Origin of the sequence: Martinezella lusitana (assembly GCF_016901135.1) — a bacterium.
Classification (GTDB): Bacteria; Pseudomonadota; Alphaproteobacteria; order Rhizobiales; family Rhizobiaceae; genus Rhizobium; species Rhizobium lusitanum_D.
This window is the reverse complement of the sequence record NZ_JAFEVL010000042.1, coordinates 57,672-173,014: the sequence shown is the minus strand read 5'-3', so window position 1 is coordinate 173,014 and position 115,343 is coordinate 57,672. Positions and strand designations below refer to the sequence as shown.

Here is a 115,343-nt window from a genome sequence, read left to right as displayed (position 1 = left end):
GCATCATCGATCACGTGATCGATGATCATCTGGCCGGCAAGGGGGACAACAGCTCGATGGTCGAGCTCTTGATCCGCCGACAGCAGCGCAATCCGGAGCTGAAGCTCGATGTCGTGGCGCTCAGGAACGAGGCGGCAACGATCTTCATGGCTGGACATGAGACCACCGCCGCGACCTTGACCTGGGCATGGTATCTGCTTGCCGGCGCGCCCTGGGTGGAGGAGGCGGTTCATGCGGAAATCGAAACTGTTTGCAGCGACCGCGTGCCGTCGATCGATGATGTTGCAAAGCTCGACTGGTGTCGCGCTGTCATTGAGGAGACGCTGAGGCTTTATCCGCCGGTACCGATCCTGGCACGGCAGGCGGCTGAAGCAGACGAGATCGGCGGCGTGAAGGTGCGCAAGGCGGCTCTCGTCCTGATCGTGCCATGGATCCTGCATCGCACGGAGACGCTTTTTCCCGAACCGCATCGTTTCTATCCCGAACGCTTTCTCGGGGAGGGGCGTCCGACGCCTTACAGCTATATTCCCTTCGCCGCTGGCCCCCGCGTCTGCCCCGGCCTGCAGTTCGGCCTTACCGAGGCGATCCTTTGCCTCGCAATCCTTGCCCAGCGCTTTCGGGTACGCGTGAAGGACGGCCATAAGGTCCAGCCGCAATGCCGCCTGACCCTGCGTCCGCGTGGCGGCATGCCCGTGACGCTGCATAGGCGCTAGGGTGGCAACCGGCGACGAGACCGGCAGAGGAACTGCCGGCAGCAAACGCAAAGCTTGGACCTACGAGCCTCCCAAGGCGCCTCCGTTCGCCGATTTCCTGGCTGGCGGCGATCGACGCAAGGCGTTCCTGCGCTATTGGCTTTATGAGAATATCGACAACGCCATAGATCTGTTTTTCTACTTTGCCTTTATGCTTTTGCCTGCCCGAGCCTGTTCCGCACTCGGCGGGTGGCTGGGTCGGCTCCTGGCGCCGCGTTTCCATAAGAGTGCCTATGCTCGCGCCGCGGCCAACCTGAAGATGATAAGGCCGGATCTCAGCGACGCCGAGCTCGAGACGCTTCTGGAGCGTTACACCGATTCACAAGGCCGGCAGATGGCCGAATATTCCGTCGTGCCCCGGCTGGCGCGCCGCCATGTCCGCGAGATCGGCACAGAGGGAATGGTCGAGCACTGCGCCGAAGGTCCGGTGATTTTCATCGCGCCGCATGTCAGCAACTGGGAGGTGCTGTGGCATTGCCTGCTCGACATGGGATTGGCGGTGACCATGAACTACGACCCGCCCAAGCGCCGCTCGCGCCACTACATCGTCAACCGACTGCGCAAGGGTGCAGGCCTCGGGATCCTGAAACCCGGCCGCAGCTTCGTGCGCCCGGCGCTGCGGAACCTGGAGAACGGCGGCAATCTGCTGATGTTCTGCGACGAGGGCTTCAACGGCCGCATCCGCGCGCCCTTCTTTGGCCAGCCAGCGCACCTAGAAGGCAACTACGCCATCATTGCACGGATGGCGCGTAGGACGAATGCGTTGATCTATCCGCTCTTCATTGTCCGGGAAAACGGAGCGAGCTTTGTGCTAAAGGCGCTCGAGCCGTTCAGGCTGCCGACAACTGATGCATCAGAAGATCAGCTTGCCGCGGATGTTGGCTTCCTGAATGCGGTAATCGAGCCAATGGTGCGTGAAAATCCGGAGCAGTGGTATTTTATCGACAACCGAATGCCAGCTGCCAACATCTGAACTTCATGCTGGCGCAGGTTGCGGATGGAACTCCCCGTTTCCGCCGCTTAGTGCATAGGCAACGCCAGCCTTCATATTTGGTTCAGATAGTCTTCGACGCGGTGCGCCAGATCAAGTGGAGCATGGCCTAAGGTATGCAGATGGATATCCGGGTTTTCGGGCGCCTCATAGGGCGAAGAAATACCGGTGAAATTGGGGATCTGTCCCGCCATAGCCTTTTTATAGAGACCCTTGGGATCGCGCCGCACGCATTCTTCAATTGGCGTGTCCACAAAGACATCGATAAATTCACCGTCAGGCATGAGCTCGCGCGCCATTTGCCGCTCGGATCGGAACGGCGAAATGAACGATACCAGCACGATAAGACCGGCATCGGTCATCAGCTTTGCGACCTCGGCAATCCGGCGAATGTTTTCCACGCGGTCCTCGGCCGTGAAGCCGAGATCGCGGTTGAGACCATGGCGGACATTGTCGCCGTCGAGCAGGAAAGTGTGCTTTCCCTTCGCATGCAACAGCTTTTCGACGAGATTGGCGATCGTTGATTTGCCGGATCCCGATAGGCCTGTGAACCACAATACGACGGGATGCTGGTTCTTCTGCTCGGCACGGGCCGCTTTGTCGATCGTCAATGCTTGCCAGTGGACATTCTCCGCGCGATGCAACGAGTGGATGATCATCCCTGCACCGACGGTCGCGTTCGTGAAGCGATCGATCAATATGAAATTGCCGGTTATGCGATTTTCGGCGTAGCTGTCGAAGCAGATGGGCTGCTGGGTTGACAAGTTGCATACGCCGATCTCGTTCATCGCCAGCGTCTTTGCCGACTGATGGGCGAATGTATTGACGTCAATGCTATATTTGAGCGCCGTCACCGTGGCGCTCACACTATCGGCCTCGGTCCTCAAGATATAGGCGCGGCTGGGTATCAACGCCTCGTGGCTGAACCAGATGACATGCGCTTGGAACTGGTCGGAAACATTGGGCCTTTCTGTCGGAGAAACCAGCAGATTTCCACGCGACAATTCGACTTCATCGCTTAAGACCAAGGTGACGGCCTGCCCCTCAAAAGCCGAGGCCTGGTCCCCATCATACGTCACGATGCGCTTCACCGTGGTTTGCTGGCCGGATTTTGCGACCGTGACTGCATCGCCCACGGAGACTGTTCCCGAGGCGACCTGGCCGGAAAAGCCGCGAAAATCGAGATTTGGCCGATTAACCCATTGCACCGGAAAGCGGAATGGCTTTTCCGAAGCATTGCTATCGGTCGCGATAGTTTCGAGATGGTCGAGCAATGACGGACCATCGTACCACGGCGTATCTGCCGATTTCGCTGCTATGTTGGTGCCATAGCGCGCGGATATCGGTATCGGCCTGATGGTCGCAAAGCCAAGTTCCTTGGCGAAGGCCGTATAGTCGGCGACTACCCGTTCATAGGCTGCCTGTTCATATTGCAGCAGATCCATCTTGTTGATCGCAAGCACGACATGGCGAATGCCAAGCAGCGACGCGATGAAACTGTGGCGTCTTGTCTGCTGCAGGACACCTTGACGGCAATCGACGAGGACAATGGCAAGGTCAGCTGTCGATGCGCCGGTGACCATATTGCGCGTATATTCCTCGTGACCGGGAGTGTCGGCGACAATGAACGTGCGCTTCGGCGTAGAGAAGAACCGGTAAGCGACATCAATCGTGATCCCCTGCTCGCGCTCTGCGTCCAAGCCGTCGACCAAAAGTGCAAAATCCACGTCATCGCCCGTGGTGCCGTATTTGACGCTGTCCTGCTCCAAAGTGGAAAGCTGGTCGTCAAAGAGGCTTTTGGTATCGTAGAGCAAGCGTCCTATGAGCGTCGATTTGCCGTCGTCGACGGAACCGCAAGTCAGGAAGCGCAGAAGGGATTTTCCATCCTGATTGGAACGATAGCCAGCCGCACTACAAAAAGGATCAGGGGGGATCCCATCATTCATCAAAAGTAACCTTCGCGCTTCTTTTTTTCCATTGAACCCGCCTCATCCTTGTCTATAAGGCGGCCCTGTCGCTCCGAGGTGCGAGCTGCTAGCACTTCCCCAACAATCTCTTCAAGTGTTGCAGCAGTTGATTCTATAGCGCCGGTGAGCGGGTAGCAACCGAGCGTGCGGAAGCGAACCATCCGCTCTTCCACCACATCCGTCGCAGCAAGTGGCATACGCTCGTCATCCACCATGATCAACATGCCGTCGCGATCAACCACAGGTCGTTTGGCGGCGAAATAGAGCGGCACGATCGGGATCTTTTCCTGCATGATATATTGCCAAATATCGAGTTCGGTCCAGTTGGACAACGGAAACACACGGATCGACTCGCCCTTGTTCACCCGCGTGTTATAGGTTTTCCACATTTCGGGACGCTGGTTTTTAGGATCCCAGGAATGTTTCGCAGTGCGAAAAGAGAAGACACGCTCCTTGGCACGCGATTTTTCCTCGTCACGTCTGGCTCCGCCGAAAGCGGCATCGAAGCCATATTTATCGAGCGCCTGCCGCAGCGCTTCTGTTTTCATGGTTTGGGTATGGGTATTTGAGCCGTTGGTGAATGGGTTTACGTGTCGGTCGATGCCGTCGCGATTAATATGAACAAGAAGCTCGATGTCGTCTCTGGCCGCCATGCGATCACGAAACGTGATCATCTCTTTGAATTTCCAGGTCGTGTCGACATGTAAAAACGGAAATGGCGGCTTTCCTGGATGAAATGCTTTCATCGCCAGATGCATCAATACCGAAGAGTCTTTGCCAACGGAATAAAGCATCACCGGATTGGAAAACGTTGCAGCAACTTCGCGGAGAATGTGAACGGATTCGGCCTCGAGTTCTCGAAGGTGGTTGGTTAACATCGTTTCCGCTACTAAAAGTAGTTTGTTGGATATTGGTTGCAAAACTATTGCACTTTTTTACGCAGTAGGCTGGGTTCTGTAAACAATGTTCCGCACGGTGACAACTGCACCCCCGCTTGGTACGCATCCAGAGAATAGATGAAGGCCAAATAGTTTTCTCAAGAGAACAATTAGTTTAACTACGATATCAATTCTCAATTATGGTAGTTTTTCGGGGCTAAGTCCACCGGGCGAGGGTTCACAGGCGTTTTCCAGGTCGATGGATATGCTGATACAATTGTCTGATCCCATCCGATCGTATCGGTCCCGCCAATCGGCTTGCTATAGAGGAGGGGGAAACTTCACCCCTCCATTATTTGACGGCGAAATACGCGCTCCAACAGGAGCCCGAGGCATGCGGATCCGACGCCGATTCCAACAATATAGTATTTATTTACAAACTGGTCCGGGTAGCTCGGATAATAGGCGCTCCGCATCCACTCCACGCATCCGAAAACCGGGCTCCACGAAAGGACGTCACCAATTACCTTCGGCATAAGGGGAGCAACGAAAACTATGCCGGATGTCACGTAAACAACGACCATGAACAGGGCGTAGATAGTCGCAAACAGTTCGAAAAACATCACGATCACGCCGGCCAAGCTGCCGATGCCTACGCCCAACAATAGCGAAGAAAGATAGGCGAGAACGGCCTGAATAGGGTCGGCAGGGAACGGATCATCTCCTAGGATCAGCAGAATTACGATGGTTAGGAATAAAGTCAGGAAGGCTGCCATTATTTCAAGAAATGCCCGGGCGAACATAATGTCCACAATTTTGACCGCTGGGAACGACAGCATCTGGCGATTGAGGATGAGCGATAGGCACATAAACCGTGAGATGTACATAAATGACATCGTAGGCAGGAGTGCAGTGGCAAAAAAAAGCGTAACGGAATCGCCATAAGCTGCGGTTCGGCCTGCCAGATTGTAAATCACAATTAGCACGAAGATGTGTGTGAGGGGCCAAAAGCTCTGCACAAGGAAACCAAGACCATGATTAAAAAATCTGGTTCGCATGTCGCGAAGCATTACCGCGTTCATAACATTCATTTTCTGCTCAAGCGCCAATGACATTGCGCTTCGGCTTTTTTGGCGCCTGTAGGCCATCTTCGACTCCAAAATTGATGTCTGAAAGTGTGGCGAAGATAGGCCGCCGCGAGGATCTCGATCAATCCCCAAAAGGAAAAGCATACTCTACCGCGCGAATTTGATCGCGTTGTTCGGGTTTACCTTTCTCATTGGGGCCAGAGCTTATTTCAAAATTGATTATTTCAACGGGGCAAGGTCAGACTTCTCGCGTCATTGCCTTGTCCCTTCATTAGCATTTCAAATGCACCTGAAACAGCCCGAGATCAATCTCCAACTCGGCAGATAAACGATCTGGAGACGGCTCGCCGATCGGCTGGGTAAAAATCCACTGAAAATCCAAATCGAACAACGAGGCAAGATCACAAAAAAAGTAATCCGCAAGCCCAGGATCAAACATTTTTACTTTGGTATGCGGCGGGCAAAATATAACGTTCGTCAAACCCGCGCCCATAAAACCCGCCACGACCTCAGCCTTAGAAAATATATTGATTTGCTCCCATATGCTGAATTCCTCCGGCCGAATTACATAGTACCCAGCCGCGCGAGCAATATTCTCTAACTCAATTGCTCTTACCATTTGTCTTTTGGGGGCATTGGCTCTCGAAATAAATATTTTCTTGGCAGATCTGATTGGCAAACTCGAGTGCTTCTCCGCCGCGTACAAAAGTTTGCTGACAAAGAGCTGCAAGACGTGACTTTTCTGTGCATTGTGCCTGGAAATGGGTGATGTTGTAAGAAGATTGCGCGCTTGCACTAAAGAGTGCCGCATATCAACGAGTTCGAAACGACCGGAGTATAAATTGCCTATCACTTCCGAAAGCAAATTCCTTAGCGCAAGAGGCAGCGTCGGAACAAGCAGAGCGAGGGGCTCTGACAATTGCCCACCAAGTATAATCTCGAGACGAGGCAACATCTCTACAAGAAGGTGTCCATAGTTATCCTTTCCAGCCTTAAATATAAAGCCGCATTGCCTGTCTATAAGCGGAACTGGCTGATCGGAAAATCTAGCAATTTCCGCGAATGTTGGACGAGTAACATGATCGACCTGACTGTATGTTACAGCTCGCTGGCGACTATCAAACATCATCGCCAAATCTGCAGCGTATCCATTATCGTAACCCAGAAGATCTGTCGGTATTACTTCGCATCGCTCCTCGCCCATTACCTGAAGTAAGTAACGGCAATGCCGTTCACCATTTGGTCCGGGAGCAAAACCAATCAACTCAGGAATCTTTCGAGTATATGACGCAGCGTCTGTCACCTGCTTAAAGCTATCCGCACCTTCCCGCCACTCAGCCGAATCTTCGTTGGTATAATAGGCGTTAACCATTTGCTCTCTATCACAATCTAAGAACTAAGCGATCGCTTACTCGAATCTTCTTTGTTAAACTTAAGCCATTCCTGGAAGCTTCCGGCTCCGCTTGCAAACGGATTTGCGAACGCATGTTGAAGATCCTGCCTATGCCGATAGAGAACTCTGTCCTCCTTATCGATGATCTTCCCGTCCTCATAAGTAGCATAATGCCACCAACGAGATGGTACCGCATCATCCGTAAACTGACGGACGGCATTTTTATACCAAAGCCACAATTCGTACACATCCGAAGCTGCCCCAGCGTACCGCTTGGTCATCGTATCGCCAAGTGGCCCCAGTTTTGTGAAATGGAAAAATCTGAGTAAAGCCTCGTTCGCCAAAATCTCGCCCGAAGCAGAAATACTTACACTGCGATGACTCAAATTCCAGCTAGCAACATTTAGACCTGGATCTCTCAGTATACCAACATTGTCAAAAAGCGCAGGAACCAGATCGCACCATTTTTGGTCCACAAAAATACCATCTTCCGGCATGTCGTAACACATTGTGGAGAGACGAGCCGCCCACCATTCTGCCATCTCGCGACCGGCAGAATCATTTCGAATAGCGAGAAATCCTAAATTGTAGGTGCCCAAGCGCGACGAGGTAATTTCGTTGTCGCGGATAGCCATCTCCAATTTTTCGGGGCGTACCTGATGTGGAGTTAGCAATATCGAATGATTCTCTAGCGCTTTGACTACGAGATCAAGGGAATTAAAGACGGCGATATCAGGGTCCAAATAAACTATTTTCTCGGCACCACTCCGCAAAATATGCTCCAACGCATATCCTTTTACAGCGGTGCATGCCTCGACTACGTCATGCTTGAAAATCCAGGCGGTAAAATCCTTTGGCCGTAGATCTTCCCCCCAAAGCACGTTATCGAAGTCCTCGCCTGATATAGTAAAAGCAAACCCTTCCGGCACCTTATCAGTAATAACTGCCCAAAAGGTCCAATCTGGATGAAACTTCTTTATTGTATGGACAAGAACACGTGCGCGATTAAGATAGCTAAAGGAAAAGCTAGTGAAACAATGCACGCTCAAGACGCCATCTCCCGATTGAGGAAATCGATTGTCATCCGACTATAATTTATTGACGAGATTTGCCGCGGCCCCTGATTTTTCTGATTTACCATCTCCTCGATGTTCGCTCCCTCGAAAGCTGCGTAGAGCTCTTCATCATTCTTCAGAACAACGCCAACGTTGCGTTCCTCCACTACCTTGGCAATATTTCCAGAAGAAGATGTTGTTACAATTTGGCAGCCCGCCGCCAAGGCCTCGTACAGCGCAAAAGAAAACGTCTCTGGCCAGCCCGCCCAAAGCACAACAACATCAATTTCATTCTCTATCAAAGCCTTGGTCATCGCGTCTCGGGTATTTTGTGTTACGAGAATCTTCTTTGCTTCTATGTATTTGGGGATATTGTTATCTCCTCCGAAATAATAGAATTTATAGCGAGGCGAGCCCGCGTGTCGCCTTGCCAAGCTCTCGAAACTAAACCAGCCCTTGTGATAGACAGGCCAACCGCAGAAGGCAACGCGTATTGGCGCTTGTGTGGATCTTCGGCTGATCGCGGAAGTTTTCTCTAGCGTGCAATGGGGAGCAAGGTAGCTCTTCTCAAATTTGAAGCCGCTCCGCCCCAATAGAATGTCTTGTGCAATAACTGAAGGAGAAAGGAGCGTGAACGCGCAAGAAGCTATAAGTATCTCTAGACGCGCTATATGCGTGTCACGCGATTCGCCAAAGACACATATGGTACAGCCAGAGGATTTTACGTGAGGGCTGTGGCAATAGCTAACACTATTGCGGAGAAGATTATATCCGCCACACAGCAAAAGATAATCATGAGCCCAAATATAACTTTCATCAAACAACCCTTCGGCGCTCATACTGAGCTGCTCAGGGGAATGTCCGAGAAGAGAATGTATCACGCGCCAGATGGGCCGCTTCATGATTCTTTTATGCTGCGAAAGAGCCAGCATCACCGCACTGGTGGGATAGGTACCAACGGCATTACCGTTGAGGCTTAAGCAAACACGCGGATCATCGTCCTGAGCTAGCGTTGGCAAAGGTTGCCAGGGGTAGACATGAAGATAAGCGCCGCCTTCTCGATTCAACGATGCTTGCTCGATCTGAATACAGAGTTGCACTCCACCCGTCTGCCGACGAAAATCGTCGTGGCTAACCGAAAAAATTAACTTATCAGCTTCCGCGCAGTTTTGCGACAAGACACCAAGTAGGTCCTCCACAGTTCCCAAGCTAGGATCTGCATCAGCACGACGCCAGTCAATGGCGACTTCGTTCAATGGGCGTACTCTTTCGAGCGCCGCAAATTTGGCAGAGTTCACGCCTGTGGCAATTCGCCCTTCTCCACAGCCTGCCACCAAAAAGTGATAAAATGGATTAACACCTGCCTCCCGCACATCTGGATTAGAGTTGATGTAGTACGATGAAGAGAAAGTTGGGGTGGGGTCCCGCCCCTCCGTCCAGCCCACTCTGATGTAGTGTTCGACAGGATCTATACCCAGATCTTTTAGATCGGGATTGGTGGCCAGATAAAAATCTTTCGAGAATTCTTTAGAAATAGTCAAATATACGTGATCTATATTGGAAAAACGGGGTAATCGGCCCTCAGCCTCTCCGGCTACTAGGTAATGCCAAAAAGGTTCGACTCCGGCTGCCTGTACATCCTTATTTTGCTTCAGATACATCGACACTGAGAAATCAGGCGACGGGTCCCGACCTTCTTTCCAGCCAAAAATAATATAGTGACAAATGGGATCTATACCGGCGCTCCGAACGTCTCCGTAAACGCGCAGATAAAATGAGGTATCAAACTTTTTCGAAATTACCTTATAAACCTCAGGGTAATCTCGCTCAACTCGTCGCCTGAGATTTTTGGTCGAAGCAAAATGATCGCGGATTTTTGAGAAAAAATTAGTCATGACCCAACTTTTAAGCCCGTCTTACTTGTAGAAATATTTTATTATGATCGATTGAGGCAACATCAAACTTATTCACTAGCCGGTCAGTCTCTCATCCATATCAGTCCATCTTCGGATCTATGCAACCTGCGCTTAAACATCACGAGTCACGCAATAAATCAATGGTATTGATCAGAGACGTTTCCGATTCTCAGTTCCATTGTTCTAAATTTGGCTACTCCTGTGGTGATGCTGAACCGCTCCAGGTTTCTGGACCAGCGGAGGCTGGAGTTTTCCGGTAAAGACGTCCCTGACGTCTGCGCGGGAGTGGATTTTCGTCGTAAAGCCCTGCGTGATCGACCAAATGCCTCCCTGTGAGTCCCCCTTTAGCGTCCGCAGCCTTCGAGTGGCCGAACTGCTGTCGATCATATGCTGCCAGTCGTCGGTCAAGCCCATTTTGATTAGCGTTTCTAGGAACGCATCCCATACGCCTTGTTCGGCCCATCGCCCGAAACGGATATAGATCGAATTCCATTTTCTATATCGTTCGTGCATGTCGTGCCAAGGGCAACCGACGCGTAAGACATGCAATATGCCGTTCAAAAAGATGCGGTTGCCATGAGCAGACCGGCAATTCCGACCGCGCTCTGCAAGGTAACAACGTCCCCATGATCCGCCACGTCTCCACGATCCAAAGCTACCTCCTAAAAGGCAGTTTTGAATCATTTTCCGGCGATTTGGGAACCCATTTGTCAACAGGGCCTAGTTCACTAGATTCCGACGCGTGTACTTGCGTTGCGCAGAGGGTTCATCATAGATGTCCCTCTGCGCAACGCAATGTGGGCTATCGCGCAAATGCTCTTCTGGACCCATCCACAAACGCAATCCAAAGATCGAACGCTTATTGCCAGAGCTACAGCAAGATAACATGATGCGAGGGGCCCTGTGGCGTAAACCTGCTATAGCGCCTGTCTATTCGTTCCGAGCATATTTTTCAGGAATATAACCTATGACAACCAACGCGAAATACAGGCAGATCATGGACAGGAAGGGGTATTTTTTCTCCAACCTGTACAACGATTATGATCGAGTAATGCGATTAGGAGATATCGAGCGCGCACAAGGTTTATTGGAGGATTATCTGAAACGACACGATGACCCAAATGCTTGGATGATCTATGGTCAGATACTCCTCTGTTTGGGGCATGAGCTTGCCGCAAAGAGTATTTTTAGAAACTGCTATGAGCGTGCCGCCTCTATTCATATCGCCGATGTCATACATGCTGACTGCGAAGCAACGGTAGCGTTTGTGGATGACTCACGGAAAATATTATATGTCGCAATTCCAAAGTGTGCGAGTACTACTGTGAAGAATTATTTGGTGAGGGCAATTTACTCGATAGATCCGCATGAGGAATCGCACAGTTATATCAATAATATGATGAGGATAGTTAAATTCAGCGAATTTGATGGTAAATATAGCGATTATTTTAGATTTACTATTGTCAGGCCGGCCATTGATCGGGTTACTTCTTATTTTTACGGTAATGTATCGAAGGATATACTAAAAAATAATACATGGGAACTTAATGGTCTATGTGGATTTACGACAAATCCGTCGCTAGATCAATTTTTGGAACATTTTTTTTCTTATCGGCGCGTATTTATCGATGTTAGGCATCATACTGATCCGATTAATGCGTATCTTCCTAAGCGGGCGTCTTTAGATGCTGTTTACTCGATTAGTGAAATCGATGAGGTTAGATCACTTATTGAGGATATGTATCACGTGAAGTTAGAAGCCGCCAAACTGATGGTCGGAGCCGAGGCGGTAAAAAATGTTCATTTTTCGTCCGAAATGCAGTCCTATTACAAACAAGAAAGTCAATATATCGATCTTTAGATATGTAGGGTGGGCTGCCAGCGCTAGTCGCATTCGACTTTTTGCTCGTTTAAATTTGAGAATCGATCGAGTCACTAAATTTCTCTATGCTTCAAAACGAACGCTTGGCTTAACGTTAGGTTTACGATTGTTGATTGAGCGAAGAGATATATTAGTAATATATCGGAATAATGGCGATTTAATCGGTGTGATGATGATATAGTGCGCTCAATTTTATAAAATTCTGGAATTCTTCTTCATACAAGAGCTATTTCTTTGTAGCATACTTGGATTGTAGCTTGATAACTCAATAAAGAATCAAAAAATACTTCAATGTGCAGTTTGTGAGCTATGTTCGGCGAGATACTTAGACCTCCAAAAGTGCCTTGATGACCCCAGCTTCGGGCCTTAGCCACTCTCTGAAGAGCGTCGGTCCATCTTCCAGCGAACCCCGATGGGTATTCAACGCAGCCGCCGGAACACGGCCATTTTCCATCTGTTTCACCACTTCGGCAAAGTCGTCCGGCTGCGCGTTACGGCTGGCAAAGAGTGTAGTCTCGCGCTTGTGGAATTCCGGATCGGAAAAGGTGATGTCGTTGCGAACGACGCTGACGAGCACGTAGCGGCCGCCGTGGGCGACGAAGCCGAAGCCGCGTTGCATGGCCATGGCGTTGCCGGTCGCGTCTATCACCACGTCAAAGAAATCGCCGTCGGTCAGGCGTTTTGCATGGGCTTCGGCCTCGTCATTGGCGAGCAGCGTCCGGTCGGCACTGAGCGAGGCGATCGTGAAATCGAGGCGGTCCTCGCGCATGTCCATGACGGTCACGTCGGCGCCGCGCGCCTTGGCGAATATGATGGCGGACATGCCGATTGGGCCGGAGCCGACGACGAGAACGCGGTCGGTCGTGGTGATGCCGCCGCGCTTGACGCCATGGGCGCCGATTGCCAGGAATTCGATCATCGCGGCTTCGTCGAGCGAGGCTTTGCCGGCAGAGACGACATTGGGCTCCGGCACGCAGATGAACTCCGTCATGCCGCCGTCGCGGTGGACGCCGAGGACGGCGAGGCTCTGACAGGCATTGGTTATGCCACGGCGGCAGGCAATGCATTTGCCGCAGGCGAGGTATGGAACGATGTAGACGTTCTCTCCCTTTTTAAGGCGGGTGGATTCGCCAGCATCCTCGACCGTGCCGGAGAGCTCATGGCCCATGACGCGCGGATATTCGAGAAAGGGATGCTTGCCCTGATAGATATGAAAATCCGTGCCGCAAATGCCGATGCGTCTGATGCGCACCAGTACCTCGCCTTCCGCAGGGGTGGGGACATCGCGTTCGATCAGGGATAGTCGGTCGGGTTCGTCGCAGATCAATGTTTTCATGGTGATACGCTCTCGATCGGCCGGCGACGCCGACCATAGCTGTTAGAATGCCGTGTCCCACTGATGTCGCAAGTCGATTGCCTGACGGTCGCTCAACTTACGGATCACGAGCCCCACCGCGCCCTTTGCATCTGAGGGTCCGCTGCTCTCATGACGTTGCCTCGTTCAAAGGATAGCGCGCTGCGATCTGCCTCAGAACAGACGCGTCTGATGCGCTACCCGCCTTCTCAGCCCAATCCAGGAAAGCATGGATGCGCCGGGCCACCTTTTCGGGATGATGCTGGGCGATATCGGCGATGCGATGATCGAGGAACGGATTAAGGAAGCGGTCGAGCGTTGTTGTCACATAGGTTGTTGCCTCATCGCCCATGCCGTTTGCGGCAAAGCCGGGCAAGACCTCGTTTTGATAGAGTGCGTCCAGCCTTGCGCGAATGCCGGCATCGGCAAGGATGGCGCGCACGGTCTCGTCGGCTGGTCGGCCCTCTCTTTGCCAGGTTTCAGCAAGGAACGTGTGGCCGAGATTGAGAATATGCAGCTTGAGACGCTCGTATGGCTCGAGATCGTCGGTCAGCACGATGCTCTCATGTGTACAAGGCAGCCGGACGCCCGGCGCGCGCCTGATCGCCCAAAGCGCATAGGGTTCGGCGACGGCGCCGATCGGCTCGATCGGCTCGGAGACGATCCGGTCGACCAGGGTCTCGGCGAAGGCGACATGATCGTCCAACCACCTGAGGAAGTCGGCTGTCACACCGTTTTGTTTGGCGCAGTCGATAACGGTCTGCTTCAGGACGCGACCATTGCCCGTCATCAATTCGCAGGGAAGGATCACCAGCGGGCGGCCAGACTTGCGCCAGCGCTTGACGAGAAGTGCTGCAAGCTTGGCCGGGAACGAGCGTGGAATTCGGCCGTCCTCGCCAAAGCGATCCTCGTCGGGCCAGGTTTTGTATCCCGTTTCGCCGGTGTTGGAGATGATGAATTCGGCATCTTCGGCGAAGAGTTGCGAAAGCTCTTCCCAATGATCAAGGGCGGACAAGCCACGATCGACGCTGGTGACACGCACTGTGCGGTCCACAGGTTGGCCATTCGACATACCACGGATGATGACCGGATAGCCTTCCGGATTGCCGAATGCGCCGACACGCCCGCTTCTGCTGCTGGAACCCGAAATCTGGACGACAGTGATCGGGCCGACATCCAGGCCGGATTGCCTGGCTTCGTGCACGAAGAATGCCGCATGCGCCTGCAAAAAACGGCTGGTGCCGAACTGGATGATCCGCGAGCTCACGCCGAGACCCCCGCGCCTTCAGGGCAAGTCGCTGTCGTTCGTGTGCTGTGTTGAGACGTAGACATCCATCGATCCTCCCGGTGAATGTTTTTTATCTATAGAAAACAGATTGGGTCCCAACGTCAAGGGCTTTTAGATAAATAAAGCAAGCGCAATGATGTCGCGCTCAGTCGAGGGGATCCGCATCAGGGGCAATCACGACATGCCGGCAATGGAAACAAGCCTGCAACCACATTGATCCGCAATTCTTCATAAAAATCATAACAAAATGTCATAAATTATCTGATTTTGTCACTATTATCCGTTATGAACATATCGAGATGATGCGTCGCACGATGGAAGCTTCGCTTATGAAACGGACGGCGTCCGATACCTTCCAAATATCGACGATTTTTCGACGACAGAGGACCCCGTTCCCCTGTCGTAAACCGGCGCGCCGCTCAAGGGGCATCATCTACACGATCTTAGCCACCCATCATGACCAGGAGAGAGTTGAATGGCACGTATCACCTTGAGGCAACTGCTCGATCATGCCGCTGAAAACGGCTACGGCGTTCCTGCTTTCAATATCAACAATATGGAGCAAGCACTCTCCATCATGGAAGCGGGCGATGCCGTTGGGGCACCGGTGATCATGCAGGCGTCGAGAGGTGCCAGAGCCTACGCCAACGACATCATGCTGAAGCATATGATGGACGCCGTCGTCGAAATCTATCCGCATATTCCGGTCTGTGTGCATCTCGACCATGGCAATGATCCCTCAAGCTGCATGACGGCCATCCAGGCCGGCTTCACCTCCGTGATGATGGACGGCTCCCTCAAGGCCGATGCGAAGACACCAGCCGATTGGGATTACAATGTCGGCGTGACGAAGACGGTCACCGAGATGGCGCATCTCGGCGGCATATCCGTCGAAGGCGAACTCGGGGTGCTGGGGTCGCTCGAAACCGGCATGGGCGAGGCCGAGGATGGCCATGGCGCCGAAGGCAAGCTTTCGCATGACCAGCTGCTCACCAATCCGGACGAGGCCGTCAAATTCGTACGGGAAACCAAGGTCGATGCGCTGGCGATCGCCATGGGCACCTCGCACGGCGCCTATAAATTCACCCGCAAGCCTGATGGCTCGGTGCTGGCGATGAACGTGATCGAGGAGATCCATCGCAAGCTGCCCAACACGCATCTCGTTATGCATGGTTCTTCATCGGTTCCTGAAGAACTGCAGGAGATCATCAACAAATATGGCGGCCAGATGAAGCCGACCTGGGGCGTGCCTGTCGAAGAGATCCAGCGCGGCATCAAGAATGGCGTGCGCAAGATCAACATCGATACCGACGGCCGCATGGCGATGACCGGCCAGATCCGCCGCGTGCTGCAGGAAGACCCGAGCGAATTCGATCCGCGCAAATATATGAAGCCGGCCATGGCTGCGCTGACGAAGCTCTGCAAGGAGCGTTTCGAGCAGTTCGGCACAGCGGGCCACGCCTCGCGAATCCAGCCGCTTTCCGTCGCCGAAATGGCAAAGCGCTACAAATCCGGCGCGCTGGACCCGATCTTCTCCTGAATTTGAGCGATCAGCGTGACGCCGGGCTTGCCGACCGGCGCGTGCTCTCCACGGCCAGAGTCTGGCCGTGGAATTTCGACAGCGACGTGACGACGTCGTCGATCTCCTTGGCCAGTCGTTGCGCATCCCACTGCAGGGCCGCCGCCGCAATAGTGGCGATTTCGTGCAATCCCGACATGGTCAGAAGTCCCTCGATCGCCATGGTCGTGCGGCGGAAGACGATGTCGGACAGATGCACGACAAGCTCCTGGCGGGCGATCCAATCGATTTCGAGGGCGCTATGACGAGGCGCGCCGCTGATGCGCTGGCTATCGGCATAGTCTGAACGATGGCCGAGGATCGCCGCCGCGGTGGTGCCGTATCGGCTTAGCAGCTCGTCGACCCTGCTTGCCTCCACACCGGTCTTTGCGGCGACCGATCGGATCCAGCCTGCGCGCTCGCTGGAGCTTACCGGGAAATTCAGTCCGCCGCCGATGGCCAACCGCTCGGTGGATGTCTTGCGCGTGCGCTGAAGGCGCTTCAGCACGGTATCGGACACTTCCTCGGCGAAACCCCGGAAGGTCGTCCACTTGCCGCCAACGAGGGAAATAACGGGGAAGGGCCGTCCGGCCTGCGCTTCGACGACCGGTGCGGAGTGGTCGCGACTGATCAGGCCTGGCGAGGAGGCGTCCGAGGCGGGCAGGGGACGGATGCCGCTATAGCTGTAGGTCACCTGGTCGCGCTCGACGCGGAGGCCTGGCAAGAGTGCTCTGACACTATCGAGGAAATATTCGATTTCCGGTTCTTCGCAGCGCACATTGTCGGGGTCATCGCAGGGAATGTCGGTCGAGCCGACGAGCGCTTGGCCGAGATAGCCATAGACCAGGCATATGCGGCCGTCATCGGCCTCGAAATAGATCATATGGCCGTTCAGGCCACGCACCAGTTCCGGGTGATCGAGCAGGATATGCGACCCCTTGGTTCCGCCGATCAGGTGAGAGGGAGCGCCGAGCGCCGCATTGACGTGATCGATCCACGGCCCGGCGGCATTGACGACGAGCTTAGGCTTCACCGAAAAGGCATACCCGTCCGAGCGCTGGAAGGTCAGCAGGCCGTCGGTGGCAGACACCAGCGTCGTGGCGTTTGCTGCTAACGATTTCTGGTTGGCCGCCAATCCGTCGCTGACCAGCTCGTAGACCAGCCGTTCCGGCCGGCTGATCTTGGCGTCGTAATAGATGCCGCCGGCGACGATCTCAGGCGTCACATGCGGCATTTCCTTGAGCGCGCGGCTTTTCAGCAGGAACCTGTGGCGCGGCATCACCCGGTTGCGCGAGCCGAAGAAGTCGTAAAGCGCAAGCCCGATCTTGACGAGCACAGCACCACGGCTTCGGGGAGCCGTGGTCGAGCCCGTCAGCGTGCGAAGGGCGGCCCAGATGCCCCGCGTCCAGGAGAAGATCGGCACGAATGTCGGCAGCGGCTCGACACAATGCGGCGCGTTCTTCAGCAGTAGATTGCGCTCGAGCGCCGATTGCGCGACCAGCCCGAATTCGCCGGTTTCCAGATATTTCAGGCCGCCGTGAATGAGGCGCGATGGCGCCGCACTCGTTCCCGAGCCGAAATCGGATTTATCGACGATGAGGCAGTTGACGCCCTGGGCGCAAAGGTCGCGAAAGAGCCCCGCGCCGTTGACTCCGGCGCCGAGGATGACGACGTCGACATCTGCGTCTTGAAGTCGGGAAAAGCGTTGTTTCAGATCGGCGGCCATATCGGTCATAACATCATCGTCCTGGTGAACAGCCGCGAAAACAAATCGTTCGCGCAGCGCAATTGGCTGTCTAGTCTTGGGAGCGTTGAGCTGCGAGATTGCCGATCCGTGGCCAGAGCGGCGTCATGGCGTCGGCGATGTCCTTGAAGAGTTCATAACGCACACGGTAGTCGGCGCTGCGGGCGGAATCTGGGTAATAGGTCGTGGCGATCTTGCCGACATCGCGCGGATCGCTCTGCGGATCGGCATAGATCCCGACGCCGGCGCCGGCGCAGAGAGCAGCACCCCAGGCGGCCGCCTCATCGGTTTCCGTCACGGTGACAGGGATTCCAAGCACGTCGGCAAACATCTGCACGACGATCGGATTGCGCGACACGCCACCCGCCAGTCTCGCCTGATTGAAGGAAAAACCGTCACTTAACGCGTCTACATGAATCTTGTGGTTGAACGCGATACCTTCGAGAACAGCGCGCAGCATGTCGCCGCGGTCGTGCCAGCCGCCAAGCCCGAAGAAGCCGGCGCTCGCCGCCGCACCATAGGGGGAGCCGAACAGATAGGGATGGAACAGCGCGCTCGAGGGCCGGTTGAAGGCAGCCTCGATTTCCGGTGCCAGCAAAGCGTGGATCGAATGGCCAGTGGCTTCGGCACCCGAGCGTTCGCTGGAGCAGAGCTGGTCCAGAAACCAGTCGTAGTTGGCTGTCGATGCCGGCGAGATCGACATATTGTTCCATTGACCCGGCGCGATGGCGTTGCGGCAGAACCAGCGGCGATCGACGCGCGGCTCCGACGACAGCGTCTCGTTGATCGAATAGGTGCCGGCGATCACGGCGACGACGCCTTCGGCATAACCCCCGGCACCAAGCGCTGAGGCCGTCACATCGTGCAGGCCGGCGACAACGGGGGTTCCCTCGGCAAGACCGGTGCGTTTGGCGACGGCTTCAGTCACATGGCCGACGACCTCGTCGGATTGCGAGGCATGTGGCAGCGCGCCCACCAATTTGTCCACACCGAAAAGCTTCAGCGCCTCCGGCGAATAGTCTTGAGTCGAGACGTCGGTAAAGGAGGTGCTGGCCTCAGTGCGGTCGGTTCCGGCGACGCCGGTCAGGCAGAAGCGCAGCCAGTCCTTGCAGCTCAGGATATGGCCGATCTCGGCGAAGCGGACCGGCTCGTGCTCCTTGATCCAGGCGAGCAACGCCGAAGGCGCTGACACGTGCGGCACCTGGCCTGTCAGCGCCAGGGACTGGTCGGCGACCGGCCCCGTCAGCCATCGCTCCACGATCGCTCCGGCACGGCTGTCGAGCGAAAGAATGGCGCGTCCAAGCGGCCTCTTTGATTTGTCGAGCAGATAGATGCCGTCGCCATGAGCGGTTGCCGCGATCGCCTGAATGTCGCTTGCCGGGCGGTCGCTGAGCTTGATCGCCTCGGCGATGGCATCGGCCGTCGCCGTCCAGAGCTCGTCCATGTCGCGTTCGACATGGCGCGCCTTGGGCATGAATTGCGTGACACGGCGGCGGGCGACGGCAAGCGGCGTTCCGCCGATGTCGAAGATGACAGCCTTGGTGACGGTGAGACCGCTGTCAATTCCGAGCAGACTCGGCATTCTCATTTCTCCCGATGGTGGACGACCTTAGGCAGCCTTGCTGGGCTCAGCCATCAGGTTCGCTCCTTGTCGCTCCTGGCGACGACCACATTGATATTCTTGTTCTGCATGCGCTCGAGATGAGCAGCGGGCGTTTTCTCATCGACGATGACGACATCGAACTCGCTCAGGGCCGCGAAACTATGCAGCGCCCGCCGGTCGAATTTCGTGTGGTCGGTGAGCAAGATGCGTTTGGCCGCGCTGTTGAACATGGCCCGCTTGATGTCGACGATCTCGGGAGACTGATGAAACACCACGTCGTCGATGATGGCCGACATCGAGATGAAGGCAACATCGGCTCGCAACCGGTTGATCTCGTTGATGGTCATCCGCCCCATAAAGGCGTTGCACCAGTTGTAGTATTGCCCGCCAAGCGCCAGAAGCGTGACGTCGTGCATGTCCTTCAATGCGTTCATCAATGTCAGCGAATTCGTGATCGCCGTCAGCGGCACCTTGGCCGGCAGCTGCGAGGCCATCTGCAGCACGGTGGTGGAATCGTCGAGGAAGATCGCCTGGCCCGGCTCGATGAATTGCATGGCGGCCCCAGCGATCATCTTCTTTTCGCTCGCCTGCCGGTTGGCGCGATAGACGTCGCTCGATTCGATCAGGCTGGTGGCGGCCGCCGTGACAATGCCGCGCGTCTTGCGGAACAGACCCCGAGCCACCAGTTCATCGACATCGCGATGCGCCGTCATCAGGCTGATGCCGAAGCGCTCGGTGAGATCTTCGATCCGCATCGATCCTTCCGCCATGACCGCCTCGGCGATCAGCTGGCGCCGGGCGAGCTGGCGTGAATGCCGGCTATCGCTCGGCAGTTCGTCTTGCAGGAATGATGCGGGGCTTGTTTTCTGGGTCACTTTGGCCTCTGAGGCTGAGCCTTACGGATGTCAGCTTGGTGCCGTGAATATCATGTCAAGGCAAAAAGACGATACAGAACAGTTTGCTATCGGGCTCGCCGCAAGTTCTGCCTGATGTTTAACAGAGCGCTGCAAGTTATAACGGCGCATGGGTGGGGACGCCGTTGCCGGCGCCCCCGATATCATTACTCGGACAGGACGAACGGTCCCGTGTACTTGTCGACATTGTCCTTGGTGATCAGGATGCAATCGAAGAGCTGCTTTTCGCTCGTAGCACCGGTCTTGCCAGTCTTGATGAAGCTGTCGGCCTGCTTGACGGCTTCTGCGGAGAAGACGGCAACCGGCTGCAGAACCGTATACTGCAGTTCGCCGGCCTTGATGGCTGCAACAGCGTCCGGGGAGCCGTCGAAGCCGCCGACCTTGATGTTGGCGAGCTTGCCGGCTTCCTTGAGCGCAGAGATTGCGCCGAGGGCCATTTCGTCATTGCCGGAGATCACGCCGATGATATCCGGATGGGCCTGCAGCATGGACTGCATCTTGTTGTGGCCCTGGGTGCGGTCCCAGTTGGCGACTTCCTTTGCGACCTTCTTCAGATCAGGATACTGCGTCAGAACAGTCTCATAGCCGTTCGAACGAGTAGCGGCGTTGTTGTCGGAGGGCGCGCCGAACAGTTCGGCATAGTTGCCCTTGTCGCCGACAGCTTCGACCCACTGCTGCGCACCGATAGCGGCACCCTGGGCGTTGTTGGAGACGAGCTGTGCCTTGGCGAGGCCTTCCTGGTTGATTTCAGCATTGACCAGGAAAACCGGGATGCCGGCAGCAACGGCCTTCTTGACGGCGCCGACGGAACCATCGGCATTGGCCGGGTCGAGGATGATGGCAACCGACTTGTTGGTGATGGCCGTGTCGATCAGGTTGCTCTCGGTGTTGGTGTCGCCCTTATGCGCACCGACCGTTGCCGTATAGCCGAGCTTTTCGGCCGTTGTCTTGGCGACATTGCCTTCCGTCAGCCAATAGGGGTTGGACGGATCGTTGACGATGATCGTCATCTGGCCGGCGGCCCATGCTGCTCCCGTCAGAAGCGGTGCAATCGCAACCGCTGCCATGACAATGCGCAAACCTTTTTTAAACATTAGTCTCTCTCCCTTTTGATGAGCTCAGATGTTACCGGCGAACCGGCGGTGCTTTCTCCGATCGATGGTTCCTCCCACCGATTGGGGACAAGATGGGTCGCGGTGCGTCAGCCGGATTTGGCCCGACGTCCGTATTGGATGCTGTTCATGAGCACGGCGAGCACGATGACTGCGCCGGTAAAGACGGTCTGCCAGTAGGCCGAGACCCCGATGATCACCAAGCCGTCCGAAAGGAAGCCGATGACGAAGGCGCCGAGCATCGTGCCGCGCACCGTGCCGCGACCACCTGTCAGCGCCGCGCCGCCGATGACGACAGCGGCAATCGCGGTCAGTTCATAGGTGGTACCGGCGGTCGGGCCGGCCGATGTCAGCTGCGAGGACAGCACCAGGCCGGCAATCGCAGCGCAGACGCCGGAAAACACGTAGACGAGGATCTTGACTTGCTTGACCGGGACACCAGAAAGATCGGCGGCGCGCTCGTTGCCGCCCGAGGCATAGAGCCAGCGGCCGAAGGCGGTGCGGCTGAGAACGATGCCGCAGATGATCGCAAGCGCGGCGAGCACGATGACACCGATCGGGACACCGGCGAGACGATTGAAGCCAAGCCAGTCGAAGCCGGTATTGCCGAGCTCCGGCCGACCGCCGAGATTGTTGTAGGTGAGGCCGTTGGTCATCAGCAATGCGATGCCGCGCGCAACATAAAGGACGCCGAGCGAGGCGACGAATGCCGGAACTTTCAGGTAAGCGATGAGCACGCCGTTGACGGCGCCGACGACGGCGCCGAGCGCGCAGGTCAAGATGACGACGGCCCAGACCGGCGGATAGAGAATGACGCCGAAGCTCGAAAGGGTGACGCCCTGCATCAGGAAGCCAGCGATACAGCCGGCAAGGCCGAGCGTGGAGCCGACCGACAGATCGATGCCGCCATTGAGGATGACCAGCAGCATGCCGATGGCAAGGATGCCGAAGATAGCGACATGCGAGGCCATGGTCAGGAAGTTGCTGAGCGAGAAGTAATAGGGCGACAGGAAGGAGAAGACCGCGATGATGACGATCAGCGCGAAGAAGGCGCGCCCTTCCAGGATCAACCGCACGAGATTGAAATTCCGCCGCTGTCCGTTCGAAATGGGTTTCTTTTCAGTGATGTTCGTGACTGACATAATCAGTGCTCCATGAATGCGGCTAGTGCGCGACCACTGCTTCGCCGGAGGCGGCCATGATCTTCTCTTTGGGGACGTCGGGACCGAATTCGGCTGATATCTTGCCGCGGTGCATGACGATGATGCGATGGGCGATGCTCAGGCATTCGGCGACTTCCGACGTCGAATAGATCACCGCCAGGCCTTCTTTGGCGCGCTCGGCCAGCAGCTTGAAGACTTCGGCCTTCGCGCCGATGTCGATGCCGCGGCTCGGCTCGTCGAGCAGGATCACCTTCGGCGCCGTCGCCAGCATTTTGCCGATAACGACCTTCTGCTGGTTGCCGCCCGAAAGCGAGCCGATCGCAGCGTCGCCGCCATCGGTCTTGATGTGAACCTTGCGGATCGAGCTGTCGACAAGCGCCCGCTCGCGGCCGCCTGACGTGAAGAGACCCTTGGTGAAGGCACCGATGCTGGCAAGCGACAGGTTCGAGCCGACGGTCATCGTCTGGACGAGACCGTCACGCTGCCGGTCTTCCGGCACCAGAACCAGGCCCTGGGCGATGCGGCCGGCAATGCTGAGATTGCCGACATCTTTGTTCCCGAGCAGAACGCGGCCGCCGCTCGATCTCAGGCGTCCCGCGACGCATTCGAGCAATTCCGTGCGTCCGGCGCCCATGAGCCCGTAGATGCAGACGATCTCACCGGCCCGGACCTGAAGCGACATGCGGTCGACTGCATTATAGGCGGCGCCCGAAGGGCCGGGGACGGTGAGGCCATCGATCGTCAGCGCGACGTCGCCCATCTTGTGGCCGGTCGGCGGGCTGCCGAGATCGAAATTGTCGCCGACCATGTTGCGCACGATCCATTCGAGATCGATGTCCTTGCGCTCAGCGTAGGCCGTCATGTTGCCGTCGCGGAGCACGACGGCATGGTTGGTGATCTGCAGCGCCTCTTCCAGATGATGCGAGATGTAGACGATCGACACGCCGCGGCCCGTCAGGTCGCGAATGACCTTGAACAGAACCTCGACTTCTGTGGCGCTGAGCGCCGATGTCGGTTCGTCCATGATCAGGATGCGCGAATTGACCGAAAGAGCCCGGGCGATTTCGACGATCTGCTGCTGGCCGAGGCGCAGATCCTCGACCGGCGTCATTGGATCGATATGCTCTTCGAGTTCCTCCATCAGCGCCCGTGTCTGGCGCTCTTCCTCGGCGAAATCGACGACACCGCCCTTCATGATCTCGCGACCCATGAAGATATTGTCGCGTACGCTGAGATTGGGCGCCAGGCTCAATTCCTGATGGATGATCGAGATGCCGCAGGAGCGCGCATGTGTCGAAGAAGCGAAGCTGATGGGGCTGCCATCGAGGATGATTTCGCCCGATGTCGGCTGTATAACGCCGGAGAGGATCTTCATCAGCGTCGACTTGCCGGCGCCGTTTTCGCCGAACAGCGTCGTGACTTCGCCGCGCCGAATATCGAAGTTCACGCCCTTGAGCGCATGAACGCTGCCATAGGACTTGGCGATGTTGCGGGCGGCGAGAACGACCTCGCCTGTGCCGGCTTCTTTTTCCTGCGCCTGGCTCATTTCAGTTCGACCTTCACGGGGGTGACCAGCCAGTTCTTGGGATTGATGAGCTTGAACACGCCGACAACCGTTGCCGTCTTGCCCGTCAGCTTCTCAGGATCGAGGCTGCCGAGGGTTGCCTTCTTCATCTCGTTGTTGATGGCAGAGCCGGCATCCTGATATTCGATCTGGTTGGTGAACTGGCCGAATTGGATCTTGCCCGTCGCATCGCGAAGATCGGTGCCGTTGATCGCCGGACCGGTCTGTACTCGAACGGTGATACCGTCAGGCAGGCCGTCGACCTTGAAGTCATTGAGGTTGGCCTTGCGGTCGCCAAATGTGCCTGACAGCGAGACGGGAAGCACGGGGCCGGTGCTGGTGGCGACACCATATTTCGTGCCGGCGGCCTTCTTGTCGGCCAGAACGGCATTGCCGAGCGTTACCGCGTCGACGGCTCGCTGTTGGACATCCGCCAGAACCTTCGGAAACTCCTGGGCGCCATAGGCTTCCGGCGAGAAGGCTTGCTCGCGCACGTCATGGGCGGAGCCGATCTTGACCACCTTGGTATCGGCGGCAATGGCGCCGATCACGATCACGACGGCGGCGATGCCCGCCACGATCTTGAGCTTGGAGCCGGTTGGCTTGGCGGTTGCGTATTGAGTCTGCGTATTCATGTTCAAACGACCTTCGGCATATCAGCCGGATTGCCTGATGAAGAAAGAAGAGAAAGGCACTGCGATCGTGGCAACGATCTAGCGAAGGCCCGGCCCACCACATCGGGCACGCAAACGCTCCGCTCGGTTTCGGTACAGGCCGTCACCGGAAGGGAAATTCAACATCAGGAGCCTCCTCAGCATGCGGGCGCCTGTCTCCTCCAGTCGCCCAATGGAACCCACAATCATCTCGTTTCCGTAATAATTGTGATAGAAGTGTGTTAATAACTGCAAATCATATGTTATAAATTTCTGAGCGTGTCAACTGCCATCTGCTGTGCTCAGCGAGCCGACCATCATTGCAGACGCTGGTGTTCCGTGCTTCGAATAACTCGCAGCTTCCATTTGATAAATTGCTTTGGCAGCCATGCGGAATCGCCGGTATTTAAGGCGCCTTCTGCGTGAATCTCATCACAAATCTTTGATAAATATAAGTATTACTCACGGCTGCGTGAATGGGAATCATGCCCCGCTTCTTGCGATGACTGCTTCGTTCGGGGATGGGCGCTCCTCGCATTGCTCTCCCCCAGCTCACTTTCGTAAGCCCTCCTCGGCGCAACTGGGGAATTGACAACATCCATTTTATATGAAAAAAATTACAATGCTAGAAAAATATTACGGCAACTGTGGTATCTCTGTGGTATAACGCGGCTGTCTTGTAAACTGCCGTTGTTGCACGATGCTCGAGCGGTGTGATTGATGTGGATTCGAGAGTGAGGCTCTCTTGGTGGGCGTCGTTGTCTTGGTCCGGGATAGTCCGCTTGGCCGCCGAATTTTCGGTGCTGAAAATAGCCGTGGTACAAGCGGCTTGGAGCGAACACTCAAGCTCTGGGTCGATCGGGGAGGAATGAACGTGCTTTTTGTCGATGCGAACGTCCCAGTCGGGGGGCAGGTTGTGGCGGAGCCGGCGCGCAATGCCTAGGAGCGACGGGATCATTATCGGGATCGATGCCGGAACCTCCGTTCTCAAGGCCGTTGCCTTCGAATTGTCCGGGCGGCAGATTGCTTCGGCGTCGGCACGAAATCGATACGAGACAGGCGAAGACGGCTCGGTCACGCAGTCGCTCAGCCAGACGTGGTCGGACTGCGTCAGCGCGCTGCGTGGCCTCGGCGATAAGGTGGCGGATCTCGCCTCCCGCGCGGTTGCCATTGCTGTTACGGGGCAGGGGGATGGAACCTGGCTTGTCGGCGCCGGCAACGCCCCGGTTGACGATGCCTGGCTCTGGCTCGACGCCCGCGCTGCATCGACGGTTACGCGACTGAGCGCCCAGCCGGAGAACCGCGCTCGTTTCGAGGCGACCGGCACGGGTCTCAATACCTGCCAGCAGGGCGCGCAGCTCGCCCATATGGACCGCTTCATGCCGGAGCTTCTCGATCGGGCCGAAACGGCGCTGCACTGCAAGGACTGGCTCTATCTGAACCTGACCGGCGTGCGTGCGACCGATCCGTCGGAAGCAAGCTTCACCTTCGGCAATTTTCGCAGCCGCCAGTACGATCCCGTTGTTATCGATGCGCTCGGCCTTGGCCGCCACCGCTCGCTTCTGCCCGAGATCATCGACGGCACCGAAATCAGCCATCCCCTGACCACCGAAGCGGCCAAGGCCGCAGGCTTGCTCGCGGGAACGCCGGTCTGTCTCGGATATGTGGATATGGTCATGACTGCGCTCGGCGCCGGCGTGCGCACCGGCGGCCAGAATGCCGCCTGCTCGACGATCGGATCGACGGGCGTGCACATGCGCGCGAAGGCTGTGCCCGACGTCCAGCTCAATGACGAGGGGACGGGCTACGTCATTGCTCTGCCTATTCCCGGTATCGTCACGCAGGTTCAGACCAATATGGGCGCGACGATCAATATCGACTGGATCCTGCGGATCGCGGCGGATCTGATGTCCGAGGGCGGGCGCGAGGTGTCCTATTCGGATCTCATTCCACGCATCGATGCCTGGTTTGCCGAAAGCCGCCCGACCAATCTTCTCTATCATCCCTACATTTCGGAGGCGGGAGAACGGGGTCCCTTCGTCAACGCGCATGCGCGCGCCGGCTTCACAGGGCTTTCCACGCGTCATGGTTTTGCCGACATGCTGCGCGCCGTGGTCGAAGGGCTCGGCATGGCGACGCGCGATTGCTATGCGGCCATGGGAGATATGCCGTCGGAACTGCGCATCACGGGTGGTGCCGCCCGCTCGCGCGCTTTGCGCAGCTCCCTGTCCGCCGCCGTCAAGGCGCCCGTGCGGATTTCGGATCGCGAAGAGGCTGGGGCTGCCGGGGTGGCGATGATGGCCGCGGTTGCCATCGGCGCTTATCAGGACATGGACAGCTGTATCGCCGAATGGGTCACGCCGTTGCTCGGCCAAGCCGAGGCGCCGGATGCCGAGGAGGCCCAACGCTTCGACCGGCTGTTTGCAGCCTACAAGAACGTGCGCGAGGCGATCGCACCGGCCTGGGACAAGCTCGCCGAGCATTAGCCGATAGGTGGCCAATTCGGCACTGTCGCAAAGATTGATTTGATGATGCCCGAGGCATCCGAAGGAGCATGATATGACTGAGCCCGAAATCCTGGATCTCTTTGTGATCGGCGGCGGCATCAATGGTGCCGGCATTGCCCGCGATGCAGCCGGCCGGGGTCTATCGGTGATGATGTGCGAGAAAGGCGATCTGGCCGAGGGAACCTCCTCGCGGTCCGGCAAGCTGGTGCATGGCGGCCTGCGCTATCTTGAATATTACGAGTTTCGCTTGGTGCGCGAAGCGCTGATCGAACGCGAAGTTCTCCTGAATTCGGCAAGCCATATCATCTGGCCGATGCGCTTCGTGCTGCCGCATAGCCCGACGGATCGTCCCGCCTGGCTCGTCCGCCTCGGTCTCTTCCTCTATGACCATCTCGGTGGCCGCAAGAAGCTGCCGGGCACGCGCTCGCTCGATCTGCATCGCGATCCCGAGGGCGCACCGATCCTCGACCAATACACCAAGGGGTTCGAATATTCCGACTGCTGGGTTGATGACGCCCGCCTTGTCGTCCTCAATGCGCTCGATGCCGCCTCCAAGGGCGCGCAGATCTTGACGCGCACGGCCTGCATCAGCGCCCGGCGCGATCAGGGCAGCTGGATCGTGCAGACGCGCGACCAGCGCTCCGGCGAAGTGCGCACGGTGCGCGCCAAGGTTCTGGTGAATGCATCAGGCCCATGGGTCAACGACATCATCAACCGTGTTGCCGGCTCCAACAGCCGCCGCAGCGTCCGCCTCGTCAAGGGCAGCCATATCATCGTGCCAAAATTCTGGAGCGGGCAGCAGGCCTATCTGGTACAGAACCACGACAAGCGTGTGATCTTCATCAACCCCTACGAAGGCGACAAGGCGCTGATCGGCACGACCGACATTCCCTACGAGGGCAAGCCGGAAGAGGTGAAGGCCGACGAGACGGAAATCGACTATCTGATCGCCGCCGTGAACCGCTATTTCAAGGAAAAGCTGCGTCGTTCCGATGTGATCGAAAGCTTCTCCGGCGTCCGGCCGCTGTTCGACGACGGCAAGGGCAATCCTTCGGCCGTAACACGCGACTACGTCTTCGATCTCGACGAGACCGGCGGCGCGCCGCTTCTCAACGTCTTCGGCGGCAAGATCACGACGTTCCGCAAGCTCTCGGAGCACGCGATGCAAAAGCTTGCCAAGTTCTTCCCGAAGATGGGCAGCGACTGGACGCGTGATGCCAAGCTTCCGGGCGGCGATATCCCGAATGCTGATTACGTCGCCTTCTCCGATTCTCTGCGTTCGGCCTATCCCTGGATGCCGCGCGCGCTCGTGAACCATTACGGCCATCTCTATGGCGCACGCACCAAGCAGATTGTCGGGGGCGCCACGTCTCTTGCCGGGCTCGGACGCCATTTCGGCGGCAATCTCTATGAGGCCGAGGCCCGCTATCTGGCGGCTTCGGAATGGGCGCAGAAGGCAGAAGACGTGCTCATGCGCCGCACCAAGGAGGGGCTGCGTATGACGGCCGAGGAAAAGGCGGATTTCTCCGCCTGGTTCGACGCCGAACTGGCGCTGGCCGCGTGAACCATTCGATCATTGCCGGGAACCGATATCCATGTCCTTGACCCTTTCACTCAATACCAACCCGCTGGTAAACCGTTTCGCGGAGCCGGCCGACCTGATCGAAACGGTCGCGCGTGACCTACGCATCCGCGATCTGCAGCTGACGCATGAGTTCATCAATCCGAGCTGGCAAGCCCCGGTCATCCGCCGCCTGACGCGCGATATGCAGACCGCGTTGAGGCGAACCGGCGTCCGCGTCACCTCGGGCATGACGGGTCCCTATGGCCGTCTCAACCATTTTGGCCATCCGGATAAGGATGTCCGGCGCTATTATGTTGATTGGTTCAAGACCTTTGCCGATATCACCGCCGATCTCGGCGGCCATTCCGTCGGCACGCAATTCGCCATCTTCACCTACAAGGATTACGACGATCCGGTCCGGCGCGAGGAGCTGATCAAGATCGCGATCGATTGCTGGGGTGAGGTCGCGGAGCATGCCCGCGCGGCAGGTCTTTCCTACGTGTTCTGGGAGCCGATGAGCATCGGCCGAGAATTCGGCGAGACCATCGAGGCATCTCTTGCGCTGCAAGACCGCTTGACGAAGGCGCGGCTTGCCGTGCCGATGTGGATGATGGCCGATATCGATCACGGCGACGTCACGTCGGCCAATCCCAAAGACTATGATCCCTATGCCTGGGCGCGCGCTGTTCCCAAGGTTTCTCCGATCATCCATATCAAGCAGAGCCTGATGGACAAGGGCGGCCACCGGCCCTTTACTGCGGAGTTCAACGCCAAGGGCCGCATCCAGCCGGTGCCCTTGCTTGAGGCTTTTTCAGAAGGCGGTGCCAAGGACAACGAGATCTGTCTGGAGCTGTCGTTCAAGGAGCGTGAACCCAACGATCGCCAGGTTATCTCGCAGATTGCCGAAAGTATCGCCTTCTGGGCACCTCATATCGACACGGGCGTTGGCGACTTGCATATCTAGCCGCAGAAACACTGAGTCTTGATTCTGCAGCCAAATCAGCCACGAGGCGATGTTGGAGAAGTGAAATCGAGATCGGAAAACGAACAGGCGGACCAATATGCGTGACGAAAAGAGGAGGAGCGGTGGATGACGGATGCTGATGCTTCGCTGGCCGTGCGGGCGGCCTGGTTGCACTATGCCGGAGGATTGACGCAGTCCGAGGTGGCCAAGCGTCTTGGCGTGCCCTCGGTCAAGGCGCATCGACTGATCGCGCGGGCGGTTGCCGATGGCGTGGTGAAAGTGACGATCGATGGTGACATCGTCGAATGCGTCGAGCTTGAAACGAAGCTCGCGGCACGCTTTGGCCTGCAATATTGCGAGGTTACCCCCGATCTCGGCGAGGAGGGGTTCGCGTTCCGCGCTCTGGGCCAGGCCGGTGCTGGCTTCCTGCGGCGTGAAATCGAGAGCGGCAACAACAAGGTCATTGGCCTTGGCCATGGACGCACGCTCTCGTCCGCGGTTCACCACATGTCTCGCGTCAGCGCCAAGGATCTGCGCTTCGTCTCGCTGCTCGGTGGATTGACCAGAAACTATGCCGCCAACCCCTATGACGTGATGCATCGCATCGCCGAAAAGACCGGCATGCAGGCACATGTGATGCCGGTGCCGTTTTTCGCCAACACGCGCGAGGATCGGGATGTGCTGCTGGCGCAGCGCGGCGTCAAGGAAGTGTTCGACCTGGCAAACGGCGCCGAGCTGAAGCTCGTCGGCTTGGGCACGGTCGATACCGACGCACAACTCGTGCTCTCGGGCATGGTGGAGCCGCACGAAATCAAGGAGGTCACGGCCGCCGGCGGTGTCGGCGAAATTCTCGGTCACTTCTTCGATGCGGACGGCAATATCCTCGAGACGACGTTGACGGCGCGTACGCTGTCGGCATCGCTGCCGCGTTCGAAGAAGGAGCGGCTGGTGGCGCTTTCGGGCGGGCTGCCCAAGGTCGAGGCCATTCGGGCGGTTCTGAAGAGTCGCTGTCTCTACGGTCTGATCACCGATGAGAGGACGGCGCAGGCGCTATTGAAGGATTAGGGCTGGCTCGCGTCCACCGAAACACAAGATCGCATCAATATAACAGAAGAAATGTTGAATTGTGAGATTTTAGTGTTATATTTTGTTTGGTTCCATCCGAGTGAACGCCGGAGTGCAAGGTGAAACGGGAAGAGCGCCAGCAATCGATCATCAATCTGCTCGTCGAGCAAAAGACCGTCGATCTCGACGATCTGGCTGATCGCTTCACCGTGTCCAAGATGACCATTCATCGCGATCTCGATGATCTCGAGCAGGCCGGCGTGTTGCGCAAGGTTCGCGGTGGTGCGACGATCGATGCTGGCACCCAGTTCGAAAGCGATTTCCGTTTCCGCGAGCGCCAGGGCCACGAGGAAAAGCTCAACATGGCGCGCTGCGCGCTCGATCTGGTCGAGCCCGGCATGACCGTTATGGTCAATGACGGATCGATGGCGGCCGTCCTCGGCGAGATGTTGCTGCAGAAACGGCCATTGACGCTGATCACCAACAATGCCGCGATCATAGACCGCCTGAAAAGCGAAAGCGGCATCACGCTGATCGCGCTTGGCGGCATCTATTCCGCGAAATTCAACGCCTTTCTGGGCGTTGTCACCGAGGAGGCGCTGTCGCGGCTGAGAGCTGACATCGCATTCCTTTCGACTCCAGCCATATCAGGCAGGCTTGCCTACCACATGGACGATAATGTCGTGCGCACGAAACGGGCCATGATCGCTTCCGCCGCCAAGACCTGCCTGCTCGTCAGCCATCAACGCATGGGGCATACGGCTCTGCATGTGATGGCCGATCTTGCCGATTTCGACGCCGTGATCACCGATCGCGCTCCTGATGCCGCGATTCTCGAGCAGTTCCGCCGCGACGGCATCGCCCTCACCATTGCTTCTACCCAGGATATGACATGACAGAGACATCTAGCTATTGGATCGGCACGAGCTGGAAAATGAACAAGACGCTGGCGGAAGCGCGCGCCTTTGCCGAGGCCTTGCGTGCCGCCGATACGCTGAGAGATCCGCGCATCCAGCGCTTCGTCATCCCGCCGTTCACTGCCGTGCGCGAAGTCAAGGCAATACTGTCGGAGAGCTCCGTCAAGGTCGGCGCCCAGAACATGCATTGGGCCGATCAGGGCGCCTGGACGGGAGAGATCTCGCCGCTGATGCTCAGGGACTGCAATCTCGACATCGTCGAGCTCGGCCATTCCGAACGTCGCGAGCACTTCGGCGAGACCAACGAGACCGTGGGCTTGAAGACCGAGGCGGCCGTCCGCCACGGCCTGATCCCGCTCATCTGCATCGGCGAGACATTGAACGATCGCGAAAGCGGTCGCGCGACGGAGATCCTGAGCGAGCAGGTGGTCGGCGCGCTTTCGAAGCTTTCAGCCTCGCAGAAGCAGGCGCAGATCCTGTTCGCCTATGAACCCGTCTGGGCGATCGGCGAAAAGGGAATTCCCGCCGAGCCTTCCTATGCCGACGCGCGCCAGGCCGAGATCATCTCGGTCGCGCAAGACCTGCTCGGCCGAAAAATTCCATGCCTCTACGGCGGATCGGTCAATCCGCAAAATTGTGAAGAACTCATATCCTGCCCGAACGTAGACGGGCTTTTCATCGGGCGCTCCGCTTGGAACGTCGAAGGCTATCTCGACATCCTCGCCAAGTGCGCCGCCAAACTCTGAGGAGACATACCATGAAGCTTGCTATTGCTGGAGACAGCGCCGGCGAGGGCCTGGCCAAGGTTCTCGCCGATCATCTCAAGGACCGTTATGAGGTGAGCGAAGTGTCGCGCACGCAGGACGGCCCAGATGACTTCTATGCCAATCTCGCCGACCGCGTCGCTTCCGGCGTCCTCGACGGCACCTACGACAAGGCGATCCTCGTCTGCGGCACCGGCATCGGCGTCAGCATTTCCGCCAACAAGGTGCCGGGCATCCGCGCGGCCCTGACCCACGATACCTATTCGGCGGAACGTGCCGCGCTGTCGAATAACGCCCAGATCATCACCATGGGCGCCCGCGTCATCGGCACCGAACTTGCCAAGGCCATCGCCGACGCCTTCCTTGCCCAGACCTTCGACGAGAAGGGCCGTTCGGCCGGAAACGTCAATGCCATCAACGAGGTCGATGCGAAGTACAACGCTCGCTAAGGCCTGTCTCCCAAGACGCAGCAAGCCCGGCTGATCCCTCTCGATCGGCCGGGCTTGTCTGTATCTGATGGCGAGCTGACCAGGACGATTATCTAGCCTGACGGCCTGCCAGCCATTGCTTGAACTCGACATTAGTGTCCGTCTGTATGGCGCCGACGCCGGCCTCGACAAGCGCGCCCCACACGCCTTCCGGATCCTTGAGCGCTCGGCTGTCGTTGAAATCGAGATTGTAGGAAACATCGAGCGTATTGATCCACAGCCGGATGTTCTGGCGCTCCAATTCCTCGTGGCCAGCCGCAAGATCGGCGATATCGGTGAATTTCACCTCGACCATCGGCGCGCGCAACGGCTCGATCAGCCGCAGATCCTCGGCGAAGCCGCCGGGCCTGACGCGGAACATCGGCATATGCGGAATGGACCCGAACCAATCGGCATCCAGCACGGGAAAGCTGCTGCTCTGCGGCTCGATATCGGACTTGATGATGACGTGATCTTCCGCGCCAAGCCGCCGAACCGTGGCGATCACCAGCGGTAGCTCGTGCGGAAACTTCGTATCGATGTTGACGAAGACGCGCCCGCGCGCCTCTTCGAGCGCTTCCTCCAGTGTCGGCACCCGTTCGTCGCTCAACGCTGCCGTTTCCCCGCCAGCACCGGCGCGAAGACGCAGCTCGCGAACCGTTGCGAAGCTGCTTGCGCCGACGATACCCTTGCCGGATGTGGTGCGATCGAGCCTCTTGTCGTGGATAACGACGAGGTGGCCGTCCGCTGTCGCCTGCGTGTCGATCTCGACGAATTCGACGCCGAGCTCGGCAGCGGCGCGGATCGCCGCGAGCGAATTTTCTGGCGCCGCCGACCACAGTCCGCGATGCGCAATGGTAAGAATATCCGGGTTGGCGCGCGAGAGAAGCTCGTAAATATCAGCAGGGCGGGACGAGGAGGCAGTCTGGCTAGGCATAACGGTGGCTTTCCGTGGGCTGAATGATTCTTCTGACGCAATGCATGCCTTGATGTCGGCCGAGGAACGCAGACGCCAATGGCTCTGACGCCGGCTCGATGCCCTTTGGCCGCGACGGCACTGCTACCTATTAATACACATAAAGTGTAACATTTGTGACGAACGCGACCCGGCCGGATTGCGAGCGGACGTGCAAGGCCTTAGTCTTGCGTTCATGCGCTCGCGACGACCTACGTCTGGATTCGTTACGGATTGTCATGCGGCAAAAGCCGATGGCTTTAAACGCCCGCCGTTCGCTCATCCGATGTTGGTTCATCACATGCGCAACAGCTCTCCGCTTTGCCGCGGGCGTCACCACTCTTTCTCATAAGGTCTTTCAAAGCAGCATTATCGAGCATCGCATCCGCCAGAAGCCGCTTGAGTTTCGTGTTCTCGTCCACCAACGTCTTCAACCGCTCGTCCCCGGATACATCCATGCCGCCGAATTTGGCTTTCCACTTACAGATGCTGGCGTCGCTGACACCGTGCTTGCGGCAAACCTCCGAGACCGGCGTGCCTGCCTCGTGCTCCTTCAATATGCCGGTGATCCGTTCGCCCGTGAAACGGGTGCGCTTCATTCCCTGGTCCTCTCAATGCGTTCCCCAATCAACCGCGTTCCCGCAGATAGCACGACACATCCGCCGACAGTTGCCGCCACGATTTCAGTAATGGCACCCTTGGCCCGCGGGGTGGCGCGAAGCTTTTTGATCAGCATCAATTCCTCCGTGGTCGATGATGCGCCCCAGCGGGGACAGAAGAAGGATGAGGATCAACAGCCAGCGCGGCGCGATCCCGTCGAAACAGGGGACGATATACGGAGTAATCCCGAGAAGGCCAGCGAGATAGTCAGGCCACATCGAATAGGAGAGCAAGCGCGCGCGGCCGGGTCTACGGACGATTTTCAGTTTCAGGGATTAGCGGAGGCTGCGGCCGCCTGTCGGCGGCTGCGAAACTTCATCTGCCATTGCCATCGCTCACGAGGGAAGATGGCGGGATAATCAAGGGCAGTGAACTGCCCCCCATTTCGACCGGACAGTCGGCGTAAGCAGGAATTGGTGCAAAGCACTGGCTGGCCGAAGTTTAATCTTCAGTCGCATGCTTTTCGCCAGATGCTTCCATAGTATCCTTGTCCTTCAGCCGAAGGCATCTTGGCCTGTTTTCAAGATGCTCCCGGATCCAGAGCCTCGGGCTGGTAAAAGCATAACTCGCGAACTCAGTATCTCAATGTCGTCAGACGACAGATCGCGATACTTTGGAAGAAGTCTATCAAAACAATCAGGGGGCAAATGCTGGCGGTCAACGCTTGAAATGTGCACATCAAATCCAGAATCTGTGATTATTCTCATCATCTCCGTGTGACGGATCTTATTGATCTGCCAGCCATCGTCGTCGAACAAGTAGTCCCATGGTCCGTGGCTTGAATCGACGTACATCCGATGATCGCGATAGTCTATCCCTGCGAAAATCCTACCGTTATTGGAGATATTGGCGCGCAATTCAACAAGAAGCTCTCCGATATGCTCAATGTGTTCAAAAACTTGATGCGAAACACCGATATCAAATTTCTTTTCGCTTTCTTCAAGATCCTGGTAGAAGCACTTTTTTTGCAAAATCACTGATGGGATGGCCCCTTCAAGCTCTAAACTAAGCAGACGCGACAAATCAAAATCAGCAAGTTTGCTCATGACGTGGTCTTTGCTTACGCCGATACGTTCAAACCCCATATGCTCGTGATTTAGCACCGCTCCGAGAACGGTCATGAGGGCCATAGACGCGCTATCTTCGTGATTATCTGGAAGCACAATATCAATTCCCAAGACAGAAGCGGCGCCACTTAGGTAAAGCAGTGATGCTATTGAATGTGGCCGACCAGAGCCACAACCGATATCAATGCAGTGTTTACCAAATAAAACGGTATCTGTTTCCTTTGCTGCGTCGAGGAATTGATTGAAGTTGTGAAAAGCAGGATACGTTGCGGAAAAATCATTAAACGCCGTATCAACAATATTTTTTAGATCGTTGTGCATTTTCTTCAGAACTGAATTATCGATCGTCATCAATGTTGCCCCCAAGAGCGCAATTGCCCTCGAAGTTCGTAAATCAAAAAGCCACCACAGAAAAGGGCTCTCTAAGGGCTAATGCACGGATAAGGTGTTGCTGGCCTCTCCGCAACGACGGGCACTAAGAACGTGTCCGGCCATTGCACGGTCACTTGTTTTGCAATGTAAAGTCGACTGTCGTCGACATCAAGCTCGGCAGGCTTCTTTACTAGAACGCGGCAGAAGAAATTGAAGGCCTCCTTGATCGAGCGGAGCAAGCGGCCTCAGCTTCTGCCTTGCCGGATCGGCCGGACGAGGAATGGATGTGGCGTTTCCTCGGAAGTGTAATTGTTAGTAACCGTTCAGTGTGGATCGCTCCGATAATGTGGCACAACGCAGGTGCCACTGTTCCGGAAATAGCATGGACCCCGCGCTTCTGCCGCAGGGCAGCAGCATCACGGTTGAACGACCGGTTTCTGCGCGTACTTTCCCCAACTTCCACTTGACCGTCGAAATTTAGCTTCACATCTAAAGGCCACCCTACGACGATTTGGAGAGGCTGGAACATCCTCTAACGAACTCAATGGGATAGCATCATCAACGTCGAGGTGCACTATCTGAGGTTCATATTCACTCAAGGCGTGACGAGCGTCAGTATTTGACGAGAGGCGGCAAGAGGACTTAACAAAGCGCACCCGGCAGATCAATATCGGTCATGCGTTGGCAGGCCAGAACTGTTCCGAAAACCGTATGCTGACTCCGAAGTTAGGACGCCTTTTGCTTGCGACCTGAGCGAAGACCCGGAGGTTTCGCGTTCTCGGGGTTAATTTCCGCGAACAGTTCAGAAACATTCACAGACAAGACTTTCGCGAAGGCCTCAAGGGTTGCCACGGTGACGTTTTCCGTGCCTCTTTCAACGCGTCCAACGTAAGAGCGGTCGATTTCAGCCTCGAACGCTAGCCGCTCCTGCGACAGGCCTTTGGCGACCCGAAGCCGCCTTAGATTCCAACCGATGGTCTGTCGCACGTCCATCTTGCAACAAATGCATATTAACGGCTTGACAATCGACGGACTGTTAGTCCCTAATTAATTGCGATGTGCTGCGAGTGCGCGATCGTTCGCTGGATATGGCATCGGGTTATGCCCTCTGATCCACTTCGTTGCCCTAGCCGCGGAGTTGTCCTGTCGGAAGGGCGGCGAGTGGCCGATGGTCAACAACGACGCGTGAATGCCAGATCGCAGGAACTCTTGAATGCGGGGATGCCATTGATGGATGATCGAGCAGCGAAACCCTTCATCAAAAACTCACGTATCCCGCGTTCAACGGGTAGGGATGTCGACGCTCAACCGATCCATCCGATCGACCGCCATGTCTCCAAGCTCCTGGCTAGCTATAAAGACGAGGCGGCAGAGCAGCGAGACCTGGGCGACATGGAAACGATTGATTGACAGTGAGGAAGCAAATCATGAGCACGAACTACATCGTGATTGAGGATTGGTACATCCTGTCCGAAGCCGAAGCGATCGAGGCGGCCATCGACCGGCATGGTGAAGATGAAACCACGTCGGTTGCCTATTGTGCGCTTGAGACATGGGGCGATCGTAGCGACCCCGAGTACCGATTTTGGTTCGGCCTGTTTCTCAAACTGATACAACGGGAGCATGTCGGCTGGGCTTAGAGATCAGGACATCCGCTGCCGTCCTCGTTCAAACATGTCACGGACATCGCGCATCGATGCGACATCTGCATACTGCTGAGCTCTGTAAAGGCTGCAGACGATCGTCGCTGTTGAGTAGGGGACCGCCCTCTCACGAACACCTAACAATCGCGTTCCAATTGGCTTCGGATGTCAATGAAGCCCAATTCAAATGCAACGTCACACTAGCTCGATGTGCTTGTCGCCGCTGTGAAAGCGCTGGACGAGGGTTGCGCGAATGCGGCCGGATCGCTATCCGTCGGCGTCCTGTTAGCACCGGTACTGACAGTCGAACGGCTAAGCCATGGAGATCCCCGTGGTAGTCGATTTACTCTTCGACGTCTTCCCGTCGATCACGCAATCCCGACAAAAAGCCCTTGCAACAGGGTCTACATATGAATCTGATTTGTTCAGCTTTGGGAATCTCAAGAGTCCAGATGCCCTAGGCGGCTATGTTGGACGCCGCCGACATCAAATCTTGCGCCGCCGGCACGCCGAACATCTGCCTACCGTTGTCGGCAACCTCCGTGAAGCACCACCTGACGACGCCGTCGCGATCGAGCAGGAATTCGCCGACGAGTTGGCCTTCGCCGCCGGCGATCATCTGCCGGTCCTCTTCGGTGAATTCGTAGCCGTCGGCCTTGTCGAGATACTCGGTCGCGGCCATCACGTCCATCGGCTCGGGAAGTTCCTTCGGCATGTCGATCTTCATCGACGCCAGCACATCCATCCCCACCTTGTGCGGCCATGCGGTTTCAGATTCGGTGAATTCAACATTCGGCAGTCCGAATGCTCTGTGCGAGATGCGCTCCGGATCGGATGCGGCCAAGAGGTTGGGCAACGGATGATAGCGGAAATACAGGCGCGCGCGCTCGATCGGCGTGTTGACAACAGTCAGGCTGTCGATGCCCATCTCCCGCAGGTCGCTGGCAAGGCTCGCCATGGAGGTGATCTGGCGCCGGCAAAACGGGCAATGAAGCCCGCGAAACAGGCCGACCAGCACAGGCCTTTGCCCGCGAAACTCGTCGATGGAGACCTTCCCCTGGCGGGTAATTGCGTCAAGTACGATGTTGGGCGCGCGATCGCCCGGCTGCAGGAGCCTATCAGTGAAGCTGTCCGGCATGTCATCCTCCCTCTCCGAGCGCCGCCTGTTCAAATGATTTTGGAAACGGCGCTCCTGCTCTTCCAATCGAGGCGATATCATTCGCCGCGGGTGATGCCGCCCGAACGCAATGGTCCTCGACGGCGGTCCTGAGCATGATGTCGAACTCTACGAAGCGGTTTTCGCACGTCACCATGCGCTATTTTTCATTCCAGATCCGATGAGGATCTCGGGGTCCATTCGATCCCAAGGTCCTGTCAGGTCTAGTCGAGAAACGGCAACACGACCAATGCGCCCGGGTCGAGCTGATGTCGGCTGCATACATCCTGCGCCAGGGCAAAATACCGCTCGGCCTCGGCCATGTCGTCGTGTTCGAGATTCAATGTCGCCAGGCCATCATAGCATGGAAACAACAGTTGCGGCTCGCCAATTTCAAGAGCCAGTTCAAGGGCCTCCTCGTAATACCCACGGGCTAGATCCGGCCGGCCGTGGCATTGGTGGATTTGCCCAAGCACGATCAATGGCACGGCGAGATGGTCGCGCTGATCAAGCGCGCGGTCGATCTCGATCGCCTTTTCGGCTGCGGGGATGCCCTCTTTGGCGCAGTTGTCGGTAAAGGTGCAGCAGGCAACGGCAAGGTTGGCGAAGAGGCGGGCCTGGAAGCCGAGGTCGCCGATACGGATGGCGACTTCCAATCCACGCCGGCACACGGCGATCGCTTGCTTGGGGTCCACGATCGTGTAGAGCACGCCGAGATTGGAATAGGCACGGCAGGCGGCGCTCAGCAGACCGGCGTCCTCGGCAACCGCAAGGCTTTTCTCGACGGCTGCCACCGCGTCGCGATAACGGCCAAGTCTGGCCAGCGCCACGCCTTTGGTGTTCAGCGCCTCGGCACCGGCCCGTGCTGCCTCGAGGCCAACGGGGCTCGATGTCTCTGCGGATATAGCGCCGAGGCAAATTAATGCCTCGTCCGCCCACTGCGCCGCAACCGCCTGGTCTCCCATCCGGAAGGCGAGATGGCCGCGTTCCTGCAGCAGATGCGCTCGCTCGATCGGCTCGTCTGCGCCGTCGAGCGCGCCGGCAGCCTCGGCGAACAAGGCATCCGCCAGGTCGCGTCGGCCGGTGTCGAGGTTGAGACGTCCGAGCTTGCGCAAGATCCGGGCGGCAGCGGCCCGGTCGCCGGCAGCACGATGGACGGCCAGCGCAAGGCCGTAGTGATCACGGGCGGCATCACGCTCGCCGTTGGGGCCGCAGAGATCGGCCAGCCGCTCGTCGAGCGCCGCCTGTTCGGACATCCTCTCCGATTGCTCGGGGAAGGCGGCAAGCGCCTGGCGATAGAGTCGCATCGCATCGTCGTTCGCATAGATCTTGCGGGCCAGATCGCCTGCCGCCATCAGATACCCGGCGCCCTTGCGCGTTTGGGCGGCCTTGCAGAAATGATGGCCGAGCTGCGCCAAGTCTTCCAGCCGGTCCGGTGCCCCGCCGTGCAGATGCTCCAGGCTGGTGCCGATGCGACCGTGCAGCTCCTTGCGGCGTTCGAGCAAAAGGTTGTGGTAAATGACATCGTGCAGCAGCGTCTGCGTGAAGCGATAGGCGGGCGACGATTGCGTCGAGGTCTCGGCAACCTCGTCGATAATCTCGGCCTGGCAAAGGAAATCGAGCCCGGTGTCGAGCGACGCCGGGTCCGCGGCGATGGCGCCGAGGAGCGCCTTGTCGAAACGCGGGCCGATCGCCGACGCCTCCTGCGACAGTCGCCGCACCGCGGGCGGTAAGCGGTCCACGCGGGTCAGCAGCATCGCTTGCAGGCTCATTGGGATTTCGTTGCCGATATCAGCGGCTGTCGCGCTCCAGGCGTGGCCATCGAACCGCAAGGCGTCGGTTTCGATCAATCCGCGGACGATTTCCTCGATGAACAGCGGGTTACCACCCGCACGATCGAGAATCCGCTTGCGCGTTGGGGCCGGGATGCCGTCCACCCCATGGAAGAAAGCCGACAGCAGTCCTTCACCATCCTGATGGCGCAAGGGGGCAAGACGCAGGAATGTCAGGCTGGTGCGGTTCGATTCAAGCCCGTCGCTCTCAAGCGTCGGCCGACAGGTCGTCAGCATAATCAACCGACTGCGTTCCAGCCGGTCGAGCATGAATCGCAACGCCACCAGCGATGCGGCGTCGGCCCAATGCATGTCCTCCACGATGAGCAGCAACGGGCTGCGGGACAGACGCCGCTCGAAAATCGTCCTTGTCGCATAGAGGATCTGCCGCCGCAGCTGTTCGGGCTCGACATGCTTGAGTGCGCCGCTCGGGTCGCCTAAGCCCAACACGTGGAAGAACAACGGCGTCAGCCGGGCGACATCCTCCACGCCAAAGCCGAGTTCTCCAAGACCGGCCGCAAGCAGCTCTTCGGTTCTCGCTGCCGTGTCCCGTTCTGCAATGCCGTACGCGCTGCGCAGAACAGCGGCCAAAGCGCCATAGGATTGTTCGCCAAGGGGGGAGCAGATCGCGCGCCGCACCACGACTGCCTGAAAGCGCTCGTCCTGGGCCGCCACATCGACGAAGTCATCGACAAGCCGCGATTTGCCGATGCCGGCCTCACCGATCAAGCGGACGAGCTGGGCACTGCCGTTGCACGCAAGATCGAGGCAGCCCAGCATCCGCGCGAGCTCCGAGTCCCGCCCGATCATCGGCGCCTGGAGGCCGAAGCTTTCAAGGCCGCGTGCCGTATTCGGGGCCTCCAGAGGTGCAAGCAGGCGGTGGACGAGCACATTGCCGCTCTTGCCCCGCAGGACCTGAGACCCGAGGCTTTCGAATGCGAAGCCATGGCGGGTGAGGCGGTGTGTGAGGGGACCGACGAGGATTTCGTCCGGCTCCGCCATGGATTGCAGCCGCTGGGCTGTGTTCACCGTATCGCCTGTCACCGAATAGGAACGGGCGTTGGCGGCGCCGAAGCCTCCGGTCACCACAGGCCCGGTGTTGATCCCCACATGCAGGCGCAACGGTACGCCGGCGCGAGACTGCCAGCGATCCCCAACGCGTCCCGCCCGCACGATCATGTCGAGGCCGGCGCGCAGCGCCCGTTCCGGGTCGTCTTCATGCGCAGCCGGCGCGCCGAACAGGGCGAGTAATGCATCGCCGACGAACTTGTCGACGAAGCCGCCGTAGCTTTCGACCGCCTCGGTTAGCTCGTCGAAGAGTTCGTTCTGCAGAGCTCGCATGACCTCGGGGTCGAGCCTCTCGCTCAGCGTGGTGAAACCGCAAAGATCCGCAAAGAGAACGGTGAGCGGGCGCCGGTCGGCTTCCGTGTCGGACGCCGCCACTCGTTGCGGGGGCGCAAAGGGCAGGGTGGGGGTTACGACCTCAGCAGGAAGCACGGATTGCGCGCCTACGCCAGCGGCAACGGCATTGCCGCATTTCGGGCAGAAGGCGAAGTCCGGCAGGCAGGCTTGGCCGCAGCTGACACAAGAGATCGGCTGCCTCGCGCCGCACTTCGGGCAGTACGCAAAGCCGCTCTCAATCGCTAAACCGCAGGCGGAGCAGTCCATCAAAGCCATCTCCCGAAGACCCACGGAGCGCTGCTCAATTCGTCTGTGCCCCCGGCAGGCCTACGTCTGCGCTGAGAATGAACCCGAAGCGTCGGGCTGGCAAGGATTAGACGCGGTATAGAGTCTCGCCATGCCCGTAACTAGGTCGTCTGGGCTCTTGGCATTCCCAAAGCTGAGCAAATCAGGTTCATATGTAGACGCCTCCTATGGCAAGGGCCTTTTGTCTGGATTGTTTGATCAGTTGCTTTCATATGTCCAGCCTGTTTGCGCGGTGTGAAACTTGAGCGCTGGCCGTGATGGAGATCCGCTGACGAGGCCCTGATCAAGGTCGCGCGCTATTGAAGCGCATTGAACCAGACAGATTGGCCTTATCACTGGCTCGATCGTTACCTATCATCAACTGTCGTTGCCAATTCGGGTTGGCGTGGATTGTACCCGCTGGACAAGGACCTCTATGCCCAGCGCCATCTCATCGAATACCGTTTCTCGAAGCCCAAGCAGTTTCGCAGGATCGCCACACGCTTCGGGAAAACCGTCAAAAACTACCGCGCTGTTGTCACAGTCGCGGCAATCATCCTATGGATCAGTTAACTGTCCACACCACCTAAGGCGGGATCGGGATTGCATTCATGGCTGCGTTTGAGAAATCTCCGTTGGCGAGCGAAAACGAGCGCCTCATCCTCGATATTGTTCGTCGGCACGAGCCGATCGCGCGCGCGCTCATCACCACGCACACCAATCTCACGCAGCAATCGGTACATCGCCTGGTCGAGGCGCTGATGACACGGGGCCTGCTCCGCGCCGCGGCACCGCTCAAGGGCACGCGTGGTCAGCCAAGCCCGACGATCGAGCTGGTGAAGGAGGCGGCCTATTCCGTCGGTGTTTCCATCAACACCGACTCTGCAATCCTCTCTCTCGCCGATTTTGGCTGCAACATCATTGCGCAAGAAACGTTGGAAATGGTCCCGAGCGATCGCCCAGCAACGCTTGCGGCACTCTCGCAAACGCTTCAATCCATTCTAACGAAGCATTCCGTATCGCGCGATCGTCTTGTGGGGCTCGGCTTTGCCATGTCGGGATTCTTCGTCCTGGACAATCATGCCTTCAACGCTCCCGAACCCTTGCGGGACTGGTCGTTGATCGATCTGCGACCCGAACTGGAGGAGGTCTTCGAGCTGCCCGCCTGGCTGGAGAACAATGCCACGACCGGTGCCATCGGCGAAAGCCTGCGCGGGGTCGGGTTATGGTGCCCCACCTTCGCCTACCTATCCTTCAATTACGGGTTTGGTGGGGGCCTCGTGCTGGAGGGCAAGCCCTATTTCGGTTTTCATGGCAACGCGGGGGAATTCAGTGTCGTCTACACTCCTAAAGAGGCGCCCCGACGACCGGCCTTGCAGTATCTGATCAGTAGCTTGCAGAAGAACGGTATCGACATAGGCTCCATCCAAGAGCTGCGGCAAAACTTCGACCCGACCTGGCCGGGCGTGGAAAGCTGGCTCGACGATACCATGCCGATGCTCGATCGATTGATCGCGACCTTGATTGGCGTGCTCGATCCGCAGGCCATCGTCTTTGGCGGACAATTGCCGCCGGAGCTTGGGCGGATGATGATTTCCCGCGTGAGCATGCCTTCCGAACGTCGCCATCGCTACGGCGTCGGGCCTGGCGAGGCGCGGTTGATCCTCAGCGAAACGAAAGGGGATGCCGCCGCCATTGGAGCTGCGCTCCTGCCGTTGAAATTCCGCTATTTCCTGTAGAGCGCCCGCCTCGATTGGCTCATACCTTGCCGGGCAATCTGGCTTTGGCACTCTGCTGAGGTGCTAAGGGGAGACGGGCATAGCCAACCGCTTGAAGTTAGCCTCGGTACTCGGCGCTGCCGGATTTTGCTGGACGATCGCAATTGACACGCAAGACCACAGTTATTGTTGGCAACGGAAAACTGGAGCGGGATCTTTCGGCGGCCGTGGACAACGCGCAATTTGTGATGCGTTTCAGCGAGCCGAATCTCGCCGACGAGATGAGCGGCTCACATACGGACATGCTCATGCTGGCCGCATCGAGCAAGGCGCTACATCGGCGTTTGGCTGATCCGGCTTTTCTGGAGAATGCGGCGCTCAAGTCCACAAAAGTGATGATGCTCGCCTATCATCCCGAGATCATCCGCAAATATCATCCTCGGCCCAACATCTTCCAGCGCTTAAGCGGCAGGAAGGCTGATTGCACGATGCAAACGATCAAGCGCACGGGTATTGCCGGCAAGGAGATCCGCATCATGGCGCCGCAATTCCATGTTGACGGCTGCGCGGAGCTCGGGCTTGACCAATCCCAGATGCGCCAGGTCTTTCCGAGCGCCGGCTTCCTCGGCATCTATTACGCTCTCGCAAACTTTCCTGTCTCCGAATGGGATGTGAAATTATGCGGTTTTAGCTGGGAAGGATGGAAGCGGCATGACTGACAAAATGAGCGCTCGTGGGTCGAGAACAAGATAACGACGGGCCGCATCAGCCCGATTGGTTAAACCACGCGACGTTAGCTAGAGGTAAATGCGGGCACCCCCACCAATTCGTGGCCGAAGCAGGCGCTTGTGAGGGTCAGAATAACAAGAAGGCTGAGCGCCGGGACTTTCGACAGGCTTGTTCGCATTTGCAATGGCTTTCAAAATAGTCCCCGGCACGGGGATGATCTTCATGTTCGATCGGCTCGCGAAGGCAAGGACGCGTGCTTCTTCCGCCCGCCGAATCACAATAAACTTTCCGTAGATCAGCTTCCGGCTGCAGAGGCGCGTAGCAGTGCTGCTGGAGCGCGCTGTAAATCCGTCGCGGTGGTTATTGGAGAGAATGCCTGTGAAACATCTTTCGATGGCTGGAGGTATTTTGCTTGCGGCCGCTCCGGGCGAGGCGGTGCCGACGATGGCTGATGTCCCGGCTCTTACGAAAGCTGCGATTGTGCGACGCATCGACGTGCCGGCTTCTGCCATTCACATCTTGACTGCTAAGCCGAGTTCGAAAATGCCTGGCTTCGTCGTCTGCGGCCGCATTGACGGTGCTCCCGGTGAGGGAGGGGAAAACGCCCCGGAAGCTGAGCGCTTTTTCGTCATCATACCCGGCGATTTCGCCATATTGGACCAGGACGGCAAGAGCCTTGTCGACACCTACTGGTCCGAAAATCATTGCGAATGAGCTGTCAGCGCCTTGCTGATCATGGCGAGTTCTTCGGGCGTGCGTCCCGATTCAAGCCGGACCCAGCTGTTCGGATTGTCGGCGGATTGGCGCTTGATGAACGTATAGCCGGTTCCGCCCCAGGTCTTGATTGCGTCGGTGAGATTGTCCAGGATCAGATCGCCGTCATTCGTCCGGGCCATCAAAACGAGATGGCCTTCATTGTGCGTATCGAGGACGACGGTCAACAGCAGCGCCGAGCGCGGCCAGCCGGCCTCCACGAGCAGCTTCTTTTTGAGCAGCACATAGTCGTTGCAGTTGCCGGCGCCATCGTCCGGATAGGTCCACCAGTTGATGATACCGAGTTTGTAGATTCCGTAGTGATCGTTGTCGCCGATGCCCTGGATCTCGTGATTGACCAGGCTGTTGATCTGCTGCAGTTGCGCCCGGCGCTCCCGGTCGATCGTGATGAATTCTTCGCTCTTTTGGCTGGGAGCACACTCGGCAGGCTGTGCAGCGCAGAGGCCGGTCCAGCCGATGGGCGCACTGGCATCCGCGATGACATGGGCAAACTGATGCGCCTCAGTGGCGGCCTTCGCCACGGGTTTTGCTGTCGTGGCTGTTGAAAACAGCAAGCCGGCAACGAAGAGAAAGCTGGCAGCAAGAAGGAAAGAACGCATATTCGGCTCCATGAATGCGGTTCATGAAATCCGATGCGGTCAAATTTATTCAGAAGAAGATTATTCGCATTTTAGCGAAGCTGTGTTTTTTACGTCGGGGGAAGTCTTATGCTTCGGCTGGAGCGACGAGGTTGCAATTTTGCGAACTCGCCCCGACAGGGACATGAAATCTGATTCGTCCTAGAGCTATGTTTCTCAGTTGCTTAAGCCGCCACTCAGAGGGACAAAACCCCTACCAATCAACCTCGGCCGGTGTTGATAGATCTCTACCCCACCTACCAATCCTGCGACCGCGTCGTGGCCGAGAGCAATTCACATTTCCGACATGGTAGAGACATATTGGAAGTTGTCGAACGCCTCGAAGTTACGCCCGCTCAGGCTGCCAAATATTATCTCTAGAAAGGCTGATACGTGCATGAAATTATCAACGTTCTGCGATCGGATGCGCGTCAAATTTCAGCCGGTACCTTAGACGCTGGAGAGCTTTGTCCACAGAGAAAGCGGCGTCTGCAGATAACTCCAGTTCGCCGGTACCATATAGGATGCGCATAAGCTCGCGTTTAAGGCCGTGTCCGAAATGAACCTTGCATGCTTCCCAACGAGCAATATTTGGTTATGGTCGCAGATGATCTAGTCGCGCGATGTTGCGTAATCTCTTGAAGGTGAGTGCATGGAGACGCTGTTTCAGTAAAGTGTGCTTACGATGAAAAAGCGTCGCACCAAATTGTACTCATTCCGGTTCTAATCAATGAAAAACGAATCACTACAACATATTTTCTCCAACGTCGAAAAATCCTCGGATAAATGGGCTCTTTACCTTGATGTTTACGAGGATCTGTTTGCGCCGTTTCGCAATCGACCGATTTCAATTTTGGAGATCGGGATTCAGAATGGCGGCTTTACAGAAATTTTGGCTGCCTATTTCCCGAATGCGACGCAGATTGTGGGATGTGATATCGACCCGAAGTCCGGGGAGCTCGTGTTCAGTGATCCTCGCATATCGGTCGTCGTCGGTGACGCGTCCACCGCCGAGGCGGCTGCGCGTATAAATTCTATTTCAGCCGAGTTCGATATCATAATCGATGATGGGTCACACACCTCGAAAGACATAGTCGCTGCGTTCTGCCACTATTTCCCAAAGCTGCGTGAAGGTGGTTTATTTGTCGCCGAAGATCTGCATTGTAGCTATTGGTATGAGTATGAAGGTGGTCTTGCTCATCCCTTCTCATCGATGAGCTTTTTCAAGCTTCTTACGGATATTATTAATTTCGAACATTGGGGTACCTCGCAGCCAAGGACGCGTCTTGTTCAGGATATGCTGCATCATTACGGTTTTGCGATTGCTGAAGACGAGCTTGCAAAGATATCTTCCGTCGAATTTTTCAATTCTATGAGCATTGTCCGAAAGAAGGCCGCCTCGTCGGTTACGCTTGGGAAACGATTTGTGAGCGGAAACCAATTTTCCGTTGCAGACAATGCGCGTTTCAATCTTAGCGATGCTTTGCGAAACGATCAACGCGGCAATCCTTATTCCGATCTCGATTTGATAAGCAATAAGCACGTTTTTGGTATTCTCGCCGGCGTACTTTTACACTTGGATGCTTCAAAATTTGAGCGGGCGCAAATCGCGGAGCGTCTTGGTGCTATTGAAAGCCAAATGGTGGCACGCCTTGGCGCGGTCATGCAGAGCACCACGATACAGCACGCCGAAATATTAGAGAGACTGGCTGCACTCGCAGCTGGAATAGAAGAGAGCAAGCGCCCGCGGACATTTTTCGAATGGCTGCGCGTAAAGCTCCGACAGAAGCGTCGCTAAAGGTTGGTATGACGTGATCCATATTCCAGTTCAAATATTATCGAATGCGGTAGAGTTCGAGCGTTACATCGAGGATTGTGTTCTTGCCCTGCGCCAGCAAAACGGAGTTGGCAAGCAATACAAGCTTACCGCCAATATCGTCGTATATGAGCCGGTGCAGGCGGCTACGATTGCGCGAGTCAAGGCACTCTCAAGCGATCATTTTGTGGCGAACGTGATCAGCATAGACCGAAATTGCGGCTATGGTGAAAAGCAGAATTTGGTTTGGAGAGAGTACACGAAGAAGCTGGTCGAGGCTTTTGACGCGTTCATAACCATGAATCCGGACATGATCCTCATGCCCGATGTTCTCGATAAGCTATATTCTACCTTCATCAGCAGTGCCGGCCGCGCAAATATCGTCGAAGCCCGACAGTTTCCAATTGAAAATCCGCCAAGGGCCTTTGACCACGAGACGCTGGAGGTCAATTGGTGTAGCGGGGCCTGTATACTCATCTCCGCTGCTTTTTTTGAGCGCGCGAAAGGGTTCGACGAGGCGATCTATCTTTATTGCGAGGATGTCGATCTTAGCTGGCGAGCCTGGCTGGATGGGGGATTGTGTCTCTATCGCCACGATGCCGTTGTTGCCCACATGACGCGCGGAATCTTCGAGGCACGTTACAATTCTCATTCGGTGGCCACTCATGAATTCAACATGGCATTGAGCCATCTGATCCTCACATGGAAGTATTTTTCGGCGAATGAAGCAGTGCTTGCATCCAAGATGAAATTGTTCTGGGATAATGAGTGGATTGCGCGCCATACGAAGGAAGCCGCACTTGCTCAGCTCGAGGCCATTAAGCCAAGAATCGAGCGTTTTGCCCAAAGCCATCCCAGAATTGATATCCTTGATTTTGGTCTATATTCCGACATGAGACCCAATCTGATCTGAGGTACGCCATTGAAGATCTCATTTGACGGCTATGCCCTCAGATTTCCGCGCACCGGCATAGTAAATTATGGTTATGCCGTTGCGCGCGGCTATCGTGAACGCCTTGCTCCGGAAGATTTCAGGATTCTCATAGGGGATCGTAATGTCACCGACCCGGAGATTGCAGCGTTTCTGCAACGCGGCGACGTCGTTGCCATCTTGGAGGGGAATAAAGAAACGTTCGTCGAGAAAATCCGACGTAAGTGGGCCGGAAATTCCTTTCGAAATTATATGCCCGGCCTCGGTTCGGCAATTGCCAAGGCGACCGAGCATTCTGATGTTTATCATTGCATTGACTGGTTTTTCGAGCCTCCGTCAAAGACAAGGTTCAATGCGATTACTTACTTCGACTTAACGACGACCTTATTTCCTCAATTTCACGAGGAACTGAACATCACAAAAGAACGCATGAAAATGAAGCGTTTGGCGGACTTCGATCATGTATTTTGTATTTCTGCAGCAACAAGAAATGATCTTTTGAATCACGCCGATGTAAGTCCAGACAAAGTGAGCGTGAACTATATCGATGCTGATCCGATTTTCGATCGGGGTGTATTCTCTGAGCGCGAGCCGTTTCTTGCGAAGTTCGGCATTCCGCCAGGTCATCGCTACTTATTGTCCGTATCGACTATTGAACCGCGAAAGAACTTCCAGCAAGTCCTGGATGCGTTTGGGGCGTTCATTCGCGCCAATCCGAAGGAACCCTATGTCTTGGTCTGTACGGGCATGTGGGGTTGGAAGAACGACGATCTGAAAGATTATCTTGCAAAGTGTGGGTTTGCGGACCGCGTGATTTTTACCGGTTTTGCCGATCTGGCGGATTTGCCATCCCTATACCATCATGCGGACTGCTTTCTATATCTTTCCCTTTATGAAGGATTTGGTCTGCCTATTTTGGAAGCCATGAAATCGGGATGCCCTGTGATCTGCTCTAACACATCATCTATGCCGGAGGTTATTGGGGATGCGGGAGCTCTAGTCTCGCCGTCTGATGTCGAAGGAACGGCAAAGGCGATCGAAGCGGTCGTGCATAGTCCTGCAAATGCTGACAAAATGAGGACTGATGGTTTGATCAGAAGCAGGAATTTCTCGTGGGATCATCATCTTGATCGCTTGATGCAAGTCTATGCTCAGGCCTTATAAGTCCTACAAGAGAGGTGTTTGCGGATGGCCTTGAAGATTGGCTTCCTGACGGAAAGATTGCTTTTGGGCTACGGTGTTGATCTCGTAGTGCATGAGTATGCGTGCTTCCTTACCAAAAGAGGCTATCATGTAAACGTTTTTTGTCAGCGGCTCGATAGTTCCGTTCCCCGACCCTACAATGTGATCGAGCTATCGGCTGAAAAAGAACTTGTCATGACCAGCTCCGCGTCCCGCAACACGGTGGCCTTGGCGGACTATTTCAATCGGTCTGACAATGATGTCTGGGTCGTCAATACGTCGCCATTCTATGACATCATGCCGTTGTTGCGCTCCCCTGTCGTGGCTATCGAATACGGAACTCCGCCGGGTCGTTTTTTTGGACTGGAAATTGGGCGCAATCTTGACGCTTCCGTTTCATATCGTTTCAAGAGCGTATTTCCCAAACTTCGTGCTCAGGACAAGATCCTATGCATCTCTCGCAGTATTCAGAACTGGTTACCGGAAAGATTGCGCGCCTTGTCGGAGGTCGTCTATCTCGGCTGTGATCACTACCAAAGAGCAAAGCCAGACCAAGCCCGTAAGTTCCGGGAGGATCTGAAACTTGAAGCTGATAGTGTATTAGTTCTTTGGGTTGGGCGTGTTCAAGCCAAAAATGACGAACAGCCATATAAGGGGTTCTCTGAATTTCTTGAGCTTGCCGCTCGCGCAAGATCCCGACAGCCGACGCTTCGATTTGTCGTTGTTGGCAGAGGAGGAGACGACGAGGCGAAATTGCTGCGTTCCCGCGGCATCGAGTCTTGTCTCAATCTACCGGCTAGCCGCATGGGGGCGGCATTTGCTGGCAGTGACATTTTCGTCAGTACGTCACATTGGGAAGGGTTGAATTTGCCCCTGCTCGAGGCTCAGTATCAGGGCACGCCCGTAATGGCATACAAACATGGCCCCCATACCGAGGTCGTTTGCGACAACGAGACGGGTATTCTCGTTGATAGCGCTGAGGATTTGCTGGAGAAATTATTGTTGCTTGCTAACGATAAGAACTTGCGACAGCGGTTGGCGTCACATGCACAGGCCTTTGCAGCGGGTTTTACCTGGGAAAAGAGTGCCGTTGAGCTGGAGGCTGCACTGCGCGCTGCGGCTTATTCCGATAAGGATAGCGGGACAAACCAACCGGCCATTGATCTACGTGGGCGCGGGACCTTCTCATTTTTGCTGAGAGACACTTATAATCGTCATGGATTTTTGTTTTTCTTGAAAAGAGCTGCTCTTTCCCTCCGCGTCCGTCTGCGGCGATTTCTTAGATTCGGGAGTAGCTTTTGATATCTATATCACTCGATGATTTCGTGCTTTCCATTCTTGTTGGAGAGCACCATCAAGCAACGGCGGCGACATTAGAGTGCCTTGAGCAGTGGCGAATAAGAAGCGTGATCACAGTCGATCTCGTCGTCAACCACAATTCTCAGCTCGACTACTTCACATATTTGGAGCAGGTGAGGGCGCGCCATCCAGGCAAGCATCTGCTTATTATGCATGCCGATATCTATTTCGCAGAGGATTTTCTGCATCGGCTGATCGAGCAGATTGCCCTTATCGAGGAGGCGGGTTTGGCCTGGGGACTGCTGGGTCCGGCAGGCGTCAGCTATCCATATTTCAAAATCGTTCGAAATATGGTCGATTATCATGGAATTCTTTATCCCTTCCCACATCCGTTGCCGGCCGTACACCTCGATGGTCACCTGCTCGTAATCCACAAGGATCTCGTTTTCGACTTCAATAAGGATTATCGAGGCTTCCATCATTACGACACGTTGCTTTGCATCCGCTCTTGGTCGCTGGGCTTACCCGTTTTCGTCATCAATCTTCCCCTCCGACACCTTGGTCAGGGTAATGTCGAGGAATGGCAGGAACGTTCTGACGCGCTTGGTCGGGATTTGGGAAGAGTTTATGGCAACAAGACAATTGTAACGTCGATGGGCCCGGTAGAGCTCGATGTAGAGCCCGGCGTGACGCGTGATTTCTACAAACAAGAGGTAGAGTCCACGCTGGCTCGTCTGTTCCATCATCGGACGTTACAAGACGTCACGCTCGTTTTGCGCTGCGACGATGCGAGCGAAAGCAGCTTCCGGGAGGCATTGCTCAGCGTTTGCGGTCAGTTTGATAAACCATCACGGGTGGTCGTGGTGTGTTCCGACCGGCTACGCAAATCTTTGGAGCTGGAGTGCAGCTACTTCGGCATGTTTGTTGACATTCGCATCTTGTCAGCTCATCCGGCAACGACCGTATCTTCCGAAGACGTGTTAATGGGATGCGGCGATGAAATAGCGGCGCTATTGCCGACGTCTGGGCTCGTTTCTTTTCTTGATGCTACGACGTCGTTGTTCCCGAATTATGTTCGTGACGCGCGCCAATTTCACGTCTTGGGCGCGGGTGTTGAGAATGTCGTCGCTGTCCTCGACATGAATTACGCAGTTCTTGAAAGCAACAGACAGGGTGCTGAGTTCGAGCCTAGGCTCATAGAGGCATGGAAGACCGAGACCATCGAGGATATCGTTTCCGGCGGGATCATCCCGCTGGCCTCCTTCGTTATGCCAATAGCGACCTTCCGTTCCATTCTTGACGATCACAGGGGCGGCGCGCTCAGCGAAAGGGTCTTTGTATTTAGGCTAGTCGCGCGCGCGCCCGTATTTTTCTTAAGGAGGCTAGGTGGTTACCTGCGAACAACTGCAAAACAGTTGTCCACCGACGCGGGACCACTTGCCGAGATTGCAATCCAGGGCGAGTTCTTGCGCTCTTCCTATCCCTTTGCATATCTCTGGATGAAGCGGCACGCTAGCGCAGCGTCAGCACCTGTGCAGGTACCCACTTTTGGAGCCGTGCATCTCTCTCGAGAGCAGTTGCTCGTAAATAAACTCGTGCAGTATCCGCGCATTGTCGATGGCATTTTTATGCTCCACGGCTTATTGAAGCGCTTGCGAAAGCGGGTCCTTATAAGATAAGCGCGAAGTGCAGACACCAGCAGCTATTGGACAGATAGGGGATATTTGATGAAGGCGGTCATTCTGGCGGGCGGATTTGGAACGCGAATAAGCGAAGAGTCGCACCTGCGTCCGAAGCCGATGATCGAGGTCGGTGGCAAGCCGATCTTGTGGCACATCATGAAGATGTATTCGCACCATGGCATCAATGATTTTATCATCTGCCTTGGATACAAGGGATATGTGATCAAGGAGTATTTCTCCAACTATTTCCTGCATATGTCGGATGTCACTTTCCGCATGCAGTCGAATGAAATCGAAATACATCAGCGTAACGCTGAACCTTGGAATGTCACGCTTATCGATACGGGTGAAAAGTCGATGACGGGCGGACGCCTGAAGCGTGTAGCGTCGTATTTGCACGACGACACCTTCTGTTTTACCTATGGCGATGGTGTTTCGGATATCGACATTACGTCGCTTGTCGCTCATCACCGCGCTGCCGGCCGTAAGGCGACGGTGACTGCCATTCAGCCACCCGGCCGTTATGGCTCTCTGTTGATCGAAAATGGCGCAGTTCACCAATTCCAGGAAAAGCCAGCCGGTGACGGCGTTTGGATCAATGGCGGCTTCTTTGTCCTCGAGCCCTCAGTCATCGACTATATCGAGGGTGATCTGACGGTATGGGAACAGGATCCGCTGCAGGCGCTTGCACGCGAAGATCAATTGTCTGCCTACAAGCACACCGGTTTCTGGCAAGCCATGGATACGTTGCGCGAAAAGAATTTGCTTGAAGAGATGTGGGCGTCTGGTCAGGCTCCCTGGAAGAGCTGGTAGGCATGTTTAACAACGTTTATAGGAACCGGAAGGTTCTGGTTACGGGCCATACCGGCTTCAAAGGCAGCTGGCTTTGCCTGTGGCTGCGTATGCTTGGTGCTGAGCCGGTCGGTCTTGCTTTACCGCCTGAGACCCAGCCAAGTCACTGGGATCTGCTGGGTTTGGACATGCGATCCGAGTATGTCGATATCCGAGATCGCGTCAAAGTTTGCGAGATCGTTGAAGCGAGCCAAGCCGAGATTGTTTTCCATCTTGCGGCGCAGCCCCTTGTTCGGCGCTCTTATCGTGAGCCCATCGAGACATGGGATATCAACGTTACGGGAACGGTCAATATTTTGGATGCCTGTCGCAATAGCGATGCTGTCAAAGCCATTGTCTCGGTAACCACCGATAAGTGCTACGAGAATAACGAATGGGTTTGGGGATATCGAGAAACCGATCGATTGGGAGGGCACGATCCGTACAGCGCCTCGAAAGCAGCAGCTGAGATTGCAGCCGCGAGCTACCGACGGTCATTTTTGGATAAGGGCAATCAGCTGCTTGCAACCGCGCGTGCGGGCAATGTAATCGGCGGCGGTGATTGGTCGGAGGACCGGCTTATTCCTGATTTGGTTCGTGCGGTAAAGTCAGGCCAGACTCTGGAAATCCGCTCTCCAGCTGCGACCCGCCCGTGGCAGCACGTTTTGGAATGCCTGTCCGGTTACCTCATGCTCGGTGAAGCGTTGCTGTCAGGCGAGCGCAAAGCGGCGGAGGCATGGAACTTCGGGCCTGAAAAGGAGGGGAACCGACCGGTGGAGCAGGTGCTCCAAGCTGTTAAGGCGCAGTGGCCGGCGGTGGAATGGCATCGTTCAGCGTCGCCGCAGCCGCATGAGGCCAACCTCCTTTATCTGGACAGCAGCAAGGCGCGGGAATTGCTGCGTTGGCGGCCTGTTCTTTCCTTCGAGGAAACCGTTGAGATGACAGCCTCCTGGTATCAGGAGTTCATCGAAAATGAAGCGGTATCCTCGATCCGGCAGCTGGAACAATATTGCGCGCTTGCCTCCCAAAGGGGCGTTGCATGGTCCGAGGCTGCTGCATGAAGTTGATTGAGACCGGAATTGATGGGCTGTTTGTTGCCGAAACTACGGTCATTGGAGATGCGCGCGGGACGTTTTCACGGGTTTTCTGCCAGGACGAGCTTGGTGACGCGCTTGGGGATCGGGTGATCCGCCAGGCAAATATGTCGATGACGGCTGCCGTTGGTACGGTACGTGGCATGCATTTTCAGTATGCGCCGCGTGCCGAAACAAAAATTGTCCGTTGCATTGAAGGGCAGGTTTACGATGTCGCGGTCGACTTGCGGCGCGGATCCCCGACATTTTTGCAATGGCATGGCGTTGAGCTTTCTCCTGAGAATGGCCTCGCTTTCATAATCCCCGAGGGATGTGCGCATGGATTTCAAGTGTTGAAAGCCAATTCGCGTCTTCTCTATCTGCATACCGAGTTTTATTCCCCGGCACACGAAGGCGCAGTGCGCTATGATGAGCCGCGGGTCGGTGTAGCGTGGCCATTGCCGCCAGCTCATCTTTCATCCAGGGATGTCGGTCATCCCTTTCTTGATGCAAATTTCCACGGAGTTGATCTATGAAGTGCCGCCATTGTGCAAACGAACTCAAGTTTGTCTTCCTGGACCTTGGCCACGCTCCGGCCTCAAACGACTATCTCAGTGTCGCAGATTTGACGCGCTCAGAAATTTCCAACCCGTTGCGCCTTTTTGTCTGTGACGAATGCTGGCTGGTCCAGACCGACGACTATAAAAAGGCCGAAGATCTCTTTGCTCGTGATTACGCATACTTTTCCTCAACGTCGCAAAGCTGGCTACGTCATGCGCAAGCCTACAGCGATGCTATCGAAAAGCGCCTTGGATTGTCGTCGAACAGCTTCGTTATCGAAGTTGCGTCCAATGACGGATACCTTCTGAAAAACTTCGTGGCGAAGGGAATCCCGTGTCTTGGTATCGAGCCGACGGACAGTACTGCAGATGCCGCTGAAAAGCTCGGTGTACCAACGCTTAGACAGTTTTTCGGCGCAGAAACGGCACGGACTTTGGTGGAGGAAGGCCGGTCAGCCGATCTGATTTGCGGCAATAACGTCTATGCGCACGTGCCCGATATCAATGATTTTACGGCGGGGCTTGAAATCGTCCTGAAGCCCGGTGGAACTGTAACGCTCGAGTTTCCGCATTTGATGCGTCTCATGGAGAGCGTTCAGTTTGATACCGTCTATCACGAACATTTTTCGTATCTTTCGCTTGGCGCCGTGAAGCGGATTTTTGCGCGCGCCGGGCTACGGCTGTTCGATGTGGAGGAAATCCCCACTCACGGTGGAAGCTTGCGGGTCTATGGTTGCCGCACCGCGGACGCACGCGATACATCGCCTCACGTGGCTGAAGTGCTACGGCGCGAGGAAGAGTTTGGTCTAAGCAAAGTTGATACCTACTTGGGCTTCCAGGATAAAGCGGACGCCATCAAGGATGAGTTCCTCTCCTTTCTGCTGGAACAGAAGAAAAAGGGTAAGATTGTCGCTGCCTATGGTGCTGCCGCAAAGGGCAACACTTTAATGAACTATGCAGGGCTGAAGACGGATCTCATCCAGTTCGTGTGCGATGCTGCGCCGTCGAAGCAGGGAAAGTTCATGCCGGGCAGCCATATACCGATACTTCATCCCGACGAGCTGAAGGCCCGCAAGCCTGACTGGGTTGTAATCCTGCCGTGGAACATTGCTGAGGAAGTGGCTGGAGCTCAGGCCGTTATTCGTAGCTGGGGCGGTCAGTTTGTGGTGGCCATTCCCAAATTGACTGTGCTGCAGTGAAGATCGCCGTATCTGGGGCCACCGGCTTTGTGGGCGGGCATGTCGTAGCCCGTCTTCTTGCCGAAGGGCACGAGATCACAGCTATAGCTCGAGATGCAAGCAAAGCTGCGAAAATGTCCTGGTCGGACCAGGTCAAATTCGTGAGCTGTGATTTGTATAGCAGGCCGGAAGGTCTCGCTGCGGAAATGGATCCGCCCGACGTATTTGTTCACCTCGCTTGGCCTGGTCTTCCTGACTATCGTGGGCTGTTCAACCTCACGCATAATCTTGGGGCCGAAATAGCCTTGTTCCAGCGGCTTGTCGAATGGGGTGTCCCTCATTTGGTGGTCGCCGGGACTTGCCTTGAATATGGATTGCAGTTCGGTCCTTTGGCCGAAGACGCGGAAACAAGGCCGACTACACCCTACGGGCTAGCCAAGGATACGGTTCGAAAAACCCTTCAGCTGATGCAAAAAGTACAGCCGTTCACATTGCAGTGGATGCGTCTGTTCTACATGTATGGGCCAGGCCAGTCGGAAAGAAGCCTCCTATCGCAGCTTGATAAAGCACTCGCGGAAAAGCGGCCGTCATTCGATATGTCGCCAGGCGATCAGCTTCGTGATTATCTTCCGATAGAGGAGGTTGCCGAGCGTTTTGCGCGCGTGATCGTGCGACCAGAGGTTTCGGGTGTGATAAATTGCTGTAGCGGACGTCCCACTTCAGTGTTTGACCTGGTGGAACGACATCTACAAGCCAATTCAGGCTCCATTCGGCTGAACCGTGGTGTTTATGGCTATCCCGAATACGAAGCGCTTGCTTTTTGGGGAATGCCCGACAAATTAAGAACGCTTGGTTTTTGAACAATAATATCTAGGCTTTACTCAGGCAGGCGAACGTACTTTCTCAGTGGCCCGCCTGAGAGCTTCTCCGAAGCGACGTGCGTGGTTAAGGGCCGAAATAGGCGTCCAGCACTTCGCTCGGTGCGCCATCCATCCGCACTTTGCCGTGTTCAAGCCACACCACTCTGTTGCAATTTTTTGCCAGAAGATCCTTGGCGTGGCTTGCGATCACGAGAATCTGGGTCTTTTCAACAAGCTCATTTAATCGCTGGTTGGCCTTCGCCTTGAATCCCTCGTCGCCTGTCGCCAGCCATTCATCCATAATCAGGATTTCAGGTTGAAGAATGGTAGAAATAGAAAATGCTAATCGCAATTGCATGCCTGAGGAATAGGTGCGAACCGGCATTTCAAGGAAATCACCCAACTCGCTAAAGTCCTCGATTTCCTGCAGCCTTTCTTTCATCTCTTCCTTTTTGAAGCCCAGTAGAGCGCCTCTAAGAAAAATATTCTGACGTCCTGTGGCTTCTGGATCGATCCCGAGAGAGATATTGATGAGCGACGTGCACTTGCCTCTTATGTCGACCTTGCCTGAAGTCGGTGCATAAACGCCCGTCAGCACGCGCAGAAGTGTCGTCTTGCCCGAGCCATTGTGGCCTATGAGACCAATCCGGTCATGCCGGCTCAGTTCGATATTGATATTGTCCAGTCCGCGGACGACGACGACACCGCCACTTTCAGAGTTGATCGAGCCACCAGTCGCCATTTTCATGACGCGATTTTTGAGCGACCTGCCGCGCGCGTTATAGATCGGGAAGTCGACTGTGACATTCTGTAGAGAGATGGATGTCATAATTGCCTGCGTTTTCTGAGATGTCTGGTTTCGTTGCTCACAGCCAGTAGGCAATGCGGGCTCGGTATTTTTTCAATAGAAGAAGCGCGAAAGACCAGCCGACAATCGCAACGCCAACGGCTACGACCCAATTTGCTGCTGTAACAGTTTGCCCAAGAAGCGGATTTCTGACGACCGAAATTAGATGAAAAAAGGGATTGTAGTCGAGCATGATGTGCGATGCACGTTGCGGCAAATGGTCGGGCATCCACATTATCGGGGTGACGTACATCATCACTTGCATGATGTTCTGCACAATTTGGGTCAGGTCGCGATAGCGAGTGCATAAGATCGCCAGCGTCAATGCGATCCAAGTCATATTTAACGTCACAATGATGAATCCTGGCACGACCAGTAGTGCCGAGGCCCCAATGGATTTCCAGAATATTAGCAGAACGATTGGAAATATAACAAGATTGTGTGCTAGTATTACCGAATTGCGGTACCAGACTCTCAAGATATACGTGAAGAATGGTAGATCCAATTGCAGTATTATGTCGCTATTGGATATAAATCCGGAGCACCCTTCGCTGACGATCTGCGTGTAATAACCCCAAAAAATCAGGCCGACGCATATGAAGGGAAGAAACTCGTTCATGGGCGTATTGAAGATCGTGCCGAAAACGAGACCCAGTGCTCCGATCAGCACCCCCATGTTGATGGTGAGCCAGAATGCGCCGATCCGGGATCGTCTGTAGCGCTGCGCCACATCTTGCCATCCGAGCAAAGCAGCCAGACGGAAATTCGATAAGGCTTCCGTAATATCCCACACTGCGCCGTGATAAGGCACCTCGTTATTTGCGATTTTCAGATTTCTCACCGGCAATCCATTTTTCAGCTTCGTCTTCTGCTTCAGCAACAAAGACATGCGATCATTTTTAAGGCGAACCCCTAGCAAAGCATGGAAACCGAGAATAGCCCCCTTATGCAAATTTACCCAAAAACGGGTATCGCGGTGCCTCATTGTGGACGGCGGTTAAAATAAGGTTTCTGGCGGCCAACCCGGAGGGCTGTTCTCTGTTAGGCCGTTGCCCGCCGGCGATTTGAACCAGCTAGTGTTATTCGGCAGGCATAAAGGGAATTGCTGCCTTAAAGCCGGCGAGTGCAGAAATCGCTGAATGTTTTCGATTGGATGCTATTTTCGAAACTGACATTTTGTACGATAAATTGCCGCACCATATTCTAACGCAAAGGCACTCCGGTCGGCTAGGATTTGCCCGATTGCGGACACGAATCTCCGCCACGCGGCGCGACGGGGGCAGCCAATGAAAACTTCGGGAGATTTTATGATCGACGATATTCTGGACCGGATGACGCTTGAGGAACAGGTTTCGCTGCTTGCGGGTGCCGATTTCTGGACCACGGTGCCGGTTGAGCGTCTCGGCGTCCCGAAGATCAAGGTCACGGATGGGCCGAACGGCGCGCGTGGTGCCGGATCGCTGGTTGCCGGCGTCAATGCGGCCTGCTTTCCGGTTGCCATCGCGCTCGGCGCGACATGGAACCCGGCGCTCGTCGAGCGCATGGGTGTGGCGCTGGCCGGCCAGGCGAAGAGCAAGGGCGCTGCCGTCCTGCTGGCGCCCACGGTGAACATTCATCGCTCGGGCCTGAACGGCCGCAACTTTGAATGCTACTCCGAAGATCCGATGCTGACGGCAGCGCTCGCCGTTGCCTATATCCAGGGCGTGCAGAGCCAGGGCGTTGCGGCGACGATCAAGCATTTCGCCGGCAACGAATCCGAGATGGAGCGGCAGACGATGTCGTCGGATATTGACGAACGCGCGCTTCGCGAAATCTACCTGCCGCCGTTCGAACAGGCCGTGAGGAAAGCCGGCGTCATGGCGGTTATGTCGTCTTATAACCGGCTGAATGGAACCTATACCAGCGAACACCCCTGGCTGCTGACGAAGGTTCTGCGTGAGGAATGGGGTTTTGACGGTATCTTCATGTCCGACTGGTTCGGCTCGCATTCGACCGTAGCAACGGTCAATGCCGGGCTCGATCTTGAAATGCCGGGGCCGACGCGCGATCGCGGCGAAAAGCTCGTGCAGGCGGTGCGCAACAGTGAGGTCAAGCCCGAGACCGTCCGTGCGGCCGCCGGGCGCATCCTGACGCTGCTGGAGCGCGTCGGCGCCTTCGAGAACACCCCGGATTTGACCGAGCATGCGTCGGATCTGCCCGAGGATCGAGCTCTGATCCGTCAGCTTGGTGCCGAAGGCGCGGTTCTTCTCAAGAATGACGGCATTCTGCCGCTGCAGAAATTAGGGCTTGGGCATGTGGCTGTTATCGGGCCAAATGCCGCCGAGGCGCGGGTCATGGGCGGCGGCAGTGCCCAGATTGCTGCGCATTATAAGATCAGCCCGCTTGAAGGCATTCGCGCGGCGCTGTCGAACGCCAACAGCATCCGCCATGCCCCGGGCTGCCGCAACAATCGTCTAATCAACGTCTTTTCCGGCGAGATGAGGGTGGAATATTTCAGGGGCCGTAGCCTGGCCGGTTCGCCGGTGGCGGCGGAGCCGGCGAACAAGGGCGAGTTCTTCTGGTTCGATCTGCCGTCCCCCGAGCTCGATCCTAGTGAATTTTCCGCGCGCATGACGGCTTTCTACATACCGACCGAAAGCGGTGAGCACGTCTTCGGCATGACCAATGCAGGCCTTGCCAAGCTCTATGTCGATGGCAGGCTTGTCGTGAACGGTTATGACGGCTGGACACGCGGCGATAATTATTTCGGCACGGCCAATGTCGAACAGCGTCAGGGCGTGCACCTCGAGGCCGGTCAGCAGTATCAGATCGTCGTCGAATATTGCTCTTCGGCGACGACCGAGGAGGGGATCAATCTGACGGCCGTCCGCTTCGGCGTGGAAAAGCCGCTCGGCGAGGCGGACATGGCAGAGGCTGTCGAGACGGCACGCGCCGCCGATACCGCGCTGCTGTTCGTCGGCCGCGATGGGCAATGGGACACCGAAGGGCTCGATCTGCCAGACCTGCACCTGCCTGGCCGGCAGGAAGAGCTGATTGAAAGGGTGGCGGCGGTCAACCCCAATACGGTCGTCGTGCTGCAGACGGGCGGACCCATCGAAATGCCATGGCTCGGCAAGGTCAAGGCGGTGCTTCAGATGTGGTATCCGGGCCAGGAGCTTGGGAACGCCGTGGCCGATGTGCTGTTCGGTGACGTCGAGCCCGGTGGCCGCTTGCCTCAGACCTTCCCGAAGCGCCTGGCGGACAATTCCGCGATCACAGACGATGCCGCTATCTATCCCGGGAAGGATGGGCACGTGCGCTACGCCGAAGGCGTTTTTGTCGGCTATCGCCATCATGATACGCGCGGCGTCGAGCCTCTCTTCCCCTTCGGTTTCGGTCTCGGTTACACGCGCTTTGATTGGGGCAAGGCGCAGGCGTCGGTAACGGAGATGGGACCCGATGGCATCACCGTCACGGTCGATGTCACCAATGTTGGCGACAGGGCGGGATCCGAGCTGGTGCAGCTTTACGTGCGACCGCTCGCCGCGACGGTTGAGCGACCGGACAAGGAGTTACGCGCCTTTGCCAAGCTTCGGCTTGCCGCGGGAGAGACGGGCACGGCGTCGCTGGTCGTCAAGCCCCGTGATCTCAGCTATTTCGATGTGGAGACAAAGGCATTCCATGCCACTCCCGGCCGCTACGAGCTTCTGGTGGCTGCCAATGCCGCCGATATCCGCTCGGCAGTGACGATCGAACTTGCAAAGGAATGGATCGGCGAGACGACGGATCGTTCCATCTGAAGTCGTAACGCCAACAGCAGCCACCGTCTTTCGGGCAGGCGGCGATGCGGGAGAATAGTCTGCGTGTCGCCGTCTACGCTCTTAAGCCGTCCGTGTTCTTCGGGGCTACTTACTCTATCCGCCTTTAACGACGGCGCATGCGCAGGGGAGGGACACGCCCGGAAAAGGAGGGGGCAAACCCGTCGTCGGCAGCATGATCAGCTTGAAAGATCTGTCCGACCGGCTTTGGCCGTCCAAGAAAGAACCCCTGGGCCTCGTCACAGCCTTCGATGCGGAGGATCTCGAGCTGGTGATTGGTTTCGACGCCCTCGGCCAGGACGGGAATTTCAAGGCTCCTGCCGAGCGTGAGAACTGCTCGGACGATCGCCTTCGCCTGGATGCTGCGCTCCACTTCGCTCATGAAGGAGCGATCGAGCTTGATCTTGTCGAAGGGGAACGAGCGCAGCGTGTCGAGCGACGAATAACCCGTTCCGAAATCGTCGATTGCGATGGTCACGCCGAGCGCCCGGATCTGCCGCAGCACATGCAGGGTGCGGCTCTTGTCGGCGATGATGGTGGACTCGGTAATCTCCAGTTCCAGCCTCGCCGGAGACAGGCCGGTTTCAAGGAGGATCAAATGGACGAGCTTAGCAAGGTCCGCATGGGCGAATTGCACAGGCGAGAGATTGACGGCGATCTTATAGGGCCGGTCCCATGAGGCCGCTTGCTTGCAGGCTGTTCGCAGGACCCATTCACCGATCACGAGGATGGTACCGCTTTCCTCGGCGATCGGGATGAATTCCGATGGCGGAACCTGGCCATGTTCGGGATGATTCCAGCGTGCCAGGACCTCGTAGCCGCAGGCCTCGCCGGTGCGGACCGAGGTTTGCACCTGATAGTGCAGTTCGAGCTGATCGAGTTCGACGGCACGGCGCAGATCCTGCGCAAGCGTGTGCCGGGCGCGCGCTGCCTCGTCCATTCTGGATTCGTAGAAACAGACGGCGCGGCCGATATCGGCCTTGGCACGATACATCGCAAGATCGGCATTGCTGATAAGGCGCTCCAGGTCGACGCCGTCATCGGGATAGACGGCGACGCCGATGCTTGCGCCGGTCACCGTCTCGAAATCATCGATGCGGATCGGCTCGAACATGGTCTTTTCCAGACGTGCCACGAAATCCAGCAACTCGCTCTGATTCTGAAAGCGCTTGGCTGCCGCAAACTCGTCACCTCCGACGCGTGCGACAAACTCGCCATCCTTGATGAGGCGCGCAAGGCGGCGTCCGATGGCCTTCAGTGCCTGGTCGCCTGCCTTGTGGCCGCGCAGGTCGTTGATCTCCTTGAATCGATCAAGGTCTATGCCGATTACGGCGAGCTTTGCACCATCTTCCGTGGCGCGCTCCATCTCACTGTGGAGATAATCGCTGAAACTACAGCGATTGGGCAGGCCCGTCAGCAGATCGTTGAGCGCCATATGCTGAAGCTTCTCGATGGATTCGCGCGAGGCGCGTTCGTCGATCATGTAACTGGCGACGCCAGTGCCGATGACAAGCAAGCCGCCACCGGCAACCGCAACGGCCATCGCCTTCAGCGCGTAGGAATCGACAATACCGGCGCCCGTTGCCAATGGCGTCACCGATACGGCAGTCATCGCGGTGAAATGAAGCGCGACGACCGCAAGAACGAAGAGGACGAGAGCAGCCTGCGGCGCAACACGCCAAGGCCGACGGATCGCCTGATTGAAGGCAAATGCCGCGAAGGTGACCGAAAGCACGACGGAACCGATGATATAGCCCTGGTTCCATTCGACGATGCCATCGACGTGGTAAGCCATCATGCCGGTATAATGCATGGTCGCAATGGCGAGGCCGACGGCGGCGCCACCCAGTTCCGGCGCTATCCGCTGCGTGCGCGACAGCATCACCGCGAAACCGCCGGCAGCGCCTGCCACCGCCAGTAGAAATGACGCCATCGTAAGGATCGGATCGAAGGTGACGGGCGCGCCGACCTGATAGGCCAGCATGGCAATGAAATGGGTGCACCAGACGGAAGAACCGGCGGCGACTGCCGTCAGGAAGATCCAGCCGCTTCGTTGCAGTCCGTGGGTCTTTTCTGCTCGCTGCAGCAGGCCGAGCGTGATCCATCCACCGCTGATACAGACGAATGCCGCGAGAAGAACGAGCCACAGATTATGTTCCGTGACGATGCATGAAAGAACGCGCACGCAAAAATCCCAAATCTATTCTATGGCGGCGACGGATCTTCGATAGGCCGTCGTTGCGCCGGAAATCGACGCGCAGATCCTTCGTCGATGAACACTGAAGATCAAGTAAAGACGCTCGATATAAATCGCGCGAAAGGTGTATTTCCACACGGGCCCTGATCTTATCACCGCACCGGCGCTCTGCCTTTCTGCGCCGTCGCGGCATGCGGAATGCGCACTTCACTCGCCTTCAAAGCCGCTTTCCCATCAATTATGCGACCGGCTCGAATTTCGGCAGGCAGCGATCGAGATCTCTCGTCAGAACTCTGATCCGAGAACTGACTTCGATATTCGAAGCTTAAAACTATATCTAAAGTAACTCTGTTAGAAATGCAGCAATTCCTAAAATGAAATGTCGCATATTATCCTAATATCAATCTTTATGGGAGACGATGTATTTAAGTATAGTTGAAAGTTATACTACTTTCAGCTTGTATTTAGTAGTCGATACAATTTCTATTATATGAAAGCTCGTTCGTGAAGAGATCAAAGGCCCGCATCAGACCCTTCCGCAGACTTCATCACTTGTCCCGAAAGCTGATGGCCGACCGAGCCGGGAACTTCGCTACGGTCACCGTCTTGCTTGCGGTTCCCCTGATTGCCGCCGCCGGAATGGCGATAGACGTCACCAACGCACTGGTGGCCAGAACCGAGCTTTATAATGCGGCGGATGCTGCGGCGCTCGGCGCGATTGCTGACTCGTCGCCCGCGGTCGCCGCGGCGCTGAAGATGACCAGCGACGGCACCGTCAGCATCGGTCAGGATGATGCACGGAAACTCTTCTTCGGCCAGGCGTCGAGCGACCTGCAAAACGTGCCCGTCAACGTGAATATTTCGGTCAACAGGGTTTCGAATGTCGTCTCGTCGACGGTCAACTTCTCCGCCAGCGTGCCGACGACCTTGATGCAGATCATGGGGCAAACCTCGATCTCGATCAGCGGTACGGCCTCCGCGCAATACCAGACGGCCAGCTTCATCGACTTCTATATGCTGCTGGACAACACCCCATCGATGGGTGTGGGCGCCACGACGGCCGATATCACCAAGATGCAAGCAAACACGAGCGATACCTGTGCCTTTGCGTGCCACAATCTGGATACGACTAATAATTATTATAACTTAGCGAAAAATCTTAATGTAACGATGCGCATCGATGTGGTGCGGCAGGCAACCCAGTCGCTGACCGATACGGCGACCACCAATCGCTCGACGCCCGACCAGTATCGCATGGCCGTCTACACATTCGGTACTAAGGCGGAAAGCGCGGGTCTGACCAGCGTGTCCGCTCTGTCTTCCGATATGACTCAGGTAAAGACCTCCACCGGCGCGGTCGATCTGATGACCACGCCCTACCAGAATTACAATAGCGACCAGGACACGAGCTTCGACACGATGTTGACGCAGCTCAAGCCGATCATCGGCACGGGCGGCGGCGGCACGACAAGCTCGGATCGCGCCAAGGTGCTGTTCTTCGTGACAGATGGGGTTGGCGACAGCTACAAGCCCACCACATGCACGAAGCCGACGACGGGTGGCCGCTGCCAGGAGCCGCTCGATATATCCTTCTGCAAGCCGCTAAAGGACCAGAACGTCAAGATCGCCATTCTCTACACGACCTATTTCCCGCTGCCGCAGAATGCCTGGTACAACACCTGGATCGCGCCGTTCCAATCGCAGATCGGCACGAACCTGCAAAACTGCGCGTCGCCTGGCCTCTATTTCGAAGTCAGCCCGACGCAAGGGATCACCGATGCGATGAATGCGCTGTTCCTGAAGGTCATTCGCACGCCGCGGCTCACGGGCTGACGAGGTGCCTCGGATGACCGACTAAGGATAGCCACGGGCTGGCTATGCTGTGACCAGCGTTTTGACCAGGCCTATGATCTTCTGCCGCGTCTTTGTGTCCTTGATCTTTGCAAAGGCGCGATTGAGTTCGGCGCCTTCATCGGATGAAAGGAAGCTGACAAGATCGTTCTTGACGCCCAGCGCCTCGTCTCCCGAAGTATGGGAACGGGCAACTGGGTTGTCGAAGAAATGCGAAATTGACACGCCGAGGCAGTCTGCAACCCGCTGCAACCGGCTGGCGCCGACCCGATTTGTGCCCTTCTCATATTTCTGGACCTGCTGAAACGTCACATTCAGCCCTTCGGCAAGCGCCGTTTGGCTCATGCCCAACATGCGCCGCTGCATCCGGATGCGTCTTCCGACTTCAATATCGATCGGGCTGGGTAGCTTTCTATTCGACGTATCTTGCATAGACCCTCTTTCTGGCGATGGTGCCGCCCATCGAACTGCGAGGGGTCGATGGGCGGGAGGCTGCGAGACCCCTGGACATCATGTCGGCAGAGCCCGCGACTTATGACTGCCGGGCGTCATATGGGACGGCAACGTCAATTCACCCCGGCTGTCGTCACGCCATCCGTTTCTTGCGCATTCGGTACAATGTTTGCGCTATCTGAACATTGCGAAGGGCGTCACGCGGACGCCGACAGCCCGATACGCCGGCCTAGTTGGCCGCCGATTCGCGGCCGATTTGCCTGATCGTATCGATAAAGGCCCTGAGTTTCGGCGCCAGCTCGGCACGACGCGGAAAATATAGAAAGAGGCCGCCCTCGGTGACCGCGTAGTCGGCCAATAGCTGGACCAGCCGGCCGGCCTGGATGTCCGCTTGCACCAGCGGTTCGAAGACATAGGCAAGTCCGATGCCTGCCAGCGCCAATTCGATTGCCGAATGCGATTCCGTCACGATTGCCTGACCGCCGACTGTCACCGCGACATCCCGGCCGGCCTCGACGAATTCCCATTGATAGAGACCGCCGGAGCGGATGAGCCGATAACCAATACAATTATGATTGGAAAGCTCGCCCAGTGTCGTCGGCCGCCCATGGCGGCCGATATAGGCTGGAGAGGCGACCACGACCGAGCGAAAGGGAGGGGTGAGGCGGATCGCCACCATATCCCGAGCGATCATTTCGCCGATGCGTATGCCGGCATCGAAGCCCTCGGAGACGATATCGGTCAGTCGCTCGTCGGAAAAGATTTCCACCTCGACCTCGGGATAGCGATCGGCCATCGCGGCAATCACCCGCGTCACCGCAAGCGGCAGGCAGACGCGCGCAGCATTAATGCGCAAAAGGCCACTTGGCCTTCCCTTGACGGCGCGGATGCGCTCGAGCCGCTCGTGAATATCCTGCAATGCCGGTGTCACCGTGCCGATCAGGCTCCGGCCGGCTTCCGTCAGCGCAACGCTGCGGGTCGTGCGCGCAAAGAGCGGCTGGCCGAGCCGTTCTTCGACCAATCGGACGGCATGGCTGACGGCCGACGCGCTCATTCCCAGTTCACTGGCGGCAGCGGCGAAACCGCCGCGGCGAGCCACGGCAACGATGACGGGCAGGTGAGGCAGCAGATCGCGATCCATTCATGAACTATATCGCATAATGTATGCGAATTAAATGATCTTATCGCAGGACACAAAAGAGGCGATCCTGTGTCGGTCAAGTCGCCGACAGGCCCGATCGACCATCCGAACGAGGCTGCACGCGGCAATGAGGAGCACATCCATGAGCATGGAATTCTACACTCTCGGCAATAGCGGCCTGAAAGTAACGCGGCTTGCCCTCGGCACCATGACTTTCGGCACGGAATGGGGCTGGGGATCGGACAAGAAGACGGCTCGCGCCATCTTCGACGCCTATGTCGAGGCCGGCGGCAATTTCTTCGATACCGCCGATGCCTATACCGGCGGCACGTCGGAAACCTGGCTCGGCGAATTCATCGCCGAACGCGGACTGCGCGATGAGGCTGTGATCGCGACAAAATTCAGCATGAACCTTCAGGCACACACACCGAACGCCGCCGGCAATGGCCGCAAGAACATACTGCGCGCCGTCGAGGGCTCGCTGAAGCGGCTCAACACCGACCATATCGATCTTTACCTGATGCATTGCTGGGACCGGCTGACGCCGCCCGAAGAGGTCATGCGCACGTTTGACGATCTCGTCCGTTCGGGAAAGGTGCTTCACGTCGGTCTGTCGGACGTGCCGGCGTGGTATGTGAGCCGCGCCCAGGCTATCGCCGAGTATCGCGGCTATGAGCCGATATCGGCACTGCAGCTCGAATATTCGCTGGCGGAGCGTAATATCGAGAACGAGTTCATCCCCTTCGGCACGCGCTATGGCGCTGGCGTCATGGCCTGGAGCCCATTGGCGAGCGGTCTTCTGAGCGGCAAGTACCGCCCGAGCGCCGCAGAGCCGACGGCCGGTCGGCTCGAGACTGTACGAGGAACGACAAATCCAGGCTTTCAGAAGTTCAACGAACGCAACTGGGCAATCGTTGCCGAGCTGGAAAAGGTATCTGCCGAGCTTGGGCGCAGCATGGCACAGGTCGCCGTCAATTGGGCCATGACGCAGCCAGGCATCGCCTCGATCATTATCGGCGCAACGAAGCTGGAGCAGCTGAACGACAATCTCGGCGCAATGGACTTCGAGATTCCGTCGGCGTTGCGCCAACGGCTCGACGATGTCAGTGCGTTGCAGCCAACCTTCCCCTATTCCTTCTTCGGAGCGGAGATCCAGGGCGCTATGACCGGCGGTCAGACGGTGGGCGACAAGCCGGCCGGTTACTATCCGGATCTGACTATTTCGGGAAAGTTTGCCGGCGTCAGCTAACGTCGCAGGCGAGGACCAGCGATGGGCCGGCAGCGATGCCGGCCCAAAACGACTATATTGCGAGGGTCCTTGTTTCCGCCGAGTTCTGCTGCTACTGAGCGCGCCGTAGCCCATAAGGGCCACGAAATCCGGTCGCAGCCCACCCGGTCAAAACAAGGGATCCTGAATTATGAAGACTATCGTCGTCTGCTCCGGCGGATTGGACTCCGTTTCGCTCGCTCATAAGGTCGCGGCCGAACATCAGCTTATCGGCCTCGTTTCCTTCGACTATGGCCAGCGGCATCGCAAGGAAGTGGAATTCGCCGCGGCCTGCGCAACACGCCTCGGCGTGCCGCATGAGATCATCGACATTACCGCCATCGGCAAGCATCTGACCGGATCGGCTCTCACCGACGACATAGATGTGCCCGACGGGCACTATGCCGAAGAGACCATGAAGGCGACCGTCGTGCCGAACCGCAATGCGATCATGCTCGCGATCGCCTTCGGGCTTGCGGCGGCGCAAAAGGCGGATGCCGTGGCCGTCGCTGTCCATGGCGGCGATCACTTCATCTACCCGGATTGCCGGCCGGGCTTCATCGATGCCTTCCAGCAGATGCAGAACCATGCCCTGGAAGGCTATGCCAACGTCTCGCTCTATGCGCCTTTTGTGACCATTTCGAAGGCGGATATCGTCATCGACGGCGCGAGACATAACACACCCTTCGCCGAAACCTGGTCCTGCTACAAGGGCGGCACTCGCCATTGCGGGCGCTGCGGCACCTGTGTCGAGCGTCGAGAAGCTTTCCATCTTGCCGGCGTCGAAGACCCCACGGATTACGAGGATCCCGACTTCTGGGTAGCCGTCACGGCCGGCTTTTCGGCCCAGGAGGTGAAGTGATGTTCCGCATCACCAAGGAATTTCATTTCTCGGCCTCGCATCAGCTGGCGCATCTTCCCGACGATCACCAATGCGCGCGGCTGCACGGGCACAACTACATCGTCGTGGTGGAGCTCTCGGCCGCCGAACTCGATGGCAATGGCTTCGTTCGTGACTATCATGAGCTTCAGCCGCTAAAACGCTATATCGACGACAATCTCGACCATCGCCATTTGAATGATGTCCTTGGCCATGGCCGCGTGACGTCGGAATGTCTCGCCAAGCATTTCTACGACTGGTGCAAGGCCCGTCTGCCCGAGACGTCGGCGGTACGGGTCAGCGAGACGCCGAAGACCTGGGCGGAATACCGGCCATGAGCGAGGCGCGCATTCGCGTGAGCGAGATATTCGGGCCGACGATCCAGGGCGAGGGGATATTGATCGGGTTGCCGACTGTCTTCGTGCGCACCGGCGGCTGCGACTACCGCTGTTCCTGGTGCGATACGCTGCATGCGGTTGACAGCGACTATCGCGATCAATGGCGGCCGATGTCGGTCGAGGAGATCTGGCTAGAGGTGACGCGGCTTTCCGGCGGCAGGCCGCTGACGATATCGCTCTCGGGTGGCAATCCGGCCGTCCAGCCGCTCGGTCCGCTGATCGCCCACGGTCACGCCGAAGGCTATCGCTTCGCGCTGGAAACGCAGGGGAGCGTCGCCAAGGAATGGTTCGCCGAGCTCGACACGCTTGTGTTGAGCCCGAAGCCACCATCGAGCGGCATGGTTACGGATTGGGGCGCCTTCGACGACTGTTTGCGCATCGCGGCGGACAAGCCGCAGGTCGCGCTGAAGATCGTCGTGTTCGACGATCGCGATTATGCCTATGCGCGCGCGGCTGCTTCCCGCTATCCACATTTGCCTGTTTACCTGCAGCCCGGCAACCACACGCCGCCGCCGCCCGATGCCGACGATGCTATCGTCGACATTGACGGTGTCATGGAGCGGATGCGCTGGCTCGTGGACAAGGTCAGCGATGACAGGTGGTTCGAGGCGCGGGTCCTGCCGCAATTGCATGTGCTCATCTGGGGCAACAAGCGCGGTGTTTGAGCAGGACCGGAGCCGGGGAGGCCGTCGCCTTCTCTTTTGCCGGAGCCGCAACATAACTCAACATTTTCGAACACAGCTTCATGAGGCGTCTGCTATTTTCCCCGGGCTTCAACGTTTGGAAAGGCAACGTGTCGGAAAAATCCTATGACCGAGCATGGGTAGCGCTTGTCACTTTCTCGTCGGAGCTGCATCGCGGACGTGAACGTGACAGATCAGCGGTCCGGTGAGATAATTTTGCGCGCGAGGGATCGCGTGACCGGCATTCCAGCGAAGGCAGCGACCCGCGACATGGCGTTTTCCGAACAATCTCATATTCTCATCGTCGAGGACGACACCGATATAGCGGGCATGCTGGTCGAGCTCGTGACCAGCAATGGTTTCAAGGCGATCTCCGCGGCAAACGGCGCTGACATGGATCGCCTGCTTGTGCGGCAAAACTTCGATCTCATCGTGCTCGATGCCATGCTTCCCGGCGAGGACGGCTTCAGCATCTGCCGGCGGCTACGCGCGGATCGAACAGTTCCGATCCTCATGCTGACCGCCCTTCACGAGGACGTCGACCGGATTCTGGGCCTCGAACTCGGGGCTGACGACTATGTGACAAAACCCTTTAATTCCCGCGAGTTGATGGCCCGCATTAAAAGTATCTTGCGAAGAGCCGCCTACACCCAGCAACCCGACGACAGCTTGGCGCCGTTGTCTTTCGCCGGCTGGCGCATCGATCCCAAAAGCCGGCAGCTATTCGATGCGGACGGGGCAGAAGTCTCCATGACGACGGCGGAGTTCGACCTGCTCCTGGCCTTTTGCCGCAATCCCAACCGGATACTGACGCGCGAGCAGCTTTTGTCGATGACGCATGCGGGTTCGGCCGGGCCGGTCGAGCGCAGCATCGACGCTCATATCAGCCGCGTGCGCCAGAAAATCGAGCCCAATCTCAAGGAGCCCTCCTTCATCAAGACCGTGCGGCTCGGAGGCTATCTGTTTGCGTCCAAGGTGGAGCGACTGTCATGACGAGCTTTCGCGCCGCCTCCATCCGTACGCAGATCCTCATTTTGGCGACGCTGTTGACCATTCTCGTTTCCGTCGTCGCCACGGTCTCCGAGCCGTACATCTACGGTCGGCATGACAAGGGCATCCAGATCGGCCTGCTGGCGGGCAGGATCGAGTTGGTTCTCGACCAGTTCCGGCGCACCCGTTCAGTCGAAGAGGAAGCTGCCGTTCTGAAGTCTGCCGCCGATCTTGGAGTTTTGGTGGAGAAAGCGCCCGCCGCGCAGATGCGGACGGAAGGCGATGCCAACGCGTCGAGCGACATCCCGACACGCGTGCGTGCCTTGCTCGAAAACAGTTTTTCTCAATCTATCGAGTGGCTGTTTATCGGCGCGACGCAACCCGATGTCCTCATGGTGAAAGTGGACGCCGAACGCGCGCTTATCTTTCACATGCCGGTCTTTTCGCCTTACCTCTGGCTCCTGCCGGCTGTGGCGAGCGGGATCTTGAAGATCGTCATCCCGATTGCGCTTCTGGCCTATTTCAGCAGTCGGCTGATCACTCGACCGGTCGCCCGTTTCGCCGCAGCTGCCGAGGAGGCGAGTATGGACGACAGCCTCGAGAAGCCCTTCGTCACGGAGGGAGCGGCGGAAATCAGGAGCCTTGCGACCTCGCTCAATATCATGCGCAGCCGGATATTGGAGATGGTCGACAGCCGGACGCGGATGCTGAGCTCGATCAGCCATGATCTGAGGACGCCGCTGACTCGGCTGCGGATGCGGGCCGAGCGCTGCGAGCAGCAGGATTTGCAGCGCCAGATGCTTGCCGATATCACCACCCTGGGCGCCATGATCGATGAGAGCCTGGCGTTCCTGACGAATGCCTCTCATAGCGTGCCGTCCCGCAAGGTGGATATTTCCAGCCTGCTTCAGACGATCGCGACGGATTTTTCGGAGACGGGCATCGATGTGAGCTTCATTGGGCCACGCCGGCTCACCTGCATGTGCAAGCCGCAGTCCATCACGCGGGCCGTGAGCAATCTTGTCGAAAATGCCTCCCGCTATGCAAATTGGATCGAAATCGAACTGCACAGCGCGGCTGATGGTGGCGTGCTGATCAGGGTCAGCGACAACGGCCCGGGCTTGAGCGACAAGCTCAAGGCGCGTGTTCTGGAGCCTTTCTTCAAGGCCGACAAGGCGCGCACGACGGGTGCGGGCGGTGGTTTCGGTCTCGGCCTGCCGACGGCGGAAGGCATCGTGCGAAAAGGCCACAATGGAAGATTGACCTTACTCGACCGCAAGCCCAATGGCCTCGTCGTCGAGATCAGCCTCCCACCGGGGCAGGACCAGACCGTAGTTCGGCTGGCCGGTGCGTCACGCAAGATGCCCGAGACGCATTAGATTGCCATTCTGATCGGCGCAAAACGACGGCCGGCCGTCGATCCGACGGCGTATGCGGTGCGGCAGCCATTTCGGCTCTTTGGCCCATGGTCGCAATCCAGGCGAACATTTCCGAACATGAAAGAAAACACCGCAATCCGGCGGCGCAATAGAACTCGCTCTGGGAAAACTCCATCCACATTCCTCCAGGAGCCAAATCATTGCTGAGAAGATCTATCGCCGGCGTCGTGCTGATTGCCCTGTGCTCGACTGTTGCGGGCTGCACGACCGCCGATCCGACCGTCTATTCCGGTCTGGCCTCGGCGCCGCAGCTTCAGCCTAACAGCCAGGACGAAACGGGCCGCACGCCCTACAGGTACAAGGGGCAGGTCGATTGGCGGTCGTATAGCAAAATCATCGTCGACCCTGTCTCGATCTACAATGGTTCGGACAATCAGTTCGTCAAGATGGCCGAAAACGATAAGTCGCTGCTTGCAAGCTATATGCGGGAGCAATTTGCCGAAAAGCTCAGAACACGCTTTGCAATCGCAAGCATTCCCGGCCCCGCCACCTTGAGACTTCATTTGACGCTCACCGGAGCAAAGACGACCACACCGGTCCTCGGTCCATTCTCGCACATTGATGTCGGTGGCGGAGCCTACAACGCCGTTCAGGCTGCTCGCGGTCGTGAGGGCTCCATGACGGGCTCGGTAAATTATGCCGTGGAACTCTACGATGCACCGACCAATCGCCTTTTGCTCGCCTATGTGACGAAGCAATATCCCAACGCCATGAATGTCGGGGCAAGCTTTTCGTCGCTGGAGGCTTCTAAGGTCGGTATTCGCAAAGGCGCCGATGCTTTGTTAGCAGAGATGAAGTAACCGGGCGCGTAAGCCTGCCGCCACCATCATCTTTCAGGCTCGCCGCCTTTGATGCCGCGGCGAGGACTTTGTGCTGCCAGCCGATCAGCTTGCGCAATAACTGCGCGAGGCCTCAAGGTTTGTTGCGCTCGGAGCTATCCGTGGCGTCCGGTGTCGCTCGATCCGGAACCGCTTCAAAAATCTCCGATAGGGTCTTCAGGATGCGCTGCACGCCCGGATGGTCGCAGGTATAGTATCGGAATTGCGCATGGCGGCGCACCTTGACGATTCCCGACTGATGAAGCCGCGTCAAATGCTGGCTGAGAGCCGATTGCGATATTCCAAGCCTTTTGGCCAGGCTATTGACGTCCTCCTCATGATCCGACAGGTGGATGCAAACCTCCAGGCGTTTCGGATTGGAGAGCTGGCTTAGAAGATCTGCGTGATAAATGATGCGCTCATCTTCTTTTGTCTGATCAGAATACATGACGCGACCGTTCGTTATTAGCGAAAGCTGTTCAATCTTCGGAGTTCAGGCGGCACGCGATGATAAACGCAAACGTTGCAAAATTATGCTCTGATTTGTTGCAATACGTTGCGCTCACGCGGAGCAACCGGACCTCCCATTCAGGCCGATTGTCGTTTATAGGCCTTTCGTGACGCGACAACTAGGGCCTGAGCGCAATTTGGGAATATGTGCGCAAGTCGTTTTACAATTATTCTGTAACAAAATCGAACGAACTGCCTTGTTTTTGTCCGGCTTTTGACATCGCACTGCTAATTAAGCGGTTTATCTTCTGCTCTAACGAACAGGAGCTAACCATGACCCACCGGGACTTGACGATCGCCGAAGTTCTTAAAGATCCGCTGATCCGCCAGGTCATGCGCGCGGATCGCATATCCGTCGCCGGAATGGCGAACCTGTTGCAGGATGCGGCATTCAGACAGCGGCGCGCAGAGGCAGTCGGCGGCGATGCCGGCCAGGACCTGTCGGTCGGCCTGAAGCCAATGGCTCGCGCTCGCCTGCGTTCCGGCACGCAGGCCGATCTGCGCTGAAACCATGAATTGCGTGTGGTGGCGACAATCGCCCCGTGATCGGCGATTGTCGTGACGAAGATTCAATTCCCTGTAGTCGAGTGAACAGACGGCCCCACCGTCCTGGATCGAGGGCCGGTTTTCCGACGGCCGTATATCAAAGCGTCCCGCTTCGGTTGAGCGAAATCGCATAGACGCTGGTGGTCGCTGTTATGAAGAGCCTGTGCTTGCCGCGCCCGCCGAAGCAGAGGTTGGAAACCGTTTCGGGCACCAGGATCTTGCCCATCACATGCCCGTCAGGCGCGATGCAATGCACGCCGTCGGCTGCCGACGACCAGAGATTGCCGTCTGTATCGAGCCGCATACCGTCGGCGCAGCCCGGCGAAATCACATGGAACACTTCGCCGCCGGATAGGCGCCAGTTCTCGCCGACGCTGAAGATGCGGATGTGCTGCGGATCGCCGCTATGCATGCGGCCGGTATCGGCGACATAGAGCTTCTTCTCGTCCGGGCTGAATGCGAGCCCGTTCGGGCAATTGAAGTCCGTGAGGACCGCCTGCATCGTGCCGGAGGGATCGACGCGATAGACGTTGCAGTGCAGTTCCTGCTCGCTTCTATGCCCCTCGTAATCCGTCGCGATGCCATAATGGGGATCGGTGAACCAGATGGCGCCATCCGAGGCGACGATGACATCGTTGGGCGAATTCAGCCGCTTGCCCTCATAGCTGTCGGCGATCACCGTGATCGATCCGTCGAACTCCGTGCGCGTCACTCGCCTGCCGCCATGTTCGCAGCTGACGAGCCGGCCCTGCCGGTCGCGCGTATGGCCGTTGGAGAAGTTCGACGGCTCGCGAAAGACGCTGGTGCCGACACCCGGTATCCAGCGCATGATGCGGTTGTTGGGGATATCGGAGAACAGCAGGCAATTCAGGTCTCCGAACCAGACCGGGCCTTCCACCCAGTCGAACCCGGTGGCAATCTGCTTGACGGGAGCATTGCCGAGGACGAATTTCCCGAAGGCCGGGTCCATGATCTCGAAGAACGACATTGTGACAATACCTCCCAGAATGCTACATCGCATGATCGATGTGTTATCGATAACATATCCAAATGAGTCCGCAAGCAGGGAGGATAGTGCATGAGCCACGTTCTGGCGTCGAGTGTCTTGAGCGATGAGGGTGTGATGACGTTGCTGACATCGGCGATTTCGGCCGCCGCCGCGATGGGTCAACCGCAATGCATCGTCATCGTGGATCAGAGCGGCGTGACGCTCGGCTCCTTCCGCATGCGCGGCTCGCGTTTCCAGTCGCTGAAGAGCGCGCTTGCCAAGGCGCAGACCGCTGCCTCGATCGGCGCGCCAAGCCATTCCCTGCCGGAGCATGCCAGGTTGCTGCTGGCCGCTGCAACGCAAGGAGAGGCGACGGGACTGCGCGGCGGCTTGCCGATCCGCTTTTCGGGTACGGTCGTTGGTGGGATCGGTGTTGGATCGGGCTCCGGCGAGCAGGACGAACGGGTTGCGCTTGCCGCCCTTAGGGCGATTGGTGCCGATCTCGAATAGGATGAGCCTAACGCGTGAGATCCGCCCTCGTTTTGGTCGGATCTCACGCTATTCGTTGCGGGTCAGGCAAAGACGATTTGCGCCTTCATGGCCTTGCTGCGATCCGAAGCGATCTCGAATGCGCTGATCGCATCGGCAAGCGGCACCGAATGGGTGATGAGCGGACGCACGTCGATCAGGCGCTTGCGCATCAGGTCGACGCCGACGGCAAATTCCTCATGGAAGCGGAAGGAGCCGCGCAGCTCCAGTTCCTTGGCTGTGATCGCAATCATTGGCAGCGTCATGTCGCCGCCGATACCAAGTTGTACGATGATGCCGCGCGGCCTCAGCGCGGCGATCCCACCGACAAGAGCTGCGGCAGCGCCCGAGCACTCGTAGAGCACGTCGAAAGTGCCTTTGTCGGCCGAATAGGCGGCAAGGGCCTCAGGCTCGTCCTTGGTGTTGATGACCCTGTCGGCACCTGCCTGCTTGGCGAGCGACAGCGTGAAATCCGAAAGGTCGGTCGCTACGATCTCGGCCGCGCCAGCGCGCCGCGCTGCGAGGATCGACAAAACGCCGATCGGACCGCAACCGGTCACGAGAACCCGCTTGCCGAGCATCTCGCCGGCGCGCCGTGTTGCGTGCAGGGTAACGGCCAGTGGTTCTGCCATCGCCGCCTCGCCGGGCGTCAGGCCGTCTGCCGGGACACATTGTATTGCGTCGGCAACCAGCGTCTCGCGAAACGCGCCCTGAATATGCGGAAAGGGCATGGCGCTGCCGTAGAAGCGCATGTTGAGACACTGATTGTGCAAGCCCTGCTGGCAGTAGCGGCAGGTTCGGCAGGGGCGGGAAGGGGAGACGGCGACGAGCTGGCCGATCTCGAGGCCCTCGACGCCAGGGCCGAGCGCGACAACGGTCGCGCTGACCTCATGCCCAAGGATCATCGGCTGCTTCAAGCGAACGGTGCCGAAGCCGCCATGATGATAATAATGTAGATCGCTGCCGCAGACCCCGCCGGTCGCCAGTCTCAGCTTGACCTCTCCAGCGCCCGGTTCCTCCTCCGGATAATCCTCGATCCGCACATCCTTGGCGGCGTGAGCGACGATGGCCTTCATTGTCTTTCTCCTCAAAGAACGGGTGTGGGCAGCGGCTGGCCGGCGAAGTGTGCGGTGAGATTGTCGCGCACGAGCTGGCCCATGGCCTTGCGCGTCTCGATCGTGCCGGAGGCATGATGCGGCTGCAGCAGCACATTGTCGAGCGCCAGAAAGCGCGGGTTGAGCTTCGGCTCGCCTTCGAAGACGTCGAGCGCCGCCGATCCGAGCTTGCCGGTCTCCAACGCCTCCAGGAGGGCTTCCTCATCGATATTGGAAGCGCGGGATATATTGATCAGCATGCCTTCCGGCCCGAGCGCCTCGATCACCTGGCGTCCGACGATATGGCGGGTCGCGGCCGATGCAGCGAGCGTCACGAACAGGAAATTCGATTGCCGTGCTAATTCAACGGGATCGGCCACGAAGCTCATGTCGGATGCATAAGGTTTCGCCTCGACATCGGAATAGGCGATCTGCAGATCGAAGCCCTTCAGGCGCTTGGCGACCTCGAAACCGATGCGGCCGAGGCCGAGTACGCCTGCGCGCCGTCCCCAGACGCGGCGCTTGAGGGGATAAAGTCCCTTTTCGGTCCAACTGCCGTCGCGCACCCATGTTTCGGCGCCGAGCATGCCGCGCGATTGGCACAGCATCATGGCGACACCCAGATCGGCGACATCATTGGTCAATACGTCAGGCGTGTTCGTAACCCGAATACCGCGTTCGCGACAGGCCTGCAGATCGACCGCGTCGAAGCCGACGCCATAGACCGAAATGAGCTCTAGATTGGGGCAGGCTTCGATCATGCCGCGATTGGCGCCGAGCTCGCCGCGGGTGGCGATCGCCTTGATCGCTGGCCCGACTTCGGCAAGCAGTTCGGCCTTGTCGGCGGCCTCAAAATAACGATGGACCTGAAACGCTGCATCGAGCGGTTCCTGATCCCATTGCGGATAAGGCCCAACCTGCAGGATTGGTGGCTTGTCCATCTTTCGTCTCCTCACTTGACATCGAATGTTATCGATAACATAAACAAGGGGAGTAGTCTTTGTCGAGATAAAAAACGGAGGAAACCGTGTCTCTTGGCCTCTTCGATCTGAAAGGGCGACGCGCCCTGATTACCGGTTCATCGCAAGGTATCGGGCTTGCGCTCGCCAAGGGATTGGCGGCGGCGGGCGCCGAGCTGGTGCTCAACGGACGCGACGAGGAAAAGCTCGCCAAGGCGGCAGATAGCTTCGACGGCAAGGTTCATATTCTGCCGTTCGACGCCACGGATCACGAGGCCGCGCGCCGCGCCGTGGATGCTTTCGAGGCGGACAAGGGCGCGATCGACATCCTGATCAACAATGCCGGCATGCAGTTCCGCACGCCACTGGAAGATTTTCCCGCAGACGCCTTCGAACGGCTGCTGCGCACCAATATATCGAGCGTCTTCAACGTCGGTCAGGCCGTCGCGCGCCATATGATCAAGCGTGGCGCCGGCAAGATCATCAACATCGCGAGCGTCCAGACGGCGCTTGCACGGCCGTCGATCGCACCCTATACGGCAACCAAGGGCGCCGTCGGCAATCTCACCAAGGGCATGGCGACGGATTGGGCAAAATACGGCCTGCAGTGCAACGCCATCGCGCCCGGTTATTTCGACACGCCATTGAACGCGGCGCTGGTTGCTGACGCCGATTTCTCGGCATGGCTCGAAAAGCGCACGCCGGCCGGCCGTTGGGGGCAGGTCGAAGAGCTGGTCGGCGCGTGCATTTTCCTGGCGTCCGACGCATCCTCCTTTGTCAACGGTCATGTGCTTTATGTCGACGGCGGCATCACAGCCTCACTCTGATAAGGTGAAGCCACGCCGCTTCGTCGTCATGGGCGTCAGCGGCTGTGGCAAATCCTCGGTCGGTGCAGCACTCGCCGCCCGTCTTGCCGGTGTCTATGTCGATGGCGACGACCTGCATCCGCCGGCCAATGTCGCCAAGATGAGCGCCGGCATCCCGTTGACGGATGCTGATCGCTGGCCGTGGCTCGACAAGGTCGGCGCGTGCCTGGCAATGGCGGACGATACGGCGTTGATCGGATGCTCGGCCCTGAAGCGCGCCTATCGCGATCGGATCCGCGGGGTCGTCGGCGCGCCGGTCTCCTTCATCCATCTCGACGGCACGAAGGAGACCATCTTTCGGCGCCTGCAGGCACGGCGGGATCATTTCATGCCGTCTGCCTTGTTGGACAGCCAGTATGCAGCACTCGAGCCGCCTGATGTCGACGAGCGGGCTATCACAGTCAATATAGACCAGCCGCTAGATACGATCGTGGCGGCGATCATTGCCGCATTGGAGGAGGAGCAGTCATGAGCAACAAAGTGGCGCTGATCGGCGCCGGGGCGATGGGCGGTGCCATTGGAGCCCGCCTGGTGGAGACCGGCAACCAATTGACGGTTTTTGATCTCGACAAGGAGAAGGTGGCCGCGCTCGTTGCCAAGGGTGCGCGTGCCGCCGACAGTGCCGCGGAAGCAGCCGCGGCATCGGACTTTGTTATCCTGAGCCTGAACTCGCCGAAGATCGCGCACAGTGCGGTATTCGGTGCCGGTGGAGTCGTCGACGGGGCGAAGCGTGGGACTTTGATCATCGATATGTCCTCGATCGATCCGGATGCAACCAAGGTGCTTGCCGGCGAAGCGGCGGAGAAGGGGTTGCGCTGGGTGGACAGCCCGCTCTCCGGCGGCGCACCGAAGGCGCTGATTGGGCAGTTGACCTTGATGGCAGGCGGTGACGAACAGGACGTTTCGGATGCGCATCAAGTGCTGCGCCATGTCGCATCGAACTACACCCATATGGGGCCAGTCGGCGCGGGTCAGACGACCAAACTCATCAATCAGGTCCTCTGCGCATTGAATTTTCTGGCGGTCGCGGAAGCAACGCAGCTGGCGCTCGACGCCGGTGTGGATGCCGCCAAGATCCCGCAGGCATTGAAGGGCGGTCGGGCCGACAGCGCCATCCTTCAGGAATACATGCCGCGCTACGTGACCAAGGATTATCGCCGCACGGGCCGGATCGACAATATGGTCAAGGATCTGAACGGCGCCCAGGATCTTGCCCGACGCACCAATACCGCCATGCCGCTGACGGCTGTCTGCGCCGAGATACACCGCATGCTGACGGCCGCCGGCCTCGGCGGCGAGGACCAGGCGGCATTGATGGAATTCTTCAAGGGACCGAACAAGGAAATCGCCGGATGATTACCCGATACGCATTATTCGAAGGCAAGGTTAGGGAAGGCGAAGCGGAGGCCTTTCGCGCCGCCGTCATGGAGACGATCCTGCCGAAATGGAAGCAATTTCCCGGTGCGCTCGACGTACGCGTCACTTTTGCCCAAGCGCGTGACGAAGGTGCTCCGGAATTTCCGATGATCCTCGCTGTCAATTATCCGGACTTGGCGGCGGTCGAGGTTGCCCTTGCCAGTCCCGTTCGGACCGAAGCGCGTGCGGCAACGGACGCCGTGCTGTCACGCTTCTTCGAAGGGCGCATTCATCATCATGTGACGCTCGCCCATGAGTTCCAGCTTTAGGCCAATCTCCTGAGACAATCGTTACGCGGGGCCGAAAGGCTCCGCATTTCGCATTGTCTGGATGACTGAAAGACGCTCTTGCTATTGGCAGGAAAGCCATATTACTCTCATGGTAACGATAACATAAGGCCATTGATGAGTAGCAATCGCAAACCGCCCACTATGGCAGACATAGCCCGCGTCATGGGAGTTTCTCCGATGACGGTGTCTCGTGCATTCAAGGCGGACAGTCTCGTCAGCCCGGAGACCCGGGAAGCGATCCTGAAGGCGGCGGAAGATCTGGGTTATGTTTTCGACAGCACGGCCTCCAACCTGCGTTCGCAAAAGTCCGATTTTGTCGCCGTCACCATTCCCTCCATCAACAACGCCAATTTCGCCGACACGGTCGGCGGCCTTTCCGACACGCTGGCCAAGCGGGGAATGCAGATCCTGCTTGGCTATACGAATTACGATATCGAGGAGGAGGAGCGGCTGATCGAGCAGCTTCTGCGCCGCAAGCCGCAGGCGCTCGTGGTGACTGGTGGCTCGCACACGGCGCGAGCGCGCCGTCTTCTACAGACGGTGGCCATCCCGATCATCGAGACCTGGGATATTCCGGCCGATCCAATCGACCACTTTGTCGGTTTTTCCAACGGGGCGGTCATGCGCGATATGGTGGACCACTTCGTCGCCTCGGGCTGTCGGCGTATCGCCTTTATCGGTGGTGACGTTCAGCGGGATTCGCGCGGCAGCGAGCGCCGGCTTGGCTTCATTGCTGCGATGCAGGCGCATGGCCTCGACGCTTCGAGACTGATCGCCGCGGGACCTCCGCCGATTTCAATGCGCGAGGGCGCCAATGCCATGGCGAAGCTGATCGAGATCTATCCGGACACTGAGGCGGTCGTTTGTGTTTCCGACCTTGCCGCTTATGGCGCGCTGACGGAATGTCGCCGGCTGGGCGTCCCCGTGCCGGAGCGCTTTTCCATAGGCGGGTTCGGCAATTATGAAATCGGCGAGGTATGCGTACCGACGCTGACCACGATCAACGCCTTTGCCAGGGAAATCGGCGAGCAAACCGCCCAGCTGATCCTCGATATTCTCGACAATGCGCAGCCGGTCGGCAATGTCAGGATTTCACCGCAACTGATCGTCCGTGATAGCAGCGGCAGCTTCAATCCGTGCCTTAAATGAAATGGCGCGGCCCGAAGACCGCGCCATTTCCGTGCAACTGGGATCACTTGCCCCAGATTTTCTTATACTGATCTCTATAGCCGTTGTCCGGGTCGAAGCTGTTCTTCGGGCCACCGTCGGATTGTATGTTGTCTGATGTCACCACATGCAGCGGCGACAGATATCCGGACCATTTCTCGCCGGAAAGGGCGCGATTGAGCTCGTCGACCAGCTGCCAGCCCTGGAGATTGAGCGGCTCGGCAACGGTCACCTTTTGATACTGGCTGGCGCGAATGCGCTCATAGGCCGATTGCGAGCCATCACCGGCAGCGACGTTGATCGGCGCATCGGTTCCGCCCTTGCCGGCGGAGGCGAGCGACGGACCCATGAAGTCGAAATAGAGGTCGTTGATGGCAAGCGAATGGGTCCAGCTGTCTCCATATTTCTGCAGCAGCGACGTGGTCAGCTGCGGCATGCGCTGCGACGTCTCGGCGATCGGCGTATCGACATATTCCAGCACCTTGCCGCCCAGACGTTCGATCTCGACCTTCATCCTGTCGGCCTTGGCGATGGCGATCGCATAGGTCGAGTCCGTGAAGATGATCACGCCCGGCTTGCCCTTGGCATCGACGAAGGCCCAGTCGGCGGCCGCTTTCGAGACTTCCATGGCATCGGTGCTGACATTTGCGAACAATCCGCTCTTGTCATCGGGGCCGATGACCGGGCCTGCGTGCCAAGCGACCAGCGGGATCTTTGCGGCTTTTGCCTCTTCCAGCGCCGGCGCCTGCTCGACCGCATCGAAGCCGTCGATGATGATGCCGTCGGGCTTGAGCGCCATGGCTTGACCGAAAGCGGCCGTGCGTCCGCCGATCGAGCCCGCGCCATCGAGAACCTTCACCTGCCAGCCGATCGCCTTGGCCGCTTCCTCGACGCCGTTGCTGACGCCGAGAATGCCGCCGTTCTTGAGATCGCCGGCGAGAACGACGATCGTCTTGCCCGTCTGCGCTTTAGGGCCAGTCGCCGGGCCGTCCCATTTGGTGACCGCTGTCGCATATTTGTCCACGACGGCTTTCGCATCCGCCATCGGATCGGCATAGGCATGGCTGGCGCACAACACGAATACGGCTGTCGTGGCCTGCAGGAATTGTCTGCGTTTCATTTCGTCTCCTCCCATTGGACGTTCAAACTGATATGATTTTCATTTCTCCGCTGGCATCGCGGACAGTTGCGGTTTCTGGGCCGGAGCCATGCGCCCGGCGTGGCTGCGCCGGCGCTGCGCATATCCGGCGATGCCGATGGCAACGAGCAGGGTGACGCCGTTGAACAGCGGCTCGACATAGAAGGAGCCGCCGAACTGCTGGATGCCGGCGATGCCGACCGCAAGAATAATGACGCCGATCATCGTGCCCCAGACATTGACGCGGCCGGGCTTGATCGTGGTAGAGCCGAGGAACGCACCGACCAGCGCCGGCAGAAGATATTCCAGCCCGACGCTTGCCTGCCCGATGCGCAGCTTGGAGGCGAGCAGGACGCCGGCAATGGCGGCAAGCGTGCCCGAGGTGACGAAGGCGCCGATGACGAAGCGGCGGACAGGGATGCCGTTCAGGGCAGCGGCCTTCGGGTTTGCGCCGATCGCATAGATGTAACGACCGATCGGCAGATATTCGAGGACGATCCACATCACGAAGGCGAGGACAAGGACATAGATGCCGGTGATCGGCAGGCCGAACACCATGGTGCCGTTCAGTGCGTAGAAACCCTGCGGCAACATGCCGACCACCTGCCGGCCGCCGGTGTGCCAGAGCGCGATGGCGTAAAGGACGGTGCCGGTGCCGAGTGTTGCGATGAAGCTGTCGATCTTGGCGATCTCTACCAAGAGCCCATTCAGGAAGCCGGTGAAGGCGCCGAGCAGGATGACGATGAGGACCGCGACGGGCCAGGGCAGGCCGAACATCGTCTGCAGGCTGATCGCGAGCACATGCCAGAGCACGATGCCGTAGCCGATCGTCAGATCGATGCGGCCCGCCGCCATCGGGATCATCGCCGCCAGCGACAGGATCGCGATGATGGTCTTGTCTGAAATGATCGAGCGCAGATTCAGCATCGTCGGGAAGGTCTGCGGCAGCAGAATGGAAAACAGCAAGATCAGAAGGGCCGTCAGGATGACGAGGCCGTAGACCGGCAGAAGGCGCTGGATTTTCTGGCTGAAGCTCATTGCCGCCAGCTCGGAGCGAGTGGGTTCGAGCGCGTTGGATTCGATCGATTGCATGGTTTTCCTCTCCGGTTCAGGCCGCTTCGGATGCAGATGCGGCGGCGATCACCGCCGGCGTTGTCAGGTCGGCGCCGCTGAGTTCACGCACGATCTGGCCGCGTGAGAACACAAGGGCACGATGGCAGATGTGGGCGATTTCCTCGAAATCGGTGGAAACGACGAGTACGGCAAGGCCGGCTTCCACCGCCTCGGCGATCAGCCGATAGATGTCAGCCTTGGCGCCGACATCGACGCCGGCGGTCGGATCTTCGGCGATCAGCAGCTTCCGGCCGGTTGCCAGCCATCGTCCCACAACGACCTTTTGCTGGTTGCCGCCCGACAGGGCCTCGATCGCAAGGCTTTGGTCATTGGGCCTGAGCCCGACCCGGCTGCCGAGCGAATAAGCCTTCTCCGCTTCGCGGCGCGGCGAGAGGAACGACATCAGGCCACGCCCGGAGGCGCCAGGATTGAGAAAGGTGTTTTCGCGCAGGCTGAGCGACATCGCGACCGACTCTTCGGTGCGGTCCCTGGCAATCAGGCCGATGCCGGACGCCATGGCGGCGACCGGGCTCGAAAGGTTGGGTTCTACACCGTTCAGCCATACCGTGCCGCTCGAGGGCTCGCAGCCGAACAGCGCGCGTCCGATCAGTTCCTGGCCCGCACCTCGCAATCCGACAAGGCCGAGAAGCTCCCCTTGCCGGATATCGAAGGATACCGGTCCCGCGCCGCGGCAGGCGAGATCCTTGACCGAGACGATGGCCGGACCCGTCATTCGTTCCGCCTTGACGAACAATTGGTCGGCCTTGCGCCCGACGATCATCCGGATGAGTTCGTCCGACGTGGTTTCGGAAACGGGCTTCTGTCCCACCAGTTGTCCGTCGCGCAGGACAGCGACGCGGTCGGCAATGCGGAAGATCTCATCCAGCCGGTGCGAGACGTAGATCATCGCCACGCCGCGCTCCTTGAGCGGGCGAATGGCCGCAAATAGCTTTTCGACCTCATCGGCAGGCAAGCTGGCTGTCGGTTCGTCGAGGACCAGAACGTCTGCCTCGACAGCGAGTGCGCGGGCAATCGCCACCAGCGACTTTTCCGTTCTCGTCAATTCCTGGACGCGCGTCGAGGGATCGAAGTCACAGCCGACAAGCTTCAGGGCCTCTGCCGTACGTCGCTCGGTTGCCCGCCAGTCGATCAGGCGGCCGCGCAGCGAATAGCCTTGCGCAAGCCCGACATTCTCGCCCACCGTCATCCATTCGATCAAGCCGAGATCCTGATGAATGAAGGCGATCGGCTGGCGCTGGTTAGGCTGTGGCGGTCGGTGCTGATAGGGCTTGCCGCGAAACAGGATATGTCCGCCATCCGGCTTGTAGATGCCGGCCAATGTCTTGATGAGCGTTGATTTGCCCGCGCCGTTTTCGCCGAGAAGCGCGAGGATTTCCCCCTGCTTCAGATCGAGCGAGACATTCGACAGGGCACGCGTTCCACCAAACTCCTTGGTGATATCGCAGAATTCGAGCAGCTTTCCGTCGTCCATCCCGCTCCTCCCAAAGCTTAGATGGGAGGAGGCTATGTTATCGATAACATTCCGTCAAGAGGCTCCACGCTGACATGATGCTTCCTGCCGGTTTCGTGCGTCGATGGGAAGGTTGTGGCGCGGCAGTAGCTATGAATTTCTTTATGATTAAAATAAATCCACAGATGTTCGCAATCATCACACGAATACCGAAACAATCGATAATCTAATTCATGGTACTAATCACAAAACTACTATTGCTCTCCGGATACAATATTTCTTGGGTAGTGCGTTTCGGCTAAGAATGCTCTAGAGTTAATTTACAGCAAGGGTGTAAATTAAGATATACTCGCGTTGTCGTTGAGCAATATCTCGGGAGGCGCGCCCCCAGGCGCTGAAGAGGGCTATATTTGAGATACGTCACTCAATCTATGTTCAAGATCGAAGAGGCCGATGCCGAGGAGATGACGGCACACTATGCCAGGACCTTGTTTCCCGCCGTCGTCGAACCTTTGCATCGGCGTGCGCTGATCTCGGTTGAAGACCGGCATTACACGGTCGGCTATTGCAGCATCTGGAACGGCAAATGCAATTCCGGCATGAGCGTGTCACTCTCGGGCGGTCCGGATGCCTACGGGCTTTATATTCCATCCTCGGGCGGGATGGCGATCGATGTGGGATACAGGGAGCTTGTGTCGAAGCCGGGCGAGGGGCTGGTGGGTGATATGTCCTCGTTCGAAAGGCTGACATTGCACGAGCAGCGCAGCCATATGGGCATTGTGTTCGAGAAATCGGCGCTGATCCGGCAATTGAGTGAACTGCTCGACGCCCCTGTCCTCGACGATCTGGAGTTTACCGATACCGTCGACCTGTCGTCGGCGAGAGGCATGCAGATCGCGACCCTCGGAAATCTTGTCTGGCAGAGCCTGACGGCGGAAGATGCTGACCGATCCTCCTCCACATTCACTGAACATCTGTTGCAGGCGATGATGATCGCGCTGCTCGAAGCCGTGCCGCACAACTATTCGGAACGAATGCAGAAGCCGGCTTCACCGGCCATACCCAGGCGGTTGAAACGGGCGATAGAATACATGCATGCCAATGTCGGCTCAAACATGGGTATCGCCGAAATCGCGCGTGAAGCCGGCACGAGCGTTCGCGCGCTACAAGCCGCCTTTCAGCAGTTCAAGGATACGACGCCTCTCAACTACTTACGAACGATACGCCTGCAAGGCGCACGCGGGGCATTGATGGATCTTGCCCGTTCGCAGGCGGTCGCCGAAATTGCGCGTAGTTGGGGATTTTCACATATGGGGCGCTTTGCAGCCCTCTATCATCAAGCTTTCGGCGAAATGCCTTCCGACACAGCCAGGCTACGCCGCAGCGACGACCGATAGGGTCACTCGGCATTTGTATCATCAATACGGACGGGCACCGACGGGTTGGAACTATTCGCCGACTGCGTTCACGATACGGCAAAGGTTTTTACCGACGTCGGGAGTCACTTGCCCTGGCTGCACGATAAACACAGCATCGACGCGGCTGCCTTTGCCATTCTTGCGGACGTCCGCAGCCGGTATTTTGATCTAGACCAGGCGACGGGTGGTACGAACGTCCCATAGTTCGTTTTTGACGTCAATAGCGCACGCCGTGAGGGAACTTGCCGCAAAAAGGGCGCCGCTTCCAAGACCAGTCGTGCAAGTCCCTGGCATCATGATCTTGCTAGATCTGTTGCTATCGGGTGGGGTCCATCATCGAATAGTAATCCCAATCTGAGAGAGTTTACTGCAGATCACCTGTGTTGCAGATTATCCACTTTGCGCTGAAAATTCATGCCATGCACAACTTGACGCCGCGCTCGCTTGACTTGCAATAAAATGTCATTGTACGAATTTCATGGTTGCGCTGTGGAGGCGCAGCTCATTCTGCAAGGGGTGGCATTTGTCCTTTGGAATGAAAGCTTACCGGCTGATGGGCGTTTCAGTTGGTGGGCAGAATGTGGGGCGCACTTGCACAACGATTCTGTTTGTGGGGCAGAGCACGTCCCTGGTGCACGTGCTCGTAGTCGAGACTTATATGTTCACGGAAATGGCAATAGCCAAAAAGCCGTGGCACGTCAGCTTGGTCAAAGCATCACTATAAGATCGCCTCGTGATAGGTATTGCGATGTCGTGGGAGAGGCGGTTTCCACTAGATTGCACTTAACTGCCATTGAAGCCAATTTCTCTCGCCTATCTCGATCGAAAAAGACGCGATTAGCTACTGTAAAGTATTGCCGCACTGTCATAGCGCAGCAGCGTCCAAATCCTCACTCAAGCGGGTATCGCGACAAACAGCTCTGTGTCGGGCGCCGTTCGTTGCGGGCAGCAGGTGCGTTTGCGGATATTAGTCAATGAATTCCAAACAAACTTCCAAGCCAAGGTGAACGTGTGCGGATTTTAAGCTTACAGCGACAACAAGGGGACAATTGGCAATGATAATTCCCAATCTTCCGTGGATTATCGGCCCGGTGCCAATCTTGCTTACGCTTTGGTCTATTTATGACTATGCGAGCGCGTTGCGTAATAGGGAGGTGGCAGCCGGGGCCCATGTTGCGGCGGCATACTTGCTCCCCGTGGGAATTGTATCTCTGCTTGCGCAGTTGCTTTTTTCGCAGAACATACTTCCACTTATTCTAGTATCTTCCCAAATATTATCTGCAATTATTGCGGTTTCGTTAATTTTATATTTGAATTATTCTAGTTCTGGATCTGCTTTTTTGAGAAAAAAAACTTCTTCTGTAACATATGGATTTGAATATATTACGATGGCATCGTTAGTTATCGTATTTATTATTAATATAATGATTGTTTATTCGGATCCGCTATCTCCGTGTACTATAGGTAAATGCTATGTACTTGAATATACATTTGGATCTAAGAGTGATATTTTCAGCAATGTATATATGATTGGAGTGGTGGGGGCATTTTTCTTATCAGTATTTATTGTTGGTGTTTACAGTATATTCTTCAAACGTAAGGGCTAATCCAGCAAACATCGTGGGAATGATAGGGGGGCGCAATGGGTAATGTGATTTCAGACATAGTATCAGAGCTTCCGACCGCTGGGGAGGTGAATGATGCGGCAACATATGGTCAATATGCCGCTGGGCTGGGCCAAACCGTTGCCGGGCTGAAAATATGGAGTAATTACGTTCGTGCGCCAACCAATCGCCTGCCCAGCGTGCAAGCAAAGCTTGGCTGGGTAAATACCCAGACAGCAAGAGCAGCGTTCAGAGAAATTGGCGCTAGCACGGAGAATTTCTCTATATCCTCGAATGCAGCTATCGGCAGGGGATTGGGGCGGGCCTTATCCCCATATCTAGGCCCGATCACCTGGGCAGAAAACCTTTATGACTTAGCGACTTACGACGGTCCAAATCCAGCCTCCAGGTTTTTTGGCATCCTAGCTGACGACGCGACTGGCTACGTTGTTGGCTCAGTGGCAACCACTTTTGCCATGCAGGGAATGGCGGTCTTGGCCGCAGCGGAAATCATCTCTGGTCCAGTCGGCTGGGCCGCTTTAGGTATTGGTGTGACGGCATCATTCCTATACTCGAAATACGGGGGTACGACGGTCCGCGATGGCGTGACTCATTTCCTGGATAACCTACCAACGCCGTCAGTTCCAACGCCGGGCATTCGTTTGCCGCCCATCGCGCCTACGGCCGGTGATTTCATCAACACCGTAACACCTGGTGTTGCGCAACCGAGTATAGCTCCACCGCAACTGGACGTACCTATCCCTCCGGTGGTTCCTGATAAAATTCCAAACCCTGCGGATGCGTTTTCAGGTTTGTTCGGAGGAGGGAGCTTCGGTGGATCTCAGTCAGGTGGCGGTGCTAGCGGCGGTGGCCACTATGATGGCGACCCTGATGCGGGGGGCGGTGGAACTGGCAGCGTTGGCACTCGCTCTGGCGGGACGGGCGGTGGCACCCGTTCTGGCGGTACGCGTGGTGGCGGCCAGGGTGTGAACGGCGGTGCGCCAACTGGGGCTGGCCCAGACGAGGAGGGAGGTATGATCTACAACGATATCCTGAATGGTCAGCAGTATGATCTTAGCAAAGGCGAGACACCGCCGGGTTTTGACGCAAAGGGATATGCTGCTGCTATCAATGCGGCCAAATCCGAGGAGGACGATCCAAGCGAACCAATCCTTCTTGACCTCTCAGGCAGCGGTCTGGACCTCAACTCGTTGGGCAATTCGTCACAGTTTGTGAATGTGAAGGGTGACGGCTATCAGCACCGTATGGCCTGGGCGGGTAATGGCACCGGCGTTCTAGTGTTCGACGCCGATGGTGACGGCAAGATCAGCAACTCGAAGGAGTTCGAGTTTACGCAGTGGGATTCGACAGCAACGGGCGATCTCGAGGCAATCAAGGATGTCTTCGACACGAACGGCAACGGCAAGCTCGACGCCGGCGATGCGCAATGGTCGAAGTTCAAGGTTATGGCCAATGGCCAGCTCGTGTCGCTGTCCTCGCTTGGGATTACCTCGATCGACCTGACGCCCACGGGCAGTGGCCAAACATTCAGCGATGGCTCGGCTATCACTGGGACGACGACCTATACCAAGTCCGACGGCTCGACCGGCACGGTGGGCGACGCCGTCCTTGCCAGCGATTCCAACGGCTATATCGTCAAGTCGACCGTTGTCACCAATGCCGACCAATCGAAGACGAACGCCATCCAGGCTTACAATGCCGATGGTAGTCTGGCTTTCCAGAATCTGGTGACCACCAGCGCCGATGGTTACAGCGTATCGACCAAATTCGACGAGGATGGCAACGGCACCTATGATCGCTCGCAGACCGATGTCACCACGGTGACCTCCGGCGTTCGCACGCGCGTGGTGACGGATTTCAATGCCGATGGTTCCGTTGTCGATAGCACGACGACGGTGACCAGCGCCGACCACAAGACGATCACGACGACGGTCGACCAGGATGGCGACGGCAATGTTGACCAGAGCCAGACCTTCGTCACCAATTCCGACGGTACGACTGCAACGACGACCAGGACCCTCAGCGCATCCGGAGCCGTGCTGAATCAGGTGCTGGTGCAATCGAGCGCCGACGGTCTGACGGAGACGACCAGTACTGATATTAATGGTGACGGCACCTATGACGATGTCGTTTCCGACATCACCATCGTTGGCGGGGACGGCTCGCGCACCAGAACGCTGAAGGACAGCAGCACCAACGGCACGCTGCTGCAGAGCGTTACGACGCTGACCAGCGTCGACCGTCACACCAAGACTGTGACCAGCGATTTCGATGGCAATGGCACCATCGATGAACGCGACCAGACGCAGACGACAATTGCGGCGAATGGTGATGTGACCACCGTCGTGACGACGACCAACGGCGACAATTCGGCCAGAAGCAAGGTGACGACGGTTGCCGCCGCGAACGGCCTCTCGAGCACGGTTTCGACCGATGTGACGAGTGACGGCATTGCCGATTTAGTCCATTCCGATGTGACGACGGTTGCTTCCGACAGCTCGCGCACGGAAACCGTCCAGGACAAGAGCGCCAGCGGCGTGTTGCTGTCGAACAGTGTCACGACGACAAGCGCGGATGGCAAGAGCAAGAACATCTCGGTCGACGCCAACGGCGATGGAGCAGTCGATGCGCTGACCGTGATTACGGTTGCGAGCGACGGCACGATCACCGAGACCGACAGCACCCTTAATCCGAATGGAACACTTGTCGGCAAAGTGCTGACGACGACGAGCGCCGATGGTCTATCGAAGACCGTGAGCACTGACGCCACCGGCGACGGCGCCTACGACGCTGTGACGACGGATGTCATCACAGCGGGTACTAGCGGTGCGCGGGTTGAGACCGTCACGGCGAAGAGCGCCAACGGCACAGTCATCGCCAAGACTGTGACGACGACATCCGCCGACAGCCTGACGCAGACCGTGCAGACGGATGTGAATGGCGACGGCACGTTCGATAAAACGGTCACCGACAAGATTGTACTGGGGACGACGGGCGGCGCAGCGGGCATCCGGCAGGAAACGGTGGCGACCAAGAGCGGCAATGGCACGCTGCTTAGCCAGACCACGACGACTGTCAGCGCGGACCGTCAGAAGACGACTGTGGCCATCGATAACGATGGAGATGGCATCACAGACACTACCAATGTGAAGCAGATAGCCGCCGACGGCAGCCAGACGACGACGGCAACGCAGATGAGCGCCGACGGCGCCTTGCATAAGAAAGTCGTCTCTGCGGTCAGTGCTGATGGCCTGACGACGACCACCACCAATGACGCCAATGGCGACGGCACGGTTGATCTGTCGACGGTGGACCAGACGGTCGTCAATGCCGATGGCAGCCACACCGAGACGGTGACGGACAAGAGCAACACCGGCATATTACTCGACAAGGTGACGACGGTGACGTCGGGCAATGGGCTTTCGACGACGTTTCAGAAGGATTTTAACGGCGACGGCGTTGTCGATGCCAAAACCGTTGCCGCGACCGCGCTCAACAGCGATGGTGCGAAGGCGACGACAACGTCTGGTTATGCCGGCACCTCGCTGATTGACCAGACAACGGTCACGACGAGCGCCAATGGCCTGGTGACAAAGACCGATTATAATTATGACGGCAACGGCACCGTCGACCGGACAGTGACTGCGACAAAGACGCTCAATGCCGATGGCTCGACGTCTGAGGTCGATGCGGTCACCACCGCAGTCGGCACATTGCTCGCCAAGACCACGAATACCGCGACTTCCGATGGCAAGACGGTGACCAGCCAGATCGATCTCGATGGCGATGGCAAGCTGGATGTGAAGACGACAAACGTCGTTGACGCCACCGGCCAGGCGACGAAGACGGTCGAGACCTACAAGGCTGGCACCACGACGCTTGCCAGCCGTGCGATCACGACAACCTCGGCCAATGGCCTGTCGCTCACGACCAAGTCCGACGTGGATGGCGACGGCGTTTACGAGCAGGCTCTCAGCGATCTCACGACCCTTAATGCCGACGGATCGCGCACCGAAGCTTTTACCCGGTCGAGCAATACGGTGCCGATCGAACTGACACGCGTCACCACCTCCGCCAATGGGCTGAGCAAGACGACGGTCGTGTTCGACGACGTGGTCGGAATCGCAACGCGCGACGAGATGTATAGGCTCTACCATGCTATTGTGGGTCGAGACCCCGATACAGCCGGTATTTCCGACTTTGGGGTGGCATTTAATGCCGGCACAACAGCGGTCCAGCTTGCTGCCGTCATGATCAACTCCGCCGAGTTCACGCAGAAATACGGCACGCTCGATAATACGCAGTTCGTGACGTTGCTCTATCAAAATGCCCTGGGGCGGGCGCCGGAGGCGGCAGGCCTCAACGGTTGGCTGGGCGCTCTCAGTTCCGGAACCTCGCGCGCTTCCGTTGCCCAGCTGATCGCCGATACGGCGGAGAGCCAATCACACAACGCCACTGGCGCGCAGGCCTGGGCGCTTAACAACCCAGGCATCGCTCTGACACCGGTCAGAACGACCACGGACGTGACGACCCTTAACGCTGACGGTTCGACCACCGAGGTGGTCACCAATACCGGGGCGGTCGCCAACAAGACGACAACCACGACAAGCGGCGACGGCAAGACGGTCACGGTGACCTACGACATCGACGGCAATGGCGTCGTCGACCAGAAGTCCGTCACGACGAAGAGCGCCGATGGCAGTGTCACCCGGACGCTGTCCGACCTGACATCGACGGGCGCCGTGTCGCATAGCAGGACAGTCACGACGAGCGCCGATGGTCTTAGCCAGACCATCAGCTACGATACGGATGGCAACGGTTCTGCCAACAAGACCGTGACCGATCAAACGACGCTGAATGCCAACGGCAGCAAGACGACGATCGAACGCACCTCCACGGTCAACAGCGGCGGCACGCTGGTCTTGAGCGCCGTCACGCAGACCGACACCACCGCCGATGGGCTGACTGTCACCACCAAATGGGACCAGACTGGCTCCGGCACGTTTACCAAGAGCCGCACCGATACGACGGTGCTGAATGCGGACGGATCACGCACCGAGACCGTCAGCTACTTCACCGGCACGACGCTCACCAGCCGCTTTCAGACCACGACCAGCGCCAACGGTCTGTCGACCACGACCCAGTTTGACCTGGCGGGTTCCGGCACCTACGGCCAAGCCTCGACCGATATCACGGTGATCAACGCTGATGGTACAAGGACGCGCACGGTGACCAGCGCCAAGACGGATGGTTCGGCAATGTCGACCTTCGTTACGACGACGAATGCCGATGGCGAGATCATGTCGACCAGCGAGCAGCGCACAGGACTGGCGACACAGACTGTCAGCGACACGATCGAGATCCTGGCCGACGGGGCAACCCGCGAGACCATCGCCACAACCGACGCGTCAGGCAAGTTGCTCGACAAGACGATCACGCTCACCAGCGCCGACAAGCACACCGTCACCATCGACCGTGATGCAAATGGCGACGGCGTCATCGATCAGCATCAGCAGTCGGTGACGGCGGATACCGGTGTGAAGACGCTGAGCGTCACCGACTACAAGGGAGCCGGCGTCAAGTCGGACGGCTCGACCACGACGACGACGGCCAATGGCTTGCAGATCACGACGGACTGGGATCTCGACGGCAATGGCACACTCGACCGCCATCGTGTCGAGGTCGATACGAACAATGCCGACGGCAGCAAGACCAGCGTCATCTCCGATACGGATCTGGCAACGGCCAAGCTGGCAACGAAGACGACGATCCAGCAGTCCTCGGACGGCATGGCGCGCACGACCTCGAAGGACGTTGATGGTGACGGCTCGGTTGACCAGGTGGAGACGCTGACGGCCGACACGACCGGCGCGACCGTGTCGATCATTACGAACAATGGCACTGCTCAGAAGACGACATATCTTCTGTCCGGCAATGTCTACTGGAAGTCTGCGATTGCTGCCAAGGTCGAAACCGACACATCTGCCGACGGCTACACGAAGACGGTCAAATACGACTATGACGGCAATGGCACCTACGAGGTCGTCATGCAGTCGCAACGCCAGGTCGACGGCTCGACGATGACGACCGTCACTGAGACCAATGCCACCGGCACGGTGGTTGCCAATGGCACGATCACCACCAGCACAGACGGGCTGATCACGGTGCTGAGCAAAGACTCCAACAATGACGGCGTGATCGATCACACGGAAACCTCCGTCACCCACAATGACGGCTCCGTCACGCTGACCAAGGTCGATCTCAACGCCAGCAGCGCGGTCACCCAGACGGTTGTCGATACCGTTTCGGTCATGGGCAGCCTCACCCTGCGCGTCACCAGCGATGGCCAGGGCCGCAAGTCGTCGCAGGTCGCGATCGCCTTCGACGGCAGCTTGGTCACGACCACTTATGATGCCGCCAGCGGCCAGACGCTAAGTGTCGTCAATGCCAACAAGGCCGGCATCCCTACGTTTGCCACTTTCTACGATCCATTGAACACTATTCCCTGGACGCGAGACGAGCAGTCCTTCGACGCGTCAGGTAAGAAGACGTTGGAGAAGCAGTTCAACGACGATGGCACGCGGGTGGAGATCACCTTCTACACACCGACCGGCGCACTGCAGCATGTCGACTACTATAATGCGGCTGGGCAGCCCACGGGTACGGTCGACTTCGACGTGACCAATTCGCAGCAATGGAGCCGGATCGATAGGAATTTGAACGCAAGCGGCCAAGCGGTTTCGCAGACGGCCTATATTGATGATGGCAGCAAGACCGTCTGGTTCTGGGATCCGACGAACGCTCAGACCTGGTCTGAGATCGTTCAGGGGATCAACATTGCCGGTCAGATGACCGTCCAAAACGTCTATTTCGACGACGGCAGCAAGACACTCTATACCTATGACGTCAGCAACGCGCAGAGCTGGTCATATATCGCGGATTCCTACACGTCTGGCGGCCAACTGATTACGGACAACATCTATGGCGACACCGCCGGCACGCTGACGGCGACCAATTACGATGTGTACAACAATCTGCCCTTCACACGTATCGTTCAGAACTTCGTCAACAATGTCGTTCACACCGCCACGACATACAATGACGACGGCAGCTATACGAACTATCAGTACGATAGTTCCGGCAACAACACCGCGTGGCAGCGTTATGCCTATGTAGGTAATGGTGGCGGTGGCAGCTCCGGTTATGAGATGGTCGACTACTGGCCCCAGACGCATTCTGGACACGGGCCGGTATTGCTCGACCTGAACGGCGACGGTCATATCGATCTGCGACCGCTCGACATCAATGCACTGGCGACCGGCTCGTCCGTCACCTTCGATTGGAACAGCGACGGTGCTCGCGATGGTACCGCCTGGGTCGGTCCGCAAGACGGCTTCCTCGCTATCGATCTTGGTGAGAATGGCCAGGCCGGTCCCGATGGCATCATTGATCAAGCAAAGGAGCTTGCTTTCTCTGACTGGGCGACACCGGATCAGGTCGCGGCCAACGGTGGTTCCGTCTCCGACCTCGATGGTTTGCGTCTGGCTTTCGACAGCAACCACGACAACGTCCTGGACACCAATGACGATCGCTGGAGCGAGTTCCGTGTCTGGCGCGACGCCAACCAGAACGGCACGGTCGACGATGGCGAACTGCAGACCATGTCTGAGGCCGGCATCAAGCTGGTCAACCTGCTGTCGACGACGGATGGCAGCCAGTCCTTCTCTGACGGCTCTGCGATCACGGGCACAAGCTCGTACCAGACGGCCGACGGCACCTCGCACTACCTGGTTGGCGATGCCACGCTCAGCTACCAGCCGGCGATCCCGAACCAAAATGCTGCGTGATAATGGCTGATGAAAACCGGCATGCCGAGCCAGTGTTGGTTCGGCATGTCGATCCCAAGAGGATGGGGCCAGAATGAAAAACTATCGCATGATTTTCGCTGCAATATATATCGCCACCCTTTCCGGGGCGGCAAACGCCACAACCATCGCGACAAAGAGCGGTTACGAATTTGACAAAAACATGTTGGGCGATCCGTCAGCTTTGAACTGGAACATCGAGCAATGTAGCCACTATGGCCTCAAGCCCGAGCTTCTGCAGAAGCTTGCAAAATTGATGAACGTTTCGCAGGCCAACGCGCGCCACGAGTTCTGTCGCAGAATTCTCACCGCTTATGCCAAGGGCGCCATTCCCTACGAGGATTATGTCCGGTTTGCTCAGAAGCATATTATGAGTGCTGGCATAGCAAGGGCATTGCATCTTTCTGGCTCGCGTTCAGCGAATGCGCAACCCCTGCGTCATTAATCGCAACGTCCCTAGTAAAGGGGATGCATATGAAATCCGAAAGGCACCCGTCACATTGAATACCGAGGGTGGCAAAACTCGTGCGCCCGACCTCTGAAGAGAAACTGACAAATATGGACCAGGTCACGGTCGAACCGGAGTACCCGCAGACCGCTTTAGTGACGGAAGTGAAACGCCCTGATAGCGGCCTTGCGGCGATTGCGGCGATTGCCGGCTATTATCGCATCGCCTCCAATCCGGATGTCCTTGCGCGTGACCTGGCACTGTCGAAGCAGTCCGGACGCAACGACCTGCTGCGTGCCGCAAAGCTTGTCGGCCTGAAGGCCAAGCATCTGGAGATCCAGAGCGATGCGCGTCTGGCGACATTGCCGACACCCGCCGTTGCCTGCCTGACCGACGGCCGTTTCTGCATCTTCGGCGGTGCGACACCGGACGGTGGCTGGCGTATTATCGATCCGGTCGACTTCTCCAGCCGCAATCTCGGCGCCCATGAGCTGCTGGCCGAGACGGCCGGGCATTTCCTGCTGCTGCAACGGCGCCTGGCCGGGCCTGGCGCATCAAACGGAAATTTCGGGTTCCGGTGGTTCCTGCCGTCAATCTGGCGCTATCGCCACGCCTTCGGCCATGTCCTGCTCGCCTCGCTGATCGTGCAGATCTTCGCTCTGGTGACACCGCTGTTCTTCCAGGTGGTGGTCGACAAGGTTTTGGCTCATCGCAGCTATTCGACGCTGATCGTGCTGGTCGTCGGTTTGGCCGCGGTCGGGCTGTTCGACGTGGTGCTGCAGTATCTTCGAACCTATGCGCTATCGCATACGACCAACCGCATCGATGTCGAGCTCGGACGGCGGTTGTTCCGCCATATGCTCAACCTACCGCTCTCCTATTTCGAGACGCGGGCGACCGGCCAGACCATTGCCCGCGTGCGCGAGCTGGAGACGATCCGCAATTTCCTGACCGGGCAGGGGCTGTTCTCCGGCCTCGACCTGATCTTCACCGTCGTCTTCATCTTCGTGCTGTTTTCCTATTCGTCAAAGCTAGCCTGGATCGTCGTTGCCTCGATACCCTTCTATCTGGCGATCGGCTTCCTGGTGCGGCCGTTCCTGAAGGAAAAGATCGACGAGAAGTTCGAACGCGGCGCCTATAGCCAGCAGCTTCTCGTCGAAACGGTCGTCGGCGTGCAGACGCTGAAGGCCTCTGCCGTCGAGCCGGTCGTCGCAGCGCAATGGGAGGAGAGGTTAGCCTCCTATGTGCAATCCTCCTTTGCCACGACCATGCTCGCTGCCAAGGGCCAGAACGCCATCCAGTATGTCAACAAGATCACCTCGGCCGCACTACTCTTGTTCGGCGCCCAGGCTGTCATCAATGGCGAGCTGACGGTGGGAGCGCTGGTTGCCTTCAACATGATCGCCGGGCAGGTCTCGCAGCCGATCCTGCGCCTGTCGCAGCTCTGGCAGGATTTCCAGCAGGTGCAGGTGTCGGTGGCCCGACTTGCCGATATTCTGAATGCTCCGCCAGAACCGCGGCCGGAAGTCTCCGTCAGCCTGCCAAAACCGCGCGGCTCGATCACCTTCAAGGGTGTGAACTTCCGCTACACCGCCGATGGCCCCGAAGTGCTGCGCGATATCTCCCTCTCGGTCCGGCCAGGCGAGGTGATCGGCATCGTCGGCCCATCCGGTTCCGGCAAATCGACGCTGACCAAGCTGGTGCAGCGCTTCTACATCCCGACCCGTGGCCAGGTGTTTGTCGATGGCCAGGATATCGCTCAGGTCGACCCGGCCTGGCTGCGCTCCAACATCGGTGTCGTCCTGCAGGAGAACATGCTGTTCAACCGGACGATCCATGACAATATCTGCCTGGTCAATCCGTCGATGTCGCGGGCAGCCGCCATCCAGATGGCCCGCCTGTCGGGCGCCGACGAGTTCATCGCCAAGCTGCCGAAGGGCTTTGACACCTTGATTGAGGAGCGCGGCGCCAATCTCTCGGGCGGACAGAGGCAACGTCTTGCCATCGCACGGGCGCTTGCCACCAATCCGCCGATGCTGATCCTCGATGAGGCCACCAGCGCGCTCGATTATGAGAGCGAGCGTATCATCCTTGCCAATATGCGCGAGATCGTCAAAGGCAGGACGGTCATCATCATCGCCCATCGCCTGGCAACCGTCCGGCATTGCGACCGCATCATCGGCATGAAGGACGGCCGCATCGTCGAGGAGGGTACGCACGATACCCTGCTTGCCCGGCCGAATGGCCTCTATGCCCATCTGTGGCAATTGCAGTCGGGGCTGAACCAGCCATGAACCAGGTGGTCAAGCCGCCCAGACGCCCGAGCCGGCCGCAGCGGCGCAGCAGGATGGAGAACGAGTTCCTGCCGGCAGCCCTCGAGATCCTCGAGACGCCGGCCTCGCCGATCCGCACGGCCTTCATCTGGTTCATCGCCGTCGTCGTCGCCAGTACGCTACTGTGGAGCTATTTCGGCACCTTCGACATCGTCTCGACGGCGCAGGGCAAGATCCAGCCGACGGGACGCGTCAAGGTCATCCAGTCGATCGAGGTCGGCAAGACACGCTCCGTTCCGGTCACCAACGGCTCGAGGGTGAAGGCGGGCGATGTCGTCGTCCAGCTCGACGATACCGAGCTCAACTCCGACGAAGAGGCCATGGCCGTCAATTTCCAGGCTTATCGGGGCGAGATGGTTCGTCGGAAGGCCGTGCTGGCGACGGTTGAGCAATGGCAAGAGCAAGGCATATGGACAGCCGAGAAGGCGATTCCCGAGGCCCCGTTAGCTTTCGCGGACGACACGCCTTCCAGCATCCGCGATCGGGAACAATCGATCTATAAAGCCGACCTGTCGCAGCTTGCGTCTAGCCTCACCAATCTCGCCGCACAGCACACCCAGCAGCAGGCAACTATTGGACGGTTGCAGCAGACGATAGCGGCGCAGCAAAGACTGGTCGACACGCTTAACGAGCGCGTCGCGATCCGCTCGACGCTGGTGGATCAAGAGGCCGGCTCAAAGGCAGGTGTGATCGACGCTCTTGAGACGAGCCAGAAGGAAGAGGCGACGCTCGCTGAGGAGACCGGCCAGCTTGAAGAGGCCAAGGCCTCGCTTTCTGTGACGACGAGCGATGGCGAGAAAACAGTTCGCACCTTTGTTGCCGATAACGTTCAGAAGGCAGGGGATGCTTCTCGGCAAGCCGACGAACTGGAGAGGCAACTTGTCAAAGCCCGCAAACGGCGAGAATCCATGACGATCCCCACCCCGATCGATGGCACCATCCAGTCGTCCTCGATCAATACCGTCGGGCAGGTGGTGACGACCGGTGTCGAACTCATGCGCATCGTGCCGGACAATTCCGCGTTGGAAGTCGAAGGCTATATTCCGAACAGCGATATCGGCTTCGTGTCGGTCGGACAGCCGGCGGTAGTCAAGATCGAGGCCTTCCCGTTCACGCGCTACGGCGTGATCCATGGTCGGGTCACGGCTGTTGCCACCGATGCGATCCCCGAGCCGGATGCCAGCCAGCTTGAGGGCGATCCGACCAAGCAGCTACAGGCAACGGTGCCGACGACGAACGTGCAGCGGGTTCAGAACCTGGTCTTCCCCGTCACTATTAAGCTCGACAGTGACATCATGAATGTCGATGGCAATTCGGTAACGCTCTCGGCCGGTATGGCCGCGACGGCGGAGATCAAGACCGGCAAGCGGCGGATCCTGGAATATCTGTTCTCGCCGATCGTCGAAGTCACGTCGCAGGCCATGCAGGAACGGTAGAGCGCTTTTGAGGAGCTATGTCACCGAGGATGCCCGACCAAGACAGAATTTCGTTTGAGAGTTTCGTTATGGACACACAAGTGCCGCGGAAATTGGAATTCGCATACGATAAGAGTAGGCTGTTATGGCTAGCCTTTATGGCACAGGTCATTGCGGCCGCTATTGCTGGTGGCCCCTTTCTACCCGATAGGCCTGGGCACCCACACCTGAGCGCAATTTTCTGTTGGCCACTTGCAGCCCTTATCAGCCTTCTTGGGCTCGCCCTGATGGTCAAGGCGATTCGGGACAAGCCGGGGCTTGTCATATCCCAGGACGGAATTTACGCCGAAACCTATTTCGACGAAACGATACCTTGGCGATCTGTTGGTGATATCCGAAGATATCAACGTAAACGTGCCGATCACATGTATGTCCATCTGGATCCGGCTATGGCACGAACCTTGACGAGGCGCGGACCGGTGCGCTGGTTGCCCAGGGCATTGCAAGGGCAAGCAACCCCAGCCGTTATCTCCCTGAGGTTGCTGCGAGCAGATCCAGACTGGATCCATAATCGATGCCTCGAATTTCTCGCTAAGGATCGTGAGCAGCAGGCGATGGCAAACGATGGCCTCGCCGTAGCCGCTGAGGTTAAAGACGATGCGAGGCCGGTCTTTAACCTTCAGGGGCGCCCGATCTTTACCTACGCTCTCATCGCGATTCTGACTGGCGTCTACGTTGGAGAGCTTTACTTCGGTGTCGTTCCGCCAAAGGACTACGCGCCAAGCACTCAGACTCTGTTGGTGCTCGGCGGGACATTCCGTGAAAGAATTCTGCAATATGGCGAATGGTGGCGGCTGGTGACGGCTGCCATGCTGCACGGCAGCATCATCCATCTCGCCTTCAATTGCTTCGCTCTGTGGCGGGGCGGCATCCTGCTTGAGCGGTTGATTGGCTGGCGCTGGTTTGCCGCTCTTTTCTGCGTTAGCGCGCTTGGTGGCTCTGTTGGATCGCTCCTGATGGACCCTGCCAACGTGGTCGGCGTCGGGGCATCCGGCGGAATTATCGGCCTGTTTGCTGCTGTCATAGTGACAAGCTTTCATTTTCGATCAGGCCCGTTGCCAACGTTTTTGAGAATAGGAGCAGTCCAGATACTCGTTCCATCGCTGCTTCCCCTTGTCGGCCAAACAGCCGATGGAATGCATATCGACTATGCCGCCCATCTCGGTGGTGCAATCTCCGGCGGCGCGGTCTCACTCGTCTTGCTGAAGGCATGGCCAATAAACCGCTTACACCCTCGCTTCGATATGGCGGCGCTCGTGGGCAGCATTGCGTTTGCAGCAATCGCTATCGGATCGATCTGGCCCATCGGCCATCTGCGCACAGCCTACCTTGCCGACCCTTTCGCACAATATTTTCAGGGGCAGTATCAGCTGGCGGCGGAAGACTTCGAAGCAAGGGTAGCGCTGAACAAGGGAGCCGCACCCTATTATCACCTATGGCGCTTCCTCGCCCAGACACGGGGTAATGACAGTCGGGCGGCAACTGACCTTCGTGTCGAGGCTGGCAAGCTGGATCAAAGCAAATGGCCCTACCCGGTTTACCAGCTCTTCCTCGGGGAACTAGGCCCCGACGAAGTTGCAGCCAAAGCGACCACCAACGATAGTCTATGTGAGGCTATATTCTACGTCGGTGAATGGCATCTCTTGCGCGGAGAGATTGCCAACGCGCGTCAAAAGTTCAAAGCTGCCGTGTTTTCCTGCCCAACCACTTTCATGGAATATGATGGTGCCAGAGGTGAGTTAGTCCAGCTTGAACGGCAGTAGCAGACTTCCAAAAAACGGAACGATGAGATTGGAACGAGTGCCGCATTTCGTGGAAGCGCAGCTCATTCTGTAAAGGATGGTATTGCCCCCTGGAATGAAAGCTTTCTGGCTGATGGCGTCTCAGTTTAGCAGGTAAGATGTGGGCCACCTAGAAAACAGTTTTGTCTTTGGTGCAGGGCACGTTGCTGAGGTGTGCGCCTGCAATGATGGTCGTATATCTTTTAACAACTATGGAGAGCTCTGATTGCATCGAAAGACAAGCTGATCGTTGCATGATCGCCAATGCTATCAGGCCGGGAATATACCTATCAATGATAGCGCCTATAGCTAGTAGAATCCACCTTTTGAATTGTCATCTTCCGCTGTGGAAATGTCGGCACCCGAATGAAACGGGTATCTAGGGAGGACCCCACATGGGCGCCCCGTCAATTCGCGCGCTCGTTCACCGGCGACATTCATGCCGGCACTCGCTGATTCGTTTCTCTCAAGCATTTCAGCCTCAAAACCCGATGCGGCAGCTGCCATTAAGACCACGCGGAGGGGGCAAAGATGATGATCGGTTGCGAATTGGACACATTGGTAAACAACCAGACTGTCACAATTCATTATTTATTAGGCTCGCATATTGCCTCCCGCCTTATGGTTGATATTTCTGCCATGCCTGTAACATCCGAAGGAGGCTCGGGAATGCGGAAATTGGCGGCGATATTACCCTTGGTTGTCCTCAGCGCCTGTGCAAGGCCGTCCGATGGACCAAGCGCCGGCAACATACGCAATGCGACGATGCCGCATACGAACGAGAGGATTCCGGTCGTTCCGCTGGCCAACGCCCCGATGGGCGGACAGGTCGTTGCCCCGTCTTATGCGCCTTCCGATCAAGGGCTTGCGCGGCTTCGCTCAGGTGGCTTTTCAGACGCTCGGCTTCGCCCCGGTGACGTCATCGACGTGACCGTGCTTGACACCGGCGAGGATGGATTGCTGTCCACCACCCAGAGCAAGTCGCTCAATCTCGGTCGCTTCACCGTCGATTCGCGCGGTTTCGTCACCATGCCCTATGTCGGCAAACAGCGGGTGATCGATTCGACGCCGGAGGGCCTGCAGTCGCAGATCGTCACGGCTCTCAAGGGCTCGTCCGTCAATCCGCAGGCCGTGGTGACCGTGGTCGACAAGCCTTCCAGCGCCGTTACGGTCGATGGCAAGGTTCGCTCTGCCGGACGTTTTCCGCTGACGGCGCGCAAGGAACGCGTGCTTGATGTTCTTGCCCTTGCGGGCGGGGCTTCTTCCGCGCCGAGCGACACGAACGTTACGCTGACACGCGGATCGCAGCGCGCGACTGCACCGCTGGATCGGGTTCTGCAGGACGATAAACAGAATGTGCGCCTGCTGCCCGGCGATCAGATCTTCGTCGACGGCACATCGCAGAGCTTCACGGCGCTCGGCGCCTTCAAGAGCGTCGGCGAGTTTCCGCTGGAACCGGGCAAGACGACACTGGCCCAGGCGCTTGCCCGCGCCGGCGGCTTGCTCGACGACCGCGCCGACTCGCGGAACTTCTACCTCTTCCGCAATCAGAAGATCTACACGCAAGCCGCTGCCCCGCTGGCAAAGGGAGCGAGTGTGCCGACCGTGGTTTCGATCAAGCCTGTCATCTACGGCGTCAACCTCAAAGACGTCTCGAATTTCGTCCTGATGCAGCAGTTCAAGATGCAGGACGGCGACACGCTTTATGCCAGCAACGCTGGGATGGTCGACGCCGCCAAGTTGCTGACCGTCTATCAGAAGAGCGTGCCAACGGCCGCCGCTCCACAACCGGGCAGCTCCGCGGCTAACTGAAGAGTTCCGGGCTAGTTTTCAGTTATGAGCTCAAGAGCCGCCACGGCATTTGGCGGCCTCTTGGACGGAGAGTGATCCATCAGGTCTGTGGCGGCAGTCTTCAGCCGGGCCACGGCGTCTTCCGTGTCGCTGCAATGTGCAAGAAGCATACTCAGCACGCAGCCCGCCGAATAAAGATCGGCACGAGGATCGACGGCTTCGCCTCGATAGATTTCCGGCGCGGTGAAGCCCGGCGTTGCCACCTTGGCAATATCGAGATCGTCGTAGCGCGCGCCATGTTCCAATGCCGTGCCGAAATCGGCAATCTTCAATCGCTCGAAATCATCGTCGCATATGAGCAGATTGGCGGGAGAAATATCGCCATGGACATAACCGGCCGCATGTATAGCATCCAGCCCGAGAAGCAGCGACTTCATTGACCGCCTGATGTCAGCAGAAGACATAGGCCCCGCCGCCAATCGTTGCGACAACGATGGCCCCGCCCATTCCATGATGATCGCGGGCCGCCCGTCGGCCAATCGTATGGCGAGTTGAAACGCAACGAGATTGGGATGACGCAGCGTCATGCCGATGCGCGCTTCCCGCAGCAACATGGCTTTGGTTACCGCCTCATTGGCTCGATCGGCGCTGATGGTCTTCAGCGCGTGCGATGTACCGAGATCACGGTGGCGCAGACGAGTGATCTCCGTGAGCTCATGAGAATGGATGACCGCTTCGACGAGAAAGGTGCCTGCGACGAAAGTCGGCTCTCCGTCGGGTATGGATGGCACACGCCGGTCGAGCGCATCGCGCAGGCGGTCGACCAGAAGATCGCGAATGTCTGCCGGTCGCTCGACCTCGCCGTCATGTGTCAGGAGACGCAGCAGCCCGGCAAAGCTCGCCGCGATCTCTCTCATATCCTTAGAATCTGGTTCCCGTGTCATGTCGCGCCGATGACGATGGCGCTGACATTCTCGCGGCAGTTGGCGATGAGCGCCTCCTGAACCAGGGCATCGGCAGCCTGATCTATCGGAGTATCGATCAATATCTCGGCGATCACCCGATCCGTGAGCGTGCGTGAAAGCGGGCCGCTGGCAAGCAGCAGCCGATCACCGCGTTGAAGGTCGTCGATGACGATGTCCGAGGCGAACTGTTCCCTCAAGCCTAAACCGCGACCGAGCATGCGTCGCATCCCGATGTCGAGGTGATCGCGGGTGAGGAGCCGCATCATGCCGTCACGCAGCAGATAGCAGCGCGTGTCTCCTGCCCATATGGCTGCAAATCTGCCGTCGAACAATGCCGCGACGACAATGCTGGCAACGGGTGGCTCTCGCTCTCCGTTCGTCCCTTTCGCGCGCAGGATGGCGTGCGCGTGGCTGAGCTTGCTTCTCACATCCTGGACCAATGTCTGTAACGCCTCGCGCTCGGGAATGCCGGCGAGTATCTGGGTCGCGATGCGTGCCGCCTCGATGGCGCCGATGCCGTCGCCCATTCCGTCGGCAATCGCGAAGATGCGCGGCCTGTCGCAGACGAGGAGGGCGTCGGCATTGAGCGACAACCGCGTTCCCGGATGGCTGGCATGGCTGCGTTCCATCGTCAACTCGGATTGGGGTGTCGCCACGGAGTCTACCGCCTCGATCGCAACAGCCACGACGGGCCGTGCCGGCGGTTCCGAAGGCCGTGGCGTCTTGATATTTTCCGTGGTGACGAGTTTGACAAAATCCTCAACCGTCGGCGCCGCCATGGTGCGAAATCCCTTGCCGTGACGCGTGCCGGGATTGATGCGCCACCAGAGCGAAGCGGGCAGGGGCGCATCGCTCGCTGTGGCGGATTGTTGCGTGTTTGAGCGGCTATCGGCAAGCGGCAGTCGCAGTCGCTTTATCCCTTCGATAAAGCGCTGCATCTCGAAGTCCGATTTTTCGGAGGTTTCGGCCAGCGCTTCGGCGGCGGTAAACCAGCTGTCGTCTTCGCAGAGATCGCGAAGCTGTCCGGAAAATCTCTGCAATTGCGCTGCGATAACAAGCGGAAAACTCCGCCCGACACGGTCGCGGCTCGGCAGGAGCACGCCGGCAACAACCCCGGGTGCCCAAATGCCGCTACCGACGACGAAGCGCCAGGCTGCTGTGGCATGAAACAGCCGTCGCCATTCTGTTGCCAACGCAGCCTCGAGCGCGATCAGGCCACCTCGGATCCATTGGTCGAGCTCGCCTTGCAAGCGCAAGCCAAGCGCGGAAGAAACGAAATCGCCATGCGTCGGCAATTTGCCGAAGAAGCCGATCGCGTCGGCTTGGGTCGGCGATTGGGTGCGGGCGAGATGCTCGTTCATCGACCGGACCGTCAAAATTGCGCCGGGCAGCTGAAATCGGACAATGCCTGCAGCCGGAACGGGTTGAGCACCGAACCGAACTGCACATCGAATTCAGCTGTTCGGCCGCTGTCTTCGAAGCGGGCCCGGAAAAGATCCGGCCCTTCGACCGTGACTTTCGCGGCGTCGAAGAGGCGGAAAGGAGACCAATCGCCGCCTTGCGTCATGGCCTCCTGCCAGCCGCCGGGCAGAAATGCGATCCGGGATTGATTGTCGGCGCCCGCAGCCGGCCAGCCGATTGATTTCGATTGTATCGGCCCATGGAAATAGACGACGCGCTCGCCCTCGATCTCCATCATGACAGCATTGGCCGAATCCGACAGCGATACCGGCTTCACGTTGATGGAAATCGCGGGCTTCTCACTGCCGGCGGGGAAAAAGGCGCGTTCGATCTTGTTGGCATTTTCGAATTGCGCGATCGCCTGGCTCGGAATGCTGTCGCCGCCGAAGGTGCCTCGCCAACCCCATGGCTGCGCGCTGGTATCGATGAAGACGTCCAGCCGGTTCTTGAAGAAGGTTTGGAAGAGGCCTTGAGGGCCGAAGAGGCGAACGAAATCCGCCATGGCGATATCCTGGCCGGATGTTCGGTCGAAAGGGTAGCGACCGGTGACGATGCGGGCGCAAAGATCCGCACCTTCGGTGGCCCAAAGATCGTTGATGCGCGCGCGAGCCGTCTTGACCGCCAGCGATCCGATATCGGCGGCAACCGCGACCATCCATGCGTCCGCCGGCGCCGGCAAGCCGCGTGCCTGCTGCAGCAGGTCCTGATTGGCGTTGGCAAGCTGGCCACCGGCGTCGAAGACACGCGCGACCTCCGCCGTCGATGTGGCGGCACGCGACAGCTGGCTATAGATATTCTGCAAAATGGGTTGAAGGTTCTGGATCTGGGAGTGAGGCTTATCGCTACTCCCATCCGTCTTTTCGTTCTGCGAGGCGGCCTGCGTATTGTTGCTGTTCACTTCGAGGGCCGCACGCAATGGTCCATAGGGATCGGGCGTATTGGCGACGCTGGTTGCGACCGAGGCGAGGGCGGCGTCCGGAACATCATCAAGCGACGCGACCTCCGTTCCTGCCGTTGGGCGTAGATCCGTTGCAGTCGCGATGGATTTCAGCACCATCTCGACTGGGCTGGGATTGGCCGCCAGTATCCTCGCCGTCTCGGTCGCATCGGCGAGACTGTTTGCCGGCCGCACCTGCAGATCGGCAAGAAGCGTCGACCATCGCTGCTGGAACGTATCGAAATAAAGCTGCAATGCCGCCTGCGCGATGGCATCCGCGGTCATTCCGGTCGGGTTGCTGTTGTCGCCGCGCACCCATTGTTCCCTAAGCGCTTCTGACGCCGCTGTTTCGACACTCGGCAGCACGACGGTGCGATAGCCCTTGCCGGTGAAAATTCCCGGCATGCCATCGTGCAGCGCTGCTTTTGACTTTCGCTGGAAGACTTGTGCGCCGAGCGGCCCCAAAGCGTCCCCAGGAATCCATGGATCGAGTTGGCGTGCCTGACGGGAGTGGGCGAGAATGTCATAGGTGCGCGCGGCGAGACCCTGTGGGCGGATGGTGTCGCGTGCCTTGGCGATCAGCGTATTGTCGAGTTCGATCGCCGGCAGGCTGCCGGCCGCCAAGGCCTCGACATGCGTGACCAGAGCCTTCCGGGTGGCGACGCGTCCTTCGCCTGGATAGAGCGCGGCAAACATGTCTTCCGCCTGTTGCGAGACGAAATCCTTATCGACAGGTCCCAGTCCGCCGAGCATCCCGTAGAGCTTCAAGCTGTCGAAGGTCTTCTGGACATCAGGAGACTGCTTGAGCTCCCTTTGAAGCTCCACCAGCATGCGCGGCAGCAAGAGGGAATTCAACGCACGCTGATAGGCGCCACGCTGGCGGCTGGCGATCTTGTCCTCCTGGTCGAGGCCGAAACTCGTCGGCCAGACCCTTGCCTCGTCAAAGCCGCCGGTCACGGCGCGCAGATTGTCCAGAGCCGGCAGGACCCGCAGGAAATCCGCGTCGTTGACATCGCGCACCGGAATACCGTTCGCCAGCTTCTCGTAATTGTCGATGCGCCGCTCGGCGGCGGCAATGGCGCGCGAGTTCTGAAAATAGGTTGCCGTCCAGCCGGTGAAGACGATAGCGAGCGCGAGCGCTGCCGCGCCATAGGCGATGCGCCGGATCATCGTTTGGCGGCCGGACAAGCGCCTGTCGCGCGCGACCAACGACGCCTCGCCGAAGATGACTTCCTTGAAGAGGCGCGACAGGAAATAGCTGCGGCGCATGCGGGGCGTTTCCGCAAGCGCTGTCTCCCGGCCTTGCGTCCCGGATGCGAAATAGACGCCGCGCATCAGCGGCGCTTCGACGAGGCTCGAGGACGAGCAAAGCTCGCTCAGCACTTCCTGCAACCGTTCGCCCAGCGAGGCAAGCTCCGCGGGGAAGCGGAATATCCGGCCGCGAACCTCGATATTCGGCTCCTGCTGCAGTCTTTCGATCAGCATCGCATCGACCCGCTGCTGCAGCAGCGCGAATTCTTCCATGAAGCGTTCGGGCAGCTTTTCGCCCTTGTAGCTTTCGTCGAGATTGAAGGTCGTGCCCCAGACCTGTTCGCGATCGGTCTTCGCAAGTCCGTCGAAAAATTCGACGAAGCCGGTCAACAGATCGGCCTTGGTCAGAATGACATAGACCGGCACGCGCGCCTGCAGATATTCGTCAAGCTCCGATAGCCGCTTGCGAATGGAACGCACTTCGTCGAGCTGCGCCTCATGATCGCGGCCGAGCAGGTCGCCGATCGAGAGCGTGACGAGGGCGCCGTTGATCGGCTGCGACCGGCGGTATTTTCTCAAGAGACCGAGGAAGCCCTCCCATCCTGCCTTCGATGCGCCGTTCAGATCATCCTGGGTCGTATATCGGCCTGCCGTATCGATGAGGATCGCCTCGTCGGCGAACCACCAATTGCAGTTGCGGGTGCCGCCCACACCCTGCACCGAATTGCTTCCAAGCGCGTCGCCAAGCGGAAACTTCAATCCCGAATTGCTGAGCGCAGTGGTCTTTCCGGAGCCGGGAGCGCCGAATATGACGTACCAGGGCAGCTCATAGATATAGCCGAAGCGCTTCTTGCTGATGCGACGCAGCAGCAGCAAAGCTTCCTTGAGGCGGCTATGGATCTCTCCGACTTCGGCCTGCTGGCTTGCTGCATCGTCGCTGATGCCGTCCACAAGTGCCTTGTCCCGCTTACGGGCGCGCAGCCTCGAGATCAGCAGATAGGCGAGCCAAACCGCAATGACCACGCCGATTGCGATCAGGCGGGCACTGACGGTGGCCAGCGGTTTGAAGGTGCCGTAGCCGATCGTATAGCCGTAGAACCAGATGAGGACGCAGATGGCCGCGACCCAGATAAGCGATATGAAACGCTGGCCGAGAAGCCCGGCATAGACCGAAACATAGGAGCGAAGCGTATAAAATATACCGAGCGGGTTCATCGGGCAGCCCCCGTCGTTGCTGACGGCGCGGGAGTCGCGTTGCCGCTCAGCGGGCCAGCCGTCGGCTGCGGATCGAGGGCGGCGTCACCAAGCCGTTGCGTCGGATCGGTCAGCACCAGGATTTCCGTGCGCCGATTTGTTTCGCGGCCCTCCGGCGTGTCGTTGCCTGCCAGCGGATCGCTGTCGGCCCGTCCTTCCGTCAGGATCGCATCCTTGCCGGTATAAGCAGCCAGGATATCGCCGACGGCGCGGGCACGGGCTTCGGATAGGTGCCAGTTCGACGGAAATTGGGTCGTTCGGATCGGCACATTGTCTGTGTAGCCGACGACCACGGCGCGGAATCTCTCCGAGGCGAGGGCGCCGCCGATGCGCTGGAGAAGGTCGCGGAACCGGTCACTAACTTCGGCGCTGCCGGTGTCGAACAGACCGGAATTGTTGATGCGGACCAGCAGTCGCCCGTTGGAATTGGAAAGTGTGACGAGCTTGCGGTCGACTTCCGGCTGAAGGAAAGCCAGCAGATTGTCGAGCGGGCTCGGGGCCGGCTTGACCACCGGCGGGGGCATTTCAGGCAGCTTCTTTGGCGGCGGTGGAACCTCGGCGACCGTCTCCTTGGGTTTCGGCGTGTCGATCAGAACGCTCGGTGTGTCGCGCGGCGGCAGGTTTGCCAGGCGCTCGAAGGTCGCATCCGAAGCCTGATTGAGCGAGAGCGTGAAGAACATGTAGCCGAGTGCAAACAGCAGCGCGAGCACGGAAAGGACAGTCCAAAGCGCGACAGCGGTGCGCAGCGGCTTGTGCCGGGCGGAAACGCCACGCCAATGCGGCGACAACTCGCGCTCGAAGACGCCATATTGCCCGAGCAGCGTCTTGTAGAGGCTATCGCGGATGCGGCCGAGTTCCAGCGAACCTCGCGGCGAAACGCGCGTGCGGCCTTCGAAGGCCAATGACAGGCAGAGATATATAAGGAGCAACAGATCCTTGTTGGTGCCCGGGCTCTGCTGGAAATGGTCGAGGAGATCGAACACCCGGTCGCCGCCGGTGACATCCATGTGGAAGGTGGAGACGAGGCCGGAGCGCGCCCAGCCGGCGCGCACGCCCCAGCGCTTGCTCAGCACCACGTCGTCGATGGTTGCGCAGACCACATAATGCGCTGCCCGCGCCCGCTCCGGACTGATACGGGCGCTGGCGAGATCGCGTTCATAGCGCCCGACGGCCTCGATCGTTACGCGCCGCAGCTCGGCGATATCAGGCTGCTCATCGGTGTTGCGGAGATTATGGGCAAGGTTGAGCAGGGGAGCGGCCGAGCGCACGATGGTCGGAACGTCCTCGCCGCCAAAACGGAAGTTGCGGATCAAGGTATCGACGGACCAGCCGCCGGGCGCCACTGCCGCCTGCTGATCGAGTTCGTCATCCAGGATGTCGGCCATCTTGCGGGCAGCGTCGTTCTTCTTGGCGCCGCTCTCGGTCAGCTCGATGATGGTCGGCAACTCGTGCCATGGTGTCGATCGTGGTGTGTTCATTCTCTGAGAGCCCACAGTTCCATCTCCAGGCCAGGGAAGTCGCCGGCAAGATGCAGGGCGATCGCGCCGGAGGTATCAAGCTGTTTCCAAAGCGGATTCTTCGTATCGAGTTCGAAATAGATCGTCCCGGATCGGTAGGGCAGCTGCCGCGGCAGAACAGGCAGCGGGCGGGCGGGGATGCCGGGCAACGCGACATTGACGAGCTCGGCGATCCGCTCGACCGGTCCGATCTTGATCTGCGCCGGCAGCTTGCGCCGCACGTCCTCGGCCGACATCTCGGCGCGCACGGCAAGCACGAAGCCCGCATCCTTGAGCAGCGAGCGGTCGTTGATGGTGCCGACACGCACATCGTGCCGCCGCTCGATGAGCTCGATTGCGACCGCAGCCTGTTCCAGCACTGAGGAAAGAGAAGCGCGCAGATCATTGAAAACAGCTGCAAATGTCGCCTTCAGATCATCGTGGCGGTAAGGTGGGAAATCGCTCGCCCGTTTGCTGTCGGTCGTGAATGTGGCGAGCTCGCCGGCAAGCTCGATGCATTGTTCGTAGAAGGCCATCGGATGCATCCTCGATGCATTCGCCGCAATGTGGCGCAACATCGGATCGGCTCGATTGAGGATGTGCAGCAGGAAATAATCGCCCACCTCGGCGGTGCCGCGCACCGTCGGGTCGCCGATGCGTTCCGCAATTGCCTCGGCGCGGTGACGCACGATGCCAAGCAATTCGGTGATCAGCTCGTTCAGCCGCGCTTCGGCGGCGCAGTTGAGGCAGGGAGCGATATAATCGGGATCAAGGATGACCGCCCTGTCCGAGCGCACCTCGATGATGCGGGCAAGGCCGATCAGTTCGTAACCGGCGAGCTCGTCACCGGTCTTCAGGTAGCGCAAGCTGAGGCGGCCGACATCGATCGGCGCCATGAAGTCGGTTTCGATATTGGAATCCGGCGCCTCGTATAGCGAGGCGGTGACGCGCACGCTGTTGCGCATCGCGCTGCCGTTCAATGCCACGTCCGCCTTGCCGGGCTGGCGCGCCGGCAGGGCGAGATAAACGATGGCATTCTTCGTGGAATCGTCCAGATCGAGCGGAGGCGGCAAGTCCGCGTCGATGGGCGCTTCGAACGGCGTTCCATCGGGCAGGATACCGCGCAGGTTCGATAGCGCGAACTGGCCGATGGCGAGCGCGCTGCGGTCGACGCCGATTTCCGCAACGCCCCAGGGATAGGGCGCCAAGCCCCGCGCGGTCGTGCGCACCAGTCGCTCCGTCCAGCGATCGGCCTGCTGGAAATGCTGTACGCGAAGGAACATGCCCTCGCTCCACGCCACTCGATTTTCGTTCTTCATCGGGTGTTGCCCGTCCTCTCTGCAATGGTGCTGATATCCTGTTCGTCGCGGCTATCCGCGGCGGCGCACACGGCCTCTGCCAGCAAATCGCGGACGGAAATGCTCCGGCCGTCCCTTTCGAACTGGGCGCGATAGGTCTTCCAGTAGTCCCGGCTGCCATGCCACAGCACCTTGCGCGGGGTGGCATCGACGTGGGCTTCGATCATGCGGGGCTCGAACATGCGGCTCGCCTCGCGAATAAGGTTTTCAAGACCCGCGTTGAGGGTGGATTGTCGTGACACGAGAGAACGAAGGCGGTCGGCAAGCCGCTCGGCACGGCTCCGGCCGTAAGGCGTAGCGAGAGAATGGGTGTCCTGATCCTCGATGCCGAAGATCGAGCATTCATCGCCAAGCGCCTGCTCCATTGCGTCGACAAGAGATTCCAGCTTCAAAAGCGGGTCGTCTTCCGGCACGATCGGCTCGCTGCGTGCCCCATGCTCCGGTTCATCGGCGGATTGCGCGTCATTGGCTGGAACGATCGTTCTCGCAGTATCGGTCGCATCCCTGCTGGCGTTGCGGGCGACGGCAACGGAGACATGTGTTGCTGCGCCATGCTCGAGCTGGCTGCCTAGATTGAAGTCCGCGTTCCAATCGTCAGGCAAGATCGGCTTGATACCATCGATATCGGGCGGGCCGCTCCAGCCGACATCGACATTGCGGCTCGACTGCTTATCCTTTCGCGTCGACTGCGGAATGGCCGCGATCCAGTCTTCTCCGCCGCGCTGGCCGAGTATGCCGTTCGCTGTGCCGCCGCCGGGCGCAATATCGGCGAGGATCGAGGAGATCGTCATGGTCTCGTCGCTGAGGCGTAGATCGGCGGCCGGATCGTCAATATCGCGATCGGCTTCGCCGGTGATGACGACAGTGAAGGCGATGTCGCCAAAAGCGATCTTCGATTTGTCCGCCAGCCTTGCGGTTTCGCCTTCAAGGATCGTGACGCCATCGACCTCGGTGCCATTGGCGCTCTGGTCGCGCAACAGGAAGCCGCCACGATCCCGCTCGATCACGCAATGGATCTTCGAAACCAGACGCCGCGGGTCCGATACTTGCCAGTCGCAGTCCGGTGACCGACCGAGCGTGCGCTTGCCGCGCTCGAAGAACCAGCCTTTGCTCGCACCCTCACCAGCGATCTGACGCAACTCAAGCCGCATGGGCACCTCCTTCGGTGGGTGGCCCGCGCTTCGAGCGTGGCTCGGCGATGATGGCGTCCCCGCTGTCGCGATCCGCATTGCCGACGCGTGCCCAGCTGTTCCAGCCGAGCCTGGGCGGATCACCGTCTTCGCTCAGCCGGCAG

The 115,343-nt window shown here is 57.9% G+C and carries 93 protein-coding genes and 2 pseudogenes (2 of these 95 cut by a window edge); 52 read left to right on the top strand and 43 right to left on the bottom strand.

From position 1 onward, the window contains the following. Together JTP94_RS15070 and JTP94_RS15065 are read left to right on the top strand one after the other, a co-directional pair. On the top strand, positions 1 to 713 hold the 3' end of the coding sequence (locus JTP94_RS15070; RefSeq protein ID WP_312038173.1) for a cytochrome P450. Its footprint begins 763 nt before the window's first position; the window shows 713 of its 1,476 coding nt (coding positions 764-1,476); the start codon falls outside the window, past its left edge; the stop codon is at positions 711 to 713. A 1-nt stretch (position 714) separates the two neighbouring features. Beyond that, entirely contained in the window at positions 715 to 1,725 is a 1,011-nt protein-coding gene (locus JTP94_RS15065) for a lysophospholipid acyltransferase family protein (RefSeq protein WP_204851290.1), read from the top strand. A 71-nt stretch (positions 1,726 to 1,796) separates the two neighbouring features. Here the strand turns inward: JTP94_RS15065 and cysN are convergent, their stop codons facing one another. The 7 genes from cysN to JTP94_RS15030 form a co-directional block, all read right to left on the bottom strand. Then, on the bottom strand, positions 1,797 to 3,689 hold the full coding sequence (cysN, locus tag JTP94_RS15060; protein ID WP_204851289.1) for a sulfate adenylyltransferase subunit CysN: 1,893 nt from the start codon (positions 3,687 to 3,689) through the stop codon (positions 1,797 to 1,799). Beyond that, on the bottom strand, positions 3,689 to 4,588 hold the full coding sequence (gene cysD / locus JTP94_RS15055; protein ID WP_204851288.1) for a sulfate adenylyltransferase subunit CysD: 900 nt from the start codon (positions 4,586 to 4,588) through the stop codon (positions 3,689 to 3,691). The genes cysN and cysD overlap by 1 nt, the downstream gene beginning before the upstream one ends. 341 nt (positions 4,589 to 4,929) lie before the next feature. After that, entirely contained in the window at positions 4,930 to 5,736 is an 807-nt protein-coding gene (locus JTP94_RS15050) for an ABC transporter permease (RefSeq protein WP_246754981.1), read from the bottom strand. A 211-nt stretch (positions 5,737 to 5,947) separates the two neighbouring features. After that, positions 5,948 to 7,048 carry a DUF563 domain-containing protein gene (locus JTP94_RS15045; RefSeq protein ID WP_204851287.1) on the bottom strand — a complete coding sequence of 367 codons (1,101 nt, stop codon included), beginning with the start codon at positions 7,046 to 7,048 and terminating at the stop codon, positions 5,948 to 5,950. Positions 7,049 to 7,065: 17 nt separating this feature from the next. After that, positions 7,066 to 8,118, bottom strand: a complete 1,053-nt coding sequence (locus JTP94_RS15040; RefSeq protein WP_204851286.1) for a hypothetical protein — start codon at positions 8,116 to 8,118, stop codon at positions 7,066 to 7,068. Next, positions 8,115 to 10,019 carry a glycosyltransferase gene (locus JTP94_RS15035; RefSeq protein ID WP_204851285.1) on the bottom strand — a complete coding sequence of 635 codons (1,905 nt, stop codon included), beginning with the start codon at positions 10,017 to 10,019 and terminating at the stop codon, positions 8,115 to 8,117. The genes JTP94_RS15040 and JTP94_RS15035 overlap by 4 nt, the downstream gene beginning before the upstream one ends. Positions 10,020 to 10,223: 204 nt before the next feature. Next, entirely contained in the window at positions 10,224 to 10,724 is a 501-nt protein-coding gene (locus JTP94_RS15030; protein WP_246754979.1) for a transposase, read from the bottom strand. A gap of 283 nt (positions 10,725 to 11,007) precedes the next feature. Between JTP94_RS15030 and JTP94_RS15025 the strand changes: the two genes are divergently transcribed. Next, a complete protein-coding gene (locus tag JTP94_RS15025) occupies positions 11,008 to 11,901 on the top strand; it encodes a sulfotransferase family 2 domain-containing protein (RefSeq protein ID WP_204851283.1) in 894 nt (297 codons plus the stop codon). Positions 11,902 to 12,247: 346 nt separating this feature from the next. Here JTP94_RS15025 and JTP94_RS15020 read toward each other — a convergent pair whose 3' ends face one another. Beyond that, on the bottom strand, positions 12,248 to 13,258 hold the full coding sequence (locus tag JTP94_RS15020) for a zinc-binding alcohol dehydrogenase family protein (protein WP_204851282.1): 1,011 nt from the start codon (positions 13,256 to 13,258) through the stop codon (positions 12,248 to 12,250). A gap of 148 nt (positions 13,259 to 13,406) precedes the next feature. Continuing rightward, positions 13,407 to 14,543 carry a mannitol dehydrogenase family protein gene (locus tag JTP94_RS15015; RefSeq protein ID WP_204851281.1) on the bottom strand — a complete coding sequence of 379 codons (1,137 nt, stop codon included), beginning with the start codon at positions 14,541 to 14,543 and terminating at the stop codon, positions 13,407 to 13,409. Between the two features lie 496 nt (positions 14,544 to 15,039). Between JTP94_RS15015 and fba the strand changes: the two genes are divergently transcribed. Beyond that, positions 15,040 to 16,104, top strand: a complete 1,065-nt coding sequence (gene fba / locus JTP94_RS15010) for a class II fructose-bisphosphate aldolase (protein WP_204851280.1) — start codon at positions 15,040 to 15,042, stop codon at positions 16,102 to 16,104. A 10-nt stretch (positions 16,105 to 16,114) separates the two neighbouring features. On the opposite strand, the gene JTP94_RS15005 is transcribed toward fba, so the two are convergent. The 7 genes from JTP94_RS15005 to JTP94_RS14975 all read right to left on the bottom strand — a co-directional run bounded on the left by JTP94_RS15005 (position 16,115) and on the right by JTP94_RS14975 (position 24,857). Beyond that, entirely contained in the window at positions 16,115 to 17,857 is a 1,743-nt protein-coding gene (locus JTP94_RS15005; RefSeq protein ID WP_204851279.1) for a glycerol-3-phosphate dehydrogenase/oxidase, read from the bottom strand. A 61-nt stretch (positions 17,858 to 17,918) separates the two neighbouring features. Next, positions 17,919 to 19,448 carry an FGGY-family carbohydrate kinase gene (locus JTP94_RS15000; protein WP_204851278.1) on the bottom strand — a complete coding sequence of 510 codons (1,530 nt, stop codon included), beginning with the start codon at positions 19,446 to 19,448 and terminating at the stop codon, positions 17,919 to 17,921. Positions 19,449 to 19,501: 53 nt separating this feature from the next. Then, entirely contained in the window at positions 19,502 to 20,344 is an 843-nt protein-coding gene (locus tag JTP94_RS14995) for a DeoR family transcriptional regulator (protein WP_204851277.1), read from the bottom strand. Between the two features lie 185 nt (positions 20,345 to 20,529). Next, entirely contained in the window at positions 20,530 to 21,477 is a 948-nt protein-coding gene (locus JTP94_RS14990) for a D-ribose ABC transporter substrate-binding protein (RefSeq protein WP_204851276.1), read from the bottom strand. Positions 21,478 to 21,584: 107 nt separating this feature from the next. Next, positions 21,585 to 22,637 (bottom strand): ABC transporter permease, encoded by a 1,053-nt coding sequence (locus tag JTP94_RS14985; RefSeq protein ID WP_034512896.1) that lies wholly within the window; start codon positions 22,635 to 22,637, stop codon positions 21,585 to 21,587. 22 nt (positions 22,638 to 22,659) lie between these two features. Next, positions 22,660 to 24,204, bottom strand: coding sequence for a sugar ABC transporter ATP-binding protein (locus JTP94_RS14980; protein WP_204851275.1), 1,545 nt, complete (start codon positions 24,202 to 24,204; stop codon positions 22,660 to 22,662). Next, the gene (locus tag JTP94_RS14975) at positions 24,201 to 24,857 is read right to left on the bottom strand and encodes a DUF2291 domain-containing protein (RefSeq protein ID WP_204851274.1); all 657 of its coding nucleotides are present in this window, start codon (positions 24,855 to 24,857) and stop codon (positions 24,201 to 24,203) included. The genes JTP94_RS14980 and JTP94_RS14975 overlap by 4 nt, the downstream gene beginning before the upstream one ends. A 953-nt stretch (positions 24,858 to 25,810) precedes the next feature. Between JTP94_RS14975 and JTP94_RS14970 the strand changes: the two genes are divergently transcribed. The 7 genes from JTP94_RS14970 (at position 25,811) to JTP94_RS14940 (ending at position 33,105) form a co-directional block, all read left to right on the top strand. Further along, positions 25,811 to 27,361: an FGGY-family carbohydrate kinase gene (locus JTP94_RS14970; protein ID WP_204851273.1), complete on the top strand. Its 1,551-nt coding sequence runs from the start codon at positions 25,811 to 25,813 to the stop codon at positions 27,359 to 27,361. Between the two features lie 73 nt (positions 27,362 to 27,434). Further along, positions 27,435 to 28,946, top strand: a complete 1,512-nt coding sequence (locus tag JTP94_RS14965; protein ID WP_204851272.1) for a glycerol-3-phosphate dehydrogenase — start codon at positions 27,435 to 27,437, stop codon at positions 28,944 to 28,946. A 31-nt stretch (positions 28,947 to 28,977) separates the two neighbouring features. Further along, positions 28,978 to 29,910, top strand: coding sequence for a TIM barrel protein (locus JTP94_RS14960; RefSeq protein WP_204851271.1), 933 nt, complete (start codon positions 28,978 to 28,980; stop codon positions 29,908 to 29,910). A gap of 126 nt (positions 29,911 to 30,036) precedes the next feature. After that, positions 30,037 to 30,975 carry a sugar-binding transcriptional regulator gene (locus JTP94_RS14955; RefSeq protein ID WP_204851270.1) on the top strand — a complete coding sequence of 313 codons (939 nt, stop codon included), beginning with the start codon at positions 30,037 to 30,039 and terminating at the stop codon, positions 30,973 to 30,975. Positions 30,976 to 31,094: 119 nt separating this feature from the next. Then, positions 31,095 to 31,871, top strand: a complete 777-nt coding sequence (locus JTP94_RS14950) for a DeoR family transcriptional regulator (protein WP_204851269.1) — start codon at positions 31,095 to 31,097, stop codon at positions 31,869 to 31,871. Then, positions 31,868 to 32,638 carry a triose-phosphate isomerase gene (locus tag JTP94_RS14945; protein ID WP_204851268.1) on the top strand — a complete coding sequence of 257 codons (771 nt, stop codon included), beginning with the start codon at positions 31,868 to 31,870 and terminating at the stop codon, positions 32,636 to 32,638. Before JTP94_RS14950 ends, JTP94_RS14945 begins: the two co-directional genes overlap by 4 nt. A gap of 11 nt (positions 32,639 to 32,649) precedes the next feature. Continuing rightward, entirely contained in the window at positions 32,650 to 33,105 is a 456-nt protein-coding gene (locus tag JTP94_RS14940; RefSeq protein WP_037199693.1) for an RpiB/LacA/LacB family sugar-phosphate isomerase, read from the top strand. Between the two features lie 88 nt (positions 33,106 to 33,193). Here the strand turns inward: JTP94_RS14940 and JTP94_RS14935 are convergent, their stop codons facing one another. The 5 genes and pseudogenes from JTP94_RS14935 to JTP94_RS14915 all read right to left on the bottom strand — a co-directional run bounded on the left by JTP94_RS14935 (position 33,194) and on the right by JTP94_RS14915 (position 37,170). Then, the gene (locus tag JTP94_RS14935; RefSeq protein WP_204851267.1) at positions 33,194 to 34,060 is read right to left on the bottom strand and encodes a glycerophosphodiester phosphodiesterase family protein; all 867 of its coding nucleotides are present in this window, start codon (positions 34,058 to 34,060) and stop codon (positions 33,194 to 33,196) included. A 172-nt stretch (positions 34,061 to 34,232) separates the two neighbouring features. Continuing rightward, positions 34,233 to 34,677, bottom strand: a pseudogene (locus JTP94_RS14930) (transposase); the annotation flags it as partial. After that, complete coding sequence (locus JTP94_RS14925) at positions 34,674 to 34,814, bottom strand: hypothetical protein (protein WP_204851266.1); 141 nt, start codon at positions 34,812 to 34,814, stop codon at positions 34,674 to 34,676. The gene JTP94_RS14925 and the pseudogene JTP94_RS14930, both read right to left, overlap by 4 nt. 418 nt (positions 34,815 to 35,232) lie before the next feature. Next, positions 35,233 to 36,156: a methyltransferase domain-containing protein gene (locus tag JTP94_RS14920; RefSeq protein ID WP_204851265.1), complete on the bottom strand. Its 924-nt coding sequence runs from the start codon at positions 36,154 to 36,156 to the stop codon at positions 35,233 to 35,235. Positions 36,157 to 36,903: 747 nt separating this feature from the next. Beyond that, positions 36,904 to 37,170: a helix-turn-helix domain-containing protein gene (locus JTP94_RS14915; protein ID WP_204851264.1), complete on the bottom strand. Its 267-nt coding sequence runs from the start codon at positions 37,168 to 37,170 to the stop codon at positions 36,904 to 36,906. A 168-nt stretch (positions 37,171 to 37,338) separates the two neighbouring features. Here JTP94_RS14915 and JTP94_RS14910 point away from each other — a divergent pair, with 168 nt between their 5' ends. Next, positions 37,339 to 37,587 (top strand): hypothetical protein, encoded by a 249-nt coding sequence (locus JTP94_RS14910; protein ID WP_204851263.1) that lies wholly within the window; start codon positions 37,339 to 37,341, stop codon positions 37,585 to 37,587. A gap of 17 nt (positions 37,588 to 37,604) precedes the next feature. Further along, the gene (locus JTP94_RS14905) at positions 37,605 to 37,817 is read left to right on the top strand and encodes a hypothetical protein (RefSeq protein ID WP_210384168.1); all 213 of its coding nucleotides are present in this window, start codon (positions 37,605 to 37,607) and stop codon (positions 37,815 to 37,817) included. Positions 37,818 to 38,277: 460 nt separating this feature from the next. On the opposite strand, the gene JTP94_RS14900 is transcribed toward JTP94_RS14905, so the two are convergent. Next, a complete protein-coding gene (locus JTP94_RS14900) occupies positions 38,278 to 38,958 on the bottom strand; it encodes a peroxiredoxin-like family protein (protein WP_204851262.1) in 681 nt (226 codons plus the stop codon). Positions 38,959 to 39,200: 242 nt separating this feature from the next. Continuing rightward, positions 39,201 to 42,476 (bottom strand): adenylate/guanylate cyclase domain-containing protein, encoded by a 3,276-nt coding sequence (locus JTP94_RS14895; RefSeq protein WP_204851261.1) that lies wholly within the window; start codon positions 42,474 to 42,476, stop codon positions 39,201 to 39,203. 432 nt (positions 42,477 to 42,908) lie between these two features. On the opposite strand from JTP94_RS14895, the pseudogene JTP94_RS14890 reads away from it, so the two are divergent. The 4 genes and pseudogenes from JTP94_RS14890 to JTP94_RS14875 form a co-directional block, all read left to right on the top strand. Then, positions 42,909 to 43,067, top strand: a pseudogene (locus JTP94_RS14890) (IS5/IS1182 family transposase); the annotation flags it as partial. Between the two features lie 38 nt (positions 43,068 to 43,105). Further along, the gene (locus JTP94_RS14885) at positions 43,106 to 44,233 is read left to right on the top strand and encodes an ROK family transcriptional regulator (RefSeq protein ID WP_204851260.1); all 1,128 of its coding nucleotides are present in this window, start codon (positions 43,106 to 43,108) and stop codon (positions 44,231 to 44,233) included. Between the two features lie 143 nt (positions 44,234 to 44,376). Next, entirely contained in the window at positions 44,377 to 44,931 is a 555-nt protein-coding gene (locus JTP94_RS14880) for a hypothetical protein (RefSeq protein WP_204851259.1), read from the top strand. A 334-nt stretch (positions 44,932 to 45,265) separates the two neighbouring features. Then, entirely contained in the window at positions 45,266 to 45,655 is a 390-nt protein-coding gene (locus tag JTP94_RS14875; protein ID WP_312038172.1) for a hypothetical protein, read from the top strand. Here JTP94_RS14875 and JTP94_RS14870 read toward each other — a convergent pair. Beyond that, complete coding sequence (locus tag JTP94_RS14870) at positions 45,643 to 46,314, bottom strand: transglutaminase-like cysteine peptidase (RefSeq protein ID WP_204851258.1); 672 nt, start codon at positions 46,312 to 46,314, stop codon at positions 45,643 to 45,645. The genes JTP94_RS14875 and JTP94_RS14870 overlap by 13 nt on opposite strands. A 748-nt stretch (positions 46,315 to 47,062) precedes the next feature. Between JTP94_RS14870 and JTP94_RS14865 the strand changes: the two genes are divergently transcribed. From JTP94_RS14865 to JTP94_RS14820, 10 genes are read left to right on the top strand one after another with little or no spacing between them, the layout of a single operon-like run. Continuing rightward, positions 47,063 to 48,130, top strand: coding sequence for a class I SAM-dependent methyltransferase (locus tag JTP94_RS14865; protein WP_204851257.1), 1,068 nt, complete (start codon positions 47,063 to 47,065; stop codon positions 48,128 to 48,130). A gap of 13 nt (positions 48,131 to 48,143) precedes the next feature. Then, positions 48,144 to 49,061, top strand: coding sequence for a hypothetical protein (locus tag JTP94_RS14860; protein WP_204851256.1), 918 nt, complete (start codon positions 48,144 to 48,146; stop codon positions 49,059 to 49,061). A 9-nt stretch (positions 49,062 to 49,070) separates the two neighbouring features. After that, the gene (locus JTP94_RS14855) at positions 49,071 to 50,243 is read left to right on the top strand and encodes a glycosyltransferase family 1 protein (protein WP_204851255.1); all 1,173 of its coding nucleotides are present in this window, start codon (positions 49,071 to 49,073) and stop codon (positions 50,241 to 50,243) included. Between the two features lie 24 nt (positions 50,244 to 50,267). Continuing rightward, positions 50,268 to 51,563 carry a glycosyltransferase family 4 protein gene (locus tag JTP94_RS14850; RefSeq protein ID WP_204851254.1) on the top strand — a complete coding sequence of 432 codons (1,296 nt, stop codon included), beginning with the start codon at positions 50,268 to 50,270 and terminating at the stop codon, positions 51,561 to 51,563. A 23-nt stretch (positions 51,564 to 51,586) separates the two neighbouring features. Beyond that, positions 51,587 to 53,239 carry a hypothetical protein gene (locus JTP94_RS14845; RefSeq protein WP_204851253.1) on the top strand — a complete coding sequence of 551 codons (1,653 nt, stop codon included), beginning with the start codon at positions 51,587 to 51,589 and terminating at the stop codon, positions 53,237 to 53,239. A 48-nt stretch (positions 53,240 to 53,287) separates the two neighbouring features. Beyond that, on the top strand, positions 53,288 to 54,055 hold the full coding sequence (gene rfbF, locus JTP94_RS14840) for a glucose-1-phosphate cytidylyltransferase (RefSeq protein ID WP_204851252.1): 768 nt from the start codon (positions 53,288 to 53,290) through the stop codon (positions 54,053 to 54,055). A gap of 2 nt (positions 54,056 to 54,057) precedes the next feature. Then, positions 54,058 to 55,134, top strand: a complete 1,077-nt coding sequence (gene rfbG / locus JTP94_RS14835) for a CDP-glucose 4,6-dehydratase (protein WP_204851251.1) — start codon at positions 54,058 to 54,060, stop codon at positions 55,132 to 55,134. Further along, positions 55,131 to 55,682 carry a dTDP-4-dehydrorhamnose 3,5-epimerase family protein gene (locus JTP94_RS14830; protein ID WP_204851250.1) on the top strand — a complete coding sequence of 184 codons (552 nt, stop codon included), beginning with the start codon at positions 55,131 to 55,133 and terminating at the stop codon, positions 55,680 to 55,682. The genes rfbG and JTP94_RS14830 overlap by 4 nt, the downstream gene beginning before the upstream one ends. Beyond that, positions 55,679 to 56,905, top strand: coding sequence for a class I SAM-dependent methyltransferase (locus JTP94_RS14825; protein ID WP_204851249.1), 1,227 nt, complete (start codon positions 55,679 to 55,681; stop codon positions 56,903 to 56,905). Before JTP94_RS14830 ends, JTP94_RS14825 begins: the two co-directional genes overlap by 4 nt. Then, positions 56,902 to 57,744 (top strand): NAD(P)-dependent oxidoreductase, encoded by an 843-nt coding sequence (locus JTP94_RS14820; protein WP_204851248.1) that lies wholly within the window; start codon positions 56,902 to 56,904, stop codon positions 57,742 to 57,744. Before JTP94_RS14825 ends, JTP94_RS14820 begins: the two co-directional genes overlap by 4 nt. Positions 57,745 to 57,829: 85 nt before the next feature. Here JTP94_RS14820 and JTP94_RS14815 read toward each other — a convergent pair whose 3' ends face one another. Both JTP94_RS14815 and JTP94_RS14810 read right to left on the bottom strand, forming a co-directional pair. Beyond that, entirely contained in the window at positions 57,830 to 58,573 is a 744-nt protein-coding gene (locus JTP94_RS14815) for an ABC transporter ATP-binding protein (protein WP_034511416.1), read from the bottom strand. Positions 58,574 to 58,610: 37 nt separating this feature from the next. Further along, positions 58,611 to 59,480 (bottom strand): ABC transporter permease, encoded by an 870-nt coding sequence (locus JTP94_RS14810; RefSeq protein ID WP_204851247.1) that lies wholly within the window; start codon positions 59,478 to 59,480, stop codon positions 58,611 to 58,613. 418 nt (positions 59,481 to 59,898) lie between these two features. On the opposite strand from JTP94_RS14810, the gene JTP94_RS14805 reads away from it, so the two are divergent. Next, positions 59,899 to 62,370, top strand: a complete 2,472-nt coding sequence (locus tag JTP94_RS14805) for a glycoside hydrolase family 3 C-terminal domain-containing protein (RefSeq protein WP_204851246.1) — start codon at positions 59,899 to 59,901, stop codon at positions 62,368 to 62,370. Between the two features lie 124 nt (positions 62,371 to 62,494). On the opposite strand, the gene JTP94_RS14800 is transcribed toward JTP94_RS14805, so the two are convergent. Beyond that, entirely contained in the window at positions 62,495 to 64,573 is a 2,079-nt protein-coding gene (locus JTP94_RS14800) for a bifunctional diguanylate cyclase/phosphodiesterase (protein WP_204851245.1), read from the bottom strand. A gap of 579 nt (positions 64,574 to 65,152) precedes the next feature. On the opposite strand from JTP94_RS14800, the gene JTP94_RS14795 reads away from it, so the two are divergent. Further along, positions 65,153 to 66,418, top strand: coding sequence for a pilus assembly protein TadG-related protein (locus JTP94_RS14795; protein WP_204851244.1), 1,266 nt, complete (start codon positions 65,153 to 65,155; stop codon positions 66,416 to 66,418). A gap of 42 nt (positions 66,419 to 66,460) precedes the next feature. On the opposite strand, the gene JTP94_RS14790 is transcribed toward JTP94_RS14795, so the two are convergent. Both JTP94_RS14790 and JTP94_RS14785 read right to left on the bottom strand, forming a co-directional pair. Further along, positions 66,461 to 66,868 (bottom strand): helix-turn-helix domain-containing protein, encoded by a 408-nt coding sequence (locus JTP94_RS14790; RefSeq protein WP_204851243.1) that lies wholly within the window; start codon positions 66,866 to 66,868, stop codon positions 66,461 to 66,463. Positions 66,869 to 67,118: 250 nt separating this feature from the next. Further along, the gene (locus JTP94_RS14785; RefSeq protein ID WP_204851242.1) at positions 67,119 to 68,030 is read right to left on the bottom strand and encodes a LysR family transcriptional regulator; all 912 of its coding nucleotides are present in this window, start codon (positions 68,028 to 68,030) and stop codon (positions 67,119 to 67,121) included. Between the two features lie 142 nt (positions 68,031 to 68,172). On the opposite strand from JTP94_RS14785, the gene JTP94_RS14780 reads away from it, so the two are divergent. The 7 genes from JTP94_RS14780 to JTP94_RS14750 all read left to right on the top strand — a co-directional run bounded on the left by JTP94_RS14780 (position 68,173) and on the right by JTP94_RS14750 (position 74,487). Beyond that, on the top strand, positions 68,173 to 69,279 hold the full coding sequence (locus JTP94_RS14780) for an aldo/keto reductase (RefSeq protein ID WP_204851241.1): 1,107 nt from the start codon (positions 68,173 to 68,175) through the stop codon (positions 69,277 to 69,279). A 169-nt stretch (positions 69,280 to 69,448) separates the two neighbouring features. Beyond that, positions 69,449 to 70,159 (top strand): 7-cyano-7-deazaguanine synthase QueC, encoded by a 711-nt coding sequence (gene queC, locus JTP94_RS14775; protein ID WP_204851240.1) that lies wholly within the window; start codon positions 69,449 to 69,451, stop codon positions 70,157 to 70,159. Then, a complete protein-coding gene (gene queD, locus JTP94_RS14770) occupies positions 70,159 to 70,515 on the top strand; it encodes a 6-carboxytetrahydropterin synthase QueD (protein WP_204851239.1) in 357 nt (118 codons plus the stop codon). The genes queC and queD overlap by 1 nt, the downstream gene beginning before the upstream one ends. Beyond that, positions 70,512 to 71,240, top strand: coding sequence for a 7-carboxy-7-deazaguanine synthase QueE (gene queE / locus JTP94_RS14765; RefSeq protein ID WP_246754977.1), 729 nt, complete (start codon positions 70,512 to 70,514; stop codon positions 71,238 to 71,240). The genes queD and queE overlap by 4 nt, the downstream gene beginning before the upstream one ends. A 288-nt stretch (positions 71,241 to 71,528) precedes the next feature. Beyond that, positions 71,529 to 72,251 carry a response regulator gene (locus JTP94_RS14760; RefSeq protein ID WP_204851444.1) on the top strand — a complete coding sequence of 241 codons (723 nt, stop codon included), beginning with the start codon at positions 71,529 to 71,531 and terminating at the stop codon, positions 72,249 to 72,251. Further along, positions 72,248 to 73,627: an ATP-binding protein gene (locus tag JTP94_RS14755; RefSeq protein ID WP_204851237.1), complete on the top strand. Its 1,380-nt coding sequence runs from the start codon at positions 72,248 to 72,250 to the stop codon at positions 73,625 to 73,627. The genes JTP94_RS14760 and JTP94_RS14755 overlap by 4 nt, the downstream gene beginning before the upstream one ends. Before the next feature lie 200 nt (positions 73,628 to 73,827). After that, the gene (locus tag JTP94_RS14750) at positions 73,828 to 74,487 is read left to right on the top strand and encodes a DUF3313 domain-containing protein (RefSeq protein WP_246754975.1); all 660 of its coding nucleotides are present in this window, start codon (positions 73,828 to 73,830) and stop codon (positions 74,485 to 74,487) included. Positions 74,488 to 74,599: 112 nt separating this feature from the next. Here the strand turns inward: JTP94_RS14750 and JTP94_RS14745 are convergent, their stop codons facing one another. Further along, positions 74,600 to 74,953: a helix-turn-helix transcriptional regulator gene (locus JTP94_RS14745; RefSeq protein ID WP_204851236.1), complete on the bottom strand. Its 354-nt coding sequence runs from the start codon at positions 74,951 to 74,953 to the stop codon at positions 74,600 to 74,602. A 335-nt stretch (positions 74,954 to 75,288) separates the two neighbouring features. Between JTP94_RS14745 and JTP94_RS14740 the strand changes: the two genes are divergently transcribed. Further along, positions 75,289 to 75,522 (top strand): hypothetical protein, encoded by a 234-nt coding sequence (locus tag JTP94_RS14740; protein ID WP_034511385.1) that lies wholly within the window; start codon positions 75,289 to 75,291, stop codon positions 75,520 to 75,522. 136 nt (positions 75,523 to 75,658) lie between these two features. On the opposite strand, the gene JTP94_RS14735 is transcribed toward JTP94_RS14740, so the two are convergent. Further along, positions 75,659 to 76,549, bottom strand: coding sequence for an SMP-30/gluconolactonase/LRE family protein (locus JTP94_RS14735; RefSeq protein WP_204851235.1), 891 nt, complete (start codon positions 76,547 to 76,549; stop codon positions 75,659 to 75,661). Positions 76,550 to 76,639: 90 nt separating this feature from the next. Here JTP94_RS14735 and JTP94_RS14730 point away from each other — a divergent pair, with 90 nt between their 5' ends. Then, entirely contained in the window at positions 76,640 to 77,059 is a 420-nt protein-coding gene (locus JTP94_RS14730; RefSeq protein WP_204851234.1) for a heme-binding protein, read from the top strand. Between the two features lie 62 nt (positions 77,060 to 77,121). Here the strand turns inward: JTP94_RS14730 and JTP94_RS14725 are convergent, their stop codons facing one another. Next, a complete protein-coding gene (locus tag JTP94_RS14725) occupies positions 77,122 to 78,153 on the bottom strand; it encodes an L-idonate 5-dehydrogenase (protein WP_204851233.1) in 1,032 nt (343 codons plus the stop codon). A gap of 11 nt (positions 78,154 to 78,164) precedes the next feature. Continuing rightward, complete coding sequence (locus tag JTP94_RS14720; protein WP_204851232.1) at positions 78,165 to 79,112, bottom strand: 2-hydroxyacid dehydrogenase; 948 nt, start codon at positions 79,110 to 79,112, stop codon at positions 78,165 to 78,167. Positions 79,113 to 79,198: 86 nt separating this feature from the next. Here JTP94_RS14720 and JTP94_RS14715 point away from each other — a divergent pair, with 86 nt between their 5' ends. From JTP94_RS14715 to JTP94_RS14695, 5 genes are all read left to right on the top strand, one after another. Continuing rightward, on the top strand, positions 79,199 to 79,957 hold the full coding sequence (locus JTP94_RS14715) for an SDR family oxidoreductase (RefSeq protein ID WP_204851231.1): 759 nt from the start codon (positions 79,199 to 79,201) through the stop codon (positions 79,955 to 79,957). Then, on the top strand, positions 79,926 to 80,468 hold the full coding sequence (locus tag JTP94_RS14710; RefSeq protein WP_204851230.1) for a gluconokinase: 543 nt from the start codon (positions 79,926 to 79,928) through the stop codon (positions 80,466 to 80,468). Before JTP94_RS14715 ends, JTP94_RS14710 begins: the two co-directional genes overlap by 32 nt. Beyond that, positions 80,465 to 81,352: an NAD(P)-dependent oxidoreductase gene (locus tag JTP94_RS14705; protein WP_204851229.1), complete on the top strand. Its 888-nt coding sequence runs from the start codon at positions 80,465 to 80,467 to the stop codon at positions 81,350 to 81,352. Before JTP94_RS14710 ends, JTP94_RS14705 begins: the two co-directional genes overlap by 4 nt. Next, positions 81,349 to 81,681 carry a hypothetical protein gene (locus JTP94_RS14700; protein ID WP_204851228.1) on the top strand — a complete coding sequence of 111 codons (333 nt, stop codon included), beginning with the start codon at positions 81,349 to 81,351 and terminating at the stop codon, positions 81,679 to 81,681. Before JTP94_RS14705 ends, JTP94_RS14700 begins: the two co-directional genes overlap by 4 nt. Positions 81,682 to 81,816: 135 nt before the next feature. Continuing rightward, the gene (locus tag JTP94_RS14695; RefSeq protein WP_204851227.1) at positions 81,817 to 82,851 is read left to right on the top strand and encodes a LacI family DNA-binding transcriptional regulator; all 1,035 of its coding nucleotides are present in this window, start codon (positions 81,817 to 81,819) and stop codon (positions 82,849 to 82,851) included. A gap of 43 nt (positions 82,852 to 82,894) precedes the next feature. Here JTP94_RS14695 and JTP94_RS14690 read toward each other — a convergent pair whose 3' ends face one another. From JTP94_RS14690 to JTP94_RS14680, 3 genes are read right to left on the bottom strand one after another with little or no spacing between them, the layout of a single operon-like run. Next, positions 82,895 to 83,989 carry a substrate-binding domain-containing protein gene (locus JTP94_RS14690; protein WP_204851226.1) on the bottom strand — a complete coding sequence of 365 codons (1,095 nt, stop codon included), beginning with the start codon at positions 83,987 to 83,989 and terminating at the stop codon, positions 82,895 to 82,897. Positions 83,990 to 84,028: 39 nt separating this feature from the next. Beyond that, positions 84,029 to 85,099, bottom strand: coding sequence for an ABC transporter permease (locus tag JTP94_RS14685; protein WP_204851225.1), 1,071 nt, complete (start codon positions 85,097 to 85,099; stop codon positions 84,029 to 84,031). Positions 85,100 to 85,115: 16 nt separating this feature from the next. Beyond that, a complete protein-coding gene (locus tag JTP94_RS14680; RefSeq protein ID WP_204851224.1) occupies positions 85,116 to 86,612 on the bottom strand; it encodes a sugar ABC transporter ATP-binding protein in 1,497 nt (498 codons plus the stop codon). 389 nt (positions 86,613 to 87,001) lie between these two features. Here JTP94_RS14680 and JTP94_RS14675 point away from each other — a divergent pair, with 389 nt between their 5' ends. From JTP94_RS14675 to JTP94_RS14640, 9 genes are all read left to right on the top strand, one after another. Continuing rightward, entirely contained in the window at positions 87,002 to 87,988 is a 987-nt protein-coding gene (locus tag JTP94_RS14675) for an AraC family transcriptional regulator (protein ID WP_204851223.1), read from the top strand. Positions 87,989 to 89,064: 1,076 nt separating this feature from the next. After that, complete coding sequence (locus JTP94_RS14670) at positions 89,065 to 89,616, top strand: hypothetical protein (RefSeq protein WP_204851222.1); 552 nt, start codon at positions 89,065 to 89,067, stop codon at positions 89,614 to 89,616. Between the two features lie 864 nt (positions 89,617 to 90,480). Further along, positions 90,481 to 90,603, top strand: coding sequence for a hypothetical protein (locus tag JTP94_RS35785; protein ID WP_281434802.1), 123 nt, complete (start codon positions 90,481 to 90,483; stop codon positions 90,601 to 90,603). A 44-nt stretch (positions 90,604 to 90,647) separates the two neighbouring features. Then, entirely contained in the window at positions 90,648 to 97,481 is a 6,834-nt protein-coding gene (locus tag JTP94_RS14665; RefSeq protein WP_204851221.1) for an S-layer family protein, read from the top strand. Positions 97,482 to 97,554: 73 nt separating this feature from the next. Next, positions 97,555 to 97,944, top strand: coding sequence for a hypothetical protein (locus tag JTP94_RS14660; RefSeq protein WP_204851220.1), 390 nt, complete (start codon positions 97,555 to 97,557; stop codon positions 97,942 to 97,944). 113 nt (positions 97,945 to 98,057) lie between these two features. Further along, entirely contained in the window at positions 98,058 to 100,241 is a 2,184-nt protein-coding gene (locus tag JTP94_RS14655; protein WP_210384139.1) for a type I secretion system permease/ATPase, read from the top strand. After that, positions 100,238 to 101,716, top strand: coding sequence for an HlyD family type I secretion periplasmic adaptor subunit (locus JTP94_RS14650; protein ID WP_204851219.1), 1,479 nt, complete (start codon positions 100,238 to 100,240; stop codon positions 101,714 to 101,716). The genes JTP94_RS14655 and JTP94_RS14650 overlap by 4 nt, the downstream gene beginning before the upstream one ends. A gap of 266 nt (positions 101,717 to 101,982) precedes the next feature. Continuing rightward, the gene (locus tag JTP94_RS14645) at positions 101,983 to 103,518 is read left to right on the top strand and encodes a rhomboid family intramembrane serine protease (RefSeq protein WP_246754973.1); all 1,536 of its coding nucleotides are present in this window, start codon (positions 101,983 to 101,985) and stop codon (positions 103,516 to 103,518) included. Positions 103,519 to 104,205: 687 nt separating this feature from the next. Beyond that, entirely contained in the window at positions 104,206 to 105,348 is a 1,143-nt protein-coding gene (locus JTP94_RS14640; RefSeq protein WP_204851217.1) for a polysaccharide biosynthesis/export family protein, read from the top strand. Positions 105,349 to 105,359: 11 nt separating this feature from the next. Here JTP94_RS14640 and JTP94_RS14635 read toward each other — a convergent pair whose 3' ends face one another. The 7 genes in view from JTP94_RS14635 to tssG are tightly spaced (at most 23 nt apart) and all read right to left on the bottom strand, a layout consistent with a single transcriptional unit that may run on beyond the window. Further along, positions 105,360 to 106,244: a serine/threonine-protein kinase gene (locus JTP94_RS14635; RefSeq protein ID WP_204851216.1), complete on the bottom strand. Its 885-nt coding sequence runs from the start codon at positions 106,242 to 106,244 to the stop codon at positions 105,360 to 105,362. Between the two features lie 23 nt (positions 106,245 to 106,267). Then, positions 106,268 to 107,653, bottom strand: a complete 1,386-nt coding sequence (gene tagF / locus JTP94_RS14630) for a type VI secretion system-associated protein TagF (protein ID WP_204851215.1) — start codon at positions 107,651 to 107,653, stop codon at positions 106,268 to 106,270. A gap of 11 nt (positions 107,654 to 107,664) precedes the next feature. Continuing rightward, positions 107,665 to 111,156 carry a type VI secretion system membrane subunit TssM gene (gene tssM / locus JTP94_RS14625; protein WP_204851214.1) on the bottom strand — a complete coding sequence of 1,164 codons (3,492 nt, stop codon included), beginning with the start codon at positions 111,154 to 111,156 and terminating at the stop codon, positions 107,665 to 107,667. Next, positions 111,153 to 112,673: a type VI secretion system protein TssL, long form gene (gene tssL, locus JTP94_RS14620; RefSeq protein ID WP_204851213.1), complete on the bottom strand. Its 1,521-nt coding sequence runs from the start codon at positions 112,671 to 112,673 to the stop codon at positions 111,153 to 111,155. Before tssL ends, tssM begins: the two co-directional genes overlap by 4 nt. Beyond that, positions 112,670 to 114,010, bottom strand: coding sequence for a type VI secretion system baseplate subunit TssK (gene tssK / locus JTP94_RS14615; RefSeq protein WP_204851212.1), 1,341 nt, complete (start codon positions 114,008 to 114,010; stop codon positions 112,670 to 112,672). The genes tssL and tssK overlap by 4 nt, the downstream gene beginning before the upstream one ends. Continuing rightward, on the bottom strand, positions 114,007 to 115,200 hold the full coding sequence (locus tag JTP94_RS14610) for an FHA domain-containing protein (protein WP_204851211.1): 1,194 nt from the start codon (positions 115,198 to 115,200) through the stop codon (positions 114,007 to 114,009). The genes tssK and JTP94_RS14610 overlap by 4 nt, the downstream gene beginning before the upstream one ends. Then, positions 115,190 to 115,343: the 3' portion of a type VI secretion system baseplate subunit TssG gene (gene tssG / locus JTP94_RS14605; protein WP_204851210.1), read on the bottom strand. It continues 872 nt past the right edge of the window; the window shows 154 of its 1,026 coding nt (coding positions 873-1,026); the start codon falls outside the window, past its right edge; its stop codon occupies positions 115,190 to 115,192. The genes JTP94_RS14610 and tssG overlap by 11 nt, the downstream gene beginning before the upstream one ends.

Bases quoted from the DNA above. Each gene is read 5' to 3' on its own strand.
- queD (WP_204851239.1), top strand. From the start codon at position 70,159: ATGTTCCGCATCACCAAGGAATTTCATTTCTCGGCCTCGCATCAGCTG.
- JTP94_RS14720 (WP_204851232.1), bottom strand. From the start codon at position 79,112: ATGGACAAGCCACCAATCCTGCAGGTTGGGCCTTATCCGCAATGGGAT.
- JTP94_RS14710 (WP_204851230.1), top strand. From the start codon at position 79,926: ATGTCGACGGCGGCATCACAGCCTCACTCTGATAAGGTGAAGCCACGC.
- JTP94_RS14735 (WP_204851235.1), bottom strand. From the start codon at position 76,549: ATGTCGTTCTTCGAGATCATGGACCCGGCCTTCGGGAAATTCGTCCTC.
- JTP94_RS14915 (WP_204851264.1), bottom strand. From the start codon at position 37,170: ATGGACGTGCGACAGACCATCGGTTGGAATCTAAGGCGGCTTCGGGTC.
- JTP94_RS14645 (WP_246754973.1), top strand. From the start codon at position 101,983: ATGGTCAAGGCGATTCGGGACAAGCCGGGGCTTGTCATATCCCAGGAC.
- JTP94_RS14685 (WP_204851225.1), bottom strand. From the start codon at position 85,099: ATGCAATCGATCGAATCCAACGCGCTCGAACCCACTCGCTCCGAGCTG.
- JTP94_RS14935 (WP_204851267.1), bottom strand. From the start codon at position 34,060: ATGCCTAGCCAGACTGCCTCCTCGTCCCGCCCTGCTGATATTTACGAG.
- JTP94_RS14815 (WP_034511416.1), bottom strand. From the start codon at position 58,573: ATGACATCCATCTCTCTACAGAATGTCACAGTCGACTTCCCGATCTAT.
- JTP94_RS14745 (WP_204851236.1), bottom strand. From the start codon at position 74,953: ATGTATTCTGATCAGACAAAAGAAGATGAGCGCATCATTTATCACGCA.
- fba (WP_204851280.1), top strand. From the start codon at position 15,040: ATGGCACGTATCACCTTGAGGCAACTGCTCGATCATGCCGCTGAAAAC.
- JTP94_RS15000 (WP_204851278.1), bottom strand. From the start codon at position 19,448: ATGCCGAGTCTGCTCGGAATTGACAGCGGTCTCACCGTCACCAAGGCT.
- JTP94_RS14755 (WP_204851237.1), top strand. From the start codon at position 72,248: ATGACGAGCTTTCGCGCCGCCTCCATCCGTACGCAGATCCTCATTTTG.
- JTP94_RS14670 (WP_204851222.1), top strand. From the start codon at position 89,065: ATGATAATTCCCAATCTTCCGTGGATTATCGGCCCGGTGCCAATCTTG.
- JTP94_RS14870 (WP_204851258.1), bottom strand. From the start codon at position 46,314: ATGCGTTCTTTCCTTCTTGCTGCCAGCTTTCTCTTCGTTGCCGGCTTG.
- JTP94_RS14955 (WP_204851270.1), top strand. From the start codon at position 30,037: ATGACGGATGCTGATGCTTCGCTGGCCGTGCGGGCGGCCTGGTTGCAC.
- JTP94_RS14795 (WP_204851244.1), top strand. From the start codon at position 65,153: ATGGCCGACCGAGCCGGGAACTTCGCTACGGTCACCGTCTTGCTTGCG.
- JTP94_RS15025 (WP_204851283.1), top strand. From the start codon at position 11,008: ATGACAACCAACGCGAAATACAGGCAGATCATGGACAGGAAGGGGTAT.
- tssL (WP_204851213.1), bottom strand. From the start codon at position 112,673: ATGAACACACCACGATCGACACCATGGCACGAGTTGCCGACCATCATC.
- queC (WP_204851240.1), top strand. From the start codon at position 69,449: ATGAAGACTATCGTCGTCTGCTCCGGCGGATTGGACTCCGTTTCGCTC.
- JTP94_RS14790 (WP_204851243.1), bottom strand. From the start codon at position 66,868: ATGCAAGATACGTCGAATAGAAAGCTACCCAGCCCGATCGATATTGAA.
- JTP94_RS14665 (WP_204851221.1), top strand. From the start codon at position 90,648: ATGATCTACAACGATATCCTGAATGGTCAGCAGTATGATCTTAGCAAA.
- JTP94_RS15050 (WP_246754981.1), bottom strand. From the start codon at position 5,736: ATGGCCTACAGGCGCCAAAAAAGCCGAAGCGCAATGTCATTGGCGCTT.
- JTP94_RS14905 (WP_210384168.1), top strand. From the start codon at position 37,605: ATGAGCACGAACTACATCGTGATTGAGGATTGGTACATCCTGTCCGAA.
- JTP94_RS14730 (WP_204851234.1), top strand. From the start codon at position 76,640: ATGAGCCACGTTCTGGCGTCGAGTGTCTTGAGCGATGAGGGTGTGATG.
- JTP94_RS14640 (WP_204851217.1), top strand. From the start codon at position 104,206: ATGCGGAAATTGGCGGCGATATTACCCTTGGTTGTCCTCAGCGCCTGT.
- JTP94_RS14785 (WP_204851242.1), bottom strand. From the start codon at position 68,030: ATGGATCGCGATCTGCTGCCTCACCTGCCCGTCATCGTTGCCGTGGCT.
- JTP94_RS14825 (WP_204851249.1), top strand. From the start codon at position 55,679: ATGAAGTGCCGCCATTGTGCAAACGAACTCAAGTTTGTCTTCCTGGAC.
- tssM (WP_204851214.1), bottom strand. From the start codon at position 111,156: ATGAACCCGCTCGGTATATTTTATACGCTTCGCTCCTATGTTTCGGTC.
- JTP94_RS14900 (WP_204851262.1), bottom strand. From the start codon at position 38,958: ATGCCGGACAGCTTCACTGATAGGCTCCTGCAGCCGGGCGATCGCGCG.
- rfbF (WP_204851252.1), top strand. From the start codon at position 53,288: ATGAAGGCGGTCATTCTGGCGGGCGGATTTGGAACGCGAATAAGCGAA.
- JTP94_RS14990 (WP_204851276.1), bottom strand. From the start codon at position 21,477: ATGTTTAAAAAAGGTTTGCGCATTGTCATGGCAGCGGTTGCGATTGCA.
- JTP94_RS15020 (WP_204851282.1), bottom strand. From the start codon at position 13,258: ATGAAAACATTGATCTGCGACGAACCCGACCGACTATCCCTGATCGAA.
- JTP94_RS14940 (WP_037199693.1), top strand. From the start codon at position 32,650: ATGAAGCTTGCTATTGCTGGAGACAGCGCCGGCGAGGGCCTGGCCAAG.
- JTP94_RS15005 (WP_204851279.1), bottom strand. From the start codon at position 17,857: ATGACCGATATGGCCGCCGATCTGAAACAACGCTTTTCCCGACTTCAA.
- rfbG (WP_204851251.1), top strand. From the start codon at position 54,058: ATGTTTAACAACGTTTATAGGAACCGGAAGGTTCTGGTTACGGGCCAT.
- JTP94_RS14850 (WP_204851254.1), top strand. From the start codon at position 50,268: ATGGCCTTGAAGATTGGCTTCCTGACGGAAAGATTGCTTTTGGGCTAC.
- JTP94_RS14810 (WP_204851247.1), bottom strand. From the start codon at position 59,480: ATGTCTTTGTTGCTGAAGCAGAAGACGAAGCTGAAAAATGGATTGCCG.
- JTP94_RS14705 (WP_204851229.1), top strand. From the start codon at position 80,465: ATGAGCAACAAAGTGGCGCTGATCGGCGCCGGGGCGATGGGCGGTGCC.
- cysN (WP_204851289.1), bottom strand. From the start codon at position 3,689: ATGAATGATGGGATCCCCCCTGATCCTTTTTGTAGTGCGGCTGGCTAT.
- JTP94_RS14700 (WP_204851228.1), top strand. From the start codon at position 81,349: ATGATTACCCGATACGCATTATTCGAAGGCAAGGTTAGGGAAGGCGAA.
- JTP94_RS14975 (WP_204851274.1), bottom strand. From the start codon at position 24,857: ATGAATACGCAGACTCAATACGCAACCGCCAAGCCAACCGGCTCCAAG.
- JTP94_RS14650 (WP_204851219.1), top strand. From the start codon at position 100,238: ATGAACCAGGTGGTCAAGCCGCCCAGACGCCCGAGCCGGCCGCAGCGG.
- JTP94_RS14635 (WP_204851216.1), bottom strand. From the start codon at position 106,244: ATGAGAGAGATCGCGGCGAGCTTTGCCGGGCTGCTGCGTCTCCTGACA.
- JTP94_RS14660 (WP_204851220.1), top strand. From the start codon at position 97,555: ATGAAAAACTATCGCATGATTTTCGCTGCAATATATATCGCCACCCTT.
- JTP94_RS15035 (WP_204851285.1), bottom strand. From the start codon at position 10,019: ATGACTAATTTTTTCTCAAAAATCCGCGATCATTTTGCTTCGACCAAA.
- JTP94_RS14655 (WP_210384139.1), top strand. From the start codon at position 98,058: ATGGACCAGGTCACGGTCGAACCGGAGTACCCGCAGACCGCTTTAGTG.
- JTP94_RS15030 (WP_246754979.1), bottom strand. From the start codon at position 10,724: ATGATTCAAAACTGCCTTTTAGGAGGTAGCTTTGGATCGTGGAGACGT.
- JTP94_RS14920 (WP_204851265.1), bottom strand. From the start codon at position 36,156: ATGACGATCGATAATTCAGTTCTGAAGAAAATGCACAACGATCTAAAA.
- JTP94_RS14740 (WP_034511385.1), top strand. From the start codon at position 75,289: ATGACCCACCGGGACTTGACGATCGCCGAAGTTCTTAAAGATCCGCTG.
- JTP94_RS14895 (WP_204851261.1), bottom strand. From the start codon at position 42,476: ATGGACTGCTCCGCCTGCGGTTTAGCGATTGAGAGCGGCTTTGCGTAC.
- JTP94_RS14680 (WP_204851224.1), bottom strand. From the start codon at position 86,612: ATGGACGACGGAAAGCTGCTCGAATTCTGCGATATCACCAAGGAGTTT.
- JTP94_RS14865 (WP_204851257.1), top strand. From the start codon at position 47,063: ATGAAAAACGAATCACTACAACATATTTTCTCCAACGTCGAAAAATCC.
- JTP94_RS14980 (WP_204851275.1), bottom strand. From the start codon at position 24,204: ATGAGCCAGGCGCAGGAAAAAGAAGCCGGCACAGGCGAGGTCGTTCTC.
- JTP94_RS14805 (WP_204851246.1), top strand. From the start codon at position 59,899: ATGATCGACGATATTCTGGACCGGATGACGCTTGAGGAACAGGTTTCG.
- JTP94_RS14725 (WP_204851233.1), bottom strand. From the start codon at position 78,153: ATGAAGGCCATCGTCGCTCACGCCGCCAAGGATGTGCGGATCGAGGAT.
- JTP94_RS14970 (WP_204851273.1), top strand. From the start codon at position 25,811: ATGCCTAGGAGCGACGGGATCATTATCGGGATCGATGCCGGAACCTCC.
- JTP94_RS14885 (WP_204851260.1), top strand. From the start codon at position 43,106: ATGGCTGCGTTTGAGAAATCTCCGTTGGCGAGCGAAAACGAGCGCCTC.
- JTP94_RS14945 (WP_204851268.1), top strand. From the start codon at position 31,868: ATGACAGAGACATCTAGCTATTGGATCGGCACGAGCTGGAAAATGAAC.
- JTP94_RS14780 (WP_204851241.1), top strand. From the start codon at position 68,173: ATGAGCATGGAATTCTACACTCTCGGCAATAGCGGCCTGAAAGTAACG.
- JTP94_RS14965 (WP_204851272.1), top strand. From the start codon at position 27,435: ATGACTGAGCCCGAAATCCTGGATCTCTTTGTGATCGGCGGCGGCATC.
- JTP94_RS14690 (WP_204851226.1), bottom strand. From the start codon at position 83,989: ATGAAACGCAGACAATTCCTGCAGGCCACGACAGCCGTATTCGTGTTG.
- JTP94_RS14760 (WP_204851444.1), top strand. From the start codon at position 71,529: ATGGCGTTTTCCGAACAATCTCATATTCTCATCGTCGAGGACGACACC.
- queE (WP_246754977.1), top strand. From the start codon at position 70,512: ATGAGCGAGGCGCGCATTCGCGTGAGCGAGATATTCGGGCCGACGATC.
- JTP94_RS14610 (WP_204851211.1), bottom strand. From the start codon at position 115,200: ATGCGGCTTGAGTTGCGTCAGATCGCTGGTGAGGGTGCGAGCAAAGGC.
- JTP94_RS14960 (WP_204851271.1), top strand. From the start codon at position 28,978: ATGTCCTTGACCCTTTCACTCAATACCAACCCGCTGGTAAACCGTTTC.
- cysD (WP_204851288.1), bottom strand. From the start codon at position 4,588: ATGTTAACCAACCACCTTCGAGAACTCGAGGCCGAATCCGTTCACATT.
- JTP94_RS14830 (WP_204851250.1), top strand. From the start codon at position 55,131: ATGAAGTTGATTGAGACCGGAATTGATGGGCTGTTTGTTGCCGAAACT.
- JTP94_RS14985 (WP_034512896.1), bottom strand. From the start codon at position 22,637: ATGTCAGTCACGAACATCACTGAAAAGAAACCCATTTCGAACGGACAG.
- tssK (WP_204851212.1), bottom strand. From the start codon at position 114,010: ATGAAGAACGAAAATCGAGTGGCGTGGAGCGAGGGCATGTTCCTTCGC.
- JTP94_RS15045 (WP_204851287.1), bottom strand. From the start codon at position 7,048: ATGGTTAACGCCTATTATACCAACGAAGATTCGGCTGAGTGGCGGGAA.
- tagF (WP_204851215.1), bottom strand. From the start codon at position 107,653: ATGAACGAGCATCTCGCCCGCACCCAATCGCCGACCCAAGCCGACGCG.
- JTP94_RS14925 (WP_204851266.1), bottom strand. From the start codon at position 34,814: ATGCTGATCAAAAAGCTTCGCGCCACCCCGCGGGCCAAGGGTGCCATT.
- JTP94_RS14695 (WP_204851227.1), top strand. From the start codon at position 81,817: ATGAGTAGCAATCGCAAACCGCCCACTATGGCAGACATAGCCCGCGTC.